Origin of the sequence: Pseudodonghicola xiamenensis DSM 18339 (assembly GCF_000429365.1) — a bacterium.
GTDB lineage: Bacteria > Pseudomonadota > Alphaproteobacteria > Rhodobacterales > Rhodobacteraceae > Pseudodonghicola > Pseudodonghicola xiamenensis.
This window is the reverse complement of the sequence record NZ_AUBS01000017.1, coordinates 1-90,862: the sequence shown is the minus strand read 5'-3', so window position 1 is coordinate 90,862 and position 90,862 is coordinate 1. Positions and strand designations below refer to the sequence as shown.

Genomic DNA, 90,862 nt, shown 5'->3' with positions numbered 1-90,862 from the left:
TACTTGCTGACCGAGGCTATGACGCCGATTGGTTCCGCGAAGCCTTGCAGGACAAGGGGATCAGGGCCTGTATTCCTGGCCGCAAGGCGCGCAGGAGCCCCATCAAATACGACAAGCGTCGCTACAAACGCCGCAACCGCCCCTCTCGTGACATTGCTCCGCAATGCACTGCCGGGCAGCGATACGAGATCATGTTCGGCAGGCTCAAGGACTGGCGACGCGTGGCGACCCGCTACGACAGATGCCCGAAGGTCTTCCTCTCCGCCGTCGCTCTCGCCGCAACTGTGATGTTCTGGTTATGAGTCCTGAGCCTAGACATAATCAGTGACGCGCTGAAGGGCTGTACGGGCATCTGACCAGCAGCCTGTGCGCTTCTCGCCGTCAGGATATTGCGGCTGTAACCCTTATCGGTCGCAAGACCCTATCGGGTCGCGGGCGGTGGGGTGTCGCCCCGGCCCAGCCCGCAAACGTCTAGCAATGCATCGCGCAGCAGATGTAACGACGGCAGGTCGTCGAGTTCCCGCAGCGCGACAAAGCAGATTCGGATCGGCGACAGGAAGAGATCGGGGGTCGCCAACGGCACAATCCTTTCCCCGGCGAGTTGCGAACCGAGCACGACGCGCGGCACGCAGATCAACAGCTCGACCTCCTGAGCCAGTATTAACTGCGATGTCGGATCGGCCGAAACTTCGACAACGGGCAGCGGCGCGGGCACGCCGCAGTTGCGAAAGGCGGTCTCGATTGAGCCGCGGTTGTTGGTGTCGCCCGACGGCAGGGCCCAGGGCCATTGCGCGAGCTCCGTCGCCGAAACCTCGGCCCGGCCGGCAAGCGGATGGTCGACCGAACAGGCCACCACCAGGTCGGTTTCGGTCAGGGGTTCGAAACGTAGCAGATCGGCCATTGGCGCCGGCATTGCCGCCCAGTCCACCCGTCCCACATAGCAATCCAGTTCCCCGTCCAGCAGGCGGGACATCATATTACCCACGGTGCCGGCCTCCAGCCGGAACCGGATGCCAGCGCGCTGAGCCTCCAGCCTGTGCAGCGCGGATGGAATAAGCTGAAACAGCGACGCCGGGTTAGTACCGACCCGCAGCACGGCCGGAGCATCCGTTCCCAGATCCGCCGCGAGGTTGTCGAAAATCGCCAGCCCCGCCCGCGCCCGTTGTAACGCCACCCGCCCGACCGGTGTCAGCGCCGCACCGCGTACGGAGCGATCCACAAGCGTCGTGCCAAAGGCGAATTCCAGGTCCTTCAGCATCTGCGAGACCGCTGGCTGGGTCAGGTTCAGCGCCTTCCCCACCGCGCGCAGCGACCGGTGGCGATCGATCAGTTCCAATAGGCGCAGCTGGCGCAGGCGCAAGTGATCCAGATGAGGGGACAGATTAGACATAAGCAATACCTATCACATTCAAGAATTTTTCGACTATTACTTTTAACTCTCCCCCGTTACCCCTGAAAGGGAGGAGATCCCGCAGCCCCGAAATCATCCGGGGGCGGTGGAAGCAGGGGCTGAACGAGCCGCCGTATTGGCCGTTCCAGGCCCTGCGCAACGGGAGGAAAATTATGAAACGAGCCGACCTCGTCTCGGGGCTGGTGCTGACGGCGTTCGGCGTTGTCATGCTCGCCGTCGTGATCCCGGCACAGATCGAACCGGCGCCGGACGGCTATGTCTCACCGCGCCTGGTGCCCAATCTGGCGATGATCGCCATCACTGCGCTGTCGCTGCTTCTGGTACTTAAAAACCTGCCCAAATCCGAAGACACGCCGCAGGTCCGCGCTCCCGTCTTCTCGGGCCGGGAATGGGTCGCGCTGATCAAGATTGCCGGGGTCTTCGCGGTGAGCCTGGGGCTTTTCTGGCTCGGTTCGCCGCTGGCTGCCGGCGCGACGCTGATCGTGGGCGCGCTGTTTTTGCTGGGCGAACGCCGCCCTCTCCTTCTCATCGGAATGCCGGCAGGGTTGCTGCTGGCGGTCTGGGCGCTGTTCTACAAGCTGCTCGGCACTGTGATCGTGTGACCGTCATGGAGCATCTTATCATCGGCTTTTCCAATGTTCTGACGCTCTCGACGCTGTTCTGGGTCACCGTCGGGGTGACACTGGGCTATGTGCTGGGCGCGCTGCCGGGGCTGGGCAAGGCGACCGGGGTCGCCGTTGCGATCCCCATGACCTTCTATCTGCATCCCGTGGCCGCCATCGCCCTGCTGATCGGCATCGCCAAGGGGAGCGCCGCTGGCAGCGCGGTCTCGGCCATCCTGCTGAACACGCCGGGCGAACCGTCCTCGGCGCCCACTGCGCTGGACGGTTATCCGCTGGCGCGGCAGGGCAAGGCGCAGAAGGCGCTGAAGATGGGGCTCTTCGCCTCGGTGATCGGCGATTGCCTGTCGACGCTGGTGCTGATCGCGCTGGCGGCGCCGCTGGCCCGCTATGCCCTTCTGATCGGCCCGGTGGAGCTTTGCGCGATCTTGCTGTTTTCCCTCACCTTCATCGGCAGCCTGGCCGGGCGCTCGATGCTCAAGGGGATGATCGCCGCCGCCTTCGGCGTGTTCTTCGCCACGATCGGGATCGAAACCGAGACGTTTATTCCCCGGCTGACCTTCGGTCTGCTGGAGCTGGATGACGGCATTTCGCTGGTGCCGATGGCGATCGGCATGCTGGCGATTGCCGAGATGGTGATCCAGGCCGGCAATGCGCAGAAGCTCGACCGCGAAGCGGCGGAGATCGACGACAGCGCCCGCCCCGAGGACCGGCGGGTGACGCTGGCCGAATGGCGCCGCTGCCTGCCAGTGATCGGGCGCGGCACGCTGATCGGCGCGGTGGTGGGCATTCTGCCGGGCCTGGGCGCCAGTGTCGGATCGTTCCTGTCCTACGGCGCCACCCAGCGGGCCTCGAAGACGCCGGAGAAATTCGGCACCGGTATGATCGAGGGCGTCGCCGCCGCCGAAAGCGCCGATAACGCCGTGGTGCCCGCCAGCTTCGTGCCGCTCTTCGCGCTGGGCATTCCGGGCAGCGTGATCGCCGCCATCCTGATTGCCGCGCTGGTGCTGCACGGGCTGACGCCGGGGCCGATGATGTTCGTCGAACAGCCGCAGTTGGTGGCCGATCTCTATGCTGCGATGCTCTGCGCCAGCGCGATCCTGCTGATCGTGGGTTACGCCGGCCAGCGCCTGTTTGCCCAGGTCATCCGGGTGCCGATCCGGCTGATCATCCCGGTGGTGCTGTTCCTGTGCTGCATCGGCGCCTACATGAACACCAACAGCCTGTTTTCGATCTACCTGATGCTGGGGTTCGCGCTGCTGGGCTTCTTTGCCCGCAAGCTGGAATTTTCCTTCGTCACATTCCTGATCGGCTTCGTGATCGGCCCCAATCTGGAACTGACCTTCCGCCAGTCGCTGCAGCTTCTCGACCACGATCCGATGCGGCTGGCAGCGCACCCCATCGCCCTTTTTTTCGGTCTGCTGACGGTTGTGACAACCGTCTGGATCGGCCGCAGCAACAGCCGCCTTGCGGCACGAGGTGTGACCCCGCCTCAAGCCGGGACGAACGGGCCTGCCGAACATTCGCATATCTGAACACTGGGAGGAGAACAGATGCGCAAGACCAACAGAAGACAGCTGCTCCGAGCCGCGACAGCAGCCCTGACGGTGCTGGCCGGACTCTGCACGGGCCCCGCTATCGCGGGCGATTACCCCGAGCGCCCGATCACCATGCTGGTGGGCTACAAGGCCGGAGGCCAGACCGATCTGGTCGGACGCGCCGCGGCCAAGGTCCTTTCGGATCAGCTCGGCGTGCCGGTCAATGTGGTCAACAAGCCCGGCGGCGGCGGCATTCTGGCCGCGCATGAGCTGAGCAAGGCGAAGCCGGACGGCTATACGCTGCTGTTCCACGCCAACAGCGTGATCAACACCGTGCCCTTCCTGATGAAGCGGGTGACCTTCAAGCCCGAGGATTTCGAATATGCCGGCATGATCACCTCTTATCAGGTCGGTTTGGCGGCTCAGAAGAATGCGCCCTATGACACGCTCGAGGAATTCGTCGCCTGGGCCAGGGAAAACCCCGGTTTCAGCTTCGGGTCGCTCAGCCCAACAGCGCGAATGACTATGGAGGTGATCGCCCGAAAGGAAGGGCTGGACGTGAACATCGTGCCGCTCAAGGGCGGCGGCGACCTGCTGAACGCGCTGCTGGGCAATCAGGTCGATCTGGTGTGGTCGGGCGGCATTCACTACAAATACCCCGATCAGCTCAAGACCATCGTCGCGCTGACCACCTTCCGCCACCCCTCGGCCCCCGATGTGGAGACCATCGACGAGGCCGGCTATCCGCTGGGCATGGACGGGTTCACCACGCTGATCCTGCCCAAGGGCACCCCGCGCGAGATGCTGGAACGGCTGAGTACGGCGCTGAAGGCGGCCGAGACCGACGCGACCTTCGCCAAGGTCGTGGCCGCCGCCAATATCCCGATCATGTACAAGGATCTGGACGAGGCCGCCGCCGAGGTTGCCGAGAGCTACGCCCGCAACAAGACGATCTTCGAAAGCGCCGGGATCGAACCCCAGTGACCCGAGCTGCGCGGGCCGGATGATCCGACCCGCCCAGCTTTCCCAACCGACATTCCAAAATACGATGTGAGGCCACTATGTTTCAGCCGCTGAAAGGCATTCGCGTGATTGATCTGAGCCAGGTTCTGGCGGGACCCTACGCCACCTATCAGCTCGCCCTGATGGGGGCGGAGGTCATCAAGATCGAAAAACCCGGCGAAGGCGATTGGACCCGCATCGGCGGCCCGCTGCCCGAACTGGCCGAACGCCGCATGGCGCTGGGGTTCCTCGGCCATAACGCCGGCAAGAAATCCGTCACCATCGACCTGAAATCGCCCGAAGGCGCGGCGCTCGCCCGCGAACTGGTCGCCGGGGCCGATGTCTTTGTCGAGAACTTCAAGCCAGGCGTGGCGGAGCGCCTGGGCCTGGGATTCGAGGCACTGCGCGAGATCAACCCGAAGCTGGTCTATTGCTCGATCTCCGCTTTCGGGCAGGACGGCCCGCTCAGCAACCGCCCCGCCTATGATCACGTCATTCAGGGCATGTGCGGCATCATGCTGACCACCGGCAAGCCGGGGGACGGACCGGTCAAGGTGGGCGCGCCCTATGTCGATTATGCGACGGGAATGAACGCCGCCACGGCGATCCTGGCCGGGCTGCGCGAGGTCGAGCGTACCGGCACCGCCGTCCAGGTGGACGTGGCGATGCTGGATACCGCGTTGATGCTGATGTCTTCGCTGATGACCACCCATCTGACCACCGGCTGGAAACCGGCGCAGAACGGTAACGAAGCCTGGAGCGCAAGCCCCTCCTCGGGGGCCTTCGACACCGCCGACGGCATCCTGATGCTGGCGGCGAACCACGACACCCAGTTCCGCCACATGTGCCGTGCCATCGGGCGCGACGATATCCTGCGCGATCCCCGCTGGGACTGCGTGGCAGAGCGGCATAAGAACTGGAAAAGCCTGCGCGAAACGCTGGAACAGACCTTCCGAAGCAAATCCGCCGCCGAGTGGGAGGACCTGCTGGCCGAGGCCGCCGTGCCCGCCGGGCGCATTCGCGGCCTGGACGAGATGCTGGCCGAACCGCAGATCGCCGCCCGCGGCCTGATCAGCGAGATCCGGATCGAGGGGCATGACGGCGCGATCCACATCCCGACGCTGAGCTTCAAGGCCAATGGTGAAAACAGCACACCGGATCAACCGCCCCGTCCACTTGGCGCCGACACCGAAGCCGTCTTGCACACGGCCGGAATTTCACAGGAACGGCTGGACGCTTTGCGGAAGGCTAATGTGATCTGAAGACCGCGTCGTCATCCCGCTCCGATTGCTTGTTTGAACGGCCCTTATTTAGGGCTAAGGGGCTTTCTCATGCTTTTGAGTGTTCGTGCATGGAGGCATCGGAAAAAGCGTTTTCCGATCAGCGTTCCGAGAATGATCCCGTTGCTTTTGCCAATGGTTTCAAGAGATGGGCGAGCACAGTTTTTTCGCCTGATTTCCGCCCTTCCTCGCCGATCAACTAGGCCCGCTTTGGGTTGAGAACGGACCTCCTTTGTACTTGGCATGAACGGCAGCTAAGGGCCGGAAGCGTCATTGCCGCGCGTCATAATCCGCCTAGCACCCTTTTGCCGATCGTCTCTGGACCAGCCTCGCCTGTTCTCGCATGGTTCCATGACAAGACCGATACGGAATCCGATGCCTTTCCCCCTGCCTCTCCGCCCGATCCCGGCCCCGCGTGAAACCGTCCTCTCCTTCCTTTCGCGTTTCGCCGCGGTGAATGCCGCAACGATGAGTGACTTCTCGATCGACCTCGGTCATCAGATCCGCCGGTTCCTGGACTTCGATGCGGCGGCGCTCGACCGGCTGGCCGAGGCGGCGGGGCTGGAGCCCGCGATGCGCGAGGGCCTCGTGTCCTGGACCGGGGTTCCTGCGGGCGATGTCAGGATGCACTACCGGGGCGAGATCTTCGTCTCGCGCGCCCTGCGCAATCCGGTCATGCGGGGCTGCCCCCTCTGTCTGCGGGAGGATGCTCGGGCCAAACCCGACCATCCCGAGCGGGCGATGGCGATGGCGATGCGCGGCGACTGGCTGTTGCGTTCGGTCAACCTCTGTTGCCGACATCACCACCCCTTGGTGCCGCTCTGGGAAGCCGTCAGGCCCGCCGAAAGGTTCGACAGCGCGGCCCGGCTGCGCGATCTCGCCCCGCGGATCATGGCCGGGGCGTTCGATCGTCCGAGATCTGCCCCGACGGCCTATGATCTCTGGCTGGACAGGCGGCTGGAGACCGGCGCCGATCCGACATGGCTTGCCGGACATGGTGTATATGCCGCGACCACGATCTGTGAGCTCTTGGGGGCAGCCCTGCTGCAACATCGGCTGTCCGGAGGTGACCGCGGCGGCAGGCAAGAGGCAGAGGCGCGAGCAACCGGTTTCGCCGTGCTGTCGCAGGGAGAGCGGGCCTTCCGCCAGGCCTTGCGGGACCTCGCCCGGAGCAGCACCGGCACGCAGATCGCGCCGCGGCAGGCTTTCGGAAAGCTCTATGACGCCCTCGACGACTATCTGACCGATGCCGACTTCGATCCGTTCTGCACCCTGTTGCGGGACTGCATCTTCGAGACCTGGCCGATCGCGGCCGGTGAGACTGTCCTGGGCGAAGCGCTGCGCGCGCGCCGGTTGCATAGCCCCACCACCGCCGCGAAGGAGGCCGGGGTCACCCCGAGGCTGGTCGAGCAGATCATGACAGATGCCGGCGCATTGCCGGCCGAGGATCATCGCCCGCGGGTGCTGCGCACCTTCGATGCCGCCCGATTTGCGTGGCTTCTGGCCGAGATCCCTTCGCTGGTCGGCCCGAGCGAGATGCAGGCGGCGATGGGCGCGACAGAGGCGCAGCTTCGCACCCTGCGGGAGGACGAGATTCTCCGCCCCCTGACCGGGCATCCGAAGGTCAAGGCGCCCTGGCGGGTTGCGGACGGTCTGGCCCTGATCTCGGAGCTGGGGCCCTGGCGCAGGCCATTTTGCCTGGCGATCCAGGCTGGGAAGGGATCCAGTCCGCGCAGCGACGCACCGGCCTGCGGGTGAGCACGATGATCGCCTCCATCCGAAGCGGCCGCATGAGGGTCGGCCGACATCCCGATCAATCAGGCTATCGTTCCTTCATGGTCCTGAAGGCCGAGGTTGACGGGCTCGCCGGAGAGCGGCCGCATATTCGTCGTCGCGATGAAGCGACCCCGGCGGGGCAACCTGCCTCGGTCTTTGCCAACAGCGTCGGAATGAAGCGCCGGGGCTGGTATCCGGCCCTGCATGATGCCGGCCATGCGCCCGCATTCTGGAGCCGGCACCCGGTGACGCGGCGGGCCGTCCTCTATGTCTCGGAGGACGACATGGTCGAATTCCACCGCCGCTTCCTGACCCCGATGACGATGCAACAGGAATTCGGGCTCCACCGCCAGACCTGCACGGCGCGGCTGCGCGCCGCCGACGTCAAACCGTTCTCGCCGGGTGGGGTGGATTTCGGCCCCCTTTATGTGCGGAAGGAAGCAGAGCCGGTGCTGCGAAGGGCCGCAAATAGCGACGCAGACTGACGCCACACATCTGATCGCGGGAGGAAGCGGCCAGCGGGGGCAAAACTGGCCAACCTGCCGCCAGAACAGCACCATGATCTCAAAACCCGTCTTTTGTCGAAAAAACGGCCTTTGGATGTCGAACAATATGCCAATGTACCATAAGTTTGCACATCCAGTTGATTCGGCGGCTGTGCTGCGCAAAAATATCATATGTATTTCAGATGCTTGCCGTATGGTGTTCTTCACCGCAAGGCATAAGCATGCACAGTTGACACATAAGCATGCAGGGCGGCGGCCAAAAAAAAGGGCCCGCACTGCGAGCCCTGAAACGTCCATACCTGTATTGGCCTGCCGCTATTCGTCCAGCACCATCTCCATGAGTTTGTCGCCGTCGATCATGTCTCGATAGCCGGGTGCGGTGAAGGGGCACAGGCCCTGAGGCAGGCGGGAGTTCTGGGCATAAGCCTCGGAGAAGATTTTGACCGTGGCGGTCTTCTGGCCATGAAGTCTGCACAGCCCGAAGGCGCGGATCAGCAACTCGATGACAAGGCCCCACCTGGAAGCGCAGGCAAAATCGAGGCGCTGCAGAAAATCGACATCAACAAGCTCCTCGACATCGATATCGGCGCGTTCGGCATAGGTGTAGACGAGCTTGTTCAGTTCGATCATGTCCGGATCCCTTGTCGGATCAGCGAACTTGCCCAGGTGGATCTCATCGAAATGAACGTGGGAGAGGAGGTGGGCGATCTGCTCTTCAGAGTTCACATGCTTGGCCAAGACCGGGACGCCTGACAGGATGAGCATCAACTGCCAATCCGGCTCCTTCATCAGTGCTTTGAAACGCTCGAGGAGCTTCTCGTTGGACGTTTTGCCGGAGGTGAAGGCGTGCTGGCATTCGTCGTAGTAGAGGCCGATGACGCCCTGTTCGCGGCATTGATGGCGAACCATGTTCCAGAGTTCACCCTGGGTGCGCCGGGGGTTCGCGGGGTAACCGAGAGCTTCGAGCGTCTTGTGACCCAGATCCTTCCAGCTGATCGACCCATCCAGCTTGCAGTAGATAATCTTGCCAACCTTCCCGTTGGGCATTTCCGTCATGCTGGCGTTGAATGCCTCGACAAGCCGGACGGTCTCGGAAGTCTTGCCGACCCGAGACTCCCCCGTCACCAGCATGCCGCGCACTTCGAAATGCCCGCCGATGGTGGCTTTGACATAGTAGTCGTGCAGGCAGTTTTCGAAAGTTTCGCGGAGCTTTGCCACGCGCGGGAAGGTATAGTGGCCACGCTGCAGAGCAAGTGATGCGTTGACTCGGTTCTGGTCGATGAAACCCATGGGTATCCTTGAATTGCTGGACGGCGTTGAGATGCGATAGTTACGAGAGCTCGCCCTTCTGGGCAGGGCGGCCCAACCGGAGAGGGGTTTCCGAAGACGGTTTCTCCGCCTTGGGCTTCGATGTTCTGGCTGGTATTGCAGGCGTAGAGGTCGGCTCCGCAGGTTCGTGATCGATGAGGCTTGCTCCGCCGAGTGGCAGGATCCCCGGGCCCGAGATCGCGGTGGCCAGAGTACCTGGGTCGACCGAGTCGATGGGCACGTGCGTGGTGACCAGCCGAGATGAGGCAAACAGGCTCTTGGCCTTCTTGCGGGCTTCACCCACGTTGACATAGCTCCTCGGCAGCCGTCGCTCGACGCCGATTTTCTTGAGCTGTTCATGTCTCTCGAGGCGAACCTTTGCGATCCGATCTTCATAGAGCGTTGTCACCTCGGGGTTTTCGCGCCGGTACTGCGTCATCAACTCCAGGAATTCGGACACGGTCAGATCTGCGAAGACGGTCGTCTGGAGTGCCAGCGTGTATGGCTCGGGATTTCGCGGAAGCACTGCGGTCGCAAAGCTCAGATCGTCCGGGTCGATATAAACGGTGACCTTGCCCTGGTGGTGTTCGCGGGCAGTCTGGAACTCGTCTGACGAATAGAAGAGGCCTTCAAGCACCCGCACACCCTCATCGTTGGGCTGCAACTTGAATGGCCAGCCCAGATGGATGCGACGGAGATCTTCATCCAGCGGACGAAATGTCTCCCTGGTCTCATTCAGTTCCTGATAGACCTCAGCTGGGCGGCGCCCGCTCATACCGACGCCCATGTGTTTCAGGGACGGGTACTCGTCGATGAAAAACTTGGTCAGGATTTCATAGAGGAGATCGATGTCAAGGATGCCTGATTTTTTGGCGTCATATCCGGGCAGTTCTCCGGCTTTGCGACCTGTGTAGCCGTGAAGCAGTTTGAACAAGACGGATTCCGTGGTGCCGAGCATCCGTTCGACATACGGTTTGTCTGCCGACGCGTAGGTGCGAACATCGGTATTCGCCGATGCGATCCCCATGAGCGCGGACTTGACCTCAGCGTTCCGCAGGCCGGTACCATTGTCGTTGCGCACCATGCCAAGCCCCATGGCAGGCATAGTCTCGCCCTCGCAACCGTAGATGCGCCTCTCGCGGGTCTTGTCGCGCGTTGCCATCCGCAGCAGCTGCATCGTGGCTTCCGCTTTTGGCTGGTCGCTGACAACCCAGGCCAGCGGCATGCGTGTTGCGACATCGATCATGACAAGGATGCTGAGGCGGCTGCGGATCTCCTCATCCGCCCATTCCATAGCCTTCTTCATATCTTCAGACAGCGTATGCCAATAGCCTTTGGCCTTGGCCGAGGTAATCAGCGACGCCCGACACTCGTCCATCTCGCAGAATTCGCCGATCATGAGCGCCCGCACGTCAGAACTGCCGCGGCCCCGTTTGTTGCGCGCGTGGCGCTCGCCCTTCGTCGCGACCATGTATTCGGTCGGCGTGAGCAGCTCCTTGCGGTGACGAAGAACGGATTGATGGGATGGGACCGGGAGCGCGGGGAGGTCGTTGAGCGCCCGCTGCCGATTTTCCCTGTTGATCAGTGCGAAAAGATGACCATGCACATTCGCCACCGACGGTCCCTTGAGATCCAGGCCGATCTCCTCCCACGCCTCCGTCATGAGTTCTTTCAGACGCAAGGGCAGACGCGGCGTCTCGTTGCCTTTGAGGTGGTCGAGCGTCGCCAGCCCGGCGATGACATCATCACCGTCTTGGAGACCCTGATAGATCCCATAGTATTTCTTCAGCGTCCGCCCTTTGTAGAGAAACCAGCTCTTCTGCCGGCCGCCTTTCAACGTGGCTGCTCCTAGATGCACGCGCTCGCCAAAAAAGGCTTCGACGAGCGGACGCAAAAACTTCCTGTTCTCGGGTTCGTTCAAGGTGCCGATCGAAATCCGGAAGTCCTCATTGCCCTCGACAATGGTCCGATGCCGATGGAGCTCGTCGATCGCCCTGCATACCGCGTAGTGGAAGCGGCCATAAATCTGTTGCTCATCGGAGAGTTGGGCCGCGACGCTCAGGCCACCCAACCTCAGCTTGGCACTCCCCTCCGGCAAGAGCTGCGAAGGGGCGATAGTCACGGCGCCGGATTTCATCAATTCGACGAAGGACGAAAACCCAAGGATACTCATCTGGCCGCCGATCGGGTCCGCCAGCTCATAGCCTTTCGAGCCGACCTTGCGGAGCAGGAGGTCGCGCCCCTGGACCACGATTTCGGTTCCGGCTTCGAAGTTGTAGCGAGGCGCGATTGTCATGATGCAACCTCAATGCGCGACCATTCCGCGACCACATGGTCCAGGTTTGCGATCAAGGCGCCGCGTGCGATCAGGCGATGGCAAGATTTGAAGACGACCTTCTGCGGCAAGTCGAGCAGCGGAAAAAGATCACGCATCAGCCAGAGCGAGCGATAGTTTCGCGCGGTCCAGAGCACCATGTCGTCAACCTCCGGTTCCGGAGACTGAATGGCTTCATGCAGGCGGAAAAGGTTCTCCCGCCGCTGCCGTGAATAACGGCCGGCGTCGACGATCTTAATATTGTCTGCGGCGCTCGGAGAAGTCGCGGCCTTAATGGCTTCGATGTCGCGCCACGTCCGAGGCTTTTGCAGGCTGTCGGAGTTGCGAACGAAGATAAGCGAGCGCCGCCCATCCATGAAAGTGGCAAGCAGGTCATGAGTATAGCTTGGACCTTTGCGGTCACCAGGACGCAGATAAACCTTCAACGGCTGGAATTGCAGATCATAGAGGAGAGGCGAGAGCAGCAGCTCGTGGGCGACGGCGGCTTCCGCTGCACTTTCGGCAATGCCGGACTTGGGCTGGAAGTCATTCGCAATGGTCCGGTAGGTCATCCACACCCGATGCGAGCTCGAGCTCCGGAAACCGGGATTGCGGACCCCATCGTAGGGCAAGACGCCGTGAATGCGCCCGAGCGTGATCTTGGACTGCTTGGGCAACTTCGCCGGCGAATAGTTCCAGCTGTCATGATCAATAGTCTGATCGGCAGACATGACTTCTCCGTTCCCGGAACAGCGTTGCGCCGGGTGCATTTTTGTTTCTTTTCAAGAGGACATGCCACTCTTGCCACGCTCAACCGCTGTCGGTAGCGTGACAGATGTGATGATGCGGCAGTACCTCTGCTTCTGGTGCCCGTCTTGGGCGAAATTCCGTCCTGCCCCACCCGGTAGTGCTTGGGTGGGCCATGCGCTCAGTTTCCGCGAAGTCGGCGAAAATCCCAATTGAAAACGGGTCGCCAAGCCTTCATGAATGTGGAAAACTCAATTAACTATCTGATCCTTAATGGATAATCTGAGCCACTCCAGTTAATGGAGCATCGGCCGGCCCTGTTGGTCCGAGCCCAGCTCCAGCATCCGTTTGACAACCCGGATGTTGATCTGATGGCCCGCCTCGAACGCCTCAGCCAGCGCGGTCGTAATGGCCGCGGTGATGAGCGGGGAAAGCTGCCGCTTCTCGGCCTCACGCAGGACGAGTTCATTGATTTGTTCCTGGGTGGGAGACGGTACACTGACGATGCGGATCCGTGACAGGAGCGGTTCCGGCAGGCCGCGCAGGCTATTGGAGGTGAAAACCCAGTTGATGAACGACATATCGAACTGGTTCTGGAAATATGGACAGGTCCACCGGCTTGCTGTCAGGTCTTCGAGCAGCGGTAGCAGGGCATTTGGAAGACTGAAAGACCGGCCCTTGTCGGATTTGGGCGTCCCGGATTTTTCTATCTCGTCGATGATGACGAGCGGATTTGCAACCTGCCGCATCAGCATCAGACCCACGAGCCGACCGGGGCCGGCATTCGACCAGCCGCGTTGGCTTCCTATTAGCCCGAAACTGGCATTCTCGCCGGTCGCATCCAGAGTCATATCCGGCGTTTCCAACAGCTGCGCAAGACGCCTTGCCCATGCGCTTTTGCCAATGCCCGGCGGGCCATCGAGAAGAACTGGCGCAAACCGAGCGCCAGGCCTGCCACTTGAACGATTATGATGAAGGCTGCGCCAAACATGGGTTGTCGCTTCCGAGACCCAGGGAAACTCCGCATGAAGTGCGGCTGCGATCTCGTCGATATGATGCGCCGATCGCAGGTCGAATATCTCGGCGCCATCGCGGCAGCCCTCGAGCATGGCACGGTCTTCTCGAGACAGGCGCGTTGGCTCGACCTCCTTCAGATGGTGACGGTGGATCTTTTGCGCCCATCGCCTGATCCGGATCTCGAGCGATTTTGGGACGTCATTCTGCGGGTACCGCCATAATTCATTGTGCGCCGCGCGCTCTTCTTGGGGGATGCCTTCGGAAATCTGCCGCTTGTCCTGCAAGGCAGTGTAGAATTCCTTGAGACGCTTGATGATTGCGGCCTCGTCGAGTGCCGGATCGGGCTGTTTGCTCAGGATGAAGCGGATTTTGGGCATGGATGGGGGCTTTCGTCATAGCTCCGCCAGCCGCCATGATGGCGGACATGCGGGCAGAGCCTCGGATTGGAAGGAAGGCTGAGTTCGCTGTGCGCCGAACATCTCTCTGAGCCGGAGGTTGGCCGGCCAGGAAGAATTCAGTGTCAGCTAAGGGTATGTAGCGCAGGTATCATCGGGCACTCGCAGAGGACAGACATGGGAGGGACGCACCATTCCATCGGGAGTGGACGATTATTCGGCGAGCCCATGCCATAGCGCCAGAAGCACCGCAAGTGATTCTAATATTTTGATATTATTGAGAAAAAATTGGTTTTGTTTTTCGCAAATGTGAGCTCGCCTGACCGGCAGGTGTCCTGGGCGACGTCCGCACTTCGCCAAGAGCATGAGCCATGCGGCCCATCAACTATAATTCGCCGCGCTGGTGCAAGCTCATCCAACGTTCCAAGCGCGGTCCGGTCGTTCATCTCGCGATCGCCCTGACCCGTATAGGGCGGATTGCGGACCTTCTCTGCGCTTTGCTCGAATGACTGATAAAAGCATAAGTCGGCGATCCTTCGTGGCAACGTGCGCGCAACCGTGAGCCAGTCGCGACACCTCATTGCGCTCAGTCAAGCCGGCCATTTGGTTGGTGAAGACAATCTCGGCCCTTCGGAACTCCTTTGACATTCGAAGCCGTTAACCGGCTTGACGGAGTTGAAACCTTGATCCACTCCATTCATTAGAACGATACTGGGCTACTTCAGAAGTGAGCGATCTACCCGTGGACGAACTGGATTTCATCGTTGATTACGACGCAAAAGCACCTTCGCCCTTGGACCCGCATATTGCCAATGTCTGGCTTCGCTCAACTTCCAACCGTTTCGTCGATGGGTACGACTTGGAGGTATCGGCCTCTTTCGGCGAAGAAATGATTCCACTTGAAGGTGACGATTTCTCTCTTTCTGTTTCCTTCGGCATCAAGAAGGCGTCCATTGAGGTTCGCTTCAAGAACTGCCAGCCGGACCCCATTTTCGAGAGGTCGGGCGACACATATGCTAAGGAGGATATCGAGCGAAAGCAGCGCGGATGGGGTATTGGTGTCGAAGTAGAAGCAGGTGCATCTGCCAGTGCGCCCATTCCAGACGCGAAGGGGGCGGTGAAAGCTGGCATAAATTATGGCAGCGAGTCTTCTAGTACCGAAACCCGAAGGCGGACGCGCCGCTGGAAGCAAATGGGGCCGCAGACCATTGAGGTGGAGGATGCGGGGCGTATTCTAGAGGGTCAGCTAGTCGATAGAGAAAAAGGATGGTTCGTAAAACCGGACCCAACCAAGGATTTCTCAGCGGTGGTTGCGACTCTCTCGACGCGCGCCGAATGGATTCAATTCGGTCGGGTGGACGATGTCGAACCAAGTGGCGGGATTGGCAAGCGAGCCGCCCGGTTCCTGAAAGGCAAAAAGACACGAGACAAGGAACTGTTCGGGTTGTTGCTCCGGACCCTCGCCGCACGCGGGCTGCAGAACGCGCTGAATCGGGATGCGACGTTGGCGGTCTATCTCCACGTTCTTCGCAAGCCAGCCGCCCTCGATGAGCTAAGCAACGAACGTCCAATGGTGGTCCCGGCAGGGCCTCCCCTGCGCTCAATCGATGTCGATTCATCTGTGATTGACACTTTCCTCGATACGGACTCCCGAGGGCGCGTTGCAATGTTGAGGGAAGTCGGTGTGCCCTCAGAAGAACTGCAGAGAGTCCTGAGCGAAAACGGTGGTCAAAGTCCGCGCTCCGCACGCCTCTTCATCGCTGGCACCGCCCCACCATCGGCACTAGCATCGCTCGAATTCACTATGGCCAGTGCTGAAGCGGTTCCAAAAGGTGACTGGGATGCCGCAAACCAAAACCGAAGTCGCACCGATTTGGTGGCACTAGGTCTGATCGAGGTTCGCGACGGGAAAGTTTACTCGCTTGTGCCGGACAGCGCATCTGCCGAAGACACGCTTCGGCACGCCGCCATGAAGGCTCCAACGCTGCAGGCCACACGGGAAATACTTCTAGAAGACCCCCACCGGACAGGGGTAGAGATCGGCGAGGAAATCGGCACGCGTTTCAGCCGGAACTACAATACCGAAGCCTCGAAGCTGAGGGTGGGGAACGCTTTGCGCAGGTGGGCGATATGGCTTGAACCCCACCTTGTCGATCCGACCAACGCCAAGGGCGCAGCCCGCTTGCGTATCTCCGCGAAGTCCGAACGTCCGGGCATCGGCGCGCCAAGCCTTGCGACGCCTGAGAATGTCCGGAAGGCACAGGCGGCACTGGACGAGGGCGTGCGTGCGGAAGACGTCGCAAAGATGATCGGCGTGTCACGCGCAACGATCTACGGATGGTCCAAGCAAGGGATCGTCTCGATCCCCAAAGCCAGATGATGACTGACCTACCGCGAAGAAAAATGCTCTCTAAGTCAGAGAGTTAATCTCGTCTCAGGGTAGCAAGTAGAAGCTTGGCGGAGAGGGGACGTTCGCTGCATCCGGCGCGAATGACCGCGATGCGCAGCTAGCGGACGGTCGCAGGAGCCTATCTGAGAAGGTGGCACAAAAGTGTTCCAATGCCTTTGCCAGCTACGCTAGAATTTTGGGTATCCGATCTCCTGAGCATCAGCGGCTGAGATTCGCTCTCCGCAACCTTGACGCGGCAGCGACCACGCGTGAGAACTGTGGCAAAAGCGTGAAAGGTGAGGTTTCGAAATGCAGATTTTTGACGTGCAAACTGATCTCGTAATTAAGAGTGCCGTGGCAAGCGGGCGGACTGATTACAGGGATGCGCTCGCAAGATTCTTTCCACTCATCGATAGATTCGATGAACAGCGCAAGCTTCAGCGACCCAAGTTCTATGAGCGTCTTAAAGGAGATATCGTGGCGGGGTGTATTATGCCTCCCATTACCCTCGCATTTGTCCACAAAGACATTGGGGATGTTGACAGCATAGAGAAAATTTTCGGGTTCATAGATGAGAATATTTCTGAGGGATACATTCTTGACGGTATGCAGCGGCTCAACACGCTGAATGCCGCTCAGGAAGATGAAAACTTTGATGCCTCAAGGCCGATTTATATGAATGTCATTGTAGCTTCCAAGTATGACCTTCTTCTATACAGAATGATCACGCTCAATAACGGTCAGAAGCCAATGACGGTTCGCCACCAGGTGGAAATGTTGACCGGAAATCTCCTGAAGAAACTATTAGCTGACCAGGCGCTCAATAATATGGAAATTATAAGCGAGAAAGAGACGCAATCTACTTCGCCAAGAGGGGCCTTCAAACTCTCCGACGTCTCCGCTGCTTACCTAGCCTTCCTCACCGGAAGCGCACACAATCAAAATTCTCGATTTATTGAAGAGAAGCTAGATGAAATACTTGTAGGAAAGGTCATGGCATCTGGCGCAATAGACTCTGACGTGAGCTTTCAGGATGTGATTTCAGAAGTCGATCGCCTTTCATCGGATTCAGATGCCAAAGAATGGCTGAGGAACGAGAACAACCTCATTGGGTTCACTCTCGGCTGCAAAGTAAACCTTCAAGAGGTAGCCAAGATTCCGCCTAAGGAGCTATCGGCGATGTGCCTGGATTTCGATCGCGCCTTTGCCGCCATCAACCCATCGAAAGTCAACGTAGGAAAGTTTCGCAGGGAGCTATCGATGGAGTTCGTAAAAGTTGTAGACCAACGGCCTTCGCTGGAAGCTTTGACCGAGATGTTCTTTGATCTCACCGCTGCGTAGAGTGTCCTTGCCATGATCCACATTGCAGACCTCTACAATCTTGACGAGGGAGATGCGGCCCGACCCTTGCAGATATCCGAGAATAGCCCTGGGATCATCAAGCTCGTTCGGTTATTTTCTGGAACAACCCAAATAGTGATGTCAGCAGAGGGGCAGGAGGACGAAATCTTCACTGCCAACCGGAACTACATCAGACCGGACCAAGAAATCGGAAGTGATAACCTAAGCGTCGTCGCCCAGTATATCTTCGATGAGATTCCGGAGGCGGAAGAGCTCACCAACATCCTGATGCGCATCAGAGGGAAAAATCACTCTTTTTATCAGGACTTATGTGGCGAATTTGCCCTTTGCCTTATTTCAATGGAAAGCAGCAGATTTACAGAGGCATTTTTATTCCTATACAGATCCCTTGAGAGAATGTCCGCAGCATGTCCTTTGATCTACAGCTCCAGACAAAATGATTTCAAAACTGCCCACAAGTTTCTAAGTGGAATTTATCGAGATGAGAAATCTCCAGGAGAACTTGGATTGCTCCAAGCCTTCCTGAGAGAACACGCTAACGAAAACCAGAACTTCGCAGAGGCTACTATAGACATTGCAGTCCCGAACTGGGGCGGTGCCTATGCTTCAGAGCTGTCGAGGCAGTGGCGAGACGTGATCCAGAGGGAGGTGCCGGCTGCTTCTCTGGACGAGGGATCCGAGGAAATTAGATGCCCCTATCCGGACGTGGCGAAATTAATCGTGACCGTTAGAAATAGATCTTTTCACAACCTCTCCGGCCAGAAAAACCTAGATCTATTTCGCCTCATGGGCTCAGATCCTCTATTCGGGATACTTATGCCTCACTTTCTCCAGTGGACAGCCTACGTCTTTTTGGATTTCGCACGCTGGCAAATATCTTCTTTGCGACTGTAAGGTGGTTGCAAATCTTGCGTCCACACCGGCATTGTAGTGAGTATCAAGCGAAGGGGCACAGATCCCTGTACGCCGAACTGCCTAGGAGTGCTTCTGGCGCGAATACCCGAAATGGGTTGACCATAGTCGAAGCTGCACTCGCGCTTTACCGTCCGCTTGGGGCTGACACCGGTCATTCGCGGCGTCTCACACGAAGGTCCGGATAGGGCCGTTCACGTCGGTAGCATCCCTATCGGCCCCCGGCTTTGCACATGTCTCATCCGCGTTTGCGGCGAACGGCGACTTCGCTTCCGATCCCGAAACGGCTATGGAGCCGCGTACCCAAACACATGGGGCGTTTGAGCACACAGGGAGGTGTATTTGCTGCGGAAACTTGCCCTTACAGTAGAGCCCGTTGACCGCGAGACGCTCCCGTCGCTGTTTTCGCGCATGGCAATCCTGAATGGAACCGACGCTGCCAACTTCGCCCTCGATCTCGGTATCACCTTTCGGCGCATCCTGGAGCAGGACGAAGAGGCTGTCGCGATTTTTGCAGAACGCGCCGGGGTGTCGGCCACGCAGCTCGCCGAGCTGCTCTCCTGGACAGGTGAACGCATCGGAGACGTTCGGATGCGGTTTCGGACGGAAGTCTTCGTCTCGCGGGCCCTGCGAAACCCAACAGTTCGGGGCTGTCCTCATTGCATGCGTGAGCAAGCAGCCGATCAGCCTCATCCATTGCGGCAGATTGCCTTGCGGGGAGACTGGCTTTGCAGAGGTGTTGATATCTGCCACGAGCACCACCATCCGCTGGTTCCCTTGTGGTCCAGCGCGCGCCCCATCGAACGGGATGATATCGGCGCACGATTGGCGGAAATCCTGCCAGACCTGCAAGCCGGATCATTCGACTGCGCGCGCATTGATCCGACCGACTATGACCTTTGGCTTGAGACGCGTCTCTCGCAGGGTATCGCTGCGGACAAGACATGGCTGGCGTCACAGCCGGTGTTTCCGGCGATCACGCTCTGCGAGTTCATCGGTGCAGCCTTGCTGCGCAAACAGGACGAGGCCCCGGACGATCGGCGCGCCAAGTCCACGGGCTTTGCCTTTGTCTCGCAAGGCCCTGATGGGATTCGAGCGGCGCTCGACATCCTGATGCGATCGCAGGACGGCGGCCACATCGTGACGCAGGGCGAGTTGGGTCCGCTCTTCAAACATCTCAAGGGCATCTATCTTGATGACGATGCCTTCGCGGGATTTCGCGGGATCCTTCGAGACTATTTCCTGAAAATATGGCCCTTGGCGCCGGGTGATGACCTCCTCGGGGAGACCGTGACAGAGCGACGACTCCACTCCCTTACGTCAGCATCCAAGGAAACCGGCATCGGCCCGGCTGTCCTGGATGATTTCTTGACAGAAGCAGGCGCGTTTGCGCCCGGCGACGCGCGTGCCGATGCCCGCAAGACCTTTGATGCGAAAGCCTGGCAGCACATTCTTGATGAAATCCCGACACTGGTTGGTCCCATTGCGCTGCGAAAGGCAATCGGCGCAACCCTGGCCGAATTGAAAGGGTTGAAGGCAGACGGTGTCCTCGTCCCGAGGACCAAAGTTGCAACGATCAAATCGCCTTGGCGGATTGCGGATGGCCAAGCTCTTCTTGAGGAGTTGGAGGCCTACGCGCAGCCGGTTGCCCCAGAGGAGCCAGGGTGGGAGACGATCCAACTCGTTCACAAGCGGCTGGACCTTCCTGTTGGCGAGATCATTGCGGCCATCCGGACGGGTTCTCTGCGCCTTGGCCAACGTCCTGATGTGTTCGGTTACCACGGGCTTGTGGTGGAAATCACTGAAGTTGCTGCGTTCAAGGCGAAGGTCGCGCCGAAGCGCAAGCCATCGACCAGCCAAGGAGAGATGACAGCCGCCGCCTTCGCCCGGTCGGCGGGCATTCGGGGGAAAGGTCAATTCCTGGCTCTGATCGAAGGTGGTTACACGCCTGCGATGCTGGTTGTGAATCCTACGACCAGGCGTCAGGAATGGCGCATGAGCCGCGACGACATCGCTGCGTTTGAGGCCAGCTACACGACACCCTCAATGCTTTCGGCCGAAACCGGTGCGCATTTGAACACAATTCGGGCCGTTCTGCAGAGTGAGGGGGTCCGGCCGTTTCGCCCGAACGGCTTGGATGTCGGACCGGTCTATCTTCGCAACGCGGTCGAGCCGGTTGTGGCACTCCTGAAATCTCAGAGAGGCAAGTGACCGCTCGCCACGGGTCTTGCCGAAATACCGTTCTATCCCAGTGTGCTAGAAGAAATCTTCGATGCGGCACCCCAAGCCTCTTGACAGGGGGTGTGCATGGAAACCGCCAAAACGTGCAAGCTTATGGTGCATTGGCACAATAACAATTATGAAATTTGGCGATCCCACGAGGACTCGAACCCCGAACCTGCTGATTAGAAGTCAGCTGCTCTATCCAGTTGAGCTATGGGACCGCTTGTTGTGCCTTTTGCGGGCTTTGCGTGCCGGGATCAAGGGAAACCCGCAAACGGGTGGCCGCGGGGGCAACGCTTCGGTCGGTAGCGTCTGGCATGCGTGGCAATCATGTCTGTTCCCGCCTGCCACTGTCACAAAATCACTCGGCCAGGCGCGATAGGCCATATACTTTCCCCGCGCGGGCCTCTATATGGCGGGGTCTCGTGCCGCTTTGGCGGTCTTCGCGGCCTGTTCCGCCGCTTTTGCATGGACCATTCCCATTATGATCACTCCCCTGTCCGAGGCGCTCGCAGAGCGTGGTTACGATAAGTTGACCCCTGTGCAGGAGGCCGTGAGCGCGCCGGATATCGCCACGTCGGATCTGCTGGTTTCGGCACAGACCGGGTCGGGCAAGACCGTGGGGTTCGGTCTGGCCATCGCACCGACGTTGTTGGGGGATGCACTGTCCTTCGGTCCGGCGGCAGAACCTCTGGCCCTTGTGGTGGCGCCGACGCGCGAGCTGGCCTTCCAGGTCAAGCGCGAACTGGATTGGCTCTATGCCCGGACCGGGGCGGTTTTGGCCTCTTGTGTCGGCGGCATGGACGTGCGGCAGGAACGTCGCGCGCTGGAGCGCGGGGCGCATATCGTCGTCGGCACGCCGGGACGGTTGCGCGATCATATCGAACGCGGCGCTCTCGATCTCGGATATCTCAGTGCGGTGGTGTTGGACGAGGCCGATGAAATGCTCGACCTCGGTTTTCGCGAGGATCTGGAGTTCATCCTCGGCGTGGCGCCGGAAACGCGTCGGACGCTGCTGTTCTCGGCCACGGTGCCGCCGATGATCGCGACGCTGGCTCAGCAGTTCCAGCGCGACGCCAAGCGGATCAACACCGTGACGGGCACGTCGCAGCACGCCGATATCGCCTATCAGGCAATGCGGGTGGCGGCCTCGGACAGCGAACACGCGATCTTCAACATGCTGCGCTTTCATCATGACGAAAGCGCCATCGTCTTCGCCAATACCCGGGCTGCGGTGAACCATCTGACGGCGCGGCTGTCCAATCGCGGTTTCGCCACGGTGAGCCTGTCCGGAGAGCTGAGCCAGAGCGAGCGATCGCATGCGCTTCAGGCGATGCGCGACGGTCGGGCGCGGGTCTGCGTGGCGACCGACGTGGCGGCGCGGGGGATCGACCTGCCCAACCTCAGCCTGGTGATCCATGCCGATCTGCCGACCAATACAGAAACCCTGCTGCACCGTTCCGGGCGTACCGGGCGGGCCGGACGCAAGGGGATCTCGGCGTTGATCGTGCCGCCGAAAGCGGTGAAACGGGCTGAGCGGCTGCTGAAATGGGCCAAGATTTCCGCCGACTGGATCGCGCCGCCCTCGGCCGAGGAAATCCAGCGGCAGGATGAGGAACGGTTGCTCTCTGATCCGGTCTGGAGTCAGACCGTGACTGTGGAAGAGGCTGATTTCGCGAGCAAGCTGTTGGAACGCCACGCGCCCGAGGTGATCGCGGCGGCTTACCTGCGGCTTTATCAAGCGCGCTATGCGGCGCCTGAGGAGCTGCTGCCGGCGGATACCAAGCCCGCTGCCCGGGCTGAGCGGAGCTTTGGGCCCAGCCGCTGGATTTCGCTGTCCGTCGGTCGCGAGGAGCGGGCCGAACCGCGCTGGCTGCTGCCACTCCTGTGCCGGGCGGGAAATCTCGACAAGTCGGATATCGGTGCGATCCGGGTGCAGGATAGCGAAACCTTCGTGGAGCTGACCGAGGCCAGCATCGAAGGGTTCCTGTCCGCTCTGGGGGCAGAGGGCGAGTTGGAGAAGGGGATTGCCGCACGTGCGCTGGACGGGGAGCCGGAGTTCGCCGCTCGCCGCCCGGCCTCCAGGCCCGAGGGGCGCAAGCCCCGGGAGTATGGCGGTGAAAGAAAGCCGCGGCATGACGGGGCGCCGCGCCGGGATGCGGCCCCGAAGCGGGATGCGGCTTCGAAATGGGACGGGAAGCGGGACGCTGGCCCGAAATCGGATGACGCCCGGAAGTGGGATGCCGCGCCGAGACGGGATGCGGCTCCGAAATGGGGGGCGGGCCCGAAACGGGATGCGGATCGGATGCAGGGCGATGCGGTGAAACGTCGGGCGTCGCCGATGGCGGGCAAGGCATCGCCTTCCGCTGCCGCCGAGACGGTATCGGTGAAACCGCGAAGCAAGCCGAAGGGCGGGGCGATGGACGACAAGCGCAAAGCGCCGTTCAAGCCCGAGCGCGGCCGCGCGCCGGGGTTCAAGGGAAAGGCCCAGGGCAAGCCGCAGGATAAGCCCAAGGGTAAACCTCAGGGTAAACCGCAGGGCAAGCCTGCCGCCGCGGGCGATGCGCGTGACGTGTCCAAGCGTTTCAAACCCAAGGGGGTGGACAAGGGAGCGGCAAAGCCGCAGCAGAAACGCGCCGCACCCCGCCCCGGTGGCTATGAGCCGCCGCGCCGCGGCAAGCGGTAACCTCCCGGGCGTCTTTGATGGCCTTGCGCGCCGCTGGCGGGCAGAGTCGTTGCGGCTGTGGGGGGCGATGGGGGGGCGGGCATTCTGCGCCCTCCCGTGACGACCCCGTCCTGCACCGGTTTCCGGCGCGTGGCCGCTGCGGAGTGATCGCAAAGCCGATCGCAGCGGGCAGGTGGAACGGCGGCACTTTCAGAAAAGCGCATGCCGCTCAGCACTGTTCCAGTGCTGGGCATTCGGCCTGGTGCATGTCCTCTGCGAGGCTCCCCGGGGAGGGCGGCGTCGGGCTTGACCGGCTCCGGCGGCAAGCGGTCGGGGCCGATGACATGCAGCCCGGGGGGCTTTTGCACTCGAACGCGTCTGACCTCGGCCGGAGATCGCCCGGCTCGGTCTGGCAGGTTCGGCTACGCGACGTTGCGGCAGGTCAGGCGCAGTCCTGCACCGCCAGTTCCGCCATCTCCAGGGCGGCATCGCGAGAGCTTGCTACGGCGATGAACCGGGCGTTGTGGCAGAATTTCGCCCCTTGTACACCACAGGCGGCCTCCAGTTCGGCATCGGTCAGCCCGGCCCAGGCCGCAGGCAGATCGGCGCGGCTTTCGAAGCTGTCGCCGCTCTTGCGGATCGTGGTCAGCGCCCAGTCGCTGTCTCGGGGATGGATGACGAACAGCAGGTGGTCGGCCCCCGCCTTTTCAATGGCCGAACGGAACGGCATGCCCATCGGCAGCTCAAGAATAGGCGAGGCTCCGGCGGTTTCGATCGCTGCGGTTACCATGGCCTCGGCCCGGCGCTTGGCGGCGCGGCCGTTGATAGCGGCCTCGACAAAGGCGCGGGCGACCGGCAGCGCCGCAGCGAAGGCCTGATCGTCGGCCTCGGCGCCGCGGGTGTCGAAGCTGGGCTTCAGGGTTTCCAGCAGTGCCGGCAGGGTCAGACCGGAGAGCGGCCCCGCCGCCGAGGGCTCCAGCGCGCCGTTGTCGAGCAGATCGACGGGCAGGACGAACCCGTGATCGAAGCTGCGGTGAATATCGTCCAGATCCCGTTCCGGCACTGAAAGCGCGCGCAGGTAGTCATGGCCGTAGTGCTGCCAGATCAGCCCGAACGAGCTGTAGGGCTGCCCGTCCTCGCGCAGCGGATTCGGGCGCTGGTGGTGATCGAAGATCTGCGCCTGTGCATCATAGGCGCGACCGACATCATAGATGATCTTGCCCGCCCCGGGGGTGATCCAGGCCGCGTCACGCGATCGCACCAGCGTCGCATCCGGGAACAGCCGGGTGAGGATGACCGAGGACAGGAGTTCGTCGGCATGGAAGCCGCCGGAATGAGTGACAAGGTGGGTGATGGTCATAGAAGTCCCTGGAAATGAATGGGGCGCCAGAACAGGCCGCCCAATGACGGCGGGTGGGGAAGGACCCCGACCCGGACCCTGCGATATCGGTCTGCGGATCGGTCGGCATCGGGGTGGTTTCTCGCCCATGCGGTCACGATTGGCGCCCGATGTCGAGGCGCTTTGTGAAGCGGAGCCAGGTTGCGCCCGTGTATTTTGGAAAACCGTTCCATTACAATTGCTTGTTTTGCATCATATTGCACTCGGAGCAAGGAGGTCGCGCAAGCCGGGCTCTGCTGCTGCCGACTTGTGGGCCTGGGGATGAAGCAGGGGCGCCGAAACCGGCGTGTCCTCGGCCGGCTTGCAGAGAGATCATGAGGAGAGATCATGCGGGGAGAGCCTTGCGATCGGGGGCTGACACCGGCGGTGAGCGCCGTGATCTGGCCTTGTCGGCCTTTGCGCCTTCGCCTCCACTGCGGTGTTCCGGCTGTGAGCTCGGCGCCTCATGACCGCTCGAAAGGGATCACTCGGGCCATTCTCTCGACGTCGGACTCGTCCCTTATCCCCGCGTGGCAATCGCCCGTCCCGCCGCCACGGCCGACGACCAGGCCCATTGGAAGTTATATCCGCCAAGCCAGCCGGTCACATCCACCGCCTCGCCGATCGCATAAAGGCCGGGGAGCGTTTTTGCCTCCATCGTCTTCGATGACAGCCCGTCGGTGTCGATGCCGCCTAGCGTGACCTCAGCCGTGCGATACCCTTCGGTGCCGGACGGCGTCAGGCGCCAGTCGGACAACCGCGCGCAAAGCGTGGTGAGTGCGGCGTCGGATTGATCGGCCAGATTGCCGGAGAGGTCCAGCATGGGGCCAAGGTGGTCGATCAGCTTGGCTGGCAGGTGGCGCGCCAGTTCCGTGCTCAGCGCCTTGCGACCCGAGCTTTGGCGTTGCGCGCGCAAGAGGTCGTAAAGCGGCAGATCGGGGATCAGGTTCACCGCGATCTCCTCGCCCTCGCGCCAATAGGAGGAGAGCTGTAACACCGCCGGCCCGGACAGCCCGCGGTGGGTGAACAGCAGCGCCTCGTCGAAGCTGGCGCGCGCGTTCGACAGCCGGGCGGGCAGGGCGGTGCCCGACAGCGGTGCAAAACGACCGTCCGAAAAGGTGAAGGGCACCAGGGCGGGGCGCGTCTCGGTCACTGCCAGCCCGAACTGCCGCGCTATGTCATAGGCAAGGCCGGTGGCCCCCATCTTGGGGATGGATTTGCCCCCGGTCGCCAACACCAGATTGCGGCAGGTGACAGCGACCCGCTTGCCCTCCCGCTCCAGCTCCAGCGAAAAGCCGCTCTCCCGACGGGAGAGCGCGATGAGCTGCGTCGACAGCCAGAGCGTGGCGCCGGCGCTGGTCATCTCTGCCTGCAGCATCTCGACGATCTGGGTGGCCTTGTCGTCGCAGAAAAGCTGCCCCAGCGTCTTTTCGTGCCAGGCGATGCCGTGACGGCCGATTAGGTCGATGAAATCCCATTGGCTATAGCGGGCCAGCGCCGATTTGCAGAAATGCGGGTTCTGCGACAGGTAATTCTCGGGGCTCGCATAGAGGTTGGTGAAATTGCACCGTCCGCCGCCCGAGATGCGGATTTTCTCGCCCGGCGCGCGGGCCTGGTCTATGATCAACGTGCCCGGTCCAGCTTGGGCCGCGCACATCATGCCGGCCGCGCCGGCGCCGAGGATGACGGTTTGATACTCCATCCCCGCCGCTTGGCGCGGATCGCCGCCGTTGGCAAGAGGATCGCACTGGTGCGATGTCCATTTTCAGGCTAGACTTTCAAACAGACCCGGCAAACCGGGCGCATCAAGGCAGTCAACGGCAGAACGATACGGGCAGGATTACCATGACCGAGATGGTCTATGGCGCGGTCCCCGCGCAACGAGGCGAACCCATTCTTCCGAAATGGTGGCGGACGGTCGACAAATGGTCACTGTCCTGCGTGCTGATCCTTTCCGTGGTCGGCCTGCTTCTGGGGCTTGCCGCCTCGCCGCCCTTGGCTGCGCGCAACGGATTTCAGCCGTTCCATTATGTCGAGCGTCAGGCGGCCTTCGGGGCGCTGGCGATGGTGGCGATGCTGCTGACCTCGATGTTGTCGCCCACTCTGGTCCGGCGGCTGTCGGTGCTGGGCTTCGTCGGCGCCTTCATCGCGCTGGCGCTGCTGCCGGTGTTGGGCACCGATTTCGGCAAGGGGGCGGTGCGCTGGTATTCGCTGGGCTTCGCCAGCCTGCAGCCGTCCGAGTTCATGAAGCCGGTCTTCATCGTCGTCTCGGCCTGGATGCTGGCTGCAAGCCAGGAAATCAACGGACCGCCGGGCAAGGTCTGGTCGGTGTCGCTGTGCATCCTGATCGTCGGCATGCTGGTGATGCAGCCCGACTTCGGTCAGGCCAGCCTGGTGCTGTTCGGCTGGGCGGTGATGTATTTCGTCGCCGGCGCGCCGATGCTGCTGCTGCTGGGCATGGCGGGGGCGGTGGTGCTGGGCGGCACCGTGGCCTATTCCAGTTCGGAACACTTCGCCCGCCGGATCGACGGCTTTCTCAGCCCCGAGGTCGATCCGACCACCCAGCTCGGCTATGCCACCAATGCGATCCGCGAGGGCGGGCTGTTCGGGGTCGGCGTCGGCGAGGGGCAGGTGAAATGGTCGCTGCCCGATGCGCATACCGATTTCATCATCGCCGTCGCGGCCGAGGAATACGGGCTGATCCTGGTGATGATCATCATCGCGCTCTATTGCCTGGTCGTCGTGCGGTCGCTGCTGCGGTTGATGCGCGAACGCGATCCCTTCATCCGGCTGGCTGGCACCGGTCTTGCCTGTATCTTCGGGGTGCAGGCGATGATCAACATGGGCGTGGCGGTGCGTCTGTTGCCCGCCAAGGGGATGACGCTGCCCTTCGTCAGCTATGGCGGTTCGTCGCTGATTGCTGCCGGCATCTCGGTCGGCATGTTGCTTGCGCTGACGCGGACGCGCCCGCAGGGCGAGATCGGCGACATTCTGCGCGGACGCGGCTGATGGTCTGGTGCCGCAAGGCGTTTTGCGTCATTTCCGGCCGAACGAAAGCAGAGGCAGGAAGAGGCAGATGGCGCAAAAGCTGCTGATGATTGCCGCCGGCGGCACCGGCGGCCATATGTTCCCGGCGCAGGCCCTGGCCGAGGCAATGTTGCGGCGCGGCTGGCGGGTGAAACTGTCGACCGATGGGCGGGGCGCTCGCTATACCGGCGGCTTTCCCCATACGACCGAGATCACCGAGGTTTCCAGCGCCACCTTCGCCCGGGGTGGTATGCTGGCCAAGGCGCTGGTGGTGCCGAAGATCGCCGCCGGGGTGCTGGGCACCGCCTGGCAGATGCGGCGCGACCGGCCTGACGTGGTGGTGGGCTTTGGCGGCTATCCGTCGATCCCGGCGCTGGGGGCGGCGACGCTGCTGAAACTGCCGCGCATGATCCATGAACAGAACGGCGTGTTGGGCCGGGTCAATCAGGTCTTTGCCAAACGCGTCGCGGGGGTTGCCTGCGGCACCTGGCCCACCGAACTGCCCGCGGACGTGCCGGCCGAACATGTCGGCAATCCGGTACGCAGGGCCATCGCGGAACGGGCCGGCGCGGCCTATATCCCGCCGGGCGATTATCCGATGTCGATCCTGGTGCTGGGCGGCAGCCAGGGCGCACGCATTCTCTCCGATGCGGTGCCGGGTGCCATCGCCGCATTGCCCGAGACGCTGCGCCATCACATCCGGGTGAGCCATCAGGCCCGGGAGGAAGACAAGGCGCGGGTGACCGCCTTTTACGCCGAGGCGGGAATCGTCGCCGATGTGAAGACCTTCTTCAACGATGTGCCGGCCCGGATGTCCGAGGCGCAGCTGGTGATCAGCCGCGCCGGGGCCTCGACCCTCGCCGATCTGAGCGTGATCGGCCGACCGTCGATCCTGATCCCCTTTGCCGCCGCCGCCGCCGATCACCAGACCGCCAATGCCCGTGGGCTGGTCGAGGCTGGCGCTGCCATCCTGATCCCCGAGAGCCGCCTGGACGAGGCGACGCTTTCCACCCAGATCGCCACTGTGCTGAGCCACCCCGACGGGGCGGTGCAGATGGCCCATGCCGCGCTTGCCGCCGGCATCCCGGACGCGACTGACCGGCTGGTCGCTCTGGTCGAACAACTCGCCGAAGAAGGATAACCGATGACCCCCGCCACCAAACTGCCCACCGATGTCGGCCCGATCCACTTTGTCGGCATTGGCGGTATCGGCATGTCCGGCATTGCCGAGGTGCTGCTGAACTTCGGTTACCGGGTGCAGGGCTCGGATCTGAAGACCTCGAAGATCACCGATCGCCTGGCCGGGCTTGGCGCAGAGATTTTCGAAGGCCAGCGGGCGGAAAATCTGGAGCATGCCGAGGTCGTGGTGATCTCTTCTGCGATCAAGCCGGGCAACCCGGAACTGGACGAGGCCCGCCGCCGTGGCCTGCCGGTGGTGCGCCGGGCCGAGATGCTGGCCGAGCTGATGCGGCTGAAATCCAACGTTGCCATCGCCGGCACCCATGGCAAGACTACCACCACCACCCTGATGGCCGAGATGATGGTCGCCGGCGGGTTCGATCCCACCGTGGTCAATGGCGGCATCATTCATGCCTATGGCTCCAACGCGCGGATGGGGCAGGGCGAATGGATGGTGGTCGAGGCCGACGAGAGCGACGGCACCTTCAACCGGCTGCCGGCCACCATCGCCGTGGTCACCAATATCGACCCCGAGCATATGGAACATTGGGGCGATTTCGATCGGCTGCGCGACGGCTTCCTTCAGTTCGTGTCGAACATCCCCTTCTACGGGCTTGCCGTCTGCTGCACCGATCACCCGGAGGTTCAGGCGCTGGTCGGCCGGATCACCGACCGCCGGGTCACCACCTATGGTTTCAACGCCCAGGCCGATGTGCGGGCGGTCAATCTGCATTATGAGGCGGGGGTGGCGCATTTCGACATCCTGCTGCAGACCGAAGGCCAGGTGATCGAGGGCTGTACCCTGCCGATGCCGGGCGATCACAACGTGTCGAACGCGCTCGCCGCCGTCGCGGTGGCGCGGCATCTGGGGATGCGGCGGGGCGAAATCCGCGAGGCGCTGGCCAAGTTCGGCGGGGTGAACCGGCGCTTCACCAAGGTCGGCGAAGTCGACGGCGTCACCATCATCGACGATTACGGCCACCACCCGGTCGAGATCGCGGCGGTGCTGAAGGCCGCGCGCCAGGCGACCTCGGGCCGGGTGATCGCGGTGCACCAGCCGCACCGCTATACCCGCCTGCATGCGCTTTTCGATGATTTTTGCGCCTGTTTCAACGAGGCTGACGTGGTCGGTATCGCCGAGGTCTATGCCGCCGGCGAAGATCCGATCCCCGGCGCCAGCCGTGACGATCTGGTGGCGGGCCTTGTTCGTCACGGCCACCGCCACGCGCTGGCGGTGACCTCGGAAGACGAGCTGGCCCGGCTCGTGCGTGAGGAAACCAAGCCTGGCGACATGGTCGTCTGCCTCGGCGCCGGCACAATCAGCGCCTGGGCCAACCGCCTGCCGGATCGGCTGAAGAGCTGACCATGACCGCGCCCCTCAAACGCCGGATCGGGCTGGGATTGCTTACCGCCTATGGCGTGGGGGTGATGATCGGGGCGGGGATCTATGTGCTGGTCGGCGCGGTTGCGGTCGAGGCTGGGGTCTGGGCGCCCTTGTCCTTTCTGATCGCCGGGCTGATCGCGGCGCCGACGGCGCTCAGCTATGCCGAATTCTCCACCCGCCTGCCGGAGGCGGCGGGAGAGGCGGCCTATGTCGGGCAGGGGCTGAAAAGTCAGGCGCTGGCGCTGTTGGTGGGGCTCGCCATCGTGGCGGCCGGCACCATCTCGGCCGGGGCGGTGCTGCGCGGGGGCGTGGGTTATCTGACCCAGGTGTTGCCGGTCGGTACCGTGGTGGCGGTGGTGGCGCTTGGGGTGGCCCTGACGGCTGTGGCGGTTCTGGGGGTGCTCGAAAGCCTGGCACTGGCGGCGCTTTTCACGGTGATCGAGGTGGGTGGCCTGGTGCTGGTGATCTGGGCCGGTGCCTCTGCGGCGCCGAGCGCCGATATCTTGACGCCTGGCCCGCTGTCGCTGGCCGGGGTGGGGGTTGGCGCGGTGCTGGCCTTCTTCGCGTTCATTGGCTTCGAGGACATCGTGAACATGGCCGAGGAGGTCGAGCGGCCGCAGCACAACCTGCCGCGGGCGATCCTGATTTCGCTCGTGATCACCTCGGCGCTTTATGCCGCCGTCGCGCTGGCGGCGGTGCGCGCGGTGCCGCTGGCCGATCTCGCGGCGAGCGATAGCCCGCTGGTGCTGGTCTGGCGCGCCTCCGGTCAGGGAAGCGGGCATTTCCTGTCGGCCATCGCGGTCTTCGCGGCGCTGAACGGGGTGCTGGCGCAGATCGTGATGGCGGCGCGGGTGCTGTTTGGCCTGGGGCGGCGCACTGCGGCACTGGCGATCTTCCATCAGGCGCATCCCCGCTTCGGCACGCCAGTGCTGGCGACGGTGCTGGTGGGCATTCTGGTCATCCTGGCCTCGGCGCTGGTGCCGCTGATTACCCTGGCGGGGCTGACCTCTTCGATCCTGCTCGGGGTCTTCGTGCTGGTGAACCTCGCTCTGATCTTGCAAAAGCGCCGCGCGCCCATCGCCGATTTCCGGGTGCCGATGGCGGTGCCGGTGCTGGGGGTGATCGTCTCGGTCGCGGCGCTTGCCCTTTCGGTTCTGGGTCATCTCTGAGCCCTGCTCTCCGCCGTTGCGCTAGGGGAGGGGCGCTGTCCCCGGCGGTTTATGGCAAAGAAGGGTGGGGGATCATGTCGGAAACGGCGCTGCCTTGCCGACGCGTCTCCGTTTTGCGGGATTTTCACGGCGCGGGATGCGGGCCGGCTTGTTCCGGCCGGCGCGGGGCGCTAGCAGAGGGCATGACATTCGACGATCTGCCCCCCGTTCGTGGCCGGCTGTTGCAGGCCAAGCCGCTTTCCGATCTGACCTGGTTGCGCGTCGGCGGGCCGGCAGAGGTGTTGTTCCAGCCTGAAGATGCCGCCGATCTGGCGCAATTCCTGGCTGCGCTCGGTGCTGAGGTGCCGGTGATGCCGATGGGCGTCGGATCGAACCTGATCGTGCGCGACGGCGGCCTGCCGGGGGTGGTGATCCGGCTGGGGCGGGGCTTCAACGCGATTTCGGTCGAGGGCAGCCGGGTAACGGCGGGCGCTGCCGCGCTGGATGCCCATGTTGCGCGCAAGGCGGCTGAGGCTGGGGTCGATCTGGGCTTCTTGCGCACCATTCCGGGCAGTATCGGCGGTGCGCTGCGGATGAACGCGGGCTGCTATGGCTCTTATGTCGCTGATGTCTTCATCTCGGCCCGGGCGGTGACGCGGAGCGGCGAGATGATGGAGCTGGGGCCCGAGGACATGGGGTTTGCCTATCGTCACACCGATCTGCCGGAGGGGATGGTGTTGGTCGAGGCGACGTTCGAAGGGCCTTCGGGCGATCCGGCGGAGCTGGCGGCGCGGATGGAGGCGCAGCTCAAGCGCCGGGACGAGACGCAGCCGACCAAGGAGCGAACCGCAGGGTCGACCTTCCGCAATCCGGCCGGTTTCTCCAGCACCGGACGCGCCGACGATGTGCATGATCTGAAGGCTTGGAAGCTGATCGAGGACGCCGGCATGCGCGGGGCACGGCTGGGCGGCGCGCAGATGAGCGAAAAACACGCCAACTTTCTGATCAACGCCGGTGGCGCCTCTGCCGCAGAGCTGGAGGGGCTGGGCGAGTTGGTGCGAAAAAAGGTTTACGAAACCAGCGGCATAAAGCTAGAATGGGAAATCATGCGGATAGGCGACCCAAAGGGTGAGCCGGACGCAACATAATCATCCCCAACGCGCAACCGGCAGGCACATGACGGGCGCGAGAGGTGGCAAGCGACACGGGCTGCAAAGGTCCGGATACATTGAGGCACAACGTGGGTCAGTCGAGCGGAAAGACCCCCCTTGTGGCGGTATTGATGGGCGGTGCTTCGGCTGAACGCGAGGTGTCCCTGTCTTCCGGGCGTGAATGCGCCACCGCCCTGCGGGGAGAAGGCTATGAGGTGGTCGAGCTGGACGCCGGCTCGGACCTGGCCGAACGGTTGCGCGAAATCTCTCCGGATGTGGTGTTCAATGCGCTCCATGGTCGCTGGGGCGAGGATGGCTGTGTCCAGGGCCTTCTGGAGTGGCTGCGGATCCCCTATACCCATTCGGGTGTTCTGGCTTCGGCGCTGGCGATGGACAAGCAGCGCAGCAAGGCGGCCTATCGTGCTGCCGGTCTGCCCGTGGTCGACAGTCTGATCTGCGACAAGGCCGAGGTGTCGGCGCGCCATGTGATGGCGCCGCCCTATGTGGTCAAGCCGAACAATGAAGGGTCTTCGGTCGGGGTCTATCTGGTGCTTGATGGCGCCAACCGGCCGCCGCAGCTTTCGGCCGAGATGCCCGAACGGGTGATGGTCGAAACCTATGCCCCGGGCCGCGAGTTGACCACGACGGTGATGGATGACCGTGCCCTGACGGTGACCGATATCCTGACAGATGGCTGGTACGATTACGACGCCAAGTACAAGCCGGGTGGATCGCGGCATGTGGTGCCGGCGGATATCCCGGCCGAGATCTTCGATCTCTGCCTCGATTATGCGCTGCGGGCGCATCGGGCGCTTGGCTGCCGCGGTGTCAGCCGTACCGATTTCCGCTGGGACGAGAGCCGGGGCGCCGACGGTCTGGTGCTGCTGGAGACCAACACCCAGCCCGGGATGACGCCGACCTCGCTCAGCCCGGAGCAGGCGGCGACGCAGGGGGTGGGCTTCGGTGCCTTCTGCCGTTGGATGGTGGAGGACGCCTCGTGCGGCCGCTGATCCGGTTTTCCCGTCCCCGTCCCGCCACGCGCCATGATCCGGCACCGTCGCGGATGAAATACCGGATGCAGCGCTGGATGCTGACGCCGGGGATCCGGTTGGCGCTCAGGGTTGGGATCCCGTTCTGCCTGTGTTTCGCGATCGGGTCGGCCTTTCTGGCCGATCAGCAGCGGCGCGATGCGCTGAACCTCTTTATCGCGCAGTTGCGCGCCTCGATCCAGGAACGGCCGGAATTCATGGTCGGGCTGATGGCGATCGACGGTGCCGGCGATAGCCTGTCCGAAGATATCCGCGAGGCGGTGGGGCTGGATTTCCCGGTCAGCTCTTTCGATCTCGATCTCGAAAATATCCGTCAGACCATTGTCGGGCTCGATCCGGTCAAGACCGCCGCTGTGCGCATCCGCCCGGGTGGCATTCTTCAGGTGGATGTCACCGAGCGTCAGCCGGCGGTGATCTGGCGCAGCCGGTCCGGGGTGTCGATGCTGGATGAAAGCGGCACCCATGTGGACAGTCTGGCAAGCCGGTCGGAACGGCCCGATCTGCCGGTGATCGCGGGCGAGGGGGCCGATGCCCGGGTGCCCGAGGCGCTGGCGCTGATTTCTACGGCGCGCCCGCTGGCGAACCGGATGCGGGGGCTGGTGCGGATCGGAGAGCGGCGCTGGGATTTGGTCCTTGACCGGGGGCAGCGCATCCTGTTGCCGGCCGAAGCTCCGGTGCGGGCGCTGGAGCGGGTGCTGGCGCTGAACGAGGTGCAGGACCTGCTGGATCGCGATGTGGCGGTGGTGGACATGCGGCTGAAGGCGCGGCCGACCATCCGGATGACCCAGGCGGCGATCGAGGATTGGTGGAAGATAAGAAAAATAAACGGATACGGGCAGTAGCAGATGATGACGGATCTCTATCAATCGCAGCGGGCCATGCGGCAGATGCGACGCCAGGCGATGCAGCGCGGTGTGATCGCCATTCTCGATATCGGCAGTTCCAAGATCGCCTGTCTCGTGCTGCGGTTCGACGGCACCGGCAAGCTGAGTGAAGACAGCTCGATCGGGTCTTTGGCGGGGCAGAGCGGGTTTCGGGTGATCGGGGCGGCGACCACTAGGTCGCGCGGGGTGCAGTTCGGCGAGATCACCGCCATGCAGGAGACCGAACGCGCGATCCGCACGGCTCTGCAGGCGGCGCAGAAAATGGCGGAAATCCGGGTCGATCACGTCATCGCCTGCTTTTCCGGGGCCAACCCGCGATCTTACGGGTTGGATGCCACGGTCGAGCTGGAAGGTCAGGTGGTGACTGAGGCCGAGATTGCCCGGGTGCTGTCCTCTTGCGAGGTGCCGGAATACGGCGCCGGGCGCGAGGTGCTGCATGCTCAGCCGGTGAATTTCGCCCTTGATCATCGTTCCGGTCTGATCGACCCACGTGGTCAGTTGGGGCACAATCTGGCGGTCGATATGCATATGCTGACGGTCGATGCCACCGCGATCCAGAATCTGGTCCATTGCATCAAGCGCTGCGATCTCGAACTGGCCGGCATCGCCTCTTCGGCCTATGTCTCCGGCATCTCGGCGCTGGTCGAGGATGAGCAGGAACTGGGTGCGGCCTGCATCGATATGGGCGGCGGCACGACGTCGATCTCGATCTTCCTGAAAAAACACATGATCTATGCCGATTGCGTGCGCATGGGCGGCGATCACATCACCAGCGACATCTCGATGGGGCTGGGGGTCCCCACCGCGAATGCCGAGCGGATCAAGACGTTCTGCGGCGGGGTGCATGCCACCGGGGCGGATGACCGCGACATGATCGACATCGGCGGCGATACCGGCGATTGGGAACATGATCGCCGCACCGCCAGCCGGGCCGAGCTGATCGGCATCATGCGGCCGCGGGTCGAGGAAATCCTGGAAGAGGTGCGTGCGCGGCTGGATGCTGCGGGCTTCGAGTATCTGCCGAGCCAGCAGATCGTGCTGACCGGCGGGACGAGCCAGATCATGGGACTCGACGGCTTGGCGACGCGCATCTTGGGGCAGCAGGTGCGCTTGGGGCGTCCGCTCAGGGTACATGGGCTGCCGCAGTCGGCGACCGGTCCGGGGTTTGCCGGATCGGTGGGGCTGAGCCTTTTCGCGGCCAATCCCCAGGACGAGTGGTGGGATTTCGAGGTGCCGGTCGATCGCTATCCGGCTCGCAGCTTCCGGCGTGCGGTGAAGTGGTTTCGCGACAATTGGTGATGCGGTCCGAATTCCGTGATGGATTTTGGTGCCCGCCCCTCCTGTAGAAGGGGGGGGGGGGGGCCGAAGTCGCGGCAAGGTATCAGACGGGGCCGTGAAAACTTTGTGAGCCGAGGGTCTTTCCGGATGACGTCGGCCGTTTGACAGGATAAGCTATCTGAACCGTCCAAACCTCCCGGCAGTGGAGGTGGCGGTCTGAGGCCGGGCAGGGTCTTCGAAAGAGATTGCGAAACCTGTCGTCGCGGATGGTTCGGTTCCATCCGTGCGGTCGGCTATGTTGTGTTCAGAGTTGAGTAAGCGCCGATATTCGGTAGATACCGGCAAGATGCCGCGCAAAACGATGGATTTTGCCCCTTATTTCGTGGGGGAATCCCAGTTTTTGCGTGACGTTTCCGTCACAGTCCTTTATTTATTGGAACTGATAGGCAGAACAAGGCCGTGAATCGGCCCGGATCAGCACAGGCGGACAGTACTAATGACATTGAATCTTTCGATGCCCGGCCAGGAAGAACTGAAGCCGCGGATCACCGTTTTCGGCGTCGGCGGGGCGGGCGGCAACGCAGTCAACAACATGATTGAGAAGCAGCTTGAGGGGGTCGAGTTCGTTGTTGCGAACACTGACGCTCAGGCCTTGCAGCAAAGCCTGTCTCCGAACCGGGTGCAGCTTGGCGTGAAGGTCACCGAAGGACTGGGCGCCGGTGCCCGCGCCACGGTTGGCGCCGCCGCTGCCGAGGAAAGCATCGAACAGATCGTCGATCACCTGGCCGGGTCCCACATGTGCTTTATCACCGCCGGCATGGGCGGCGGCACCGGCACCGGGGCGGCGCCGATCATCGCGCAGGCCGCGCGGGAGCTGGGCGTGCTGACCGTCGGTGTGGTCACCAAGCCGTTCCAGTTCGAGGGCGGCAAGCGCATGCGCCAGGCCGAGGATGGCGTCGAGGCGCTGCAGAAGGTCGTTGATACGCTGATCATCATTCCGAACCAGAACCTGTTCCGCCTGGCGAATGAAAAGACCACCTTCACCGAAGCCTTCTCGATGGCCGACAATGTGCTCTATCAGGGCGTGAAAGGGATCTCCGACCTGATGGTGCGCCCGGGCCTGATCAACCTCGATTTTGCCGATGTCCGCTCGGTGATGGACGAGATGGGCAAGGCGATGATGGGCACCGGCGAAGGGGAAGGCGAGGATCGCGCGATCCAGGCTGCCGAAAAGGCGATCGCCAACCCGCTGCTGGACGAAATCAGCCTGAAGGGCGCCAAGGGCGTTCTGATCAACATCACCGGCAGTCACGACCTGACCCTGTTCGAACTGGACGAGGCCGCAAACCGTATCCGCGAGGAAGTGGACCCGGAAGCGAATATCATCGTTGGCTCGACGCTCGATACCAACATGGAAGGGGCGATGCGGGTTTCGGTCGTGGCGACCGGGATCGACGCCTCCGAGGCACACAGCGAAGTGCCGGTGCCGCGTCGGCCGCTGTCGCAGCCGCTCAAGCAGAAGGTGGCTGCCGAGGAAACCAGTGCGTCGCATGAACCGGAAATGTCGGTTGCCGCAAGCGCCCCCGTCGCCGAGCCCGAACAGACCGCTCCGGCCGCCGCCGTGGCGTCTGAGCCTGAGCCGAGCCTGTTCGAAGGTCTGGACGACCAGGCTGGGGCCTATCGTGACGACTATGGCCAGCAGCCGGTGATCGACGAAGACGACGGCCTGCCGCCGCCGGCCTATCGTCCGACGCAGCCGGCGTTCCAGCCGCGGGGCGATTACGAGGAAACCGAGGTGGATAGCTTCGTCGCACCCAAGGCCCCTGCGCCCGGTACGCCTTCGCCCGAGGCGCTGGCGCGCCTGCATGCCGCCGCACGCAAGGTGCCATCCGCGCCGCAGCAGGGGACGCAGCAGCAACGGCGGCAGCCGGCGGCGGCTCCCGCTCCGGCCCCGGCCCAGGAGCGTCGCGGCTTTGGCTTCAACCGGCTGATCGACCGGATGACCGGCCATGCGCCGGATACCCCGGCCCAGCCGGCTCCGGCTCCGCAACCGCAAATGCGGGCGCAACCGCAGATGCGTCGTAGCGAGGCGGCGGCAGCACAACCGGCAGCCGAACCCGAGCAGGAACAGGACCGGATCGAAATCCCGGCTTTCCTGCGCCGTCAAGCCAACTGAGTTAGTCAAATTGTTTTCAGAGAGGCCGCTTTCGGGCGGCCTTTTTCTTTTTGTATTCAGTGAATTGCGCGTGGTTGAGCGGCGCCCCGCCGACCGCGTCCTGCGATGTTTCATTCGGTTACAAAGATTGAGTTGAGCCTTTCGGAGGGGCTGACTACTTCGAATGCAACAGAAGGCCCGCTGCTCCTCTTTGGTTTGTGCGGCGCCTTGGAAACGACGGTAAGAGGCCGAATTTGCAACATACGCTGAGAGCCGCGGTGACGTTCAAAGGGGTCGGATTGCATTCCGGCGCCCCCACCACATTGGTGATCCGCCCAGCGGCGGCGGGCTACGGCATCTGGTTCAAGCGGACGGACATCTCGTTGGGCGATCGGATGGTTCCGGCCCTTTACGATGTGGCCGAGCAGACACCGTTGTGCACCCGGTTGGTCAATGCCGCCGGTGTGTCGGTTTCTACTGTCGAACATGTGATGGCTGCGCTGGCCGGTTGCGGCGTGCATAACGCTCTGATCGAGATCGACGGGCCCGAGGTTCCGATCATGGACGGTTCTTCTGCCCCCTTCGTGCGCGGTATCATGGCGCGCGGCCTGCGTCGGCAATTGTCGCCGGTTCTGGCCTATCAGGTGCTGGAAACGGTGTCGGTCGAACATAACGGGGCCCATGCCTCCCTGGCGCCGGCAGACCGGTTGACCATAGATTTCTCCATCGACTTCGCCGATCAGGCGATTGGCCGGCAGAGCAAGACGCTCGACATGGGGAACGGCGCTTTCGTTCGGGAGCTGTGTGACAGCCGCACCTTCTGCCGTTTTGCCGATGTCGAGGCGATGCAGAAGCAAGGGCTGGCGCTTGGCGGTACGCTCGACAACGCTGTGGTCGTCGATGGCGACCGGGTGCTGACCCCGGGCGGGCTGCGCCATCCGGATGAGGCGGTGCGCCACAAGATGCTGGACGCGATGGGCGATCTGGCATTGGCTGGCGGCGTGATCTTGGGCCATTACACCGGCTATCGTGCGGGTCACACGCTGACCAACCAGCTTTTGCGCAAGCTTTTCGCCACCCCCGGTGCCGTGCATCCGCTGCTCTGCGATGCCGAAACCGCAGCCCGCCTGCCGGGCAATGGCTTGGTATTGGACGAAATTCCCCAAGTTGCCTGAACCGCCGGTCGCGCGGGAGGGAACCGGTCGGCGCCGTCGCGTGATCGGCGTTTAAGACGTTTTGCACCGGAAATTTCTGTGCTAGACCGAGGCGCAAACAGGCGATCCGCCTGACAAGGACGATGAGGGTTGGCAAGCATGATCGGCATGTCGTGGGCAAGAACCATCGGGGCATTCATTCTGATGGCGCTGTTGGCGGCATGCGGAACCGGACCGGTTGATAAGTCACAAAAGCTTGATGGCTATACCCCCGAGCAGATTTTCCAGCGGGGTGAGTTCGAACTGTCGCGCAAGCGGCCGAGCGATGCGGCCTATTACTTTTCTGAGGTCGAGCGGCTTTATCCCTATTCGAACTGGGCCAAGCGGGCGCTGATCATGCAGGCGTTCTCGTTCCATCAGGGCCAGGATTACGAAGAAAGCCGTGCCGCGGCGCAGCGGTATATCGACTTCTACCCGACGGATGAGGATGCGGCCTATGCGCAATATCTTCTGGCGCTCAGCTATTACGACCAGATTGACGAAGTCGGTCGCGACCAAGGGCTGACCTTCCAGGCGTTGCAGGCGCTCAGGACGCTGATCGAGGTCTATCCGGATAGCGAATATGCCACCTCGGCGATGATGAAATTCGATCTTGCCTTCGACCATCTGGCGGCGAAGGAAATGGAAATCGGTCGCTACTATCTGAAGCACAAGCAATATGGCGCGGCGATCAACCGATTCCGTGTGGTGGTGGAGCAGTTCCAGACCACCAGCCATACCGCCGAAGCGCTGCACCGTCTGGTCGAGGCCTATCTGTCGCTGGGGTTGACCGACGAGGCGCAGACCGCCGGGGCCATCCTGGGATACAACTATCAATCGTCGGAATGGTATCAGGACAGCTATAAGCTGCTGACGTCGCAGGGGCTGAAACTCAAGAGCAAGGGCAACAGCTGGCTCAGCCAGATTTACCGCCAGTCGGTTCAGGGGAAATGGCTCTGATCTCAGAGCTGTCAGAGCGGGGCTGGGGTCATGCTGCGTTCGCTTGATGTCCACGATTTGCTGATCATTGACCGGCTGGAGCTGAGCTTCCAGCCGGGTCTCAATGTGCTGACCGGCGAGACGGGGGCGGGGAAATCCATCCTGCTCGATTCGCTGGGCTTCGTGCTGGGTTGGCGCGGCCGGGCTGAATTGGTGCGTCAGGGGGCGGCCCAGGGTGAGGTTGTCGCCACCTTCGACCTGCCGACAGGCCATGCGGCGCATCGCGTGCTGGAAGACGCTGGGCTTCCGGGCGGAGAGGAACTGATCCTGCGCCGGGTCAATACCGCCGATGGGCGCAAGACCGCCTGGGTCAACGACCGCCGCTGTTCCGGCGAGGTTCTGCGCGCGCTGTCCGATACTCTGGTCGAATTGCATGGCCAGCAGGATGATCGGGGGCTGCTGAACCCGCGTGCGCATCGCGCCATGCTGGATACATTTGCGGGCCTAGACGGGACCGAGGTGCGCGGCGCCTGGCGCGGGCTTCAATCCGCGCGCAAGGCGGTGGCGGAAACCCAGGCCATGCTCGATGCCGTGCGCGAGGAAGAGGAATTCCTGCGCCACGCGGTGGCCGAACTCGACAAGCTCGATCCGCAGCCGGGGGAGGATGCCGAGCTCGACGCCCGACGCCGTCAGATGCAGGGCGCGGAACGTATTCGCGATGATGTGGCGCGGGCGTTCGCGCTGCTGGGGCATGAGGGGGCCGAGGGGGCGATGGGCGAGGCGCTGCGCTGGCTCGATGGTGTCGCCGTCGATGCCGGCCACGCGCTGGAGGCCCCGCTTGCCGCCCTTGGCCGGGCGATGATCGAACTGGGTGAGGCGCAGGACGGGGTGGAGCGCTGTCTTGAAGCACTGGAGTTCAACCCTTCAGAGCTGGAGCAGGCAGAGGAGCGGTTGTTCGCGATCCGCGCGCTTGCCCGCAAGCATGGGGTACAGCCCGACGATTTGGGCGATTTCGCCGGGACGCTGCGGGACCGTCTGGCGACCCTGGACGCGGGAGAGCATGATCTGGAAGATCGCCGCGCGACGTTGAAAGCGGCAGAGCTGGCCTATGATGCCGCTGCCGCCCAGCTATCCGCTGCGCGGGCCGAGGCCGCAGGGCGGCTCGACAAGGCAGTGATGGCGGAGCTTGCGCCGCTCAAGATGGAGCGCGCCGTCTTCGAGACACTGATCACCCAGGCAGAGGCTGGCCCCGAAGGGACTGACGCGGTGGCCTTCACGGTTGCCACCAACCCGGGCGCTCCGGCGGGGCCGCTGAACAAGATCGCCTCCGGCGGGGAGCTCAGCCGCTTTCTATTGGCACTCAAGGTCTGCCTGCGGGGCAGCGACAGCGGCGTCACCATGATCTTCGACGAAATCGACCGTGGAGTCGGCGGGGCCACCGCCGATGCGGTGGGCCGTCGGCTGGCGGCGCTGGCGCAGGGCGGTCAGGTTCTGGTCGTCACCCATTCGCCGCAGGTGGCCGCCCGCGGGGCGCATCACTGGCGGGTGCAGAAACGGGTGAGCGAGGGGATGACATTGTCGACCGTGACGCCGCTGGAACCGTCCGAGCGGGTGGATGAGATCGCCCGTATGGTCGCCGGCGACAGCATCACCGACGAAGCCCGCGCCGCCGCCCGTGCACTGCTGGCAGGATAACGGCCCGGTGATTTTCCTAGGCATGTATCGATCTCAGGCGGCAGAGCAGGGCGCGAGGCCCTGCCGGGCCTGACTTGACGGCTATCCGTTACGAATGCGCGCCCGGATCAGCGTGCGCATTCATAAGCATAGACCTTTTCCGTCGCGCCCGGAGGCGTGAATTCCAGATGGTCGAGCCGGGCGCCATAGCTGACCAGATCGACAGGGAAGGTATTCAACCCTGCCTCTTTCACCAGCACTTTCTGGCCCTCGATACTGTAGGACACGCGGAAGGCTTCGCTGCTGGATTCAAGCATCAGAAGGATGCCGTAGTCGAAGGTGATCGGATGGGCGCAATCCGCCGGTGTCGTGCCGGGATTCAGCCGAAGCGGTTCAGGTTGCATGGTCCAGCGGCCAACCAGAAAGCTCGGGGCAGCAGGCTTGAAGCTGTCATAGCCCCGCATGGTTCGATATTCATCGAGGTAGACCGGGAAGCTGCGGCTCTCGCGGATCTGGGTGAGATAGAGCTCGGGGTTGGAAACCCGAAGATCCTTGAAATAGCTCTCGGCCCGGCCGTTGAGATCATGCAGGACTGCGAAATAGATCGCGATGGCCACCAGAGACACACCGTAGACCAGAAGCTCCCCCCGGCTGGGCCGGTAGTTCCGCCATTGTCTCGAGGTCGCCATTTTCAAGTCCTTTCCGCCAAAAAAGCGTGATATTTGGTATCTTTTGCCCCGGTTCCGCTTTGCAATATCCAGCGCAGAGGCGTAGCTGGGGGCGTCCGAGCCATCCCGGGTTCGGGCGGCTTGCGCCGACTCTATAGTCCTCGCCGCCGGACTCCACAATTGCTGCACATCAAAGATGACCGATACAACAACAAGCGACCCCGCAAACCCGCCCTCCGATAGCCGCAACGTCTCGATTATTGCGCTGAGCATGATCGCCATAGGCATTGGGATCGTCACCGGGCTAGGTGCGATTGCGCTGCGCTACCTCATTTCGGTCATCCACAATTTCTTTTTCCTCGGCATCTTCTCCTTCGACTACGATGCCAACGTTCCGACCTCGCCGGCCCCCTATGGTGCGCTGGTCATTCTGGCGCCGGTGGTAGGTGGCGCCATTGTTTTATGGCTGGTGCGGCGCTTCGCGCCCGAAGCCAAGGGCCACGGCGTGCCTGAGGTGATGAATGCGATCTACTACCGGAACGGATATATTCGGCCGCAGGTGGTTCTGATCAAGTCGCTGGCATCGGCGATGTCGATCGGATCGGGCGCCTCGGTCGGGCGCGAGGGGCCGATCATCCAGATCGGGTCAGGTATCGGTTCAGTGCTCGGGCGGATGTTCAACCTGCGTAGCTGGCAGGTGATCACCATGGTGGCCGCGGGTGCCGGTGCCGGGATCGCGGCGACGTTCAACACGCCGCTGGGCGCGGTTCTTTTCGCAGTGGAGCTGATGTTGCCGGAATTCAGCGCGCGCACGCTGTTGCCGGTGGTGCTGGCGACCGGTACGGCGACCTATGTGGGGCGGTTGGCTTTCGGGATCGAACCGGCGTTCCTGGTCGCGGCGCATAACCGTCCTGACCTGTTCGTGCCGCTGTCCGTCGATATGCTGCCGCTTTACGTGATCTTCGGCCTGTTGGCGGGCCTGGCATCCTGGCTGTTCATCAAGGTCCTGTACCGGACCGAAGATCTGTTCGACGACTGGAAGATCAACCCCTATCTGAAGAACGCCATCGGGATGCTGTCGCTGGGCATCCTGTTCTATGTGCTGCTGCTGACCACTGGCCAATATCATACCGAGAGCGTCGGCTATGCGTCGATTGAGGCCGTGCTGACCGGCCAGCTTGCCGCCCCGGGCTTTCTGCTGCTGCTCTTCGTGCTGAAGATGATCGCCACCTCGGTATCTCTCGGTGCCGGTGCCTCGGGCGGGGTGTTTTCTCCCTCCTTGTTCCTGGGGGCCATGCTTGGCGGGGCCTTTGGCGGGGCGCTTGATCTGATGTTCCCGCATCTGGGCTTCCATTCGGTCACTTTCGCCCTGATCGGCATGGCCGGGATTGTAGGGGCCTCGACCGGGGGCGCGATCACCTCGATCATGATGCTGTTCGAGATGACGGGGGATTACACCATCACCGTCGCCGCGATCATCGCCGTGGTCTGTGCCGTCGGGGTGCGCCGCCGTTTGACGGAGGATGATATCTATACCACCAAGCTGAGCCGTCGGGGGCATCATATCCCGCGTGAAAGCCGCTCGCACAGCTTCTCGATCCGGCGCATTCGCGATCTGATGGCGCCTGCCGTGGGGATCTTGGAAAAATCGGACCTTGGTCCCAGCGGCGTGGTGGATACGGATCTTGGCGAAGAGCGCGTCTATGCGGTAGTGACCGAAGGGCGCCATGTGGTGGGGGTTGTCCGGGTGCATCCGGAGGATCCGACCAAGCGCCACGGTCCGATCATCAAACCGGTCGGCTTTGCCCAGGAGACGAGCTTCCTGCGCGGTGCGATGACGCAGATGGCAGACCGTAATCACGCGGCGCTGCTTGTCATCCCGGAAAAGGCGATCCCGCGTGCGGAAAATGTCATTGGTGTACTGACACGGGACGCGATCGCGACATCCGTTCTGCGTGATTACCGAAGCTAACGCCTCTTCACGAAAGGCCTTTCACAGGGCGACAGGACAAACGCCTGTCATGGGCTGGCTCTCTCTCCGGCGCCTGTAGGCGCCTGAGAGAGGCGGCAGGATGCAATAGATCAACCCAGGAAAGCGGGGGCCATTCGACAGGCATGGTCTTCTGGCCGCGCCGCGAAAGGGGGCGGTATTGGCATCGACTGATTGCGGGGGACGCCTTGCGACAGCCATCTTCGCAGCGATGCCTGCTTTCGATCGCGAGAAGATCGGTTCAGTGCCGTGGCGCCTGCTCACATGGGGGCGAATCGCAGGCCGGAACTTTGGGGTGCTCACCCAGATCAACGCGCTGAAGGCCTAAGTTTAGGCACTGGTTACACCAGTGGTCGAGGAGCACTTCTAAACGGGAAACAGTCGCTCATTCGCCTTTAGATTGTTTTCTTATTCGCATCGGATTTGATGATATTTTGTTTTAATTTCGGTCGTGGATAGCCTTCGTCATACGAACTGGTTGATTGTCTGTTAAGAAATGACACAACGGGACCGTGCCCACGGGTGGTCATCTTATTTGTGAAGGAGAATACCATGGCGACGCTTGTTTCTGATCCTCTGTCGGATGAATTCATCTATGTCGGGGCGGCGGCGGCCACGCATCGGTTCCCGGGGACCGAGGCGGACGATGTGCTGAAAGGCACCGGTGGCGACGATCAGATGAACGGCCGTGGTGGCGATGATGAGCTTTACGGCTATGGCGGTGATGATGTCCTGCGCGGCGGCGAGGGCGACGATTTCCTGAATGGCGCAGGTGGCAACGATACGCTGATCGGCCATCTTGGTGACGACACGCTGTCAGGCGGTCCGGGTGACGATCACGCGGATGGTGGTTTTGGCGAAGACACCATCTGGGGGCATGACGGCAATGATGAGCTTTATGGCGGTGGTAACAACGATTTCATCAGCGGTGGTGAAGGCGACGACCGGATCTACGGGGGGGATGGCAAGGACCTTCTGCGCGGCGATGCCGGTGCAGACCGCATCTTCGGCGGGGCCGGAAATGACACCATCTACGGCAATGATGGTGACGATGTGATCTTCGGCCAGGCCGGTCGGGATAATATCTATGGCGGCAGCGGCAAGGATACGATTTCCGGCGGCGGTGGCGACGACTCCATCGAAGGCGGTGACGGCGATGATATCCTGTCAGGCAACAAGGGCGCCGATATCCTGCTGGGCGGGGACGGTGACGACAAGCTTAAGGGCGGTGCCCAGGACGATCAGCTTCTGGGTCAGGACGGTGATGATGTGCTTTTGGGCGGCACCGGTGACGATATCCTGACAGGTGGCAACGGCGACGACATCCTGCGCGGCCAGAAGGGTGACGATCTGATCAACGCCGAGGACAACACCCTGAGCCAGGACCTGGTCTATGGCGGTGATGGCGCGGATATCATGATCGGCGACTATAACGATATCCTGTCCGGTGGTGCTGGAGTGGATCAGTTCGTTATCCTGAACAAAGGCGGCGACGGCGTCGAGATCACCGATTTCTCGCTCGCCGATGGCGAAACGCTGACGCTGCGCGATGCCGAGAGCGGTGGCTATACCACTGCCGATCTGGCGGCCAATGTGACACTGGCCGCCACCGCGGACGGTTTGGGCACGCTGCTGTCCTACGATGGCGCATTGGTGGCCCAGCTCGATGGTGTCACGGTGGATGAACTGACGGCGGCCTCGGATTGGTTGTTGCCGTCGGCCTGATCGCTGGACGAGAGAGACAATGAAAACGCCCCGGGCCTGATGGTCCGGGGCGTTTTCTGTCTGTCGGGGTGTGCGTGGCGCGCGCGATCAGATTTGTTCGATGGTCACGCTGTCGCTAGGATGAAAAGCCACATATTCGGCGATTTCATCCATTCCCTCGAATGGGGCTTCATAGGTCCAGGCGGCGTTTTCATGGACCGAGGACTTGGTGATGATCGAATAATGATGCGCGTCGCCTCTGTGCGGGCAATGTGTCACCTTGTCGGTGCGTTCCAGAAAGGCCATGGCAATGTCGGAGCGGGGAAAATAGATGACAGGATCATAACCCTCTTCGCTCAATTCCAACGCGGCGCTGGTCTCTCCCAGGATCGCCCCGCCCGAGCGCACGGTCCAAACCCCCGGCACTTTACGGATTCTGATATGGTCTGCCATCTGTTGTCGTCCTTCCCCTGGCGTATCGTTCAATTCATTCCTTGGCGGCACCACGTAACAATCCGGTGTCATCACCGGGACCGTCGCGGCGTCACTGCCGGGGGTCTGCGGGCGGCGGGAAGCCGCCCGATCTGTCAAAACGGTGCCGTAGCCCGGTCCAGCCAGTCACGGGTTTCTCCGGAAACCCGGGGCCCGATAAGCTGGGCCACTTGCGCGTGATACTCGTCCAGCCACGCGCGTTCGGCCGCGGATAACATTTCCACGACCACGAGCCGGCGGTCAATCGGAACATAGGTCAGAGTCCGCCAATTCAGCATGTGACGTTCCGGATCTCCGCCCGCAAGCGGCGCGGCCTCTTGTGCAACGATCAGGTTTTCGATGCGGATGCCGAATGCGCCCTCGCGGTAATAGCCGGGTTCGTTTGACAAGATCATGCCGGGTTCCAGCGGAACGTCGCTCAGGCGGCTCAGTCGCTGGGGCCCTTCATGCACACTGAGATAGGCGCCCACGCCATGGCCGAGGCCGTGATTGAAATCCTGATGCGCCAGCCAAAGCGGCACCCGCCCGATTGCCTCGATATGCTGGCCGGCCAGCCCGGCGGGCCAGCGCAGGCATGAGACCGCGATCATACCCTGAAGCACGCGGGTAAAGCAGATTTTTTCCTGCTGACCCACCTCGCCGATGGCGATGGTGCGGGTGATGTCGGTGGTGCCGTCCAGATATTGGCCGCCACTGTCCAGAACGATCATATGGCCGTTTTCCAGCCGCCTGTCGGTCTCCTCGGTGACGCGGTAGTGGATGACGGCGCCATTGGGCCCGGTACCGGCGATGGTTTCGAAGGAAATATCCTGCAAGGCGTTGTCGCGTTGCCGGCACTCCTCCAGCTTGGTGACCACGTCGATCTCGGTCACGCTTCCGGGGGCCTGGGCGTCGAGCCAGCAGAGAAGTTCGACCATGGCGGCGCCGTCGCGCAGATGCGCCTCGGCGGCGCCGGCGATCTCGGCGGTGTTCTTGCGCGCCTTGGGCAGAGCGCAGGGCTCTTCGCCGTAAACCGCCTTGTCACCCAGCACATCGGCCAGGATCTGCGGCGCGCTGTTCTTGTCGAGCCGTACCGGCCCATCGATTGCGGCCAGCGCATCGAGGAAGCTTTCGGGCGCATGAACCGTCACGCCAGCGCCCAGGTGATCGCCCAGATCCTTCAGCTTTTCGGCGGCCATGAACAGATCGACCCGCCCGTCGACATGCAGGATGGCGAAGCCATGGGCGACCGGATTGCGCGGGATATCCGATCCCCGGATGTTTAACAGCCACATGATCGAATCCGGCAGGGTGATCGCCGCTGCCCGGTGGCCCGCCTTGTGCAGCCCTCCGGCCAGGCGGGCACATTTCGAGGCCGCAGTTTCGCCGGCGAATTCGATGGGATGGGCCCTGACCGGCTGCATCGGCGGCGCCGGCTGATCGTCCCAGATGCGGTCGATCAGATTGGCGCAGCGCAGCATCTCGATGCCCGAGCCAGCGAGCACAGCCTGTGTCCGCTCGATCTCTGCCACGGAATGCAGCCAGGGATCGAAGCCGACCTGACCTCCTTCGGACAATTGTGCTTTCAGCCAGTCGGCCAACTGCACCTCGGGCCAGGGCACCGGGGTGAAATCTGACAGCGCCACCTGTGCCTTCACCTGGGTACGATAGCGCCCGTCGATGAAGACGCCGGCGACATCGCGCAGCGCGGCGCAGAACCCGGCAGAACCGGTGAAACCGGTCAGCCAAGACAGCCGTTCGTCATGGGCGGCGACATATTCGCCCTGATGTGCGTCGGCGCGGGGCACCAGAAATCCTGCCAGCCCTTCGGCCTCCAGCTCCTGACGCAGGCGCGCCAGCCGGGGCGGCCCCTGATCCGGACGTGCGGTCACCTCGAAGGATTGAAACATGGGGGGCCTCTTGTCTTCTCTGCCTTGCAGGGCGGGATCATGATCCTTTGCCGGAGGGAGGGCAAGGGTATGGCGTTCCTCGATTTCTTCGACGCCGAAAAGCGAAGAACGGCGCGATATTCGCGCCGCTCATTCTTCTCGTTTCAAATACGGCCGCCGGAGGCAGGCGAGCTTCAGCTCGCCTTTCGGATCCCCATTACCCGGGCGCGGGCACGCGGGTCGGCATCGAACAGCGCGGCAAGCTGTTCGGTCATCGCGCCAGCCAGTTGATCGACATCGGTGATCGTCACCGCACGATTGTAATAGCGGGTCACGTCATGGCCGATGCCGATCGCCAACAGTTCCACCTGCTTGCGCTTTTCGACCATGGCGATCACGTCGCGCAGGTGTTTCTCAAGATAATTCGCCGGGTTCACGCTCAGCGTCGAATCGTCCACCGGCGCGCCGTCGGAAATCACCATCAGGATCTTGCGCTGCTCGCGCCGGGCGATCATCCGGCGGTGCGCCCATTCCAGCGCCTCGCCGTCGATGTTCTCCTTCAGCAGGCCTTCCTTCATCATCAGCCCAAGATTGTCACGCACCCGCCGCCAAGGCGAATCCGCTGACTTGTAGATGATATGGCGCAGATCGTTCAGACGGCCCGGCTGCTGCGGTCGTCCGTTGGCAAGCCAGGCCTCACGCGCCTGACCGCCCTTCCAGGCGCGGGTGGTGAAGCCGAGGATTTCAACCTTCACGTCGCAGCGCTCCAGCGTGCGCGCCAGCACATCGGCGCAGATCGCGGCGATCGAGATCGGCCGTCCGCGCATCGAGCCGGAGTTGTCCAGAAGCAGCGTCACCACGGTGTCGCGGAATTCTGTGTCCTTCTCGCGCTTGAAGCTCAGCGGCGTGGTCGGGTTCGCCACCACGCGGGCCAGCCGTCCGGCATCGAGCACGCCTTCCTCGAGGTCGAATTCCCACGACCGGTTCTGTTGCGCCTGCAACCGTCGCTGCAACTTGTTGGCCAACCGGCTGACCGCGCCCTTCAGCGGTTCAAGCTGCTGGTCCAGATAGGCGCGCAGCCGCTCCAGCTCCTGCGGTTCGGCCAGCTCCTCGGCGCCGATCTCCTCGTCATAAGTGCTCAGATAGACCTTATAGTTCGGATCGGCCTCCGAGGCGGGCGGCGGGGGCGGCGGCTCCAGCGGCGCCTCGCCATCGGGCATCTCGGTCTCTTCGCCCATTTCCTCATCGGCCAGCTCATCCATGCTGACCTGGGCTTCGCTGCTGTCCTGCTGCTCGTCCTGGGATTGCTCCGGGTCGGCCTCGGCGGTCTGATCTTCCTGATCCTCCTCGCCGGTGCTGTCGGGGTTCTCCTGTTCCTCGGCGTCTTCCTCGGCCTGATCCTCCTGATCCTCGTCGGCTTGATCGGGATCTTCGCCCAGCTGATCGCCATAGCCCAGATCGTCGATCATCTGGCGTGCGAACTTGGCGAATTCGGTCTGGTCAGACAGCTTTTCCTGCAGCTCTTCCAGCGTGCCGCCGGCCTGTTCCTCGATATAGCCGCGCCACAGCTCCATCACGTTATCGGCGCCGCGCGGTAAGGGGCGGCCAGTGGCCAGGTGACGGATCAGATAGCCTGCCGCCACCGGCAGCGGCGCCTCCGAGGCATCCTTGATGCTGTCATAACCGCGCCGCAGCGCCTCGTGGGTGATCTTCACGTCGATATTGCTGGCGGTGCCGGGCATATCGCGGGCGCCCATCGCCTCGCAGCGGGCGGTTTCCATCGCCTCATAGATGTCGCGCGCCATATCGCCCGGGGGGGCATAGCGTGAATGCACCGCCTCGTTGTGATAGCGCCGATGCAGTGCCAGCGCATCCGCCGTCCCGCGTGCCAAAAGCACCTCGTCCCGGGTCATCCGCCGGCTGACCTGCGGCAGGCGCATGCTCTCTCCGGACAGCCCAGAAGGGTCGACCGAATAAGAGACGTTCAGTTCGGGATCGTTGGCCATCACCTTGGTGGCTTCGGCCAGCGCCTTCTTGAACGGATCGGCGGGGTTGTCGGTGGGTTTGCTCATCGCGGGTCAGGTCCGGTCTTATGTCTTGTGCGTAGCCTAGAGACATTCCCGCCCCTTGACCATAGGGGGCGGTGTATTCCCGAGCGTCCCGGGGCTTCGGTCCAGTGCCCGGCCCACAAGATGATCGACATGCGGCTGCCGTGCGACGATTGCCGCAGCAGCCGGGGCGAGCGACGCGATGGTCCGCGGTGACGAAAGGGCCGCGTCCAGCCTTTGGGACTATTCCGCCGTTGCCGCCGGGCCGATGCTGCCGGTCAATCCGGCAGGCATTCCGGGTCTCTTGTCGATATGGCGACAGCCCGAACGCAAAAGGCGCGAGCTTTCAGCTCGCGCCCTGTTTTCTGTTGGCCCGATATCGCCGGGCAGTGAGCGGCCTTATTTCAGGCTGGCGCTCGCCGCGCTTTCGGGCAGTTCCTCGTCAAAGCAACGCTGATAGAACTCCGCCACGGTCTGGCGCTCCAGCTCATCGCATTTGTTCAGGAAGGACAGCCGGAAGGCATAGCCGACATTGCGGAAGATTTCCGCGTTCTGCGCCCAGTTGATCACCGTCCGCGGCGACATCACCGTCGACAGTTCGCCATTCATGAAGGCAGTGCGGGTCAGATCGGCGACGGTCACCATCTGGCTGACCTTCTTGCGGCCGGCTTCGGTATTGTAATGTGGTGCCTTCGACAGCACGATCATCACTTCGGCATCGTGATTGAGGTAATTCAGCGTCGCGACCAGCGACCAGCGGTCCATCTGGGCCTGGTTGATCTGCTGGGTCCCGTGATAGAGCCCGGTGGTATCGCCCAGACCGACGGTGTTGGCGGTTGCGAACAGCCGGAAATAGGGGTTCGGGGTGATGATCTCGTTTTGATCGAGAAGCGTCAGCTTGCCGTCCGCTTCCAACACCCGCTGGATCACGAACATCACATCGGCGCGGCCAGCGTCGTATTCGTCAAAGACGATGGCGGTGGGGTTGCGCAGGGCCCAGGGCAGAATGCCCTCATGGAACACGGTCACCTGCTTGCCGTCGACCAGCTTGATCGCGTCTTTGCCGATCAGGTCGATCCGGCTGACGTGGCTGTCGAGGTTGACGCGCACGCAGGGCCAGTTCAGGCGGCTGGCCACCTGTTCGATATGGGTGGATTTCCCGGTGCCGTGATACCCTTGCACCATCACCCGGCGATTATGCGAGAAGCCTGCGAGGATCGCCAGGGTCGTGTCGGGATCGAACTTGTAGGTCGGATCCATCACCGGCACGCGGTCAGTGGCTTCGGCGAAGCCCTTGACCACCATATCGGTGTCGATGCCGAAGACGTCGCGCACGGAGATCTCTTCGGTCGGTTTTGCGTTGATATCGAGCGCGCCGTCAGCCATTCGTCTCGTCCCTTGAATTCAGTAAGTCCGGCCGAATTGCCGGCAGCAATGTGGTGCAACATATCGGGGCCGGTGACAAGGGGAAGGCGCCCGCATGGAAACCCTGCGTCACATGCGATGGGCGGACTGCCGCAGGAGAGGGCTCTATCCCGGCTGGGCGTTCGGGATCACATCGCGGTCGCGCTGATCAGGCTGGCGCGCCCGTCGCTGCCCGAGATCGGTTTCTCCGAGGGCCGGCATGCACGGATGTCGAAGTCCGAAGACGCGGGACCAAGGGCAATGACGGTGTCGCCAGAGGCTGGTGCCATCTAGAGCCCCCGGAAATCATTGCGGGAAAAATAGGCAATAAAGACGCGGGACAGCCTGTGTCCGGCAGGGGATGGGGCGGACCGGGCGACCTGGGTCGCCGATCCTGCCCGTTCCTCAATCCTTGAAGTTGCGGCTGTCCTTGATCTGTTCCCAGGCCCAGACCACTTCCTGAAGCTGTTCTTCCTGACTGCGATCTCCGCCGTTCATGTCGGGGTGCAGAACCTTGATCAGCTTCTTGTAGGCACGTCGCACCTCGGCCTTGGTCCAGCTGTCCTTGGCCTCGAGAATCTCGACCGCGCGGCGTTCGGTCGGCGGCAGACGCCGCCCGGTGCTGGCGCCCCGGCCAGGATTCTTGGTGGCATTCTGGCCCAGCACCTGATGCGGGTCCTCGATCCCCAGCCGGGCCCAGGCCCGGGCCTCGGGGTCGCCCATCGGGCGGGTGGTGCGTTCCCAGACCTTGTCCTTGGTCTGCTGCGCGTTCAGCTCGGCCTCAGTGGTGCCTTCGAAGAAGTTCCACTTCTGGTTGTATTCGCGTACATGCTGCTGGCAGAACCAGAAGTAGTCGTCCAGCACGTCCGGCGCCTTGGGGGCACGGAATTTGCCCGGCTCGTTGCATCCGTCGTGATCGCAGATGCGGACAGAGGTTTCCGACGCGCCGGACATCCCGCGACGACCGCGCGGGTTCTTTCTCTTGGCCGAAGAGACTGACATATCGAAACCAAAGGGATCCGCTTTTGACATCGCGCTGTTCCTTTGCAAGGGGGGGGCGTTCTGGACTCGGACGCCAGAGTTTAATCTAAGTGGCGGCAGATAGAAGAGGGGGCGGCGAAATTTTTGCCGCATGAGCGAAATAATGAGCAAGACAGACGAAATCGCCGACCGGTTGCAGAAGGCGTTCGCTCCGCGACTGCTGGAGGTCGTGGATGAGAGCGAGGCGCATCGGGGGCATGCGGGATACCGCGAGGGCGGAGAAAGCCATTTTCGCGTGGTGATCCGCGCCGCGGGGTTCGCCGGGCAGGGGCGGTTGATGCGGCACCGGGCGGTGCATGCGGCATTGGGCCCCGACCTTCTGGCGCGGATACATGCGCTGGCGCTTGATATCGACGAATAGGCCCGCCAGCCGGGGGCGGGCCGTCCGGGATCCGTCCTAGTCCTCGTCGCGGCGCACGCCGGCAAGCCGGGCCCGTGTCGTCAGCGCTGCGCCGATCGCCGGATCGGACGAAGCTGCAAGTCCGGCATCCTGCGCGTCTTCGTCAGTTGCCGGCGCGGCCACCGGAGCAGGCGTTTCGCCGGCGCGCAGCTGCGGTTCGGTGACCGGCGGCATCTCGGGTGTCTCGATCCGGCGGGGGGCGAAGCTCTCGGTCGCGGCCTCCAGCGGGCGGCGGAACACCAGCACATTGCGCCAGTTGACGGTCGAGCCGGTCAGGCCGCTGCGCTCGTCACTGGGCAGAAGCTCGGCCCTGAGATATTCCCAGCCCTCGGCCCCCATTTCGTTCAGGGTGGTTTCCACGGCGAGGGCAAAACGCGATTCGGGTGATTTCAGTCCTTTGGCCTTGCGGCCCTTGGCCGGGGCGGGAAGGACCTTGTATTCGTAGCGGGGCATCGGGTTCCCTTCTGTGATCGAAGGTCAATTTAGCAGCTTGCCCAGCAGGGAAAAGGGCCGCCGGCGGACATGGGCAAGTCACTGCCGCAAAGCTGCCGGGGCGTGTCGGAAATCAAGGCACGCGCCGGGCCGGGCCCGGCGCGCGGGGCTGGATCAGTCCCAGCAGCCGACCAGAACGGTCATGCCCATGGCAAGTTTGCTCAGGTCGTCGGGGGCGAGTTGTGGCGCGCTGCCATCGTTGCGCGCGATGTCGACGCCGGCCTTGCCCAGCAGGGCTTCGATCGCGTCGGAATTGGCCGCAAAGCTGACCCCCTCGGGCAGCCGCTGTGCGCCGGCCGGGGCCGGTAGCAGCAGGCCCAGCATGGTGCCGCTGTCATCCAGAACCGGGCCTCCGGCATCGCCTTCGAGCGGCGACAGCGCAAGCCGGGTGAGGACGGTTTCTCCTGCAAGCCCCTTCAGATCGGCAACGGTGCCGAAGGTCAGCGTCGGTGCGCCCAGCACCCCGCCATAGGAATAGCCGGCCAATACCACCTCGGATTGCAGGCGGGGGGCGCCGGGGCGCAGTTTCGCCACCGCCATCGGCGCCAGCATTTGTTCCGGGCGCAGCAGCGCCAGGCCGGTTTCCGGGTCGGAGGCCAGGACGCGGGCCTCGTAATCGTAGTCCAGGGTGATCCGGGCGCATTGGGCCACGTTCGCCGCCGCAGTCAGAACGGTGCCGCGGCTGTCGACATAGACGCCCGAGCGCGACAGTTTCGGTTTGCGCACCGCCAGGCCCGAGACCAGATCGACCGCCTGCGGCGCCTCGGCTCCGGCGCTGGGGTCGAGCACGCGGTCGGTGCGTTCGAAACTTTGCTGCATCGCCGCCAGAACCCTGGTGCGGCGGGCCTCGTCACCCTGGGGCCAGACCAGGACAAAACCCTTGATCTCGGTGCCCGTCAGGCTGGCTTCGGCATGGGTGATGATACCATGGCCCCGGCCTTCGATGGTAAAGCTGTCGCGGCCTTTTTCGCGCGGGCCCGAAAGCGGCACGATCTCCAGCGTCTGCAGCACGTCATAGAGCCCGTAAAGCGCCGCCCGGTCGCCGGGCTGGCTGATCAGCAGCAGTTGGATGCCACTGTCGCCGACAGAGGCATATTGCGCGAAGGGCGATTCATAGCGGGAGAAGTCCACGGCCCCCAGCGGCATCTGCATGGCGATGCCGGCGCGGTCGTCGCGGTGATACCGCATGCCGACGCTGATCAGCGGCGCGTTATAGGCATCCATCAGCGCCTTGCGCTGGCGGGTGGTGAGAACACCGGTCGCCTCGTATCCCTGCGCGGCTTGCCAGTCCGCCATCGAGGCCCGGGTGCCGCGACCGAAGGCGCCGTCGATGGTCGAGTTATAGAAGCCGGCTGCCTGCAGCGCAGTTTGCAGGTCGCGGCGCTCCTTGATGCTGAGCAGGCGTTCGCTGTTGCGGGCCTCCGTGAGTGTCTCGTCCGCAGGCGCGGGCGCGGGCATGGGCGTCGGAGCAGGGGCCGCTTCGGCTGTGTCCTGCGCCGGTGTCGCGGGCGCGGTCTGGCCCGGTTGGGTTGTCGGATTGGCGCCGTCTGGCCAGAATTGTTCGCCATAGCTGTCGGCGTCGACCAGATAGCTGTCGCGTGGGATTTGTCCCTGCAGCCGATAGACCCGCAGCACCTGTTCGGCTTCCGGGCGGGTATAGGGGCCGAGCGCGATCCCGTACCAGCCACCGCCAAGCGCGAAGCCGTTCACATCCGCAAGGCGCATGGCGAACAGGCTGGCTTGCTTGCGGGCTTCGGGCAGGCTGGGGTGGGCCTCGATTTGCACCCAGACAGTATCGTTCGGGGCCTGCTGCGCCCAAAGCGGGCGCGCGAGGCTCAGAACGAGAATCAGGAATGCGGCGAACAGTCTGGGCATAATCAGCCTCTTGGTCTGACAAACATGTGGTTTCGCGGCACCTAATCAGGAAACCGACGCGATTGCCATGGCTTAAAGCGCGGCGTTTTCCCCCTGTTGCGCGTTGACCCTGCCGGGCGGGGAGCATAGGAAAGGCGCGTTTTTACCCGGGTTTCAGGACAGAGCGGCAGATGACCGAAAAACCAACGCCCCCGCGTTCCTTTCAGGAAATCATTCTGCGGTTGCAGACCTATTGGGCATCGCGTGGCTGCGCGATGCTGCAACCCTATGATATGGAGGTCGGCGCCGGCACCTTCCATCCGGGGACCACGCTGCGCTCGCTTGGCACCAAGGCCTGGGCCGCTGCTTACGTGCAACCCTCGCGTCGCCCGACAGATGGCCGCTATGGCGAGAACCCGAACCGGCTGCAGCACTATTATCAGTATCAGGTGCTGATCAAACCGAGCCCACCGGATCTGCAAGACCTCTATCTGGGCAGCCTCGAGGCGATCGGCATCGACATGGAGATGCATGATATCCGCTTCGTCGAAGACGATTGGGAAAGCCCGACACTGGGCGCTTGGGGGCTGGGCTGGGAAGTGTGGTGCGATGGCATGGAAGTGTCGCAGTTTACTTATTTCCAGCAGGTCGGCGGCCATGACTGCCATCCGGTTTCGGGCGAACTGACCTATGGTCTGGAGCGTCTGGCGATGTATGTCCTCGGTATCGACCACGTGATGGACATGCCGTTCAACGATCCGCAGGCGCCGATCGCACTGACCTATGGCGATGTCTTCCGTCAGACCGAACAGGAATACAGCCGCTGGAACTTCGATGTCGCCAATACCGAGATGCTGCTGAAGCATTTCGAAGAGGCCGAGGCCGAATGTGAATCCATCCTGTCGCAAGAGGCGATGGACCCCAAGACCGGCAAGCGGATCATCATGGCGCATCCTGCCTATGACCAGTGCATCAAGGCCAGCCACCTCTTCAACTTGCTCGACGCGCGCGGGGTGATCTCGGTCACCGAACGCCAGGCTTATATCGGTCGGGTGCGGGCGCTGGCCAAGAAATGCGCCGATGCCTTCGTGCAGACCGCTGCGGGGGGCTTTGAGGCCGCATGACCCGGGCCTTCGCCGCCCTAAGCCAGACCCGGCAGCAGGGTCTTGAGCCCGCCCGCGATCATGTCGACCGCGATGGCGGCCAGGATGATGCCCATCAGCCGGATGGTCACGGTGCGCAGGGTTTGCGACATCAGCCGGCCGATGCTGGCGGCGAAGAACAGGACCACCGCCAGCGCCAGCAGATCGCCCGCCAGCACCAGGGCAATGGCCAGATGGTCGCCGGGGCCGCTGGCCTGGCCGGTGAACAGGATGATCGTGGCGATGGTGCCGGGGCCCACCAGCATCGGAAAGGCCATGGGGTAGAAGGACACCGTCTCTCGGGTCTCGTTGGCGGCCTTTTCCGCGGCGGTTCCATGATGGGCGGGGCCGGATCGGCCGTTGAGCATTCCAAGCGCGATCATCATCAGGACGACGCCGCCGGCGACGCGGAAATCAGCCAGGCTGATGCCGAAAAAACTGAGGATTTCGGTGCCCGCCAGCGCCACCACGGCGCAGAGGATGGCGGCATAGAAGGATGCCATCAGCGCCGCGCGCCGCTGGTCTGCCGTCTCCATGTCCGAGGTGAGGCCCAGGAACATCGGCAGGTTCACGAAGGGGTTCATGATCGCGAAGATCGCGCCTGCGAACTTGATCAGAAACGCCATGTCCATATTCGTATCCTTCGGTCAGCCGCCCAAGGCCTAGCATCGCCCAGCCCCCGGGCCAACCCTGCACGGGAGCTTGCGGCATGAACGGGAAATGGGGCGCCTCGCTGATCGTCGTGGCTGCGCTGGTCGCGGGGATGGCGATCTATTATCTGCAGGTCTATGGCTATTATTACGAGGTGACGCCGCAGCCCGGCGAGGATGTCACGCTGGTTTCGCGCGCGACGGGGCAGCCCGAGCCGATCCCCTATTCCGGATTTCGCGCCATCGACGCCGACAGTTCTCCGATCCGCTATCGCTCCTGCTTCACCACGCCGCTTACCACCGACCAGCTTGCCGCCTATGTGCCGCTGGACAGCGCAGAGCCGCTGGTGGCGCCCGGCTGGTTCGACTGTTTCGACGCCGAGGAAATCGGCCGCGGGGTCGAGGCGGGGCAGTTCCATATGTATCTTTCGGTCAAGAACATCGCCTATGGCGTCGACCGGGTGGTCGCCATCGCCCCGGACGGGCGCGGCTGGGCCTGGAACGAGCTGAACCATTGTGGCCGCAAGGCCTATGACGGAACCCCGGTGGGAGAGGACTGCCCACCCCGGACCGAGGGGGCCGGATCATGACCCCTCAGACCGATCTTTCGCAAACACTTTCCGGGCCTTGTCGCCTGAACCGCCCCGAGGACATCCGATGCCTGACCTTCTGATCGAACTCTTCTCCGAGGAAATCCCGGCCCGCATGCAGGCCCGTGCCGCCGAGGATCTGAAACAGCGCGTCACCAATGGCCTGGTCGAGGCCGGGCTGACCTATGCCGGTGCTGCCGCCTTTTCGACGCCGCGCCGGCTGACCCTGGCGCTGGAAGGGCTGCTGGCCCATTCCCCGACACTGAAAGAGGAACGCAAGGGCCCTAAGGTCGGCGCACCGGAAAAGGCCATCGAAGGCTTTCTGCGCGGCGCCGGGTTGACCCGCGATCAGCTTGAGGAGCGCGATACGCCGAAGGGGGCGATTTATTTCGCCACGCTCACCAAGCCGGGCCGCCCGGCGGCCGAGATCGTGGCCGAGGTGCTGGAAGACACCATCCGCAATTTTCCCTGGCCGAAGTCGATGCGCTGGGGCGCGGGCACTCTGCGCTGGGTGCGCCCGCTGCATTCGATCCTCTGCATCCTGTCGGACGAGGGCGGCGCCAGCGTCGTGCCGCTGGACGTGGAGGGGATCGTCGCCGGGGACACCACGCGCGGCCATCGCTTCATGGCGCCGGCGGCCTTCACGGTTTCGTCTTTTGAAAGCTATGCGGCACAGCTGAAGCGCGCCCATGTGATCCTCTCGGCCGAGGAACGCGCCGATCATATCTGGTCGGAGGCCACCAACATGGCCTTTGCCGCCGGCCTTGAGGTGGTCGAGGACAAGGGACTGCTGGCCGAGGTTGCTGGGCTGGTCGAATGGCCGGTGGTGCTGATGGGCGAGATCGGCGCCGATTTCCTCAATCTGCCGCCAGAGGTGCTGCAGACCTCGATGAAGGAACATCAAAAGTTCTTCTCGGTCCGTGATCCCAAGACTGGCCGCATCGTGCGCTTCATCACCGTGGCGAACCGCGAGACGGCGGATAACGGCAAGACCATCCTCGCCGGCAACCAGAAGGTGCTGTCGGCACGGCTGTCGGATGCGAAATTCTTCTGGGAAAATGACCTGCGGGTGGCGCAGCGCGAAGGGCTGGGCGCCTGGACCGACCGGCTGGCCCATGTGACCTTCCACAACAAGCTGGGCAGCCAGAAGGCGCGGATCGCGCGGATCGCGCTGCTGGCGCGTGAACTGGCGCCGAAGGTCGGCTCCGATGCCGATCTGGCTGCCCAGGCGGCCGAGGTCGCCAAGGCCGATCTGTCTTCGGAAATGGTCTATGAATTCCCCGAACTGCAGGGGCTGATGGGCCGCTATTACGCCGAGGCCGCCGGCCTGCCCGCCGAGGTGGCCCAAGCCTGTCAGGAACATTATTCGCCGCTGGGGCCGTCGGACGACGTGCCGACCGCGCCGGTTTCGGTCACTGTGGCGCTGGCAGACAAGCTGGATACCTTGACCGGCTTCTGGGCGATTGACGAAAAGCCCACCGGGTCGAAAGACCCCTTTGCCCTGCGCCGCGCCGCGCTGGGGGTGATCAGGCTGGTGCTGGAAAATGGCGTGCGCCTGCCGCTGCTGCCGATCTTCGAGGCCGGCATGGTCAATCAGACGGTCGATGCCGATCGCACCGATTACGTTGACACGGCCACCGATCTTCTGACCTTCTTCCATGACCGGCTGAAGGTCTATCTGCGTGACGAGGGCCTGCGGCATGACGTGATCGACGCCTGCCTGGCGATGCCGGGCAATGATGATTTGCTGCTGCTGGTCACCCGCGCCCGGGCACTGACCGAGGTGCTGGCCACGGATGAGGGTGAGAACCTGCTGCAAGGCTTCAAGCGTGCCAATAACATCCTGACCCAGGCGGAAGAGAAGGATGGGGTGGAATACGCCTTTGGCGCCGATCCGAAATTCGCCGAGACCGACAGCGAACGCGCGCTTTTCACCGCGCTCGACACTGCCGAGGCAGCGATCGCTCCGGCCATGGCGGTCGAAAATTTCCCGGCGGCGATGGCGGCGATGGCAGCCCTGCGTGGCCCGATCGACGCCTTCTTCGAAGATGTGCAGATCAATGCCGAAAACCAGGTGCTGCGCCGCAACCGGCTGAACCTGCTCTATCAGATCCGAAAGGTCTGCGCCCAGGTCGCCGACCTGACCCGCATCGGCGGCTGATGCTGCCGCCTCCGCCCCGGAAAACCGGCGCGGGGGCGGCCCGCGGCCTTTGCCGCGGGATACGCAGGGTTCGGATGCGCTTCCCCTTGCACCTGCGCATACCGGGTCTATGCTGCCTGCATAGCAATAGGTGCTGCAGTGCAGAATAATACCGATACCACACTGATCACCCCGATCGCCCCGATCGCCACGGCGACCCATGGGGGCCGGGCCAAATGTCTACAGCGTCTGGTCCGCCTCGACCTGCCGGTGCCGCGCACGGTCGCTTTGTCGTTCCAGGCGGTCAAGCGGATTGCTGCCGGGCAGATGCCCGATATCGACGAGGTCGACCGGCAGTTCGATCCGGGCGCCTTGCTTTGCGTGCGCCCGTCCTCGGAAGACCCCGATTGGGGCGGGCCGGGTGCGGTGCTGAATATCGGCATGAACGACCAGCAATATGAATGCCTGTCCGACAGTCTGGGGGCACGCGCGGCTGCAGCGCTTTATTCCCGTTTCGTGCAGGCCTATGCGACCCATGTGGCGCGTCTCGATCCGGATGTCTTCGACAGCGATTCCGACGAGGGGCCGAAGGGGCTACAGCGGATGTTGCGCGCCTATGAAGAAGAGGCGGACGAACCCTTCCCACAATCGCGTCCCGAACAACTCAAGGGCGTGTTGCGGTCGATGGCGCGGGCCTGGGAGGGCACATCGGCGCGTTTGCTACGTCAGGCCAAGGGGGCGCCGGCGGATGCCGGGCTGGGGCTGGTGGTGCAGGAGATGATCCCGGGGCTCGGGCAGGGGGAATGCGGGTCGGGCGTGCTGCAGCTGGCCAATCCGGTAACTGGCCTGCCACAGATCACCGGCCGCTATCTGAGCCAGAGCCAGGGCCGCGAGGCGCTGGGGGCCGGGGCCGAGGCGATTTATCTCGAAAAGGATCCGCGGGGCCCGTCGCTGGAGGAGCTGGCGCCGGAGGCCTTCGAGGCGCTCAAGCGTGACGCCGCGCTGATGCGGGAACGTCTGCGTGAGGAAATGCAGGTCGAATTCGTTATCCAGAATGGCAATGTCCATATCCTGGATGGCGTGCGCGTGGCCCGCAGTCCGCGGGCGGCGGTGCGGATCGCCGTGCGGCTTGCCGAAGACGGCATCATCCCGCCGCAGGAGGCGGTGATGCGGGTGGATGCGCATTCGGTCAGCGAATTGCTGCACCGTCAGGTCTCGCCGACGGCGGCGCGGGATGTGCTGGGGCGCGGGATCGGCGCCAGCCCGGGGGCGGCGACGGGGCGGATCGTCTTTAACGCGGCCGCAGCCCAGGCCAGTGCCGCGCGCGGAGAAGCCTGCATTCTGGTGCGCCGCGAGACCGCGCCGGAGGATGTGAGGGGCATGCATGCCGCCGCCGGGGTGCTGACCGAAAAGGGCGGCATGACCAGCCATGCGGCTGTGATCGGCCGCGGTCTTGGGCTGCCCTGCATCGTCGGCGCTTCGGAGCTGACCTTTAACACCCGCGACAAGCTGCTGATCACGCCGGAGCGGCGTCTTCTGCGCGAGGGGGATGTGATCACCATCGACGGCAGTTCCGGCGAAATCCTCGCTGGCGAGCCGGAGATGCTGGAGGCCGCGCTCGACGACGCATTCCAGACGCTGATGGGCTGGGCCGATGCCGAACGCGATATCGGCATTCGCGCCAATGCCGATACCCCGGCGGATGCACGCACCGCGCGCAACTTCGACGCGCAGGGGATCGGGCTGTGCCGGACCGAACATATGTTCTTCGATCAAGGGCGCCTGACGGTCATGCGCGAGATGATTTTCGCCGAGACCAGCTCCGGCCGGGCCGAGGTCCTAGCGAGGCTTCTGCCAATGCAGCGGGACGATTTCATCCAGCTTTTCAAGATCATGGAAGGGCGGCCCGTTTGTATCCGGTTGTTCGATCCCCCATTGCATGAATTTCTGCCGGCCACCCGGACCGGCCAGCGGGAACTGGCCGAAGCGCTGGACCTGCCGGTTTCCGATGTCACCCGGCGGATCGAGGCGATGGCGGAATATAATCCCATGCTGGGCCTGCGCGGGGTACGGCTGGGGGTTACCGTGCCCGAGATCTACGAGATGCAGGCCCGCGCTATCTTTGAGGCGGCGCTGGCGATGCGCGAAAGCGGTGAACCGGTCGTGCCCGAAATCATGATCCCGCTGGTGTCGGCGCGGCGTGAGGTCGAACTGATCAAGGCCCGGATCGACGCCATCGCCGCCACCGTGCGTGCCAAGCATGGCGAGGAATTCGATTACCGTCTGGGGGTGATGGTCGAGACCCCGCGCGCCGCTTTGCGCGCGGCCGAGATTTCGCCCTATGTGTCCTTCCTCAGCTTCGGCACCAACGACCTCACCCAGATGACCTATGGTCTGTCGCGGGACGACGCCGGGCGGTTCATGTCGGATTACGTGCGCAAGGGGGTGTTCAACGAGGATCCGTTTCATGTGCTCGATGTCGAGGGCGTGGGGGAACTTCTGAAACTCGGTGCGGATCGGGGGCGGGGGGCACATCCCGGCTTGACGGTGTCGATTTGCGGCGAACACGGGGGTAACCCCGAATCAATCGAATTCTGCCGTGAGGCGGGGTTCGATTATGTCTCTTGTTCGCCGTTTCGGGTTCCCGTCGCTCGGCTGGCTGCCGCTCAACTTGCAATCGCGGCCAAGACGGGGCTGAACGCGGCGAAGAGGCCGTAAATAAAGGATTCTTTTGCCGGACGCTTCCGGTGGCGCAGATTTGTGAAGCTTCGTAAACTGCCCGTGATTTGGGCAGAGGTAGACCTTTTGGCCTTTCTGAGCTAATGGAGCCGCTGCGCCGGGCCGTGACAGCCGGGTGCGAGACACTGCTCATTGAGGTACAGATGAACCGGGTTCTGGCTTTTGCTGTCGTGATCATAGCGGCGATGTCGCCGCTTTCCGTGTCGGCCGAAGCCGGTCTGAAGAGCTTGTTCAAGCGCGAACAATCCACCCTCGGTGCAATGCCGGATCATCAGTTGAAATCCTTCCTGACCGCGTCGCGCGGAAAGGTCAGCAAGAAGGGTAAGGCGCCAGCTTTCAGCTTTACCCGCGATTGGCTCGATGCGCAGCCGGAACCCGAGGGCGGGGACAACTGGCGCTGTCTGGCCGAGGCCCTGTATTTCGAAGCCCGCGGCGAAACGGTCAAGGGGCAGTTCGCGGTGGCCGAGGTGATCATGAACCGGGTCCGCAGTGGCCGTTATCCCGATACGCTCTGCGGGGTGATCCGCCAGGGCACCGGCAAAAGGTATCAATGCCAGTTCACCTATACCTGCGACGGGCGCGCCGAGGTGATCCGCGAGCCGGCGGCATTTGAGCGGGTCTCGAAGGTGGCGCGGGCGGTGATGGATGGCTATGCCGGCGATCTGACCGATGGTGCCACCCATTACCACACTCTGTCGGTCAAGCCGCGTTGGGCGCGTGTCTATACGCAGACCGCCAAGATTGGCGAGCACATCTTTTATCGCCAGAACTATCGGACCGCGTCGAGCGACTGAGCCGAAAGGCCAGCGGCAGGCCGGGGCGACGCTTTCCGTCGCTGGTGCGACGCGGATGGGCCTGTTAGAAGGGCGGCGCCAGCGTAAGTCTGCGCTGGACCACGACCCTATACCAAAGGCCTCAGCTCATGAGCACTGAAACCCGTCTCGCCTTCGCGCATCCCTTGGACCGGGCGGAGGCGACAGCGTCGCAAGCGCCGTTGGACCGAATTTCGGTGCGCAATCACGTGGTCGAGGTCGAAATCGGTGCCTTTCAGTCCGAACGAGGCACCACGCAGCGGGTGTCCTTCAATGTCGTGGTCGAAGTGGAGCCGCTGACGGCGGAGATCGACGACGATGTCGATCGCATCCTGTCCTATGACAAGGTGACCGAGGCGATCGAACACGAGCTGAGCGAAGAGCGGCTCAATCTTCTTGAAACCCTGGCCGAACGGATCGCCGATCGGATTTTGCTTGAACCCCAGGCGGTTCGGGTCTTTGTCCGGATCGAAAAGCTGGATCGAGGCCCGGGGGCGCTTGGGGTGGAAATCGTTCGCGCCCGCGATCAGCTTGCCCATGGTCCGCTGGTCCCGCAGGAGGGTGACAGACCGCATCCGCGGTTGGTGTATCTGTCGAATGCGGCCATCGCTTCGCAGAACCTGTCTGGCTGGCTGGATCAGCTCCAGGCGCGCCATCGGCCCTTGCTGCTGTGCGTCGGCGCCCCCGATTTGCCGGCACCGCAAAGTCATCATCGGATGACCCAGCGACGGATCGACCTGCTGGCGATCGAACAGAATGCCTGGGTGCTGGCCGCGCGCGATCCGCGTTGCGTGGTGGTGTCGACCCGGACCGAGCTTGATTGGGCGATGCGGCACGGCCAGGTCAGCGTCTGGGCGCCCTCGAAGATCGTCCTCGATGCGGTGGACGGCCCCTCGGCCCAGCCCGCGGATGCGGTGGCGCTGGCGGCCTGGTTCGCCTCGACCTTCGCCGCCGGCGAGATGTTGGTGATCGGGGCGGAGCTTCCGGCTGGGGCAGGCGTGCCGCTGCGGGCGGTCTCGGTCGATCAGGTGACGCTATGACCTTCTATTATCGTCCGCTGGTTCAGCATGGGACCGCGCGCCCGGATGATGCGCTGCCTCTGGCCGGTGGTCCGCTGTGGTTCACCCATGTCGAGGCGCTGGCGCGCGGGCAGGCGCCGCAGGTGATCCCGGTGGAGGAGGTGCCAGATCACCAGCTTGAACCGCTGGTCGCGCGGCGTGTCGATATCGCCGGGATGGCGATGGATGCGCCGCGGATCATGGGCATTCTGAACACCACCCCCGACAGCTTTTCCGACGGCGGCCGCCACAACGCGCCGGAACAGGCGCTGGCCCATGCCCGGGCGATGATCGAGGCCGGAGTGGATATGATCGACATCGGCGGGGAATCCACCCGTCCGGGGTCGGTCGAGGTGCTGGTGGACGAGGAAATCGCCCGCACTGCCCCGGTGATCGCGGCCATTCGCGCGATCAGCACTGTGCCGATCTCGATCGACACCCGCAAGGCTCCGGTGGCGCAGGCGGCGTTGGACGCCGGCGCCGATCTGGTCAACGATGTGGCGGGCTTTACCTTCGATGCGGCGCTGGCGCCGCTTTGCGTGGCGCGGTCGGCACCGGTCTGTCTGATGCATTCGCAGGGCGAACCGGAGACGATGCAGCGGGACCCGCGCTATGACGACGTGCTGCTGGATGTCTATGACTTTCTGGCCGACCGCATCGCCACGCTTGAGGCTGCGGGGCTTGCGCGCGAGCTGATCGTGACCGATCCCGGCATCGGTTTCGGCAAGACGCGGGAGCATAACCTGGCGCTGTTGCGCGGGCTGGCGCTGTTCCACGGGCTGGGTTGCCCGATCCTGCTGGGGGTCTCGCGCAAGGGCTTCATCGGCACTATCGGCCAGGAGCCGCGTGCCGAGGCGCGGGCGCCGGGGTCGATCGCGGTGGGGCTTGCCGGCCTGGCGCAGGGTGTGCAAATCCTGCGGGTGCATGATGTGGCCGAGACGGCGCAGGCGCTGCGGCTATGGCAGGCGGCGCGGGGATAACGGGACGGAAGATGTCAGTAAGAAAACTGTTTGGAACCGACGGCGTTCGGGGCAAGGCCAATAGCTATCCGATGACCGCCGACATGGCGCTCAGGATCGGGGCGGCGGCGGGGCGGTATTTCCGCCGGGATCGCGGCAGCGCGCATCGGGTGGTGATCGGCAAGGACACCCGCCTGTCGGGCTATATGTTCGAAAACGCACTCACCGCCGGGCTGACCTCGACCGGCATGAATGTGCTGCTGCTGGGGCCGGTGCCGACGCCTTGCGTCGGGTTGATGACCCGGTCGATGCGCGCCGATCTGGGGGTGATGATCTCGGCCAGCCACAACCCGGCCGAGGATAATGGTATCAAGTTCTTCGGCCCCGACGGCTTCAAGCTGTCGGATCAGGCGGAGATCGAGATCGAGACGCTGATCGAGGCCGGGGTGGAGCCGGCGCAGGCCGGCAATATCGGCCGGGCCAAGCGGATCGACGACGCGCGGTTTCGCTATGGTGAGCGGGTCAAATCCTCGCTGCCGCGCGACCTGCGGCTCGACGGGCTGAAGGTGGTGATCGACTGCGCCAATGGGGCGGCCTATCGCGCGGCACCGGAAATCCTGTGGGAACTGGGCGCTGATGTGGTGCCGGTCGGGGTCAGCCCGGACGGCAAGAACATCAACAAGGGCTGCGGCTCGACCCAGCCGCAGATCGCCGCCGAAACCGTGGTGGCACATGGGGCAGATGTGGGTATCTGCCTGGATGGTGATGCCGACCGGGTGATCCTGATCGACGAAAAGGGCCGGGTGGCCGATGGCGATCAGCTGATGGCGCTGCTGGCGGCCCGCTGGGCCGAGGAAGGCCTGCTGACCGGCGGCGCGCTGGTGGCGACGGTGATGTCGAACCTTGGCCTCGAACGGTTTCTGGCCGGCAAGGGCATCGGGCTGGAGCGTACCGGGGTCGGCGATCGCTATGTCGTCGAACGGATGCGCGCCGGCGGTTTCAATCTGGGCGGGGAGCAGTCGGGCCATATCGTGATGACCGATCACGCGACCACCGGCGACGGGCTGATGGCCGGGCTGCATTTCCTGGCCGAGATGGTGCGTTCCGGGCGTCGGGCCAGCGATCTGGCACAGCAGTTCACCCCGGTGCCGCAGCTTCTGAAGAACGTCCGCTTCACCGCCGGGGAGACGCCGCTGGAAGAGACCAGCGTGCAGGACGCCATCGCGGCGGCCGAGGCGGCGTTGCTGGGGCAGGGCCGCTTGCTGATCCGCAAGTCGGGCACCGAACCCTTGATCCGGGTGATGGCCGAATGCGAAGACGCAGTGCTGCTGGCCCGGACCGTTGACAATGTCGTCGCGGCGGTGACCTCGGTGGTTGCCGCCTGAATTTCCCGGCGGCGGAAATTGCTTGTCTAAAACGAACACGCCCCCGGGGATTCATTTAGAACCCCGGGGGTTGTCCTGTGTATTTGAATGTGGATGACGGCCAGGCCGCTCTCAGCCCCGCAGCCGGTGATGCAGCAGGATCGGCACCACCAGATCCTCTTCATCCGTCAGGTGACGGTCGAGAAACCGGCGGATCGTGCCGCCCTTTTTCAGGACCTCCCCGGCCTCGTCGCGCAATTGCGACGGATCGAGCACTTCAAGCTGGATCATCCGGTTGCCGGCGCGGGTGAAGCTGTCGAGCACCCCATCGAGGCCGACGTGATCACCCTCCAGCATCTCCAGCCCGGAGGCAAAGCGCCGGTCGGCGGCCTCCAGTTCCGGGAAGAACTTGCGATCCTCCCAGGTGTGGTGGCCGTGCAGGCTGTGCACCAGTGCATTGCCGTGTCGCCCGATGCGGTGCAGATACAGATCCTGTTCCATCTCCTTGTCCAGAAAGCGTTCCGTATCCTCGACGATCATCTCGCCCAAGGCGCGGAAGGTTGCATGGGCCCCCATCCAATTGGCGATGGAGGCGGCGAAATTCGGGTGATCCGGCCAGCTGTCGCGCGGATAATACCGAAGGAGGGCTGTCATTTCTTGCGGCAGGCCCTCTCTGGTTTCGATGCTTTGGGTCATCATGGGGGCAGAGGTGGGGAGGGTGTTATGGTATTACAATGTGCGGTGCCGCAGTCCTGACTGTGCAGCCGGGGCAAACAAAAGGGGCGCCCGCTGGGGCGCCCCTTTAAGTCTGGGATCGGATCGTGATCAGACTTTTTCACGTCCCATGGCAAGGATGCAAAGCAGCGTGATTGCCGCGGCTGCCAGCAGGTAATAGCCGACATAGGCCATGCCATAATTGGTCTGCAGCCAGGTCGCCGCATAGGGTGCCAGCGAGGCGCCGAAGATGCCGGCGAAGTTGAAGGTCAGCGACGAGCCGGTATAGCGCACCCGGGTCGGGAAGGGGGCCGCCAGGGCCGCGCCGATCACGCCATAGGTCATCCCCATCAGGAACATGCCGATGGTGACGAAGATATAAATGCCGCCTTCACCACCGGTCGACATCAACGGCGCCAGTGCGAAGGAGAACAGGCCGATCAAGGCGGTGACCCAGATCAGGAACTTGAAGCGCCCGGTCATGTCGGCCAGCTTGCCGGCAATCACGATGGCGATCCCGAAGACGATCGAGCCATAGATCTGGATCTTCAGCGCGTCGAGGAATGGGATCTTGATGACCTTGACGTTATAGGACAGCAGCCAGGCCGAGCAGATGTAGAACAGAACGAAGGTCACCAGGGCGACGAAGGTCCCCAGCACCAGGCTGCGTTTGTGGGATTTGAAGACTTCTGCCACCGGCACGGCGACACGCTCTTCCTTTTCGATGGCCTTGGCGAATTCCGGCGTCTCGGAGATCGTCAACCGCACCCAGAGGCCGAGAGCGATCAGCAGGATCGAGGCAACGAAGGGCAGCCGCCAGCCCCAGGTCAGGAAGTCCTCTTCGCTGATCACATGCAGCATGATCCAGTAGAAGCCGGAAGAGATGAACAGCCCGACCGGTGCGCCCAATTGCGGGAACATGCCGTACCAGCTCCGTTTGCCTTCGGGCGCGTTCTCGGTCGCCATCAGCACGGCGCCGCCCCATTCGCCGCCAAGCCCGAAGCCCTGACCGAAACGGCAGAGCGCCAGCAGCAGCGGCGCATAGACGCCGATCTGCGCATAGGTCGGCAGGATGCCGATGATGACGGTCGAGATGCCCATGGTCAGCAGGGCGGCGACAAGCGTGGCCTTGCGGCCGATGCGGTCGCCGAAATGGCCGAAGACGACAGCGCCGAAGGGGCGTGCGAAGAAGGCGATCGAGAAGGTGGCGAAAGAGGCCAGCAGCGCGGTCATCGGATCCTGCCCGGGGAAGAACAGGGCTGGGAAGACCAGAACCGCGGCGATAGCGTAGGAGTAGAAGTCGAAGAATTCGATTGTGGTGCCGATCAGGCTGGCCAGAAGCACCTTGTGCGGGGCGTTCGGCGGCACGCTCACGACCGAGGTATCGGCAGATGCGAGAGATGTGTCAGACATGGTTCCGAATTTGTAATTTTGTTTCGTTTTTTGCCGTGGGGAGGACGGCTTTGTTGCAGAACTCGCGTTACGCCTTTGCCGGAGGAGAGGAAAGGCGGGCGGCGGCTATGGATAGTTTCGGGTAGCGGTATTGCAAAAACTGCATGGCTCGTCCCGGAACGGGAAACAGGCGGGCCATTTGGCCCGCCTGCTGGCGATCCTGTCAGGGGATCGAAAAGGCGGTTCCGCGAAAGCGGATCGCTTGAGGGTCAGTTCTTGGATTTGTCGACCAGCTTGCCGGCGGTGATCCAGGGCATCATGTCGCGCAGCTTGCTGCCAACCTGCTCAACCAGGTGTTCGTCGTTGATGCGACGGGTTGCCTTGAAGAACGGCTGGTTGACCGAGTTTTCCTGCATGAAGTCGCGCACGAACTTGCCGTTCTGGATGTCGGTCAGAACGCCCTTCATGCGGGCCTTGGTTTCCTCGTAGGGCAGAACCCGCGGGCCGGACACGTATTCGCCGTATTCGGCGGTGTTCGAGATCGAGTAGTTCATGTTGGCGATGCCGCCTTCATAGATCAGGTCGACGATCAGCTTCATTTCGTGCAGGCACTCGAAATAGGCCATTTCCGGTGCGTAGCCGGCTTCGACCAGGGTTTCGAAGCCCATGCGCATCAGTTCGACCACGCCACCGCACAGAACGGCCTGTTCGCCGAACAGGTCGGTTTCGCATTCCTCGCGGAAGTTGGTTTCGATGATGCCGGACCGACCGCCACCGATGGCTGCGGTATAGGACAGCGCGATTTCCATCGCCTTGCCGGTGGCGTCCTGCGCCACGGCGACCAGGCAGGGCACGCCGCCGCCTTTGACGTATTCGCCGCGCACGGTGTGGCCCGGGCCTTTCGGGGCCATCATGATGACGTCGACACCGGCTTTCGGTTCGATCAGGCCGAAGTGCACGTTCAGACCGTGGGCGAAGGCAATCGCGGCGCCTTCCTTCAGGTTGTCATGGACGTATTTCTTGTAGGTTTCGGCCTGCAGTTCATCGGGCATGGTGAACATGATCAGATCGCACCAGGCCGCGGCCTCGGCGATGCCCATCACGGTCAGGCCTTCAGCTTCGGCCTTCTTGGCGCTGGCCGAGCCTTCGCGCAGGGCGACGACAAGGTTCTTGGCGCCCGAGTCGCGCAGGTTCAGCGCATGGGCGTGGCCTTGAGAGCCATAGCCCAGGATGGCCACTTTCATGTCCTTGATCAGGTTGATGTCGCAATCGCGATCATAATACACGCGCATGGGTTCGCTCCGGTACTTGGGTTGACGCGGCGCAAGATGCGCCTGTTGCTCCGGATGATCAGCATGAAAATTGGCATTCTTTTGTGTTTGTGTTAGAAAGTAATTCATCAATATTCGTATTTTTGGAAAAGTCATGCTCGATAACACTGATCGGCGTTTATTGCGTCACCTGCAGGCGGATCCTACCCAGTCGGTGGCCGATCTGGCGCGCGCCTCGGGGGTGGCGGCGTCGAAGGCATACAAGCGGCTGGAGCGGATGGAGGAGCTCGGGGTGCTCAAGGGGCAGCGCGCGGTGATCGACTGGCACGCCTTGGGCTATGCGGTCGAAGTGTCCCTGCGGGTCAGTCTCGACAAGACCGAGCCGCAGGCCTTCGATCGGTTCATCGCGGCCGCCCGCGAGGTGCCCGAAGTGACCGAAATCCAGACCTTTCTGGGTCGGGTCGACGTGCGGCTGACCGTGCTGGCCCGCGACATGCCGCATTATCAGCACCTTTATCGCAGCCGTATCCTGACCCTGCCGCATATCACCGAGATCGAGGCGTTGATGCATGTGGCGACGATCAAGGATGTCGAGGCGCTGCCGCTGTGATCGACCTGGATGACATCGACCGCGCCATTCTGCGGGCGCTTCAACAGGATGCCACTGTGAAGACGGCGGAACTGGGGCGGCGGCTGGGGATCAGCCAGCCTGCGGCATGGCGTCGGGTCCGGCGGTTGCAGGAGGCGGGGGTGATCAAGGGCCGTCGGCTGGATCTGGACCGCGAGGCGCTGGGGTTCGGAGTAACCGTGTTCCTAGGCATCAAGCTGGCCACCCACGGGCGGGTCAGCCTGGCCGATTTCGAACGCGCGGTGACGGCGATCCCCGAGGTACTGACGGTACAGCATGTGCTGGGGCGCTATGATTACCGTCTTATGGTCGTGGCCCGCGATCTGGCTGATTTCGAGCGGGTGCTGCGGCGCCGGATCATGACCCTGCCCGGTGCCGGTGAGGTCGAGGCCAATGTGGTGCTGAGCGAGGAACGGCGGCCGGGGCCGATCGGCTGAGATGGCAGGTTGAGGAGGGGGCGTTCAGTGAACGCCCAGCCCCATTTGCATCAGCGTCCGGCGCACCGGGGCCAGCGAATAGAGCGTGCTGAGGCCGGCGGCCCGCAGATCGCGCAGAGGCCGCGGTGCGATCATCGAGGCGCGGTTCAGCAGGTCGATGCCGCGCAGCCGTACCATCACCTCGGTATGGCGGGCCTTGTGATAGGCCTCGAGCATCTGCGCGTCGCCCAGACCCTCGGGGCGTTTCACCGCCAGATCGCGCAGTGCCCGTAGATCGCCCAGCGACATGTTCAGCCCCTGCGCTCCGATCGGCGGCACCACATGCGAGGCTTCGGCCATCAGCGCCACCCGTTCGCCCGCCATGCGCTCGGCCCATTGGCTGATGATCGGCCAGACCGTCCGGCGCGACGCCAGGGTGAGGGGGCCGAAAATCCCGCAGGACCGTTCAGTCATCGCGGCTTCGAACGCGGCCGTCTCCAGATTGCGCAGTTCCTCGACCCGGGGGCCGCGTTCCATCCACACGACGGCGGAGGAGGGGCGGCCCTGGTAATCCGGCAGCGGCACCAAGGTGAACGGCCCGCCGGAGCGGTGAATTTCGGTCGAGACATTGTCATGCGGGATCGGATGGGTCACCGCAAAGGCCAGCGCCTTTTGCCCGTAACGCGTGGTATGCACCTTGATCCCCGCCGCCTGCCGCATGGGAGAGGTTCGGCCGTCGGCGGCGATCACCAGCCGGGTGTCGATCTTGCTGCCGTCACTCAGCCCGACGCGGGCCTGGTCGGTGCGGGTGAACAGGCTGGTGGTGGCGGTGCCAGGGCGGAAATCGACATTGGGCATTCCGGCCAGATGCGCCGAAAGCTCCCGCCTGAGCAACCAATTGGGCAGGTTCCAGCCGAATGGCTGGTCCGAGATATCGGCAGCGTTGAAATCGCGCACCACGCGCGGCTCGGGCCGTTCGCCGCCGGCATCGACGATGCGCATGATCTGCAGCGCGGCGGCCTCGGGCGCCAGGCGCTGCCAAAGTCCGGCCTCGGCCATCAGGGCCTGACCGGGTTGCAGGATCGCGGTGGTGCGCAGATCCGATCCTTCGGCATCGCGTTCGGTGACCGGTGGGGTGGGGTCGACACAGATCACACCGAACCCGGCCTGTCCGAAGACCGCGGCCGCAGTCAACCCGGCGATGCCGCCGCCGGAAATCAGGATGTCGCAGCTTTCGGTCATGATCTTCGCTCCGCCTTTGCTCGGGCGCACCCTAGTGCGATGGCGCGGGCAAGACCAGATGGCATCCTGTCGCCGTCAGGGGATTAGCCCAGTGAGACCAGTACGATCAGCAGCCCCACCACCGGCACCAGTGCCAGCGCTGGAATATAGAGACCGGGAACTCCGAACAACGCGATTGCGGTGGCCCAGAGGGCGACGAAAATGGCCACGGCCACGAAAATCCAGATGGTGGCCTTGGTGCTGGGCAGGTCGTCGTGATGAGCGTCGGAATTGGCGGACATGGGCGGCCTTTCAGGAGGGCGAGGGGTGAAAAACGTCCTGTACCTAGGGGAATTCGCCGCTGAGGGAAGGCGCGAATTGTCGCATAGACCTGCCCTGGATCAGATCAGCTTGGCCAGGAAGCCCGCCAGATCGTCGGTGTGGTGGTGGATGTGGGCGGCGGGTTGGGCAGCGGGGGCGACATGAACGGTGCGCATCCCCATCTCATGCGGGGCGGCAAGGTTGCGCATGTCGTCTTCGAACATCGCGGCGCTCTCGGCGATGGTGCCGTCGCGGGCAAAGACCGTCTCGAAGGCGGCACGGTCTGGCTTGGGCCGGAAACCCGCGTGTTCGACGCCATAGATCGCATCGAACCGGCCCGAAAGCCCGCGCGCCGCCAGCACCCGTTCCGCATAAGGCGCCGAGCCGTTGGTATAGACGATCTTGCGCCCGGGTAGATCGCCGATGCGGGCGGCCAGATCGGCATCCGGTTCCAGATGGGCCAGAGAGATATCGTGCACCGCCTCGAGATAGGGCAGCGGGTCGATATCGTGTTCGCGCATCAGGCCGGCCAGGGTGGTGCCGTGTTGTTTCCAATAGTCATGACGCAGCTTGTCCGCTGCTGCGCGGTCGAGCTTGAGTGTCTCCATCACGAAAGCCGTCATCCGCTGTTCGATCTGATCGAACAGCCGCGCCTGCGGTGGGTAAAGCGTATTGTCGAGGTCGAAGACCCAGTGACGGACGTGAGAGAAATCGCGTTTGACCATGCCGCAGTCCTACGCTCTGGCGGCGGGGCTGGCAATGCGGCGGTGCAACGGTATGCTTGATTGACGTGGCGGGCAGGCTGTATGCACGACACCGACACAATCCGGACCCGAGTGCATGGCAGAGATTAAACCCCAGTTAAAAGACGCTTATTCCCAAATTCTGGAGGCGATCGATGTCGGTGTCTACAAGCCCGGCGACCGGCTGGTGGAAAGCGAACTGGCCGAGCGGTTCGGCATGTCGCGGACCCCGATCCGCGAGGCTTTGCAGCGGTTGGAGACGCAGTCTTTGCTGGAGCGTGACGGCCGGTCGCTGATCGTCGCTTCGCTCGATCACAACCAGATGGCCGAGCTTTATGTGGTCCGGCGCGAGCTGGAAGGGCTGGCGGCGGGGCTTGCGGCCCAGCATGCTACCGACGAGGAAATCCGCGTGCTGCGCGAGATGGTGCGCCAGGACGACAAGCTGGTTGGTGATCCGACCGCGTTGGCCCGTGCCAACAGGCGGTTCCACGAACAAATTCATCTGGCCTCTCACAACCGCTATCTGGTGCAGCAGCTCGATCTGGTGCATCGCACCATGGCGCTGATGGCGACCACCTCGCTGGCCGCCGAGGGGCGGGGGGAGATTGCGCAGAACGAACATTCAGGCATTGTCGATGCCATCGAGGCCCGCGATGCCGAAGCGGCGGAAAAGGCGCTGAAGGAACATATCTCGATCGCCTTCATGACGCGGCTGAAACAGGATGCGGGCAAGCGGGAACGCAATCGCTGACGTCATCCTGCGGTGGCTGTGGCGGGAGCTCGGGGGCCGCTTGGCCATGGAGCGTCTTGTCCCAGTAGAAGGGATCGAACAGCAGCTCGTAAAGCGCCTTGTAGACGGCCAGCACCCCGAGCGGATAGTAGAGCGGCAGGGTCAGCACCCAGGGCATCAGAAATCTGCGTCCCGCCCGGGCGAGCGCGGCCAGGCCGGTCACGATCGAAAGGGTTTCGCTGACAAGCGCCAGCGCCAACCCGGCCCGCAGAACCTCCGGCGGCAGTAGCGGCGTCAGCGGATGCGGCAATCCCAGCAGCATGGCCCAGAGCGACCAGAGCACCGGCGCCAGCAGGAACTGCCCCAGGGTACCGAGAAAGAAGGCCTGCACGCCAAGAAACCGCCAGCTTCCCAGATCGCGCCACAGCGTGATCGGTTGGCGCATATGCACCAGGTAGGTCACCATGAAGCCCTTGAGCCAGCGCGAGCGTTGCTTGATCCAGGGGCGGGCGCGGCAAGTCGCCTCTTCGTAGGTAATGGTGTCGATCATCTCGGTCCGATAGCCGGCGCGATACAGCCGCACCCCCAGATCGGCATCCTCGGTCACGTTATGGGCATCCCATCCGCCCAGGGCCTCCAGCGGCGCCCGACGGAAGAAATGGGTGGTGCCGCCCAGCGGCATCACCAGGCCCAGCCGTGCCAGCCCGGGTAGGATCAGGCGGAACCAGGTGGCATATTCGATGGTGAAGCAGCGGGCGCGCCAGTTGCTGCGCGGATTGTAGAAATCCAGAATGCCTTGAAGGCAGGCGACTCGCGCCGGCGCTTGGGCAAAACGCTGGACCACCCGTTCGATCTGATCCTCGGCCGGGGCGTCTTCGGCATCCCAGACGCCGATGATCTCGCCCTTGCAGAAGTCGAGCGCATAGTCCATCGCCCGGGGCTTGGTGGTCAGCCCGCCATGAGCGGGCACCTCGACGATGCGCATCCAGGGTGGCAAGTGGCTGCCTGCCAAGGCCTGCCGGGTGATGGTGTCGTGCTCTTCCAGAACCAGGAGCACTTCCAAAAGCGCCTTGGGATAGCTCAGCCGCGCAATCCGGGCCAGCAGCGCCTCGGCAATTTCGGGTTCGCGGTAAAGCGGTATCATGACGGATACGCAGGGCCATTCGCTGGACCAGGGCAGGGCGCGCGGGCATGGACGCAGCGGGTGGAACATGGGGTGGGCCAGCAGATTGGCCAGCGCGCCGCCCAGCCGCAGCAGAACGAAAAGGAACAGGGTGAGGAAGGCCAGAACGCAGGCCAGGGCGAGGAGCGCCTTGGCCGTCAGGCAAAGCGCGATGAACCCGCAGGCCGCGATCAGCGCCAGCCTGCGCCGGCAGGGCGGACGCCAGCCGCGATAGCTGTAGTCGCGCGGAACCCGCGTGTTGGCCGCCTCGGCCAGTTCCTGTGCAAAGTTTTGGGCGACAGCGCTCTGTACTTGATGCCGGTTGGCGATCACCGGGGCGACGGGGCCGTAGCTGTGGCGCAAAAGCACGAGATTGCGGGTGAAGCTGTCGGGATCCGATGTGGCGATCATCGTGACCTGTCCGACGCGCCGCCAGGGTAACAGCCCCTGCCGCAGCCAGAATTGCGGCGGGAGCGCCCGTGCCAGAACCGGATCGGGGGCGTGGCGCAAAAGATCGGCCTGCGGGATGCCGGACTGTTGTGCCAGCGCGGCGCAGATGTCCTTGGCAGTGGCCCAGCCTTCGGCCACCAGCACATCGCCCAGCCGCACACCAAAGCGGCGCTGCAGATGCAGGGCGGCCACCAGATGGCCTTGGGTGATAACCCCCATCTCGACCAGGAACTGCCCCAGCGGGCGGCGCCGCAGATGCGGCATCGCAGCGGCAAGAGAGTCTGGCAGGTTCAGCTCTTGCTTGTTCATGACGACCACCAAACACGCAATAGTTGCGTGATGATGGTGCCAACAAGCTTAACGTTTGGTTAAGTCCCGGCGGTGTCCGTCGACCCGCCGGTGCAGGTCCGGCAAAGGCTCAGACCGTTTCCTTCCGGGCGGCCATCGCTTCGGCAAAACGCTCGAACAGATAGAAGCTGTCCTGCGGGCCGGGGCTGGCCTCGGGGTGGTGCTGCACCGAATAAACCGGGCGGCCCGTCATGCGGATGCCGCAGTTGGAGCCGTCGAACAGCGACACATGAGTTTCCTCAACGCCCTCGGGCAGGGTCTGGGCGTCAACCGCAAAGCCGTGGTTCATCGAGGTGATCTCGACCTTGCCGGTTTCCAGATCCTTCACCGGGTGGTTGGCGCCATGGTGGCCGTGATTCATCTTGACCGTCTTCGCCCCCAGCGCCAGGGCCAGCATCTGATGGCCCAGACAGATGCCGAAGATCGGCAGATCGGTTGTTTCGAGCAGCTCTTTGATCATCGGCACCGCATAGGCGCCGGTGGCGGCCGGGTCACCCGGGCCGTTCGACAGGAAGACGCCATCGGGGCTATGGGCCAGAACCTCGGCTGCGGTGGCGGTGGCGGGCAGCACGGTCACATCGCAGCCGGCGCTGGCCAGACAGCGCAGGATGTTGCGTTTCGCACCGTAATCCAGCGCCACCACCTTGTGTTGGGGCGCGCTCTGCCGGCTATAGCCTTCGGGCCAGGCCCACCGCATCTCGTCCCAGCGGTAGGATTGCGAACAGGTCACGTCCTTCGCCAGGTCGAGCCCCTCCAAGCCGCAGAAGCCGCGGGCGGCGGCGACCAGCGCCTCGATATCGAATTTACCCTCGGGATCATGCGCCAGTGCCACATGCGGGGCGCCCTGCTGCCGGATCGCCCGGGTCAGCCGGCGGGTGTCGATGCCGCCGATGGCAATGCGGCCACGTTGCTCCAGCCAGGTTTTCAGCGTCTCGGTGCTGCGCCAGTTGCTGGGGGCGGTCGGGTCCCATTTCACCACCATTCCGGCGGCGACCGGTTCGGCGGTCTCGTCATCCTCGGGGGTGACGCCGACATTGCCGATGTGGGGGAAGGTGAAGGTGACGATCTGGCCGGCATAGGAGGGGTCGGTCATGATCTCCTGATAGCCGGTCATCGCGGTGTTGAAGCAAAGCTCGGCTACGGTCTGGCCAGTGGCGCCGAAGCCGGTTCCGTAGAACACCGTTCCGTCGGCGAGCGCCAGACAGGCGGTAGGCTTGGTCAGTGCAGTCTGGGCCATGGCGCGACTCCTTTGCGGTCCTTGCGGTCAAATCGCCGGATACCTAAGGGGTGTGCGGGAGAGGGTCAAGTGCACCCAAATCTTCCGGGGTCGAGGAAAGGCCGCCGAATTCCGGGCGGTTTCGCGTCGCCGGGGCCGCTCCGGTCCACTGGGTTGTCGCGGGGCTTTTCCTTCTGTAGTCTCGGGAGTTCGATTCCATGGGGATGGACAGAACAATATGGACATGCGTACCCGGGTCAATGAGGCCCTGAAACAGGCGATGAAAGAGAAAGCCGTTGCCCGGCTATCGACCTTGCGCCTGATTAATGCGGCGATCAAGGACAAGGATATCGCGGCCCGTGGCAATGGCGAGGTCAGCAACATCTGCGATGGTGATGTGCTGGAAATCCTCGGCAAGATGACGAAGCAGCGCCAGGAAAGCGCGCGCGCCTATGAAGAGGGCGGGCGGCTCGACCTGGCCGAGCGTGAGCGTGAGGAAATCGCGGTCATTCAGGAATTCCTGCCTCGTCAACTGAGCGAGACCGAGGTCGAGACCGCCGTGAAACAGGCGGTGAGCGAGACCGGCGCCGCGTCGATCCGTGATATGGGCAAGGTGATGGCGGCGCTGAAGGCACGCTATACCGGCCAGATGGATTTCGCCAAGGTCGGTCTCAAGGTCAAGGATCAGCTCTGCACCAGCGGCGACTGCTGAGCCGGCGGTGGGCCGGGCGTTTCCCTGGCCTATGACATGCGGGCGATGATCGGCTGATGATCGGGCAGATGCTGCGCCCGATCATGGGTGGAGTGCCGTCTGCAATTCCAGAAAAAGCGCCTGACGTTCTTCTTCCGACAGGAACGCGCCGATCTCGACCTCGCGGCCTGCTCCCTTGAGGGTCACGTAATGGGGCACGGGGCCGTCGGTGTCGTGCATCTCTGCCCGCGCCCAATAGCGATTGCAGGCCCAGTTCTGTGTCCCGCCGTCGGGATTGCGGCGGCCCAGATGCACCTCCCGTTCCGTCAGTGTCAGAACCTCGAGTATGTCACGATCGCGATAGCTGCGGTTCAGCGCAACCCAGATGCCGCCGACTGCCAGCAGGGCGAAGGGCAGTAACCCCCAGAGCAGCACCGAGCCCAGCAGCGCCAGAAGTGGCACCATCAGTAGCGTGAATGTTGTCAGAACGACGACCCCCACCCCGCGCCGGGGCAGGGAGTTATGCGGCCAGAGCCGCAGCACCCGGACGTCGGGAGCGGGGTCGGTCCATCGGTAAGGCATCGCGGTGCAAGTCTAGCACAGCTCTGGAGGCGGTCGAGCCGGAGCAGAAGGGGGCCGGAAAAAAGGACAGCCGCGGGCAGAGCCGCGGCTGTCGATGCAGGGTGTCGCCTGTCCGAGCTGATCGCCTCAGAACAGGAAGTCGTCGGCGTTCAGCTCGGCGTTGCCGGCGGTCAGCGTCAGGGTGATGCTGTCGCCCTGATCGCCATAGTCGACGGTGAAGGTGTTGCCGCCGTTGTCGGTGATCGTCAGCTCGTCAAAGCTCAGCCCGGTGGCGCTCAGGTCGATGATGTCACGCTTGCCCAGGTGCCTGATGGTGTCCTGGCCATCGCCCAGGGCGAAGACGAAGGTATCGGCGCCGGGGCCGCCGCGCAGCACATCGTCGCCGGTGCCGCCAATCAGCGTATCGGCGCCCTTCTGTCCGCGCAGGATATCGTCACCGGCGCCGCCCTCGATCACGTCATCGCCCTGGCGCCCGGCCAGGATGTCGTCGCCGACGGTGCCGGTCAGAGTGTCATCACTGTCACTGCCGATGATGCGGTGGCCGAAGGCCAGATCATAGAGCGCCGTGGTCCCCGACATCTCGTAGCTGACCGCGATCTGCGCCACGCCGCTTTCGCTGTCTTCGGCGGCAATGAACTTGACCACTTCGGGGCTGGAATCGCCGGCCTCGGAGCTGTCGATATAATCAAGGAACTTCGCCTTCTTCGGGTTCGAGATGTCATAGATCATGACGCCGCCGTCGCGCTCCAGCCCGATGAAGGCCAGGGTCTTGCCGTCAACCTCGCCCACGGCGATGGCTTCGGGTTCGGGCCCTTTGTTGTCCGAGCGATTCTCGTCCACCACATCGGCGTCGTCCGAGGGGTAGCTGTCATTGTTGAAGGCGTTCGCCGGGCGCAGTTGCGAGATCAGGGTTTCGAAACCGTCGCCCGAGTCAAAGACCACGTTGCCATCGGTGTCGAAGATGGTGAACGAACGCGAGCCGTAGGAGTGCAGCACGTCGATATCGCCATCGCCATCGGTGTCGCCGTCGATGATCGACACGGTCAGGCGCTCCAGATCGGCCAGTTCCTCGGCGGTATAGGCGTCGGGGTCGATCGAGACGCCGGGGACATCGCCGGCCAGGATGTCGCCGACCCGGGCCGCATCGCCGCCCTCGTCGAAATCGCCGCGGTCATCGCCTTCGTTGGCGGTCAGGAAATAGGTCTTGCCCTTGATCTCGACCGTGGCGATTGCGTCGGGCATGCGGATGCCTTCGACGTTGATGGTGTGGATGTCGATCGCATCGTCCTTGTCGTTGGGGTCGATGCCGTTGCCCTCAAGGCTGTGATCCACGGTGCCGAGCGGCAGGATTTCGGTGAAGCTCATGGTCGCCAGGTCGAAGACGGCCACCGCATTGGCCTCTTGCAGGGTGACATAGAGCGTGCCGTCGGGGCCTTCGGCGATATATTCGGGTTCGAAATCGGTCGAGGGCAGCACGCCCGGGAACAGGCGCACGCCGGCGGCCTCCAGCGCATCTGCCTGATCGTCATAGGCCTCGAAGCCGACGGTGGTGGCGGTCATGGTCGCCACCTCGATCACCGAGATCGAGCCGGCGGGATCGCCGTCAGCCTTCGGCTCGCCTTCGTTGGCGACGAAGATATACTGGCCATCCTTCGAATAGGTCACCATGTCGGGCAGGTTGCCGACTTCGATTTCGGCGCTGGGCAGATCGCCATCGACCGCGTCCAGTGCATAGACGGCGACCACGCCATTCATGGTGCTGCCGTCGGAGGCTTCGCGCTGCACCGCGACGGCGATGCCGGTTTCCGAGACGGTGACCGAGTTCACGCCATCGAAATTGTCGATCAGCGTCAGATCGAGCGAGGTGATCAACGCCTGGGTCTCAGCGTCGAAAATATCGATGCGGTCGTCGGCACCGTTGGTCACATAGAGCTTGCCGTCGCGATAGGCGACGACTTCCGAGCCGGCTTCTCCGGCGCCGCTGTCATAGGCGCCAACCTTGTCGTGGCCGAGAGAATTCTTCAGCACTTTGTCCATGGTGATGGTGGTGTCGGTGGTCATGGCGATCGGGTCCCTGTGTCATTCGTAACGTGTCAATCAAAGGCCGGAGCGCGGGGCCCCGGCCGACGAACTGCCGGGCTGCGATAGCGGGGGAAGGTCACGACCATGTGACACCGGGGAGAAGAGGGCGGGAAAACGAAAAGGCCCCGGGCGGATGCCGGGGCCTTTGCTGTGTCGGATGATCGTGGGGATCAGTGGGCGTGGACCTTGTCCCAGTCCTCGCGCTTGGGGAGCTGTTCGAACGTATGCTCCGGCGGCGGCGAAGGCAGGGTCCATTCCAGCGTGTCGGCATATTCGTTCCAATAGTTGTTCTGGGTGACGCGGGCGCCACGGAACAGCGAATAGAACACGATGCCGAAGAACAGCAGGAAGGAGGCGAAGGAGATCAGCGCGCCGGTCGACGAGATCTTGTTCCAGAAGGCGAAGGCCTCGGGATAGTCGATATAGCGGCGCGGCATCCCCTGACGACCCAGGAAGTGCTGCGGGAAGAAGGTGAGGTTCACCCCGATGAAGAACAGCCAGAAGTGCAGCTTGCCGGCCCACTCGGGATATTGCCGCCCGGTCATCTTGCCGAAGTAGAAATAGACCCCGGCGAAGATGCAGAAGGCCGCCCCCATTGACATGGTATAGTGGAAGTGTGCCACCACGTAATAGGTGTCGTGATAGGCCCGGTCGACGCCTGCCTGGCTCAGCACCACGCCGGTCACGCCGCCGATGGTGAAGAGGATCAGGAAGCCGAAGGCGAACAGCATCGGCGTCTTGAATTCGAGGGAGCCACCCCACATCGTCGCGATCCATGAAAAGATCTTAACCCCCGTCGGCACCGCGATCACCATGGTGGCCATCATGAAATAGGCCTGCTGATGCAGGCTGAGGCCCACGGTGTACATGTGGTGCGCCCAGACCACGAAGCCTAGGACACCGATGGCGATCAGCGCCCAGACCATCGGCAGATAGCCAAAGATCGGCTTGCGCGAGAAGGTGGCGATGATGTGACTGATCAGGCCGAAGCCCGGCAGGATCACGATGTACACTTCGGGATGGCCGAAGAACCACAGGATGTGCTGATAGAGCACCGGATCGCCGCCACCGGCCGGGTCGAAGAAGGTAAAGCCGAAGTTGCGGTCCATCAGCAGCATGGTGATGGCCCCGGCAAGCACCGGCAGCGACAGCAGAATCAGCCAGGAGGTCACGAAGATCGACCAGGCGAAGAGCGGCACCTTGAACAACGTCATGCCGGGTGCGCGCATGTTCAGGAAGGTGGTGATCATGTTGATCGCCCCCAGGATCGAAGAGGCGCCCGAGACGTGGACCGCGAAGATCGCCAGATCCATCGACATGCCGCCCTCTTTCACCGACAGCGGTGGATAGAGCACCCAGCCGACACCTGAACCGAGCTGATCGTTGCCCCCGGGTGTCAGCATCGAGGCGACGCCGAGCGAGGTGCCCGCGACATAGAGCCAGAAGCTGAGGTTATTCATCCGCGGGAACGCCATGTCCGGCGCGCCGATCTGCAACGGCATGAAATAGTTGCCAAAACCGCCGAACAGGGCCGGGATGATGACGAAGAACATCATCAGGATGCCGTGATAGGTGATCAGCACGTTCCACAGGTGACCGTTCGGCGTGCAATCTCCTCCGTTGCCGAACAGCCGAAAGCCCTCAAGACACATGTACTGAACACCCGGTTCCATCAGTTCCAGGCGCATGAAAACGGTGAAGGTCACAGAGATCAGGCCGGTCAGCGCGGCGAAGATCAGATAGAGGATGCCGATGTCCTTGTGGTTCGTCGACATGAACCAACGCGTGAAGAATCCGCGCTGATCCTCGTGCCCGTGACCATGAATGGCTGCGTCTGCCATTTGGTGGTGCCTCCCTTTTGCGTGTGGCAATCCGACGGCCTCCCGCGCGGAATTGCTCCTGCAGAGCTTAGAATGCAGGAAATCATGCATCAACGACAGAATTTGACTTAGATCAATATTAAGCTGGCTGTTTTGCAGGCCTCGGGGAGGCAGTTTACGCTCAAGAAATGCGAGGCGGGGCAGGCGAATGTGGGGTGTTGGGGCGCGTGGAGGTGACGGATCACAGACGACAGGTCACAGAAGCAAGCCGGGGTATAATCGCCCCCTTCGTCCTCATGCTTTGCAAGAGGCTTCAGGACTGAGCCCGATCGGGATACCGCGAAGGGGGCGCAAGATGAAATTGGCTTGTGAAAAAGGTCACACTCATCGGAACGGTTCAATCATCTGGATTGGTTTCTTTTGCGCATGACCCAAATGGGCTATTTTCCGGTAAACCGTTAATTCTTCATGAGTGCGATGCCGGAATTGTCCGGGGGCGGATGGTTGCAAAACAGTGCAGGAGGAGCGGATTGGGGACAGATGCCTGACGCCGGTAGATGGGGGCATGCTGGGCACAATTGTCGCGACAGGGTTGTTGCGGCGATCTATGAGGCTGTGCTGCGGCCTGAGCTTTATGGCGACTTCCTTGACGTCTGGTCCGAATATGTTCTGCGCGAACTCGGCGGTCCGGAGGCGGCTGACAGGATCTCTCCGGCCGAGGATGGCCATGACGCGGTGATGTGCGGCGCCGAGCTTGAGGAACACTTTCGCCGCGCATTTGACATCTTCGAGAGAATCGGACGGGACCGAAAGGCGCCGGGGATTCGCCGCTTTGTCGAGGAACATCCCGGCTATGCCCTGCTTTTGCGCTGCGACGGCAGCTTTATCGCCCGCAGTCGCGATGCGGATCAGACCGGTGATCTGGCCGCGCTCGAGGCGCATCTGGCCGCCGGATCGGCGCAACACCTTCACGAGCTACTGGCCTCCTGCACCGATGGCGACAAGAGAGCCGACGCTGTGGTGCTCAGCACCGATATGCCGGCCCGCTATCTGATCGCGCGGTTGCAGCCCGGTGCCGAGGCGGAAGGGAGCGAACGGCTGGTGGTGATCGAGCCGCTGGAAGTTATCTGGTCCGACCGGGTGAAGGTGTTGCTGGAACGCAGCTTTGGCCTGTCGCCTGCCGAGCTGGACCTGGTCCGTCATTTGATGGCGGGACGCAGCCTGAAGCAGATCGCGGAGCAGACCAGCCGGTCCGAGCACACGGTGCGCAATCAGTCGAAGTCGGTGCTGTCCAAGGTCGGGGCGCCCAGCCAGGCCGATCTGATCCGTCTTGTCGCGGTGCTCTGTCGCCCCGCCGGAGCGGGGGGTGGTGGCCGGGGGTGGACAGGCGGGCGTCGGCACCGGCTGACGGATGCCGCCGGGCGCGGCTTTGACGTCTATGAATTCGGCGTATCGGCGGGACGACCGGTCCTGTTCCTGCACGGGATGCTTGAAGCGCTGGCCTCGTTCAGGCTGCTGGCCCCGGAGCTCGCCCGGCGCGGGCTGAGGGTGCTGGCGCCGGTGCGGGCGGGGTATGGGGAGTCCGAACCTTTGCGGCGGCCCGAACAGGCGATCGAGACGGCCCTGGCGCAGGCCGAGACGGTCTTTAGGCAGTTCGCGCCGAGCGAGGCTGTCGTGGTGGTCGGTCATATGGCCGGCGCGCCGCACGGTTTCGCCCTGGCGGCACGGCATCCCGATCGGGTCGCTGCGGTCCTGTCGGTGTCCGGCAGCCTGCCGTTCCGATCGCTGGCGCAATTCCGCAGTATGGCCCCCCGCCAGCGCATCGTCAGCTATACCGCGCGCCTGGCGCCGATGCTGTTGCCGGCGATCCTGAGGGGGGCCGTGGCCCAGATTGACGGCGGTCTGGTCTCCGATTTCGCCCGGGCGCTCTATATCGACGGCAGCCCCGACGATATCGTCGCCCGTCGTCCCGAAGTGTTCGAGGCGCTTTGCGATGCCTATCGGTTTTCCGTGGCACAGGGGCATCATGGCTTTCTGGGGGACGCCTATTTCGCGGTGCGGGATTGGAGTGCCCATGTCGCCGCGACCCGCTGTCCGGTGCACTTCATCCATGGGGCCGAGGATCCGGCAGTGGCGCCGCCGGATGTGCGCCGTCTTTGCGATGAGATCCCCGGGGCGGAGCTGACCGTCCTGCGTGATTGTGGCCAGTTGGTGCTGTATCAGCATCCCGAGGTGGTGCTGGACCGGATCGCGGCGCTGCGCGGTGCAACCTCCCCTGCATGATCTTCGCGACCTTGACCTCCCCCTCTGCACACCGCACTACTGCGGGGCGTGCGGGGGCCTTGCGCCTGTCAACGATGGACCGACAAAAGGGGTTTTACGGCAATGACTTACGATATTGACAACATCTTCGCGAAAATCCTGCGCGGCGATTTGCCGTGTCACAAGCTGTATGAGGACGAAGCGACATTCGTCTTCATGGACATCATGCCCCGTGCCGATGGCCATTGTCTCATCATTCCCAAGACCGCCTGCCGCAACCTGTTGGACGCGAGCGCCGAGCAGCTTTCGGCAGTGATCGCCACCACCCAGAAGATGGCGCAGGCGGTGATGGCCGCTTTCGAGGCCGACGGGGTCACGGTCCAGCAGTTCAATGAGGCCGCCGGTGGCCAGGAGGTGTTTCACCTGCATTTCCATGTGTTGCCTCGCCACGAGGGGGATCGGCTGCGGCCGCCGGGGCAGATGGCTGATCAGGCGGTCCTGGCCGAACAGGCTGAGAAGATCCGCGCCGTGCTGGCGCAAGTCTGACGAGAACGGGGGCTGTCTGCCCCCTCTTGTCCCTGCGGGCCAATTCACCCCCGAGGATATTTCTCGCCAGAAAAAGAGCCCCGGGCCGGGTTTTGACGCGCTCAGTGCGGGCTGGAGCAGGGGCCGTGGTCGCCGAAGGCATGGAGCACGGCACAGCTGTCCTCGTGCCGGCCGTCGCAGGCGGCGGCGATCCGGGCCAGTTCCTGTTCCAATCGCTGCAGGCTGTCGATCCGGTCGCGCAGGCGGGCCTGTTGCCGGCGGGCGATGTCATGGGCCCGGTCCAGGGTGGTGCCATCGGCCCCTTCGAGCGAGATCAGCGCCGCGATGTCGTCCAGCGGCAGGCCCAGATCGCGGGCGTGACGGATAAAGCTGAGCCGCTGCAACGCGGTGCGATCATAGCGGCGCTGATTGCCTTCGCTGCGGGCAGTGGCCTGCAGCAGGCCCTTGTCCTCGTAAAACCGGATGGTGGGGATCTTGACGCCGGTGCACCGCGACATTTCGCCGATGGAAAGCATGAATTGGCCCTTGAAGCTCTAGTCACTAGAGAGATTAGGGTGCAGGGCGACTCGGAACAAGGAGGGCCGTCGATGCCACACGATCATTCGCATCACCATCACCACCATGTGGATCAGGACGCGGGCGATGCCCGGGTCGCCTGGGCGGTGGCGGTGAACATGGCGCTGACGGTGGCGCAGATCATTGGCGGCATCCTGTCGGGATCGCTGGCGTTGATCGCTGATGCTTTGCACAATTTCTCGGATGCGATCAGCCTGGTGATCGCCTTTTTCGCCCGCAAGGTGGCGCGGCGGCCGGCGGATGCGCGAATGAGCTTCGGCTATGGTCGTGCCGAGGCGGTGGCGGCCCTGGTGAATTACACCACGCTGGTGGTTCTGGCGCTTTATCTGATCTACGAGGGCGTCATGCGGTTTCTCGAACCGGAGCCGGTCGATGGCTGGCTGGTGGTTTGGATTGCTGTCCTGGCGCTGGTGATCGACGTGGCGACCGCGCTGTTGACCTATTCGCTGTCGAAAGACAGCATGAATATCCGGGCCGCTTTCCTGCACAATGTGGCGGATGCGCTGGGATCGGTCGCGGTGATCGTGGCAGGCACGGCGGTGATCATCTGGGGCTGGACCTGGGTTGATCCGCTGGTCACGCTGATGATCGCCGGCTACATCCTGTGGCATGTCCGGGCCGAGGTGGGCGAGGTCTTTGACTTGCTGATGCTGGCGGGGCCGGACGGGTTGGCGGCGGAGAAGGTTGCTGATGCCATCGAGGCGGTGGACGGGGTCGAGGGGGTGCACCATGTCCACCTCTGGGCCATGCAGGAGCAACAGCCGACGCTGGAGGCGCATCTGGTAATCTCCGAGGCCGACTGGAGCCGGGCGGATGCGGTGAAGGCCGCCGTCAAGCAGGTGTTGCGCGATGAGTTCGGGATCGGTCACAGCACGCTTGAACTGGAATGCCCCCCGAATGTCTGTGTCGGTGAGGTGCGGTTCGGCCACGCGGGATAGCGGCGCTGCAACGGGGCGGGGCGGCCCTTGGCAGCCTTGTTTCGACATCGGTTCCGGGGGCCGATGGTCCTGTCCGGGATGGGGGCGAGGTGCGGTCTGGCCGCAGCCATCGGTCAGGGGATCATGCAGATAATAAATCTGCGTCATTGTGTCGCGCCGTTTTCGTGTTACTCTCTGACACAGGGAGGACTGAACATGCTGCATTTTGTGATTGGCCTGACCATCGGTCTTATCATCATGGCGCCTCTGATCGCGCTGGTTGTTGGTGCTGGCGTTTCGCCGAAGCGACCGCCGCAAGGCCCGACGCGCCGCGGGCCGTCGCATAGGGCGCCGGCGCGCTATCCGGTCGTGATCGCGCGGGGACAGCGTCCGCTGCCGGGAATGCCGGGCTGAGACCTGAGCTCGTGCCGTCGGGGAGGGCGGCGCGAGCAAGGCATTGACGGAGAGGCCGGTGACCCAGCCCGTCGCTGAAACTGATCGGGGGCGGTGACGGCGCTTGGAACTCGGGTCCGGACGCAGGCGCGGGTGACAAGAGGGACGCAAGATGCAACGTCTCTGCGTCGCCGCAAGGTCATGGCGCAAGGGTCGTGGCGATATCGAAACGGATGACGTGCCCCGCAAGGCTCCGGCGCGATGAGCTGTGTTCAGGGGCTATGCCGCGGGCCCGAAGACTTCGTCAAAGCTGCGTTTCAGAACGATATCGAGATCGTCCATCGTTACCGGCAGGCCGAGGTCGACCAGGCTGGTGACCCCGTATTCGGTAATCCCGCAGGGTACGATGCCGGTGAAATGCTCCAGATCGGGATCGACGTTGATCGAGATGCCGTGAAAGCTGACCCATTTTCGCAGGCGGATGCCGATGGCGGCGATCTTGTCTTCGGCCATCTTGCCAGTGATCGTCTTCGGCTTGTCCGGTCGTTCGATCCAGACACCGACGCGCCCGTCGCGGATGTGACCGGTGAGGTTGAATTCGGCCAGGGTGGCAATCACCCAGGTTTCAAGCTGCTTGACGAAGGCGCGTACGTCGCGGCCGCGGGTGTTGAGGTCGAGCATGACATAAACCACCCGTTGGCCCGGCCCGTGATAGGTGTACTGCCCGCCGCGCCTGGCCTCATAGACCGGGAAGCGGTCGGGATCCGTCAGATCCTCGGGCTTGGCGCTGGTGCCGGCGGTATAAAGCGGCGGGTGTTCCAGCAGCCAGACGCATTCCTCGGCCTCGCCGGCGGCGATCTGCGCCACGCGGGCCTCCATGAAGTCCAGGGCATCCTGATAATCGGTCAGCCCGTCGCTGATTTTCCATTCGACCATGCCCCCCTTTAGCGCCGTCTCGGGGTGGGGGAAAGATCAGATCAGCCTTGCATCTGCGCCAGCTGGTCGAGGATGTTGCCATAGCCTTCGACGCCTTGTGCGCCCGAGACCAGGTATTTGCCCTGGAACACCATCGCCGGCACGCTCTGGATGCCCTGTTGCCGCCAATAGTCTTCCTTCATCCGTACCGGCTGGATGTGATCGCCGCTGACCAGCGCCTGGCGCGCGTCTTCGGGGTCAAGCCCGGCCTCGGCGGCGATCTCCAGCAGGATCTGCGGGTCCGACACATCGCGGCCCTGGCTGAAATAGGCGCGGAACAGGGCCAGTTTCAGCGGCAGTTGGCTTGCCCGCTCTCCAACCCAGTCCAGCAGTTGATGGGCGAGGAAGGTGTTGACCATCCGCGAGCCCTCGGAAAAGGCGAAGACGAAGCCCAGATCTGCCCCGATCGCGGTCAGCCGGTCGCGGGCGGCCTGGCTGTCGGCTGCGGACGTGCCATATTTCTCGGCGATATGTTCGCGCAGGTTCTGGCCTTCGGCGGGCATGTCGGGATTGAGCTCGAAGGGGTGCCAGTGCAGTGCGGCGGTCTGGTTCCGGGCTTCCAGCGCCTGGAGTAATTGCAACAGGCCTACCAGGCACCAAGGGCAGACGATGTCGGAAATGATGTCGATCCGAAGGGCGGAGGGGGTGGTCATGGCAGGTTCCTCTGTCAGGTTCCGCTGTCCTAGCATGCGAGGATGAGACTGGAAAATCACGGAACCGCAAAAGACCCGCGATTTGCCCCTTCACATCGCCTGACGGCTCGTCTATACGGCGCAAACCAGCCCGATAGTGCGGTCGTGGCGGAATTGGTAGACGCGCAGCGTTGAGGTCGCTGTGGGGTAACTCCCGTGGAAGTTCGAGTCTTCTCGACCGCACCAGTTTTCTTAGGAAAACCCTTTTGTATCCGAGCGTTAAGTGATGCTTGGAGATGCAAATGGCACACAAACTGCAACACACAGTGCAGCGTGGAAGTTCCTACTACTACAATCGACGTGTCCCGGATCGGGTGGCTGATGCCTTCGGCCTGAAGGTGGTCCGCTATAACCTTGGCAGGGACCTTGAGCGGGTGGCGATTCTCAGTTCTGGCCTGACTGCCAAACTAGATGAAGTGTGGTCGGCTGAGCGTGTGATGCCTTTGGATGTGGGTAGGCTGGTTCAGTCCCTAGAGCCCAGCGCCTTGGACTTGCTTTCCTGCACTGACCAGTATCTTTCGGGCAAGAGCATTGATGAGAAGCCCGTCAGGCTCGCTGTAGGGGCCTTTATAGAGGTGGCAGGCAATCGGGATGTGCAGACCTACCAAAGGACAGAGGCAAGGCTGCTAGTGGCCTCTCTGCTGGCAAGAGGGAACAAGACAGCAACTGTCAGGCGTCGTGTGCAGTCCCTTCATGCTGTCCTTGAGTTCGGTTTCCTTGAGCAGGACCTAGACAAGAGGAATCCCTTTGCCCGTTTGGCCATCAGTGGCGAGAACAAGGACGCCAAGAAAAGGGGGGTATTCACTGAGGATCAACTACAGGACCTCTACAAGGCTTGTCTGACGACCAACAAGGATACCCGCCTGATCCTGCCCATACTGGGAGAGACAGGGGCTAGGCTGGCTGAGATTGTCGGTATGCGCTGGGCGGATATTTCCCTAGCTGATGGGGTGGCTAGGATCGTCCCCCATGACCTGAGACGGCTCAAGACCAAAGGCTCGGAAAGGGTGGTCCCTCTGGTTGGTGCAGGTTTGCAGGCCATGAAGCGGCTCCATGATGCCCGTCAGGAGATATGCGCAGAAGTTGGTGACGCCTGATCAGGCGGCGATTTGAACGTGGCGGAGGCCGTCGCGGAACTCAACCCCTTGGATGATTTCGGGCAGGCGGTTCCGGCCGTCGAGTTTGCGCCATTTTGCCTGCGCTGACATCATCAGCTTGAATGCCATGGCCAGTCCGGTCTTGCGGCTGAGGCAGCCCTTGGTGCGTTTCGTGCGATGCCGGACGGTGGCAAAGGTGCTTTCGATCGGGTTTGACGTGCGGATGTGCTTCCAGTGTTCGGCCGGGTAGTCGTAGAAGGTCAGCAGCGCGTCCCGGTCCTTGACCAGCTTGGCCACC

Annotated in this window: 76 protein-coding genes and 2 tRNA genes; 45 read left to right on the top strand and 33 right to left on the bottom strand. The window is 63.2% G+C overall.

Features of this window, described 5'->3' with window-relative positions; all coding sequences use genetic code 11:
• Positions 1-302, top strand: a 302-nt coding sequence (locus G455_RS0114530) for an IS5/IS1182 family transposase (RefSeq protein WP_028094365.1), incomplete at its 5' end; no start/stop codon positions are given.
• A gap of 119 nt (positions 303-421) precedes the next feature.
• On the opposite strand, the gene G455_RS24210 is transcribed toward G455_RS0114530, so the two are convergent.
• The gene (locus G455_RS24210; RefSeq protein WP_035366807.1) at positions 422-1,390 is read right to left on the bottom strand and encodes a LysR family transcriptional regulator; all 969 of its coding nucleotides are present in this window, start codon (positions 1,388-1,390) and stop codon (positions 422-424) included.
• Between the two features lie 173 nt (positions 1,391-1,563).
• Here G455_RS24210 and G455_RS0114520 point away from each other — a divergent pair, with 173 nt between their 5' ends.
• The 6 genes from G455_RS0114520 (at position 1,564) to G455_RS25655 (ending at position 8,112) form a co-directional block, all read left to right on the top strand.
• Positions 1,564-2,013 carry a tripartite tricarboxylate transporter TctB family protein gene (locus G455_RS0114520; protein ID WP_028094364.1) on the top strand — a complete coding sequence of 150 codons (450 nt, stop codon included), beginning with the start codon at positions 1,564-1,566 and terminating at the stop codon, positions 2,011-2,013.
• Between the two features lie 5 nt (positions 2,014-2,018).
• Positions 2,019-3,566 carry a tripartite tricarboxylate transporter permease gene (locus G455_RS24205; RefSeq protein ID WP_051312522.1) on the top strand — a complete coding sequence of 516 codons (1,548 nt, stop codon included), beginning with the start codon at positions 2,019-2,021 and terminating at the stop codon, positions 3,564-3,566.
• An 18-nt stretch (positions 3,567-3,584) separates the two neighbouring features.
• Positions 3,585-4,553, top strand: coding sequence for a Bug family tripartite tricarboxylate transporter substrate binding protein (locus G455_RS0114510; RefSeq protein ID WP_028094363.1), 969 nt, complete (start codon positions 3,585-3,587; stop codon positions 4,551-4,553).
• A gap of 77 nt (positions 4,554-4,630) precedes the next feature.
• Positions 4,631-5,833 carry a CaiB/BaiF CoA transferase family protein gene (locus G455_RS0114505; protein WP_028094362.1) on the top strand — a complete coding sequence of 401 codons (1,203 nt, stop codon included), beginning with the start codon at positions 4,631-4,633 and terminating at the stop codon, positions 5,831-5,833.
• Between the two features lie 369 nt (positions 5,834-6,202).
• On the top strand, positions 6,203-7,609 hold the full coding sequence (locus tag G455_RS0114500; RefSeq protein ID WP_084437083.1) for a TniQ family protein: 1,407 nt from the start codon (positions 6,203-6,205) through the stop codon (positions 7,607-7,609).
• Between the two features lie 32 nt (positions 7,610-7,641).
• Complete coding sequence (locus G455_RS25655) at positions 7,642-8,112, top strand: hypothetical protein (protein WP_154664394.1); 471 nt, start codon at positions 7,642-7,644, stop codon at positions 8,110-8,112.
• Between the two features lie 336 nt (positions 8,113-8,448).
• Here the strand turns inward: G455_RS25655 and G455_RS0114490 are convergent, their stop codons facing one another.
• The 4 genes from G455_RS0114490 to G455_RS0114475 all read right to left on the bottom strand — a co-directional run bounded on the left by G455_RS0114490 (position 8,449) and on the right by G455_RS0114475 (position 13,896).
• Positions 8,449-9,423, bottom strand: a complete 975-nt coding sequence (locus G455_RS0114490) for an ATP-binding protein (protein ID WP_035366806.1) — start codon at positions 9,421-9,423, stop codon at positions 8,449-8,451.
• A 40-nt stretch (positions 9,424-9,463) separates the two neighbouring features.
• Positions 9,464-11,737 carry a hypothetical protein gene (locus G455_RS26625; RefSeq protein WP_028094359.1) on the bottom strand — a complete coding sequence of 758 codons (2,274 nt, stop codon included), beginning with the start codon at positions 11,735-11,737 and terminating at the stop codon, positions 9,464-9,466.
• Positions 11,734-12,486 carry a hypothetical protein gene (locus G455_RS0114480; RefSeq protein ID WP_028094358.1) on the bottom strand — a complete coding sequence of 251 codons (753 nt, stop codon included), beginning with the start codon at positions 12,484-12,486 and terminating at the stop codon, positions 11,734-11,736. Before G455_RS0114480 ends, G455_RS26625 begins: the two co-directional genes overlap by 4 nt.
• 312 nt (positions 12,487-12,798) lie before the next feature.
• Positions 12,799-13,896 carry an AAA family ATPase gene (locus tag G455_RS0114475; RefSeq protein WP_028094357.1) on the bottom strand — a complete coding sequence of 366 codons (1,098 nt, stop codon included), beginning with the start codon at positions 13,894-13,896 and terminating at the stop codon, positions 12,799-12,801.
• A gap of 760 nt (positions 13,897-14,656) precedes the next feature.
• Here G455_RS0114475 and G455_RS0114465 point away from each other — a divergent pair.
• From G455_RS0114465 to G455_RS0114450, 4 genes are all read left to right on the top strand, one after another.
• Positions 14,657-16,294: a helix-turn-helix domain-containing protein gene (locus tag G455_RS0114465; protein ID WP_035366804.1), complete on the top strand. Its 1,638-nt coding sequence runs from the start codon at positions 14,657-14,659 to the stop codon at positions 16,292-16,294.
• 318 nt (positions 16,295-16,612) lie between these two features.
• On the top strand, positions 16,613-17,644 hold the full coding sequence (locus G455_RS0114460; RefSeq protein ID WP_028094355.1) for a hypothetical protein: 1,032 nt from the start codon (positions 16,613-16,615) through the stop codon (positions 17,642-17,644).
• Between the two features lie 12 nt (positions 17,645-17,656).
• The gene (locus G455_RS0114455) at positions 17,657-18,559 is read left to right on the top strand and encodes a hypothetical protein (protein ID WP_028094354.1); all 903 of its coding nucleotides are present in this window, start codon (positions 17,657-17,659) and stop codon (positions 18,557-18,559) included.
• A gap of 360 nt (positions 18,560-18,919) precedes the next feature.
• The gene (locus G455_RS0114450) at positions 18,920-20,788 is read left to right on the top strand and encodes a TniQ family protein (RefSeq protein ID WP_028094353.1); all 1,869 of its coding nucleotides are present in this window, start codon (positions 18,920-18,922) and stop codon (positions 20,786-20,788) included.
• Between the two features lie 156 nt (positions 20,789-20,944).
• On the opposite strand, the gene G455_RS0114445 is transcribed toward G455_RS0114450, so the two are convergent.
• Positions 20,945-21,021, bottom strand: a tRNA-Arg gene (locus G455_RS0114445).
• 263 nt (positions 21,022-21,284) lie between these two features.
• Here G455_RS0114445 and G455_RS0114440 point away from each other — a divergent pair.
• Positions 21,285-23,486 carry a DEAD/DEAH box helicase gene (locus G455_RS0114440; protein ID WP_028094352.1) on the top strand — a complete coding sequence of 734 codons (2,202 nt, stop codon included), beginning with the start codon at positions 21,285-21,287 and terminating at the stop codon, positions 23,484-23,486.
• Between the two features lie 421 nt (positions 23,487-23,907).
• Here G455_RS0114440 and G455_RS0114435 read toward each other — a convergent pair whose 3' ends face one another.
• Together G455_RS0114435 and G455_RS0114430 are read right to left on the bottom strand one after the other, a co-directional pair.
• Positions 23,908-24,825, bottom strand: a complete 918-nt coding sequence (locus G455_RS0114435; protein ID WP_028094351.1) for an MYG1 family protein — start codon at positions 24,823-24,825, stop codon at positions 23,908-23,910.
• 538 nt (positions 24,826-25,363) lie between these two features.
• On the bottom strand, positions 25,364-26,545 hold the full coding sequence (locus G455_RS0114430) for a BaiN/RdsA family NAD(P)/FAD-dependent oxidoreductase (RefSeq protein WP_028094350.1): 1,182 nt from the start codon (positions 26,543-26,545) through the stop codon (positions 25,364-25,366).
• 143 nt (positions 26,546-26,688) lie between these two features.
• Here G455_RS0114430 and ftsW point away from each other — a divergent pair, with 143 nt between their 5' ends.
• From ftsW to recN, 12 genes are all read left to right on the top strand, one after another.
• Positions 26,689-27,852: a putative lipid II flippase FtsW gene (ftsW, locus tag G455_RS0114425; RefSeq protein ID WP_028094349.1), complete on the top strand. Its 1,164-nt coding sequence runs from the start codon at positions 26,689-26,691 to the stop codon at positions 27,850-27,852.
• A gap of 67 nt (positions 27,853-27,919) precedes the next feature.
• Positions 27,920-29,011, top strand: a complete 1,092-nt coding sequence (locus tag G455_RS0114420; protein ID WP_028094348.1) for a UDP-N-acetylglucosamine--N-acetylmuramyl-(pentapeptide) pyrophosphoryl-undecaprenol N-acetylglucosamine transferase — start codon at positions 27,920-27,922, stop codon at positions 29,009-29,011.
• A gap of 3 nt (positions 29,012-29,014) precedes the next feature.
• Complete coding sequence (gene murC / locus G455_RS0114415; RefSeq protein WP_028094347.1) at positions 29,015-30,412, top strand: UDP-N-acetylmuramate--L-alanine ligase; 1,398 nt, start codon at positions 29,015-29,017, stop codon at positions 30,410-30,412.
• 2 nt (positions 30,413-30,414) lie between these two features.
• Positions 30,415-31,602 (top strand): APC family permease, encoded by a 1,188-nt coding sequence (locus tag G455_RS0114410; RefSeq protein ID WP_028094346.1) that lies wholly within the window; start codon positions 30,415-30,417, stop codon positions 31,600-31,602.
• A 182-nt stretch (positions 31,603-31,784) separates the two neighbouring features.
• Positions 31,785-32,729, top strand: a complete 945-nt coding sequence (gene murB / locus G455_RS0114405; protein ID WP_028094345.1) for a UDP-N-acetylmuramate dehydrogenase — start codon at positions 31,785-31,787, stop codon at positions 32,727-32,729.
• A 134-nt stretch (positions 32,730-32,863) separates the two neighbouring features.
• Entirely contained in the window at positions 32,864-33,742 is an 879-nt protein-coding gene (locus G455_RS0114400; protein WP_407636246.1) for a D-alanine--D-alanine ligase, read from the top strand.
• On the top strand, positions 33,730-34,623 hold the full coding sequence (locus G455_RS0114395; RefSeq protein ID WP_028094343.1) for a cell division protein FtsQ/DivIB: 894 nt from the start codon (positions 33,730-33,732) through the stop codon (positions 34,621-34,623). The genes G455_RS0114400 and G455_RS0114395 overlap by 13 nt, the downstream gene beginning before the upstream one ends.
• 6 nt (positions 34,624-34,629) lie before the next feature.
• A complete protein-coding gene (gene ftsA / locus G455_RS0114390) occupies positions 34,630-35,964 on the top strand; it encodes a cell division protein FtsA (RefSeq protein ID WP_028094342.1) in 1,335 nt (444 codons plus the stop codon).
• Between the two features lie 475 nt (positions 35,965-36,439).
• Positions 36,440-38,119 carry a cell division protein FtsZ gene (gene ftsZ, locus G455_RS0114385; protein ID WP_028094341.1) on the top strand — a complete coding sequence of 560 codons (1,680 nt, stop codon included), beginning with the start codon at positions 36,440-36,442 and terminating at the stop codon, positions 38,117-38,119.
• 233 nt (positions 38,120-38,352) lie between these two features.
• Positions 38,353-39,273 carry a UDP-3-O-acyl-N-acetylglucosamine deacetylase gene (lpxC, locus tag G455_RS0114380; RefSeq protein ID WP_028094340.1) on the top strand — a complete coding sequence of 307 codons (921 nt, stop codon included), beginning with the start codon at positions 38,353-38,355 and terminating at the stop codon, positions 39,271-39,273.
• Positions 39,274-39,411: 138 nt separating this feature from the next.
• Complete coding sequence (locus G455_RS0114375; RefSeq protein WP_028094339.1) at positions 39,412-40,251, top strand: outer membrane protein assembly factor BamD; 840 nt, start codon at positions 39,412-39,414, stop codon at positions 40,249-40,251.
• A 30-nt stretch (positions 40,252-40,281) separates the two neighbouring features.
• Positions 40,282-41,925: a DNA repair protein RecN gene (gene recN, locus G455_RS0114370; protein ID WP_028094338.1), complete on the top strand. Its 1,644-nt coding sequence runs from the start codon at positions 40,282-40,284 to the stop codon at positions 41,923-41,925.
• Positions 41,926-42,032: 107 nt separating this feature from the next.
• On the opposite strand, the gene G455_RS0114365 is transcribed toward recN, so the two are convergent.
• On the bottom strand, positions 42,033-42,593 hold the full coding sequence (locus G455_RS0114365; protein WP_028094337.1) for a hypothetical protein: 561 nt from the start codon (positions 42,591-42,593) through the stop codon (positions 42,033-42,035).
• Between the two features lie 175 nt (positions 42,594-42,768).
• Between G455_RS0114365 and G455_RS24195 the strand changes: the two genes are divergently transcribed.
• Positions 42,769-44,544 (top strand): chloride channel protein, encoded by a 1,776-nt coding sequence (locus G455_RS24195; RefSeq protein ID WP_035366800.1) that lies wholly within the window; start codon positions 42,769-42,771, stop codon positions 44,542-44,544.
• Positions 44,545-45,114: 570 nt separating this feature from the next.
• Positions 45,115-46,287 (top strand): calcium-binding protein, encoded by a 1,173-nt coding sequence (locus G455_RS24190; protein ID WP_051312518.1) that lies wholly within the window; start codon positions 45,115-45,117, stop codon positions 46,285-46,287.
• 87 nt (positions 46,288-46,374) lie between these two features.
• On the opposite strand, the gene G455_RS0114350 is transcribed toward G455_RS24190, so the two are convergent.
• The 6 genes from G455_RS0114350 to G455_RS0114325 form a co-directional block, all read right to left on the bottom strand.
• Entirely contained in the window at positions 46,375-46,719 is a 345-nt protein-coding gene (locus G455_RS0114350; protein WP_028094336.1) for a DUF427 domain-containing protein, read from the bottom strand.
• A 134-nt stretch (positions 46,720-46,853) separates the two neighbouring features.
• Complete coding sequence (locus tag G455_RS0114345; protein WP_028094335.1) at positions 46,854-48,647, bottom strand: aminopeptidase P family protein; 1,794 nt, start codon at positions 48,645-48,647, stop codon at positions 46,854-46,856.
• Positions 48,648-48,820: 173 nt separating this feature from the next.
• Complete coding sequence (cobT, locus tag G455_RS0114340) at positions 48,821-50,698, bottom strand: cobaltochelatase subunit CobT (RefSeq protein ID WP_028094334.1); 1,878 nt, start codon at positions 50,696-50,698, stop codon at positions 48,821-48,823.
• 375 nt (positions 50,699-51,073) lie between these two features.
• Positions 51,074-52,060: a cobaltochelatase subunit CobS gene (cobS, locus tag G455_RS0114335; protein WP_028094333.1), complete on the bottom strand. Its 987-nt coding sequence runs from the start codon at positions 52,058-52,060 to the stop codon at positions 51,074-51,076.
• 167 nt (positions 52,061-52,227) lie between these two features.
• A complete protein-coding gene (locus G455_RS26420; RefSeq protein ID WP_154664393.1) occupies positions 52,228-52,368 on the bottom strand; it encodes a hypothetical protein in 141 nt (46 codons plus the stop codon).
• 115 nt (positions 52,369-52,483) lie between these two features.
• Positions 52,484-53,110, bottom strand: coding sequence for a J domain-containing protein (locus G455_RS0114325; RefSeq protein WP_028094331.1), 627 nt, complete (start codon positions 53,108-53,110; stop codon positions 52,484-52,486).
• Between the two features lie 112 nt (positions 53,111-53,222).
• Between G455_RS0114325 and G455_RS0114320 the strand changes: the two genes are divergently transcribed.
• Positions 53,223-53,480 carry a BolA family protein gene (locus G455_RS0114320; RefSeq protein ID WP_028094330.1) on the top strand — a complete coding sequence of 86 codons (258 nt, stop codon included), beginning with the start codon at positions 53,223-53,225 and terminating at the stop codon, positions 53,478-53,480.
• Between the two features lie 36 nt (positions 53,481-53,516).
• Here G455_RS0114320 and G455_RS26930 read toward each other — a convergent pair whose 3' ends face one another.
• Both G455_RS26930 and G455_RS0114310 read right to left on the bottom strand, forming a co-directional pair.
• A complete protein-coding gene (locus G455_RS26930) occupies positions 53,517-53,972 on the bottom strand; it encodes a DUF4177 domain-containing protein (protein WP_229861795.1) in 456 nt (151 codons plus the stop codon).
• A gap of 153 nt (positions 53,973-54,125) precedes the next feature.
• Positions 54,126-55,886 (bottom strand): serine protease, encoded by a 1,761-nt coding sequence (locus G455_RS0114310; protein ID WP_028094329.1) that lies wholly within the window; start codon positions 55,884-55,886, stop codon positions 54,126-54,128.
• A 170-nt stretch (positions 55,887-56,056) separates the two neighbouring features.
• On the opposite strand from G455_RS0114310, the gene G455_RS0114305 reads away from it, so the two are divergent.
• Positions 56,057-56,989, top strand: a complete 933-nt coding sequence (locus tag G455_RS0114305) for a glycine--tRNA ligase subunit alpha (RefSeq protein WP_028094328.1) — start codon at positions 56,057-56,059, stop codon at positions 56,987-56,989.
• 17 nt (positions 56,990-57,006) lie between these two features.
• On the opposite strand, the gene G455_RS0114300 is transcribed toward G455_RS0114305, so the two are convergent.
• Complete coding sequence (locus tag G455_RS0114300; protein ID WP_028094327.1) at positions 57,007-57,639, bottom strand: MarC family protein; 633 nt, start codon at positions 57,637-57,639, stop codon at positions 57,007-57,009.
• A gap of 77 nt (positions 57,640-57,716) precedes the next feature.
• Here G455_RS0114300 and G455_RS0114295 point away from each other — a divergent pair, with 77 nt between their 5' ends.
• The 7 genes from G455_RS0114295 (at position 57,717) to glmM (ending at position 67,340) form a co-directional block, all read left to right on the top strand.
• Positions 57,717-58,247, top strand: a complete 531-nt coding sequence (locus G455_RS0114295) for a DUF6446 family protein (protein ID WP_028094326.1) — start codon at positions 57,717-57,719, stop codon at positions 58,245-58,247.
• Between the two features lie 67 nt (positions 58,248-58,314).
• The gene (gene glyS / locus G455_RS0114290) at positions 58,315-60,408 is read left to right on the top strand and encodes a glycine--tRNA ligase subunit beta (protein WP_028094325.1); all 2,094 of its coding nucleotides are present in this window, start codon (positions 58,315-58,317) and stop codon (positions 60,406-60,408) included.
• 138 nt (positions 60,409-60,546) lie between these two features.
• Complete coding sequence (locus G455_RS0114285) at positions 60,547-63,105, top strand: putative PEP-binding protein (RefSeq protein WP_028094324.1); 2,559 nt, start codon at positions 60,547-60,549, stop codon at positions 63,103-63,105.
• Between the two features lie 164 nt (positions 63,106-63,269).
• On the top strand, positions 63,270-63,920 hold the full coding sequence (locus G455_RS0114280) for a cell wall hydrolase (protein ID WP_084437085.1): 651 nt from the start codon (positions 63,270-63,272) through the stop codon (positions 63,918-63,920).
• 128 nt (positions 63,921-64,048) lie between these two features.
• Positions 64,049-64,978 (top strand): dihydroneopterin aldolase, encoded by a 930-nt coding sequence (locus G455_RS0114275; protein ID WP_028094322.1) that lies wholly within the window; start codon positions 64,049-64,051, stop codon positions 64,976-64,978.
• Complete coding sequence (folP, locus tag G455_RS0114270) at positions 64,975-65,976, top strand: dihydropteroate synthase (protein WP_028094321.1); 1,002 nt, start codon at positions 64,975-64,977, stop codon at positions 65,974-65,976. The genes G455_RS0114275 and folP overlap by 4 nt, the downstream gene beginning before the upstream one ends.
• An 11-nt stretch (positions 65,977-65,987) precedes the next feature.
• Positions 65,988-67,340, top strand: a complete 1,353-nt coding sequence (gene glmM / locus G455_RS0114265) for a phosphoglucosamine mutase (RefSeq protein WP_035366798.1) — start codon at positions 65,988-65,990, stop codon at positions 67,338-67,340.
• Positions 67,341-67,451: 111 nt separating this feature from the next.
• On the opposite strand, the gene G455_RS0114260 is transcribed toward glmM, so the two are convergent.
• From G455_RS0114260 to ilvC, 3 genes are all read right to left on the bottom strand, one after another.
• Positions 67,452-67,973, bottom strand: coding sequence for a hemerythrin domain-containing protein (locus tag G455_RS0114260; RefSeq protein ID WP_229861796.1), 522 nt, complete (start codon positions 67,971-67,973; stop codon positions 67,452-67,454).
• Positions 67,974-68,144: 171 nt separating this feature from the next.
• On the bottom strand, positions 68,145-69,446 hold the full coding sequence (locus tag G455_RS0114255) for an MFS transporter (RefSeq protein WP_028094318.1): 1,302 nt from the start codon (positions 69,444-69,446) through the stop codon (positions 68,145-68,147).
• 248 nt (positions 69,447-69,694) lie between these two features.
• On the bottom strand, positions 69,695-70,717 hold the full coding sequence (gene ilvC, locus G455_RS0114250; RefSeq protein ID WP_028094317.1) for a ketol-acid reductoisomerase: 1,023 nt from the start codon (positions 70,715-70,717) through the stop codon (positions 69,695-69,697).
• A gap of 133 nt (positions 70,718-70,850) precedes the next feature.
• Here ilvC and G455_RS0114245 point away from each other — a divergent pair, with 133 nt between their 5' ends.
• Positions 70,851-71,306, top strand: coding sequence for an Lrp/AsnC family transcriptional regulator (locus G455_RS0114245; RefSeq protein WP_028094316.1), 456 nt, complete (start codon positions 70,851-70,853; stop codon positions 71,304-71,306).
• Complete coding sequence (locus tag G455_RS0114240) at positions 71,303-71,761, top strand: Lrp/AsnC family transcriptional regulator (protein ID WP_028094315.1); 459 nt, start codon at positions 71,303-71,305, stop codon at positions 71,759-71,761. Before G455_RS0114245 ends, G455_RS0114240 begins: the two co-directional genes overlap by 4 nt.
• Before the next feature lie 24 nt (positions 71,762-71,785).
• On the opposite strand, the gene G455_RS0114235 is transcribed toward G455_RS0114240, so the two are convergent.
• The 3 genes from G455_RS0114235 to G455_RS0114225 form a co-directional block, all read right to left on the bottom strand.
• Entirely contained in the window at positions 71,786-72,982 is a 1,197-nt protein-coding gene (locus tag G455_RS0114235; protein ID WP_028094314.1) for a UbiH/UbiF family hydroxylase, read from the bottom strand.
• An 83-nt stretch (positions 72,983-73,065) separates the two neighbouring features.
• Positions 73,066-73,263: a hypothetical protein gene (locus G455_RS0114230; RefSeq protein ID WP_028094313.1), complete on the bottom strand. Its 198-nt coding sequence runs from the start codon at positions 73,261-73,263 to the stop codon at positions 73,066-73,068.
• Between the two features lie 99 nt (positions 73,264-73,362).
• On the bottom strand, positions 73,363-74,007 hold the full coding sequence (locus tag G455_RS0114225) for a pyrimidine 5'-nucleotidase (protein ID WP_028094312.1): 645 nt from the start codon (positions 74,005-74,007) through the stop codon (positions 73,363-73,365).
• Positions 74,008-74,122: 115 nt separating this feature from the next.
• On the opposite strand from G455_RS0114225, the gene G455_RS0114220 reads away from it, so the two are divergent.
• Positions 74,123-74,776, top strand: a complete 654-nt coding sequence (locus G455_RS0114220; RefSeq protein WP_028094311.1) for a GntR family transcriptional regulator — start codon at positions 74,123-74,125, stop codon at positions 74,774-74,776.
• Here the strand turns inward: G455_RS0114220 and G455_RS24180 are convergent.
• Positions 74,727-76,676, bottom strand: coding sequence for a glycosyltransferase (locus G455_RS24180; RefSeq protein ID WP_084437080.1), 1,950 nt, complete (start codon positions 76,674-76,676; stop codon positions 74,727-74,729). The two genes, G455_RS0114220 and G455_RS24180, sit on opposite strands and share 50 nt — an antisense overlap.
• Positions 76,677-76,785: 109 nt before the next feature.
• Positions 76,786-77,952: a glutamine-hydrolyzing carbamoyl-phosphate synthase small subunit gene (gene carA, locus G455_RS0114210; protein WP_028094310.1), complete on the bottom strand. Its 1,167-nt coding sequence runs from the start codon at positions 77,950-77,952 to the stop codon at positions 76,786-76,788.
• Positions 77,953-78,169: 217 nt separating this feature from the next.
• Here carA and G455_RS0114205 point away from each other — a divergent pair, with 217 nt between their 5' ends.
• Positions 78,170-78,643, top strand: coding sequence for a GatB/YqeY domain-containing protein (locus G455_RS0114205; RefSeq protein WP_028094309.1), 474 nt, complete (start codon positions 78,170-78,172; stop codon positions 78,641-78,643).
• A gap of 81 nt (positions 78,644-78,724) precedes the next feature.
• Here the strand turns inward: G455_RS0114205 and G455_RS0114200 are convergent, their stop codons facing one another.
• The 3 genes from G455_RS0114200 to ctaD form a co-directional block, all read right to left on the bottom strand.
• A complete protein-coding gene (locus G455_RS0114200) occupies positions 78,725-79,204 on the bottom strand; it encodes a DUF2244 domain-containing protein (protein ID WP_028094308.1) in 480 nt (159 codons plus the stop codon).
• A 126-nt stretch (positions 79,205-79,330) separates the two neighbouring features.
• Entirely contained in the window at positions 79,331-81,265 is a 1,935-nt protein-coding gene (locus G455_RS26415) for a choice-of-anchor I family protein (RefSeq protein ID WP_051312514.1), read from the bottom strand.
• A 191-nt stretch (positions 81,266-81,456) separates the two neighbouring features.
• Entirely contained in the window at positions 81,457-83,127 is a 1,671-nt protein-coding gene (ctaD, locus tag G455_RS0114190; RefSeq protein WP_028094307.1) for a cytochrome c oxidase subunit I, read from the bottom strand.
• Between the two features lie 519 nt (positions 83,128-83,646).
• Between ctaD and G455_RS0114185 the strand changes: the two genes are divergently transcribed.
• Positions 83,647-85,389 carry an alpha/beta fold hydrolase gene (locus tag G455_RS0114185; protein ID WP_028094306.1) on the top strand — a complete coding sequence of 581 codons (1,743 nt, stop codon included), beginning with the start codon at positions 83,647-83,649 and terminating at the stop codon, positions 85,387-85,389.
• 102 nt (positions 85,390-85,491) lie between these two features.
• Positions 85,492-85,914 carry an HIT family protein gene (locus tag G455_RS0114180; RefSeq protein ID WP_028094305.1) on the top strand — a complete coding sequence of 141 codons (423 nt, stop codon included), beginning with the start codon at positions 85,492-85,494 and terminating at the stop codon, positions 85,912-85,914.
• 101 nt (positions 85,915-86,015) lie between these two features.
• Here the strand turns inward: G455_RS0114180 and G455_RS0114175 are convergent, their stop codons facing one another.
• A complete protein-coding gene (locus G455_RS0114175) occupies positions 86,016-86,429 on the bottom strand; it encodes a MerR family transcriptional regulator (protein WP_028094304.1) in 414 nt (137 codons plus the stop codon).
• 72 nt (positions 86,430-86,501) lie between these two features.
• On the opposite strand from G455_RS0114175, the gene G455_RS0114170 reads away from it, so the two are divergent.
• Positions 86,502-87,428, top strand: coding sequence for a cation diffusion facilitator family transporter (locus tag G455_RS0114170; RefSeq protein WP_028094303.1), 927 nt, complete (start codon positions 86,502-86,504; stop codon positions 87,426-87,428).
• A gap of 195 nt (positions 87,429-87,623) precedes the next feature.
• Positions 87,624-87,821, top strand: coding sequence for a hypothetical protein (locus G455_RS0114165; RefSeq protein ID WP_028094302.1), 198 nt, complete (start codon positions 87,624-87,626; stop codon positions 87,819-87,821).
• Between the two features lie 258 nt (positions 87,822-88,079).
• Here the strand turns inward: G455_RS0114165 and lipB are convergent, their stop codons facing one another.
• Entirely contained in the window at positions 88,080-88,736 is a 657-nt protein-coding gene (lipB, locus tag G455_RS0114160; protein ID WP_028094301.1) for a lipoyl(octanoyl) transferase LipB, read from the bottom strand.
• A 41-nt stretch (positions 88,737-88,777) separates the two neighbouring features.
• Entirely contained in the window at positions 88,778-89,428 is a 651-nt protein-coding gene (locus tag G455_RS0114155) for a DsbA family oxidoreductase (RefSeq protein ID WP_028094300.1), read from the bottom strand.
• A gap of 138 nt (positions 89,429-89,566) precedes the next feature.
• Here G455_RS0114155 and G455_RS0114150 point away from each other — a divergent pair.
• Positions 89,567-89,653, top strand: a tRNA-Leu gene (locus G455_RS0114150).
• Between the two features lie 56 nt (positions 89,654-89,709).
• Positions 89,710-90,564 (top strand): tyrosine-type recombinase/integrase, encoded by an 855-nt coding sequence (locus G455_RS24170; RefSeq protein WP_161629397.1) that lies wholly within the window; start codon positions 89,710-89,712, stop codon positions 90,562-90,564.
• On the opposite strand, the gene G455_RS24165 is transcribed toward G455_RS24170, so the two are convergent.
• A partial coding sequence (locus tag G455_RS24165; protein ID WP_035366795.1) for a transposase occupies positions 90,565-90,862 on the bottom strand: 298 nt, incomplete at its 5' end.

Excerpts from the sequence above, each read along its gene's own strand:
- G455_RS24210 (WP_035366807.1), bottom strand. The coding sequence starts at position 1,390 with ATGTCTAATCTGTCCCCTCATCTGGATCACTTGCGCCTGCGCCAGCTG.
- G455_RS0114520 (WP_028094364.1), top strand. The coding sequence starts at position 1,564 with ATGAAACGAGCCGACCTCGTCTCGGGGCTGGTGCTGACGGCGTTCGGC.
- G455_RS24205 (WP_051312522.1), top strand. The coding sequence starts at position 2,019 with ATGGAGCATCTTATCATCGGCTTTTCCAATGTTCTGACGCTCTCGACG.
- G455_RS0114510 (WP_028094363.1), top strand. The coding sequence starts at position 3,585 with ATGCGCAAGACCAACAGAAGACAGCTGCTCCGAGCCGCGACAGCAGCC.
- G455_RS0114505 (WP_028094362.1), top strand. The coding sequence starts at position 4,631 with ATGTTTCAGCCGCTGAAAGGCATTCGCGTGATTGATCTGAGCCAGGTT.
- G455_RS0114500 (WP_084437083.1), top strand. The coding sequence starts at position 6,203 with ATGACAAGACCGATACGGAATCCGATGCCTTTCCCCCTGCCTCTCCGC.
- G455_RS25655 (WP_154664394.1), top strand. The coding sequence starts at position 7,642 with ATGAGGGTCGGCCGACATCCCGATCAATCAGGCTATCGTTCCTTCATG.
- G455_RS0114490 (WP_035366806.1), bottom strand. The coding sequence starts at position 9,423 with ATGGGTTTCATCGACCAGAACCGAGTCAACGCATCACTTGCTCTGCAG.
- G455_RS26625 (WP_028094359.1), bottom strand. The coding sequence starts at position 11,737 with ATGACAATCGCGCCTCGCTACAACTTCGAAGCCGGAACCGAAATCGTG.
- G455_RS0114480 (WP_028094358.1), bottom strand. The coding sequence starts at position 12,486 with ATGTCTGCCGATCAGACTATTGATCATGACAGCTGGAACTATTCGCCG.
- G455_RS0114475 (WP_028094357.1), bottom strand. The coding sequence starts at position 13,896 with ATGCCCAAAATCCGCTTCATCCTGAGCAAACAGCCCGATCCGGCACTC.
- G455_RS0114460 (WP_028094355.1), top strand. The coding sequence starts at position 16,613 with ATGCAGATTTTTGACGTGCAAACTGATCTCGTAATTAAGAGTGCCGTG.
- G455_RS0114455 (WP_028094354.1), top strand. The coding sequence starts at position 17,657 with ATGATCCACATTGCAGACCTCTACAATCTTGACGAGGGAGATGCGGCC.
- G455_RS0114440 (WP_028094352.1), top strand. The coding sequence starts at position 21,285 with ATGATCACTCCCCTGTCCGAGGCGCTCGCAGAGCGTGGTTACGATAAG.
- G455_RS0114435 (WP_028094351.1), bottom strand. The coding sequence starts at position 24,825 with ATGACCATCACCCACCTTGTCACTCATTCCGGCGGCTTCCATGCCGAC.
- G455_RS0114430 (WP_028094350.1), bottom strand. The coding sequence starts at position 26,545 with ATGGAGTATCAAACCGTCATCCTCGGCGCCGGCGCGGCCGGCATGATG.
- ftsW (WP_028094349.1), top strand. The coding sequence starts at position 26,689 with ATGACCGAGATGGTCTATGGCGCGGTCCCCGCGCAACGAGGCGAACCC.
- G455_RS0114420 (WP_028094348.1), top strand. The coding sequence starts at position 27,920 with ATGGCGCAAAAGCTGCTGATGATTGCCGCCGGCGGCACCGGCGGCCAT.
- murC (WP_028094347.1), top strand. The coding sequence starts at position 29,015 with ATGACCCCCGCCACCAAACTGCCCACCGATGTCGGCCCGATCCACTTT.
- G455_RS0114410 (WP_028094346.1), top strand. The coding sequence starts at position 30,415 with ATGACCGCGCCCCTCAAACGCCGGATCGGGCTGGGATTGCTTACCGCC.
- murB (WP_028094345.1), top strand. The coding sequence starts at position 31,785 with ATGACATTCGACGATCTGCCCCCCGTTCGTGGCCGGCTGTTGCAGGCC.
- G455_RS0114400 (WP_407636246.1), top strand. The coding sequence starts at position 32,864 with ATGGGCGGTGCTTCGGCTGAACGCGAGGTGTCCCTGTCTTCCGGGCGT.
- ftsA (WP_028094342.1), top strand. The coding sequence starts at position 34,630 with ATGACGGATCTCTATCAATCGCAGCGGGCCATGCGGCAGATGCGACGC.
- ftsZ (WP_028094341.1), top strand. The coding sequence starts at position 36,440 with ATGACATTGAATCTTTCGATGCCCGGCCAGGAAGAACTGAAGCCGCGG.
- G455_RS0114375 (WP_028094339.1), top strand. The coding sequence starts at position 39,412 with ATGATCGGCATGTCGTGGGCAAGAACCATCGGGGCATTCATTCTGATG.
- recN (WP_028094338.1), top strand. The coding sequence starts at position 40,282 with ATGCTGCGTTCGCTTGATGTCCACGATTTGCTGATCATTGACCGGCTG.
- G455_RS0114365 (WP_028094337.1), bottom strand. The coding sequence starts at position 42,593 with ATGGCGACCTCGAGACAATGGCGGAACTACCGGCCCAGCCGGGGGGAG.
- G455_RS24195 (WP_035366800.1), top strand. The coding sequence starts at position 42,769 with ATGACCGATACAACAACAAGCGACCCCGCAAACCCGCCCTCCGATAGC.
- G455_RS24190 (WP_051312518.1), top strand. The coding sequence starts at position 45,115 with ATGGCGACGCTTGTTTCTGATCCTCTGTCGGATGAATTCATCTATGTC.
- G455_RS0114350 (WP_028094336.1), bottom strand. The coding sequence starts at position 46,719 with ATGGCAGACCATATCAGAATCCGTAAAGTGCCGGGGGTTTGGACCGTG.
- G455_RS0114345 (WP_028094335.1), bottom strand. The coding sequence starts at position 48,647 with ATGTTTCAATCCTTCGAGGTGACCGCACGTCCGGATCAGGGGCCGCCC.
- cobT (WP_028094334.1), bottom strand. The coding sequence starts at position 50,698 with ATGAGCAAACCCACCGACAACCCCGCCGATCCGTTCAAGAAGGCGCTG.
- cobS (WP_028094333.1), bottom strand. The coding sequence starts at position 52,060 with ATGGCTGACGGCGCGCTCGATATCAACGCAAAACCGACCGAAGAGATC.
- G455_RS26420 (WP_154664393.1), bottom strand. The coding sequence starts at position 52,368 with ATGGCACCAGCCTCTGGCGACACCGTCATTGCCCTTGGTCCCGCGTCT.
- G455_RS0114325 (WP_028094331.1), bottom strand. The coding sequence starts at position 53,110 with ATGTCAAAAGCGGATCCCTTTGGTTTCGATATGTCAGTCTCTTCGGCC.
- G455_RS0114320 (WP_028094330.1), top strand. The coding sequence starts at position 53,223 with ATGAGCAAGACAGACGAAATCGCCGACCGGTTGCAGAAGGCGTTCGCT.
- G455_RS26930 (WP_229861795.1), bottom strand. The coding sequence starts at position 53,972 with ATGCCCCGCTACGAATACAAGGTCCTTCCCGCCCCGGCCAAGGGCCGC.
- G455_RS0114310 (WP_028094329.1), bottom strand. The coding sequence starts at position 55,886 with ATGCCCAGACTGTTCGCCGCATTCCTGATTCTCGTTCTGAGCCTCGCG.
- G455_RS0114305 (WP_028094328.1), top strand. The coding sequence starts at position 56,057 with ATGACCGAAAAACCAACGCCCCCGCGTTCCTTTCAGGAAATCATTCTG.
- G455_RS0114300 (WP_028094327.1), bottom strand. The coding sequence starts at position 57,639 with ATGGACATGGCGTTTCTGATCAAGTTCGCAGGCGCGATCTTCGCGATC.
- G455_RS0114295 (WP_028094326.1), top strand. The coding sequence starts at position 57,717 with ATGAACGGGAAATGGGGCGCCTCGCTGATCGTCGTGGCTGCGCTGGTC.
- glyS (WP_028094325.1), top strand. The coding sequence starts at position 58,315 with ATGCCTGACCTTCTGATCGAACTCTTCTCCGAGGAAATCCCGGCCCGC.
- G455_RS0114280 (WP_084437085.1), top strand. The coding sequence starts at position 63,270 with ATGAACCGGGTTCTGGCTTTTGCTGTCGTGATCATAGCGGCGATGTCG.
- G455_RS0114275 (WP_028094322.1), top strand. The coding sequence starts at position 64,049 with ATGAGCACTGAAACCCGTCTCGCCTTCGCGCATCCCTTGGACCGGGCG.
- folP (WP_028094321.1), top strand. The coding sequence starts at position 64,975 with ATGACCTTCTATTATCGTCCGCTGGTTCAGCATGGGACCGCGCGCCCG.
- glmM (WP_035366798.1), top strand. The coding sequence starts at position 65,988 with ATGTCAGTAAGAAAACTGTTTGGAACCGACGGCGTTCGGGGCAAGGCC.
- G455_RS0114260 (WP_229861796.1), bottom strand. The coding sequence starts at position 67,973 with ATGACAGCCCTCCTTCGGTATTATCCGCGCGACAGCTGGCCGGATCAC.
- G455_RS0114255 (WP_028094318.1), bottom strand. The coding sequence starts at position 69,446 with ATGTCTGACACATCTCTCGCATCTGCCGATACCTCGGTCGTGAGCGTG.
- ilvC (WP_028094317.1), bottom strand. The coding sequence starts at position 70,717 with ATGCGCGTGTATTATGATCGCGATTGCGACATCAACCTGATCAAGGAC.
- G455_RS0114245 (WP_028094316.1), top strand. The coding sequence starts at position 70,851 with ATGCTCGATAACACTGATCGGCGTTTATTGCGTCACCTGCAGGCGGAT.
- G455_RS0114235 (WP_028094314.1), bottom strand. The coding sequence starts at position 72,982 with ATGACCGAAAGCTGCGACATCCTGATTTCCGGCGGCGGCATCGCCGGG.
- G455_RS0114230 (WP_028094313.1), bottom strand. The coding sequence starts at position 73,263 with ATGTCCGCCAATTCCGACGCTCATCACGACGACCTGCCCAGCACCAAG.
- G455_RS0114225 (WP_028094312.1), bottom strand. The coding sequence starts at position 74,007 with ATGGTCAAACGCGATTTCTCTCACGTCCGTCACTGGGTCTTCGACCTC.
- G455_RS0114220 (WP_028094311.1), top strand. The coding sequence starts at position 74,123 with ATGGCAGAGATTAAACCCCAGTTAAAAGACGCTTATTCCCAAATTCTG.
- G455_RS24180 (WP_084437080.1), bottom strand. The coding sequence starts at position 76,676 with ATGAACAAGCAAGAGCTGAACCTGCCAGACTCTCTTGCCGCTGCGATG.
- carA (WP_028094310.1), bottom strand. The coding sequence starts at position 77,952 with ATGGCCCAGACTGCACTGACCAAGCCTACCGCCTGTCTGGCGCTCGCC.
- G455_RS0114205 (WP_028094309.1), top strand. The coding sequence starts at position 78,170 with ATGGACATGCGTACCCGGGTCAATGAGGCCCTGAAACAGGCGATGAAA.
- G455_RS0114200 (WP_028094308.1), bottom strand. The coding sequence starts at position 79,204 with ATGCCTTACCGATGGACCGACCCCGCTCCCGACGTCCGGGTGCTGCGG.
- G455_RS26415 (WP_051312514.1), bottom strand. The coding sequence starts at position 81,265 with ATGACCACCGACACCACCATCACCATGGACAAAGTGCTGAAGAATTCT.
- ctaD (WP_028094307.1), bottom strand. The coding sequence starts at position 83,127 with ATGGCAGACGCAGCCATTCATGGTCACGGGCACGAGGATCAGCGCGGA.
- G455_RS0114185 (WP_028094306.1), top strand. The coding sequence starts at position 83,647 with ATGCCTGACGCCGGTAGATGGGGGCATGCTGGGCACAATTGTCGCGAC.
- G455_RS0114180 (WP_028094305.1), top strand. The coding sequence starts at position 85,492 with ATGACTTACGATATTGACAACATCTTCGCGAAAATCCTGCGCGGCGAT.
- G455_RS0114175 (WP_028094304.1), bottom strand. The coding sequence starts at position 86,429 with ATGCTTTCCATCGGCGAAATGTCGCGGTGCACCGGCGTCAAGATCCCC.
- G455_RS0114170 (WP_028094303.1), top strand. The coding sequence starts at position 86,502 with ATGCCACACGATCATTCGCATCACCATCACCACCATGTGGATCAGGAC.
- G455_RS0114165 (WP_028094302.1), top strand. The coding sequence starts at position 87,624 with ATGCTGCATTTTGTGATTGGCCTGACCATCGGTCTTATCATCATGGCG.
- lipB (WP_028094301.1), bottom strand. The coding sequence starts at position 88,736 with ATGGTCGAATGGAAAATCAGCGACGGGCTGACCGATTATCAGGATGCC.
- G455_RS0114155 (WP_028094300.1), bottom strand. The coding sequence starts at position 89,428 with ATGACCACCCCCTCCGCCCTTCGGATCGACATCATTTCCGACATCGTC.
- G455_RS24170 (WP_161629397.1), top strand. The coding sequence starts at position 89,710 with ATGGCACACAAACTGCAACACACAGTGCAGCGTGGAAGTTCCTACTAC.